Annotated in this window: 110 protein-coding genes (2 of these 110 running past the window's edge); 87 read left to right on the top strand and 23 right to left on the bottom strand. The window is 72.6% G+C overall.

All coding sequences use genetic code 11. The annotated features are described in order from the left end of the window. Nucleotides 1-299 carry the final stretch of a hypothetical protein gene (locus tag AOM02_RS05300; RefSeq protein WP_062297369.1) on the top strand. The gene continues 412 nt to the left of window position 1, outside the view, so the window shows 299 of its 711 coding nt (coding positions 413-711); its start codon lies beyond the left edge, outside the window; it ends in the stop codon at nt 297-299. A 202-nt stretch (nt 300-501) separates the two neighbouring features. After that, on the top strand, nt 502-870 hold the full coding sequence (locus AOM02_RS05295; RefSeq protein ID WP_062297367.1) for a DUF952 domain-containing protein: 369 nt from the start codon (nt 502-504) through the stop codon (nt 868-870). Between the two features lie 16 nt (nt 871-886). Here AOM02_RS05295 and AOM02_RS05290 read toward each other — a convergent pair whose 3' ends face one another. The 6 genes from AOM02_RS05290 to AOM02_RS05265 form a co-directional block, all read right to left on the bottom strand. Continuing rightward, complete coding sequence (locus AOM02_RS05290; RefSeq protein WP_062297365.1) at nt 887-2056, bottom strand: PQQ-dependent sugar dehydrogenase; 1170 nt, start codon at nt 2054-2056, stop codon at nt 887-889. 131 nt (nt 2057-2187) lie between these two features. After that, nucleotides 2188-3825: a DUF885 domain-containing protein gene (locus AOM02_RS05285; protein WP_062297362.1), complete on the bottom strand. Its 1638-nt coding sequence runs from the start codon at nt 3823-3825 to the stop codon at nt 2188-2190. A gap of 37 nt (nt 3826-3862) precedes the next feature. Further along, nucleotides 3863-4264 (bottom strand): VOC family protein, encoded by a 402-nt coding sequence (locus AOM02_RS05280; RefSeq protein ID WP_062297360.1) that lies wholly within the window; start codon nt 4262-4264, stop codon nt 3863-3865. Nucleotides 4265-4290: 26 nt separating this feature from the next. Next, nucleotides 4291-4665 (bottom strand): VOC family protein, encoded by a 375-nt coding sequence (locus AOM02_RS05275; RefSeq protein WP_062297359.1) that lies wholly within the window; start codon nt 4663-4665, stop codon nt 4291-4293. Nucleotides 4666-4771: 106 nt separating this feature from the next. Beyond that, a complete protein-coding gene (locus tag AOM02_RS05270; protein ID WP_062297358.1) occupies nt 4772-6346 on the bottom strand; it encodes an MFS transporter in 1575 nt (524 codons plus the stop codon). 216 nt (nt 6347-6562) lie between these two features. After that, nucleotides 6563-6898, bottom strand: coding sequence for a YciI family protein (locus AOM02_RS05265; RefSeq protein WP_062297357.1), 336 nt, complete (start codon nt 6896-6898; stop codon nt 6563-6565). A gap of 158 nt (nt 6899-7056) precedes the next feature. Here AOM02_RS05265 and AOM02_RS14260 point away from each other — a divergent pair, with 158 nt between their 5' ends. The 9 genes from AOM02_RS14260 to ileS all read left to right on the top strand — a co-directional run bounded on the left by AOM02_RS14260 (nt 7057) and on the right by ileS (nt 16893). After that, the gene (locus AOM02_RS14260; RefSeq protein WP_062297356.1) at nt 7057-7860 is read left to right on the top strand and encodes a hypothetical protein; all 804 of its coding nucleotides are present in this window, start codon (nt 7057-7059) and stop codon (nt 7858-7860) included. A gap of 95 nt (nt 7861-7955) precedes the next feature. Beyond that, nucleotides 7956-8504 carry an RNA polymerase sigma factor gene (locus AOM02_RS05255; RefSeq protein ID WP_062297353.1) on the top strand — a complete coding sequence of 183 codons (549 nt, stop codon included), beginning with the start codon at nt 7956-7958 and terminating at the stop codon, nt 8502-8504. Next, complete coding sequence (locus AOM02_RS05250) at nt 8501-9331, top strand: hypothetical protein (protein WP_062297351.1); 831 nt, start codon at nt 8501-8503, stop codon at nt 9329-9331. The genes AOM02_RS05255 and AOM02_RS05250 overlap by 4 nt, the downstream gene beginning before the upstream one ends. A 327-nt stretch (nt 9332-9658) precedes the next feature. Then, complete coding sequence (locus AOM02_RS14255) at nt 9659-10162, top strand: hypothetical protein (protein ID WP_156156090.1); 504 nt, start codon at nt 9659-9661, stop codon at nt 10160-10162. 131 nt (nt 10163-10293) lie between these two features. Further along, entirely contained in the window at nt 10294-11085 is a 792-nt protein-coding gene (locus tag AOM02_RS05240) for a hypothetical protein (protein ID WP_062297348.1), read from the top strand. Between the two features lie 208 nt (nt 11086-11293). Further along, a complete protein-coding gene (locus AOM02_RS05235; protein ID WP_156156089.1) occupies nt 11294-12040 on the top strand; it encodes a hypothetical protein in 747 nt (248 codons plus the stop codon). 61 nt (nt 12041-12101) lie between these two features. Next, nucleotides 12102-12647 (top strand): sigma-70 family RNA polymerase sigma factor, encoded by a 546-nt coding sequence (locus tag AOM02_RS05230; RefSeq protein ID WP_062297339.1) that lies wholly within the window; start codon nt 12102-12104, stop codon nt 12645-12647. Then, nucleotides 12644-13411 (top strand): hypothetical protein, encoded by a 768-nt coding sequence (locus tag AOM02_RS05225; RefSeq protein WP_062297337.1) that lies wholly within the window; start codon nt 12644-12646, stop codon nt 13409-13411. The genes AOM02_RS05230 and AOM02_RS05225 overlap by 4 nt, the downstream gene beginning before the upstream one ends. A 248-nt stretch (nt 13412-13659) precedes the next feature. Then, nucleotides 13660-16893 (top strand): isoleucine--tRNA ligase, encoded by a 3234-nt coding sequence (gene ileS, locus AOM02_RS05220; RefSeq protein ID WP_062297335.1) that lies wholly within the window; start codon nt 13660-13662, stop codon nt 16891-16893. A 64-nt stretch (nt 16894-16957) separates the two neighbouring features. Here the strand turns inward: ileS and AOM02_RS05215 are convergent, their stop codons facing one another. Then, nucleotides 16958-17626 carry a DUF2510 domain-containing protein gene (locus tag AOM02_RS05215; RefSeq protein ID WP_228373103.1) on the bottom strand — a complete coding sequence of 223 codons (669 nt, stop codon included), beginning with the start codon at nt 17624-17626 and terminating at the stop codon, nt 16958-16960. A gap of 130 nt (nt 17627-17756) precedes the next feature. Between AOM02_RS05215 and AOM02_RS05210 the strand changes: the two genes are divergently transcribed. Further along, nucleotides 17757-18581 carry a sulfurtransferase gene (locus tag AOM02_RS05210; protein WP_062297332.1) on the top strand — a complete coding sequence of 275 codons (825 nt, stop codon included), beginning with the start codon at nt 17757-17759 and terminating at the stop codon, nt 18579-18581. Nucleotides 18582-18706: 125 nt separating this feature from the next. Here the strand turns inward: AOM02_RS05210 and AOM02_RS05205 are convergent, their stop codons facing one another. Then, complete coding sequence (locus tag AOM02_RS05205) at nt 18707-19597, bottom strand: aminodeoxychorismate lyase (protein WP_082104890.1); 891 nt, start codon at nt 19595-19597, stop codon at nt 18707-18709. A gap of 68 nt (nt 19598-19665) precedes the next feature. On the opposite strand from AOM02_RS05205, the gene cysM reads away from it, so the two are divergent. Beyond that, the gene (cysM, locus tag AOM02_RS05200; protein WP_062297329.1) at nt 19666-20577 is read left to right on the top strand and encodes a cysteine synthase CysM; all 912 of its coding nucleotides are present in this window, start codon (nt 19666-19668) and stop codon (nt 20575-20577) included. Between the two features lie 11 nt (nt 20578-20588). Here the strand turns inward: cysM and AOM02_RS05195 are convergent, their stop codons facing one another. Beyond that, a complete protein-coding gene (locus AOM02_RS05195) occupies nt 20589-21242 on the bottom strand; it encodes a DUF2510 domain-containing protein (protein ID WP_082104889.1) in 654 nt (217 codons plus the stop codon). 390 nt (nt 21243-21632) lie between these two features. Here AOM02_RS05195 and AOM02_RS05190 point away from each other — a divergent pair, with 390 nt between their 5' ends. The 4 genes from AOM02_RS05190 (at nt 21633) to AOM02_RS05175 (ending at nt 25441) form a co-directional block, all read left to right on the top strand. Continuing rightward, nucleotides 21633-23096, top strand: coding sequence for a bifunctional folylpolyglutamate synthase/dihydrofolate synthase (locus AOM02_RS05190; RefSeq protein ID WP_228373777.1), 1464 nt, complete (start codon nt 21633-21635; stop codon nt 23094-23096). A 70-nt stretch (nt 23097-23166) separates the two neighbouring features. Further along, nucleotides 23167-24564: a bifunctional folylpolyglutamate synthase/dihydrofolate synthase gene (locus tag AOM02_RS05185; protein WP_062297325.1), complete on the top strand. Its 1398-nt coding sequence runs from the start codon at nt 23167-23169 to the stop codon at nt 24562-24564. Beyond that, complete coding sequence (locus AOM02_RS05180) at nt 24561-24995, top strand: DUF4233 domain-containing protein (protein ID WP_062297323.1); 435 nt, start codon at nt 24561-24563, stop codon at nt 24993-24995. The genes AOM02_RS05185 and AOM02_RS05180 overlap by 4 nt, the downstream gene beginning before the upstream one ends. Next, nucleotides 24992-25441 (top strand): hypothetical protein, encoded by a 450-nt coding sequence (locus tag AOM02_RS05175; RefSeq protein ID WP_062297321.1) that lies wholly within the window; start codon nt 24992-24994, stop codon nt 25439-25441. The genes AOM02_RS05180 and AOM02_RS05175 overlap by 4 nt, the downstream gene beginning before the upstream one ends. Nucleotides 25442-25468: 27 nt before the next feature. Here AOM02_RS05175 and AOM02_RS05170 read toward each other — a convergent pair whose 3' ends face one another. Further along, the gene (locus AOM02_RS05170; RefSeq protein WP_062297319.1) at nt 25469-25978 is read right to left on the bottom strand and encodes an adenine phosphoribosyltransferase; all 510 of its coding nucleotides are present in this window, start codon (nt 25976-25978) and stop codon (nt 25469-25471) included. A gap of 354 nt (nt 25979-26332) precedes the next feature. Here AOM02_RS05170 and ndk point away from each other — a divergent pair, with 354 nt between their 5' ends. The 17 genes from ndk to AOM02_RS05085 all read left to right on the top strand — a co-directional run bounded on the left by ndk (nt 26333) and on the right by AOM02_RS05085 (nt 44534). After that, complete coding sequence (ndk, locus tag AOM02_RS05165) at nt 26333-26752, top strand: nucleoside-diphosphate kinase (protein WP_062297317.1); 420 nt, start codon at nt 26333-26335, stop codon at nt 26750-26752. Between the two features lie 99 nt (nt 26753-26851). Next, a complete protein-coding gene (gene smc, locus AOM02_RS05160; RefSeq protein WP_062297315.1) occupies nt 26852-30409 on the top strand; it encodes a chromosome segregation protein SMC in 3558 nt (1185 codons plus the stop codon). A 160-nt stretch (nt 30410-30569) separates the two neighbouring features. Next, the gene (locus tag AOM02_RS05155) at nt 30570-30845 is read left to right on the top strand and encodes a hypothetical protein (RefSeq protein WP_062297313.1); all 276 of its coding nucleotides are present in this window, start codon (nt 30570-30572) and stop codon (nt 30843-30845) included. Nucleotides 30846-30897: 52 nt separating this feature from the next. Next, the gene (gene ftsY / locus AOM02_RS05150; RefSeq protein ID WP_228373776.1) at nt 30898-32034 is read left to right on the top strand and encodes a signal recognition particle-docking protein FtsY; all 1137 of its coding nucleotides are present in this window, start codon (nt 30898-30900) and stop codon (nt 32032-32034) included. Nucleotides 32035-32236: 202 nt separating this feature from the next. Beyond that, the gene (locus AOM02_RS05145; protein WP_062297311.1) at nt 32237-33508 is read left to right on the top strand and encodes an ammonium transporter; all 1272 of its coding nucleotides are present in this window, start codon (nt 32237-32239) and stop codon (nt 33506-33508) included. 3 nt (nt 33509-33511) lie between these two features. Then, nucleotides 33512-33850, top strand: coding sequence for a P-II family nitrogen regulator (locus AOM02_RS05140; RefSeq protein ID WP_042215355.1), 339 nt, complete (start codon nt 33512-33514; stop codon nt 33848-33850). Nucleotides 33851-33919: 69 nt separating this feature from the next. Continuing rightward, nucleotides 33920-35650 (top strand): [protein-PII] uridylyltransferase family protein, encoded by a 1731-nt coding sequence (locus AOM02_RS05135; RefSeq protein ID WP_228373775.1) that lies wholly within the window; start codon nt 33920-33922, stop codon nt 35648-35650. A gap of 29 nt (nt 35651-35679) precedes the next feature. Next, nucleotides 35680-37281 carry a signal recognition particle protein gene (ffh, locus tag AOM02_RS05130; RefSeq protein ID WP_062297307.1) on the top strand — a complete coding sequence of 534 codons (1602 nt, stop codon included), beginning with the start codon at nt 35680-35682 and terminating at the stop codon, nt 37279-37281. Between the two features lies 1 nt (nt 37282). Next, nucleotides 37283-38356, top strand: coding sequence for an amidohydrolase family protein (locus tag AOM02_RS05125; protein WP_062297303.1), 1074 nt, complete (start codon nt 37283-37285; stop codon nt 38354-38356). Nucleotides 38357-38427: 71 nt separating this feature from the next. Then, nucleotides 38428-39015, top strand: a complete 588-nt coding sequence (locus tag AOM02_RS05120) for an FMN-binding protein (RefSeq protein WP_062297302.1) — start codon at nt 38428-38430, stop codon at nt 39013-39015. Beyond that, entirely contained in the window at nt 39012-40430 is a 1419-nt protein-coding gene (locus AOM02_RS05115; RefSeq protein ID WP_062297296.1) for a ferredoxin reductase family protein, read from the top strand. The genes AOM02_RS05120 and AOM02_RS05115 overlap by 4 nt, the downstream gene beginning before the upstream one ends. Before the next feature lie 88 nt (nt 40431-40518). Then, nucleotides 40519-41862 (top strand): ferredoxin reductase family protein, encoded by a 1344-nt coding sequence (locus AOM02_RS05110; RefSeq protein WP_062297294.1) that lies wholly within the window; start codon nt 40519-40521, stop codon nt 41860-41862. A gap of 19 nt (nt 41863-41881) precedes the next feature. Next, entirely contained in the window at nt 41882-42283 is a 402-nt protein-coding gene (locus tag AOM02_RS14250; protein WP_062297292.1) for an FMN-binding protein, read from the top strand. Between the two features lie 3 nt (nt 42284-42286). Beyond that, nucleotides 42287-42913: an FMN-binding protein gene (locus AOM02_RS14245; protein ID WP_062297290.1), complete on the top strand. Its 627-nt coding sequence runs from the start codon at nt 42287-42289 to the stop codon at nt 42911-42913. Further along, nucleotides 42910-43686, top strand: coding sequence for an FAD:protein FMN transferase (locus AOM02_RS14240; protein WP_062297288.1), 777 nt, complete (start codon nt 42910-42912; stop codon nt 43684-43686). The genes AOM02_RS14245 and AOM02_RS14240 overlap by 4 nt, the downstream gene beginning before the upstream one ends. Before the next feature lie 162 nt (nt 43687-43848). Then, on the top strand, nt 43849-44301 hold the full coding sequence (gene rpsP, locus AOM02_RS05090) for a 30S ribosomal protein S16 (protein WP_062297286.1): 453 nt from the start codon (nt 43849-43851) through the stop codon (nt 44299-44301). Between the two features lie 2 nt (nt 44302-44303). Next, entirely contained in the window at nt 44304-44534 is a 231-nt protein-coding gene (locus tag AOM02_RS05085) for a KH domain-containing protein (protein ID WP_062287270.1), read from the top strand. A 91-nt stretch (nt 44535-44625) separates the two neighbouring features. On the opposite strand, the gene AOM02_RS05080 is transcribed toward AOM02_RS05085, so the two are convergent. Both AOM02_RS05080 and AOM02_RS05075 read right to left on the bottom strand, forming a co-directional pair. Further along, nucleotides 44626-45036 (bottom strand): hypothetical protein, encoded by a 411-nt coding sequence (locus AOM02_RS05080; RefSeq protein ID WP_062297284.1) that lies wholly within the window; start codon nt 45034-45036, stop codon nt 44626-44628. Between the two features lie 38 nt (nt 45037-45074). Continuing rightward, complete coding sequence (locus AOM02_RS05075; protein ID WP_156156088.1) at nt 45075-45482, bottom strand: hypothetical protein; 408 nt, start codon at nt 45480-45482, stop codon at nt 45075-45077. Nucleotides 45483-45557: 75 nt separating this feature from the next. Here AOM02_RS05075 and rimM point away from each other — a divergent pair, with 75 nt between their 5' ends. From rimM to AOM02_RS05010, 13 genes are all read left to right on the top strand, one after another. After that, a complete protein-coding gene (gene rimM / locus AOM02_RS05070; protein ID WP_062297280.1) occupies nt 45558-46091 on the top strand; it encodes a ribosome maturation factor RimM in 534 nt (177 codons plus the stop codon). 2 nt (nt 46092-46093) lie between these two features. Then, complete coding sequence (gene trmD / locus AOM02_RS05065) at nt 46094-46816, top strand: tRNA (guanosine(37)-N1)-methyltransferase TrmD (RefSeq protein ID WP_062297278.1); 723 nt, start codon at nt 46094-46096, stop codon at nt 46814-46816. Between the two features lie 182 nt (nt 46817-46998). Next, complete coding sequence (gene rplS, locus AOM02_RS05060; protein ID WP_062297276.1) at nt 46999-47346, top strand: 50S ribosomal protein L19; 348 nt, start codon at nt 46999-47001, stop codon at nt 47344-47346. Between the two features lie 91 nt (nt 47347-47437). Continuing rightward, complete coding sequence (gene lepB / locus AOM02_RS05055; RefSeq protein WP_062297274.1) at nt 47438-48061, top strand: signal peptidase I; 624 nt, start codon at nt 47438-47440, stop codon at nt 48059-48061. A 1-nt stretch (nt 48062) separates the two neighbouring features. Further along, nucleotides 48063-48716 (top strand): ribonuclease HII, encoded by a 654-nt coding sequence (gene rnhB / locus AOM02_RS05050; RefSeq protein ID WP_062297272.1) that lies wholly within the window; start codon nt 48063-48065, stop codon nt 48714-48716. A 49-nt stretch (nt 48717-48765) separates the two neighbouring features. After that, on the top strand, nt 48766-49089 hold the full coding sequence (locus tag AOM02_RS05045; protein WP_062297270.1) for a DUF2469 domain-containing protein: 324 nt from the start codon (nt 48766-48768) through the stop codon (nt 49087-49089). A 489-nt stretch (nt 49090-49578) separates the two neighbouring features. Next, nucleotides 49579-50202, top strand: coding sequence for a TetR/AcrR family transcriptional regulator (locus AOM02_RS05040; protein WP_062297268.1), 624 nt, complete (start codon nt 49579-49581; stop codon nt 50200-50202). A gap of 39 nt (nt 50203-50241) precedes the next feature. Beyond that, complete coding sequence (locus AOM02_RS05035; protein ID WP_082104885.1) at nt 50242-51876, top strand: MDR family MFS transporter; 1635 nt, start codon at nt 50242-50244, stop codon at nt 51874-51876. Nucleotides 51877-52075: 199 nt separating this feature from the next. Next, a complete protein-coding gene (locus AOM02_RS05030) occupies nt 52076-52432 on the top strand; it encodes a YraN family protein (RefSeq protein ID WP_062297266.1) in 357 nt (118 codons plus the stop codon). Next, nucleotides 52429-53937 (top strand): YifB family Mg chelatase-like AAA ATPase, encoded by a 1509-nt coding sequence (locus AOM02_RS05025; protein WP_062297264.1) that lies wholly within the window; start codon nt 52429-52431, stop codon nt 53935-53937. The genes AOM02_RS05030 and AOM02_RS05025 overlap by 4 nt, the downstream gene beginning before the upstream one ends. Continuing rightward, nucleotides 53934-55097 (top strand): DNA-processing protein DprA, encoded by a 1164-nt coding sequence (gene dprA, locus AOM02_RS05020; protein WP_062297263.1) that lies wholly within the window; start codon nt 53934-53936, stop codon nt 55095-55097. The genes AOM02_RS05025 and dprA overlap by 4 nt, the downstream gene beginning before the upstream one ends. A 105-nt stretch (nt 55098-55202) precedes the next feature. Next, complete coding sequence (locus AOM02_RS05015) at nt 55203-56132, top strand: tyrosine-type recombinase/integrase (protein WP_062297260.1); 930 nt, start codon at nt 55203-55205, stop codon at nt 56130-56132. Between the two features lie 13 nt (nt 56133-56145). After that, nucleotides 56146-56970, top strand: coding sequence for a FliA/WhiG family RNA polymerase sigma factor (locus tag AOM02_RS05010; RefSeq protein ID WP_062297258.1), 825 nt, complete (start codon nt 56146-56148; stop codon nt 56968-56970). Here AOM02_RS05010 and AOM02_RS05005 read toward each other — a convergent pair. Beyond that, a complete protein-coding gene (locus AOM02_RS05005) occupies nt 56963-57499 on the bottom strand; it encodes a M23 family metallopeptidase (RefSeq protein WP_082104884.1) in 537 nt (178 codons plus the stop codon). The genes AOM02_RS05010 and AOM02_RS05005 overlap by 8 nt on opposite strands. Nucleotides 57500-57833: 334 nt before the next feature. Here AOM02_RS05005 and rpsB point away from each other — a divergent pair, with 334 nt between their 5' ends. From rpsB to AOM02_RS04930, 15 genes are all read left to right on the top strand, one after another. Continuing rightward, the gene (gene rpsB, locus AOM02_RS05000) at nt 57834-58709 is read left to right on the top strand and encodes a 30S ribosomal protein S2 (RefSeq protein WP_062297256.1); all 876 of its coding nucleotides are present in this window, start codon (nt 57834-57836) and stop codon (nt 58707-58709) included. Between the two features lie 46 nt (nt 58710-58755). Next, entirely contained in the window at nt 58756-59595 is an 840-nt protein-coding gene (gene tsf, locus AOM02_RS04995) for a translation elongation factor Ts (RefSeq protein WP_062297255.1), read from the top strand. 63 nt (nt 59596-59658) lie between these two features. Beyond that, nucleotides 59659-60405 carry a UMP kinase gene (gene pyrH / locus AOM02_RS04990; RefSeq protein ID WP_062297254.1) on the top strand — a complete coding sequence of 249 codons (747 nt, stop codon included), beginning with the start codon at nt 59659-59661 and terminating at the stop codon, nt 60403-60405. Nucleotides 60406-60437: 32 nt separating this feature from the next. Beyond that, nucleotides 60438-60986, top strand: coding sequence for a ribosome recycling factor (frr, locus tag AOM02_RS04985; RefSeq protein WP_439644673.1), 549 nt, complete (start codon nt 60438-60440; stop codon nt 60984-60986). Between the two features lie 31 nt (nt 60987-61017). Further along, entirely contained in the window at nt 61018-62178 is a 1161-nt protein-coding gene (locus AOM02_RS04980) for a phosphatidate cytidylyltransferase (protein ID WP_062297250.1), read from the top strand. Next, a complete protein-coding gene (rlmN, locus tag AOM02_RS04975) occupies nt 62175-63287 on the top strand; it encodes a dual-specificity RNA methyltransferase RlmN (RefSeq protein WP_062297248.1) in 1113 nt (370 codons plus the stop codon). The genes AOM02_RS04980 and rlmN overlap by 4 nt, the downstream gene beginning before the upstream one ends. After that, nucleotides 63287-63850, top strand: coding sequence for a DivIVA domain-containing protein (locus AOM02_RS04970; protein ID WP_062297246.1), 564 nt, complete (start codon nt 63287-63289; stop codon nt 63848-63850). The genes rlmN and AOM02_RS04970 overlap by 1 nt, the downstream gene beginning before the upstream one ends. After that, nucleotides 63847-65001, top strand: coding sequence for a 1-deoxy-D-xylulose-5-phosphate reductoisomerase (gene dxr / locus AOM02_RS04965; protein WP_062297244.1), 1155 nt, complete (start codon nt 63847-63849; stop codon nt 64999-65001). The genes AOM02_RS04970 and dxr overlap by 4 nt, the downstream gene beginning before the upstream one ends. A 5-nt stretch (nt 65002-65006) precedes the next feature. Next, nucleotides 65007-66320, top strand: a complete 1314-nt coding sequence (locus AOM02_RS04960; protein WP_062297242.1) for a M50 family metallopeptidase — start codon at nt 65007-65009, stop codon at nt 66318-66320. 58 nt (nt 66321-66378) lie between these two features. Then, nucleotides 66379-67512 carry a flavodoxin-dependent (E)-4-hydroxy-3-methylbut-2-enyl-diphosphate synthase gene (ispG, locus tag AOM02_RS04955; RefSeq protein WP_062297240.1) on the top strand — a complete coding sequence of 378 codons (1134 nt, stop codon included), beginning with the start codon at nt 66379-66381 and terminating at the stop codon, nt 67510-67512. Further along, nucleotides 67509-68429 carry a GNAT family N-acetyltransferase gene (locus tag AOM02_RS04950; RefSeq protein ID WP_062297238.1) on the top strand — a complete coding sequence of 307 codons (921 nt, stop codon included), beginning with the start codon at nt 67509-67511 and terminating at the stop codon, nt 68427-68429. The genes ispG and AOM02_RS04950 overlap by 4 nt, the downstream gene beginning before the upstream one ends. A 166-nt stretch (nt 68430-68595) precedes the next feature. Continuing rightward, nucleotides 68596-70263, top strand: a complete 1668-nt coding sequence (locus AOM02_RS04945) for an S-layer homology domain-containing protein (protein ID WP_062297233.1) — start codon at nt 68596-68598, stop codon at nt 70261-70263. A gap of 252 nt (nt 70264-70515) precedes the next feature. Then, the gene (locus AOM02_RS04940; RefSeq protein WP_082104883.1) at nt 70516-72612 is read left to right on the top strand and encodes an S-layer homology domain-containing protein; all 2097 of its coding nucleotides are present in this window, start codon (nt 70516-70518) and stop codon (nt 72610-72612) included. Nucleotides 72613-72831: 219 nt separating this feature from the next. After that, nucleotides 72832-74247, top strand: coding sequence for an S-layer homology domain-containing protein (locus AOM02_RS04935; RefSeq protein WP_156156087.1), 1416 nt, complete (start codon nt 72832-72834; stop codon nt 74245-74247). A gap of 129 nt (nt 74248-74376) precedes the next feature. Continuing rightward, a complete protein-coding gene (locus AOM02_RS04930) occupies nt 74377-76179 on the top strand; it encodes a proline--tRNA ligase (protein WP_062297227.1) in 1803 nt (600 codons plus the stop codon). A gap of 148 nt (nt 76180-76327) precedes the next feature. Here AOM02_RS04930 and AOM02_RS04925 read toward each other — a convergent pair whose 3' ends face one another. Then, nucleotides 76328-77275: a DUF4439 domain-containing protein gene (locus AOM02_RS04925; protein ID WP_169746598.1), complete on the bottom strand. Its 948-nt coding sequence runs from the start codon at nt 77273-77275 to the stop codon at nt 76328-76330. 95 nt (nt 77276-77370) lie between these two features. Between AOM02_RS04925 and rimP the strand changes: the two genes are divergently transcribed. The 21 genes from rimP to AOM02_RS04820 all read left to right on the top strand — a co-directional run bounded on the left by rimP (nt 77371) and on the right by AOM02_RS04820 (nt 100073). Continuing rightward, entirely contained in the window at nt 77371-77835 is a 465-nt protein-coding gene (gene rimP, locus AOM02_RS04920; protein WP_062297222.1) for a ribosome maturation factor RimP, read from the top strand. Between the two features lie 6 nt (nt 77836-77841). Continuing rightward, on the top strand, nt 77842-78849 hold the full coding sequence (gene nusA, locus AOM02_RS04915; protein ID WP_062297220.1) for a transcription termination factor NusA: 1008 nt from the start codon (nt 77842-77844) through the stop codon (nt 78847-78849). 141 nt (nt 78850-78990) lie between these two features. Then, nucleotides 78991-79152: a DUF448 domain-containing protein gene (locus AOM02_RS04910; RefSeq protein WP_267127683.1), complete on the top strand. Its 162-nt coding sequence runs from the start codon at nt 78991-78993 to the stop codon at nt 79150-79152. A 128-nt stretch (nt 79153-79280) separates the two neighbouring features. Beyond that, nucleotides 79281-82007, top strand: coding sequence for a translation initiation factor IF-2 (infB, locus tag AOM02_RS04905; protein WP_062297216.1), 2727 nt, complete (start codon nt 79281-79283; stop codon nt 82005-82007). Continuing rightward, nucleotides 82007-82447, top strand: a complete 441-nt coding sequence (gene rbfA, locus AOM02_RS04900; RefSeq protein WP_062297213.1) for a 30S ribosome-binding factor RbfA — start codon at nt 82007-82009, stop codon at nt 82445-82447. The genes infB and rbfA overlap by 1 nt, the downstream gene beginning before the upstream one ends. A 3-nt stretch (nt 82448-82450) precedes the next feature. Beyond that, nucleotides 82451-83395, top strand: coding sequence for a tRNA pseudouridine(55) synthase TruB (gene truB, locus AOM02_RS04895; protein WP_062297210.1), 945 nt, complete (start codon nt 82451-82453; stop codon nt 83393-83395). A 15-nt stretch (nt 83396-83410) separates the two neighbouring features. After that, a complete protein-coding gene (locus AOM02_RS04890) occupies nt 83411-84385 on the top strand; it encodes a bifunctional riboflavin kinase/FAD synthetase (protein ID WP_062297603.1) in 975 nt (324 codons plus the stop codon). Between the two features lie 93 nt (nt 84386-84478). Then, entirely contained in the window at nt 84479-85225 is a 747-nt protein-coding gene (locus AOM02_RS04885; RefSeq protein ID WP_062297207.1) for an amino acid ABC transporter ATP-binding protein, read from the top strand. 34 nt (nt 85226-85259) lie between these two features. Further along, nucleotides 85260-86156: a glutamate ABC transporter substrate-binding protein gene (locus AOM02_RS04880; RefSeq protein ID WP_439644674.1), complete on the top strand. Its 897-nt coding sequence runs from the start codon at nt 85260-85262 to the stop codon at nt 86154-86156. A 57-nt stretch (nt 86157-86213) separates the two neighbouring features. Then, on the top strand, nt 86214-86864 hold the full coding sequence (locus AOM02_RS04875) for an amino acid ABC transporter permease (RefSeq protein ID WP_062297205.1): 651 nt from the start codon (nt 86214-86216) through the stop codon (nt 86862-86864). Continuing rightward, nucleotides 86861-87931, top strand: coding sequence for an amino acid ABC transporter permease (locus AOM02_RS04870; protein WP_082099676.1), 1071 nt, complete (start codon nt 86861-86863; stop codon nt 87929-87931). Before AOM02_RS04875 ends, AOM02_RS04870 begins: the two co-directional genes overlap by 4 nt. Before the next feature lie 124 nt (nt 87932-88055). Beyond that, a complete protein-coding gene (rpsO, locus tag AOM02_RS04865) occupies nt 88056-88325 on the top strand; it encodes a 30S ribosomal protein S15 (protein WP_062297203.1) in 270 nt (89 codons plus the stop codon). Between the two features lie 323 nt (nt 88326-88648). Further along, complete coding sequence (locus AOM02_RS04860) at nt 88649-90874, top strand: polyribonucleotide nucleotidyltransferase (RefSeq protein WP_062297201.1); 2226 nt, start codon at nt 88649-88651, stop codon at nt 90872-90874. Nucleotides 90875-91281: 407 nt separating this feature from the next. Continuing rightward, nucleotides 91282-92601 carry a M16 family metallopeptidase gene (locus tag AOM02_RS04855; protein ID WP_062297598.1) on the top strand — a complete coding sequence of 440 codons (1320 nt, stop codon included), beginning with the start codon at nt 91282-91284 and terminating at the stop codon, nt 92599-92601. A 129-nt stretch (nt 92602-92730) separates the two neighbouring features. Further along, nucleotides 92731-93996 (top strand): efflux RND transporter periplasmic adaptor subunit, encoded by a 1266-nt coding sequence (locus tag AOM02_RS04850; protein ID WP_082104882.1) that lies wholly within the window; start codon nt 92731-92733, stop codon nt 93994-93996. After that, entirely contained in the window at nt 93996-94691 is a 696-nt protein-coding gene (locus tag AOM02_RS04845) for an ABC transporter ATP-binding protein (RefSeq protein ID WP_062297198.1), read from the top strand. Before AOM02_RS04850 ends, AOM02_RS04845 begins: the two co-directional genes overlap by 1 nt. Continuing rightward, on the top strand, nt 94688-95920 hold the full coding sequence (locus AOM02_RS04840) for an ABC transporter permease (RefSeq protein WP_228373107.1): 1233 nt from the start codon (nt 94688-94690) through the stop codon (nt 95918-95920). Before AOM02_RS04845 ends, AOM02_RS04840 begins: the two co-directional genes overlap by 4 nt. 29 nt (nt 95921-95949) lie before the next feature. Further along, nucleotides 95950-96870 (top strand): hypothetical protein, encoded by a 921-nt coding sequence (locus AOM02_RS04835; protein WP_062297197.1) that lies wholly within the window; start codon nt 95950-95952, stop codon nt 96868-96870. Then, nucleotides 96870-98828 carry an efflux RND transporter periplasmic adaptor subunit gene (locus tag AOM02_RS04830; RefSeq protein ID WP_062297196.1) on the top strand — a complete coding sequence of 653 codons (1959 nt, stop codon included), beginning with the start codon at nt 96870-96872 and terminating at the stop codon, nt 98826-98828. Before AOM02_RS04835 ends, AOM02_RS04830 begins: the two co-directional genes overlap by 1 nt. Nucleotides 98829-98874: 46 nt before the next feature. Next, complete coding sequence (dapB, locus tag AOM02_RS04825) at nt 98875-99618, top strand: 4-hydroxy-tetrahydrodipicolinate reductase (protein ID WP_062297195.1); 744 nt, start codon at nt 98875-98877, stop codon at nt 99616-99618. Beyond that, nucleotides 99615-100073: a hypothetical protein gene (locus AOM02_RS04820; RefSeq protein WP_156156086.1), complete on the top strand. Its 459-nt coding sequence runs from the start codon at nt 99615-99617 to the stop codon at nt 100071-100073. The genes dapB and AOM02_RS04820 overlap by 4 nt, the downstream gene beginning before the upstream one ends. A gap of 147 nt (nt 100074-100220) precedes the next feature. Here the strand turns inward: AOM02_RS04820 and AOM02_RS04815 are convergent, their stop codons facing one another. The 9 genes from AOM02_RS04815 to AOM02_RS04775 are packed head-to-tail and all read right to left on the bottom strand — an operon-like array spanning nt 100221 to nt 107359. Further along, on the bottom strand, nt 100221-100703 hold the full coding sequence (locus AOM02_RS04815; protein WP_062297194.1) for a GNAT family N-acetyltransferase: 483 nt from the start codon (nt 100701-100703) through the stop codon (nt 100221-100223). A 20-nt stretch (nt 100704-100723) separates the two neighbouring features. Then, entirely contained in the window at nt 100724-101047 is a 324-nt protein-coding gene (locus tag AOM02_RS04810; RefSeq protein ID WP_228373774.1) for an AzlD domain-containing protein, read from the bottom strand. Next, nucleotides 101044-101736, bottom strand: coding sequence for an AzlC family ABC transporter permease (locus AOM02_RS04805; RefSeq protein ID WP_062297193.1), 693 nt, complete (start codon nt 101734-101736; stop codon nt 101044-101046). Before AOM02_RS04805 ends, AOM02_RS04810 begins: the two co-directional genes overlap by 4 nt. Continuing rightward, nucleotides 101724-102944, bottom strand: coding sequence for a GNAT family N-acetyltransferase (locus AOM02_RS04800; RefSeq protein WP_062297192.1), 1221 nt, complete (start codon nt 102942-102944; stop codon nt 101724-101726). The genes AOM02_RS04805 and AOM02_RS04800 overlap by 13 nt, the downstream gene beginning before the upstream one ends. Before the next feature lie 60 nt (nt 102945-103004). After that, the gene (locus tag AOM02_RS04795; RefSeq protein ID WP_062297191.1) at nt 103005-103619 is read right to left on the bottom strand and encodes a GNAT family N-acetyltransferase; all 615 of its coding nucleotides are present in this window, start codon (nt 103617-103619) and stop codon (nt 103005-103007) included. A gap of 50 nt (nt 103620-103669) precedes the next feature. Further along, the gene (locus tag AOM02_RS04790; RefSeq protein ID WP_062297190.1) at nt 103670-104194 is read right to left on the bottom strand and encodes a dihydrofolate reductase; all 525 of its coding nucleotides are present in this window, start codon (nt 104192-104194) and stop codon (nt 103670-103672) included. A 7-nt stretch (nt 104195-104201) separates the two neighbouring features. Further along, on the bottom strand, nt 104202-105002 hold the full coding sequence (locus AOM02_RS04785) for a thymidylate synthase (RefSeq protein ID WP_062297189.1): 801 nt from the start codon (nt 105000-105002) through the stop codon (nt 104202-104204). Nucleotides 105003-105057: 55 nt separating this feature from the next. Then, nucleotides 105058-105726, bottom strand: a complete 669-nt coding sequence (locus AOM02_RS04780) for a GAP family protein (RefSeq protein WP_062297187.1) — start codon at nt 105724-105726, stop codon at nt 105058-105060. Between the two features lies 1 nt (nt 105727). Then, on the bottom strand, nt 105728-107359 hold the full coding sequence (locus tag AOM02_RS04775) for a SulP family inorganic anion transporter (RefSeq protein ID WP_267127682.1): 1632 nt from the start codon (nt 107357-107359) through the stop codon (nt 105728-105730). A gap of 180 nt (nt 107360-107539) precedes the next feature. On the opposite strand from AOM02_RS04775, the gene AOM02_RS04770 reads away from it, so the two are divergent. The 4 genes from AOM02_RS04770 to AOM02_RS04755 all read left to right on the top strand — a co-directional run. Next, nucleotides 107540-109411: an alkyl/aryl-sulfatase gene (locus tag AOM02_RS04770; protein ID WP_062297185.1), complete on the top strand. Its 1872-nt coding sequence runs from the start codon at nt 107540-107542 to the stop codon at nt 109409-109411. A gap of 93 nt (nt 109412-109504) precedes the next feature. Then, complete coding sequence (gene dapA / locus AOM02_RS04765; protein ID WP_062297184.1) at nt 109505-110398, top strand: 4-hydroxy-tetrahydrodipicolinate synthase; 894 nt, start codon at nt 109505-109507, stop codon at nt 110396-110398. A 10-nt stretch (nt 110399-110408) separates the two neighbouring features. Further along, nucleotides 110409-112091 carry a ribonuclease J gene (locus AOM02_RS04760; RefSeq protein ID WP_062297183.1) on the top strand — a complete coding sequence of 561 codons (1683 nt, stop codon included), beginning with the start codon at nt 110409-110411 and terminating at the stop codon, nt 112089-112091. Between the two features lie 94 nt (nt 112092-112185). Continuing rightward, nucleotides 112186-112929: the beginning of an FtsK/SpoIIIE family DNA translocase gene (locus tag AOM02_RS04755; protein WP_082104880.1), read on the top strand. The gene runs 1935 nt beyond the window's last position; 744 of the gene's 2679 nt are visible here — the first part of the coding sequence; it begins with the start codon at nt 112186-112188; the stop codon falls past the right edge of the window.

Raw genomic sequence — 112929 nt, 5'->3', positions numbered from 1 at the left:
TCGGCGCCGACGTCGACATCCGCGCCACCCCCGCCACCTTCACCTGGGCCTGGGGCGACGGCGCCGAGACCACCACCGCCGACCCCGGCGCGCCCTACCCCGACGCGACCGTCACCCACGCCTACGGCCGCGCCCTCGACACCGCGACCGTCACCCTCACCACGACGTGGTCGGGGGAGTACCGCGTCGCCGACGGCACCTGGGCGCCCTTCGACACCACCATCGCCACCACGTCGCCCGGCCTCACGCTCACCGTGCTGCACCCGCGCGCGGTGCTCGTCGAGGGCCCGCTCGGGTAGGCGAGGACCCGCGGTCCTGTTTCACGTATGCGTGAAACACGTCGGAGAGACTCTCGCGTCCCGCGCGACACGCCCGGCGGGGGACGATGCGGCGGTCGCGACAGGCCCGTGCGGCGGGACGATGCGCCGGGTCGAGAGAGCGTTCTCACGCACCGGCGCGTGCCGCCCGGCAGCCAGCCGCTTCCCGTGCCACCCTGGGACCATGCTCGAGATCCCCCATCTCTACCATCTCGCCATCGCCGCCGAGTGGGACCCGCAAGCCACCGAGCCCTACACGGTCTCGACCCTCGGCCGCACGCTCGAGGAGGAGGGCTTCATCCACCTCAGCCTCGCGCGCCAGGTGGCCGGCGTCGGCGCGGCCTTCTACGGCGGCCAGGACGTGGTGCTGCTGCGCGTCGACCCCGCCAAGGTGCGCTCGCGCGTCGAGTTCGAGCAGGTGCCGGAGGCCGGTGACGCGTTCCCGCACCTCTACGGCCCGATCCCGCGCGAGGCGGTCGTGTCCGCGACTCCGGTCCCGCGCCGCGCGGACGGCACGCTCGACTTCACCGGGCTCCTGCCGGAGCCCATCTGACGCGGTCCGCGCGACCTCAGCCGATGGTGAGGTGCAGGATGCGGTCGTCGCCCTCGCGCGCCTGGCCGCGGCCGTCGGTGTTCGTCGTCGCGACGTACAGCGAGCCGTCGATGCCGACCGCGACGTCGCGGATGCGGCCGATCCCGTCGAGGATCACCTGCGGCTCGCCCGTGCCGTCCGCGGTCAGCGGGATGCGCCAGAGCGCCTCGCCCTTCAGCGCGGCCATGTAGAGCGCCTCGTGGGTCGCCGCGAGGCCCGAGGGCGACGCATCGTCCGGCGCCCACGTCTCGATGGGCGCGGTGACGCCGTCGGCGGGAAGCCCGTCGGTGCCCTCGGTCGACGGCCAGCCGTAGTCGCTGCCGGCGGTGATGAGGTTGAGCTCGTCCCAGGCGTCCTGGCCCAGCTCGCTCGCGTAGAGGCGGCCGTCGGCGACGAACGCGAGGCCCTCGACGTTGCGGTGGCCCTTCGACCACACGCGGTTGCCCCACGGGTTGCCGGGCGCGGCCTTGCCGTCCTTCGCGCCGCCCTTCGCGACGACGCGCAGGATCTTGCCCGCGAGGGAGCCCGTCTCCGGCGCCTTGTCGCCTTGGCCGGCGTCGCCGGTGGCGATGTAGAGGAAGCCGTCGGGCCCGAAGGCGATGCGGCCGCCGTCGTGGTTCTTCGCCGACGGGATGCCCTCGACGATGGCCGTGGGCAGGCCCAGCAGGTCGCCGTTGAGCTCCATGCGCAGCACGGCGTTGTCGTCGGCGCGCGTGATGTACGCGTACAGGTAGGTCGTGTCGCCCGGGAGCACGGCGATGCCGAGCAGGCCGCCCTCGCCCTCGTTGTCGACCGTGCGGCGCAGCGCGTCGGCGCCGGGACCGTTGAGGCTGGTCGCGATGCCCGCGCGCACGCGCTTGATCAGCGCGCTGTCGCGCTCGGAGACGAGCAGCGAGCCGTCGGCCATGGTCGCGAGCGACCATGGAGCGTCGAGGCCGGTCGCGACGACCTCCTGCGAGGTCACGGTGGCCGTGGCGGCGCCGCCGATCTCGGCGGGGGTCGCGGGGGCGACGGTGCTGGTCGGGGTGGTCCCGGACACGATGCGCTCGGCGCTCGCGGTGGCGGAGCTGTCCGACGAGGACGAGCAGGCGGCCAGCGTCAGCGGCAGCAGGCAGGCGAGCGCGACGATGCGGGGGTGGAGCGACATAACCGCCCCAGGTTAGGCATGCCTCGCACGCTTGTAAAAGTTGACAAGTCGTCAACCATATGCCTGCCCCCGGGGGTACCCGGGCCCGCAAGGCGTCACGCGCTGGGAGCGGGCACGGCCACCGCGCATCGTCACCCGAGGACGATGCGCCTCAGGGTCGTGAGCGGCACCGCGCCGTAGCCGAGCACCGCCGAGTGGAACGCCCGGATGTCGAATCCGGGCCGGCGCTGCGCCTCGTCGCGGATCGCGAGGATCTCGAGCCGGCCGACCATGTACGCGAGCGCCTGGCCGGGGAGCCCGATGTAGCGGTCGACCTCCTGCTCGATGTGGTGGCGGTCGAGCGGGGAGTGCGCGAGGCAGTACTCGATCGCCTGCTCGCGGCTCCAGCCGAGCGCGTGGATGCCCGTGTCGACCACCAGGCGGCACGCGCGGAGCGAGTCGGCGCTGAGCATGCCGACGCGCGACAGCTCGGACGAGTACAGGCCCATCTCGTCGGCGAGCCGCTCGGTGTACAGGCCCCAGCCCTCCGCGTACGCGGTGCTGAAGAGCTCGCGCTGGACGATGTGCAGGTCCTCGTTCTCGGCGTGCAGCGCGAACTGGAGGTGGTGGCCGGGGATGGCCTCGTGGAACGCGATCGCCTCGAGCTCGTAGGTTGCCCACGCGTGCGGGTCGGACGTCTTGAAGTAGAAGTCGCCCTCCTTGCCGGTCGTCGGCACGGGCGCCGAGTAGTACGCCATCGCGCCGAAGTCAGTCGCGTGGCCGACGCAGCGCGCGCGGGGCATGACGGCGAACCACGCGGGCGAGGCCTCCTCCGCCCGGACCAGCGCCGCCTCCGCATCGCGCACGATCGCCTCGGCGGAGGTGTACCGGAGGCTGTCGTCGTCGCGCAGGCGCGCGTAGATCTCGCCGATGTCGTCCGTGCCGAGCAGCGGCCCGGCCATCTCCCGGTACTCGTCCTCGAGCTTCGCGACCTGCGCGAGGCCCAGCTCGTGGACCTCCTGCGGGGTGAGGTCGAGCTGCAGGTGCGCCCACATGCGGTCGCGGTAGACCGCCTCGCCGCCGGGCAGGTGCACGAGGCCGGGGCGGTCGTCGGGCGTGCCGCGGTCCGCGAGCCGGCGCAGGCGGTCGGCGAAGCGGGCGACGCCCGCGTGGACGGACTCGGCGACCACGCGGTCGCGCTCGCGGACCCACTCGGCCTGTGCCGCATCGTCCAGCTCGGTGGGGGCCGCCTGCGCGAGCATGCGGTCGTCGCCGTCGTGCGCCGCGCGCAGGTAGGACTCGGCGGAGCGGGCGGTGTCGAGCAGGTGCCGCTCGAGAGCGACGCGGCCCTCGGCGGCGGCGTCCTCGGCGACGTCGAGCAGGTCGTCGAGGAAGCGGGGGAGCCGGCGCAGCTTCGTGAGGTACGCCTCGCCGTGCTCGGCGGTGCGGAGCGGGAACGCGTCGATGAACGACAGAATGTTCTCCCACGCGCCCATCGTCGGGTTGAGGTGGAGCAGTTCCGGCTCCCACGCGAGGTGCAGCGCGGTCGAGCGCGCGTGCGACGCAATGGTGTCCCGCAGCGCGGTCGCCTGGAGGTCGTCGCCCGGGTCGATCGCCTCGGCGGCGCGCGCGTAGCCCATCAGCCGCTCGTGCGCGGCGGCGCGTCCCTCCACGGAGACGTCGTTCCACTCGGCGAGGTGCTCGAGCCGCCCGTCCCACATGAGGTCGAGCGGGCTGAGCCCGAGCGCGTAGGCGTAGTACTCGTCGGCGAGGGCGGTGAGGTCGGTCATGGCTCGACCGTACCGGCGCCGCGGGACCGCCGAGTGCTCAGGCCTCCTCGGTCATGGTCTCGCCGATCAGGATCCAGTTGCCGGCCGGGTCCTTGAACCACGCGGTGGCGGGCATGCGTCCCTCGATGTCGCGCGCGATCCCGTCCTCGTCGGTCCACTCGAGGACCTCGAACGTCACCCCCGTGTCGCGCAGCGCCGCCACCTCCGCATCGAAGTCGGCGACCTCGAAGTTGAGGACGGTGTGCGTCGCCGGCTGGTGATCCTCCTTGTGGTAGATGAACAGGCGGCCGCCGCCGGGCAACGGGATCCACAGCATCTCGCCCATGCCCTCGTCGCCCCAACGCTTCACGTCGAGGCCGAGCGTGTCCGAGTAGAACGCCTCCGCCTTGTCGATGTCGTTCGTCGAGAAGCTCGAGAACGCCTTGCTGTCGCTCAGCATGATGATCTCCGGTCGTCCGCGGCCGGTCAGGCGAAGTTCTCGCCGACGGCGACCCAGTTGCCGGACGGGTCCTGGAACCACGCGGTCTTGGGCATGTTCTCCTCGCGCGCGATGCCGTCGTCGTCCGTGTACGGCAGGTCCGCGAACGTGACGCCCTTCGACTTGAGGTCCGCGACCTCGGCCTCCACGTCCGCGCCCGTGAGGATGAGCACGGTGTGGGCCGCGGGGACGTGGTCCTCCTTGAGGTAGATGAAGGCGGCGGTGCCGTTCGCGAACTGGAACGCGACCGCATCGTCCTGCTCCATGAGGATCGGGACGCCGAGCGTCCCGTTGTAGAACTCCTTGGTCTTCGCCACGTCGTCCGTCGAGAAGCACGCCGTGGCGGTGCTGTCCTTGAGCATGATCCACTCCTGCGCGCCTTCCGGGGACGCGCGGCGTCGGGCGCGCGGAGCGGCGCCGCTCGCCTCCAGTGTGCGCCTGCGGCGGCTGCCCCGCTCGGTGGGCGGCTCAGCTGAGCTCGGCCCAGTCCCTCACGTGCGCCCGGAGGGCCGAGCCGGCGCGTCGCGCGCCGCCGTGGGCGGCCCGCGCGGCGCCCTGGCCCGCGGAGTCGAGGGCCCCGCCGACGGCCGCGCCGGTGCGGCGCTGCCACTCCTGGCGCCGTGCCCGCATGGCGTCGCGCGCCTCGAGCGCGAGGCGCACCTGGCGGGGCACGCTCAGCCTCCGCAGCATCGTCCGGTCGACGCCCGCCGTCACGACGGCGGCCAGCAGCGTGAGCCCCAGCGACACCGCGGGCAACGCGCGCAGGCCGTACTGCTCGACCAGGGCGCCGCCGACGAGCGGGCCGACCGCGGCGCCGGAGTTCATGGCGACCGTGTAGGTCGACGCGCCCACCTCGGTGCGCCACGGCGTGTGGCGCATCGCCCAGTTGAGGAGCGCCGCGAGGAGCACGGCCCAGCCGGCGCCCTGCGCCACCTGGCCCAGGATCGCGGCCCAGCCGACGCCCGTGGCGAGCAGCGACCACGCCGCCGAGAGCACCACGAGCCCGAAGGCGACCGTGGGGACGGCGTGCTTGACGAGGAACGGCGTGACCGCGAGCGTGGTGCCCACCGCCACGGTGCCGCCCAGCGCGAACAGGATCGGCACGGTGCGCGGCCCCACCTCGGCGACGTCCGTGTAGAACGGCACGATGTACGTCCAGGTGGTCGTCATCGCCACGCTCGCCGTGAAGGTCACGGCGAGCACGCGGACGAAGGCCTTCAGGGACGGCAGGTCGCCGCGCGCGTGCTGCGGGGCGGGAGCGTCGGAGGCGTCCGGACGGGGCGGCGCGGCCCCGGGCAGCAGCAGCGCGAGCGCGACGGCGAGCAGCACGCCGAGCGCCGCGAAGCCCCAGTAGGGCGCCTGCCAGCCGAGCGAGCCGCCCGCGACGGTGATGAGCGGCGTGCCCACCACGCCGGCCGCCGCGGCGCCGACCATGATGCGGGTGACGGAGCGGGCTCTCAGGTGCGGCGCGAACAGGCTCGCGGCGGTCGGCGCGACGATCGCCCAGAACAGCGCGTGCGCGGCCGCGGAGACGATGCGCCCGGCCGCGAGCTGCGGCAGCGCCGTGGCGCTCGCGGCGAGCACCACGCCGGCGGTCCACACGACGAACGTGCCGGAAAGCGCGACGCGCTTGCTCAGCCGCCGCGTCACCACCGTGAGCGGGATGGCGGCGACGACGACGGTGAGGGCGAAGGCCGTGGCGAGCAGGCCCACCTGGGACACGGGCACGTCCAGGCCGCGCGCGATCTGCGAGCTGAGCGCGACGATCGAGGCCTCGTTGGCGCCGGTGGCGAACGCGCCCAGCGCGAGGGCCGTCAGCGCGAGGCCCGCGCGGCGGGGCGACAGCGTGAGCGCGGCGGTGCTGCGGTAGCCGGGCTCGGGCTCGTCGACGACCACGGCCTCGCCGCCGCCCACCACCGGGATGGTGAGGGTCGTCGGCTCGGGCTCGTGGTGCGGGTGGTGGTCCGGGCCGGGCGGCTCCTCGCGGTCGAGGAGCGGGCCGAGCGGCTCCAGCTCGAGGGTACGGGTGATCGGGTCGTTCACGGCGGGGCTCCCGTGGTGGTCGCGTGCAGGGTCAGACGCCGCGTCCATCGGGAGGGGCGGCGTGCGAGGGCGACGCCGCCCGGCGGGATCCGTGTCCCGCCGCATCGTTCAACGGCCGGGACGGCCGAATCCTTCCTTCCTCATGACAGCACGAGGCGGGCCCGGGTGGAAGCACCCTGGCCCGCCTGTGCGAGAACTGTGCGGGAGCTCCGAGGCTCAGGCGCCGGGGAGCGGCTCCGCCTCGTGCACCTCGATCGAGCAGCCGCCCGGCATGTTGAGGTGCGGATGCGACTGCGCGAGCTCGACCGCGGCATCCATGTTGTCGGCCACGAGGATCGAGTAGCCGGCGACCTCCTTGGTCGACCCCGACACGCTGTCCGGGTCGACGTGGACGCCGCCGGCGAGCGGCGTGCCCAGGTCGATGAGGTTCTCGCCCACGCTCCGCGCCCATCCGTACCAGGCGTCCATCATCTCCTGGACCTGCTCGGGCTCGGGTGGGGACGCATCGGCCGGCATCGGGGGCGCGTGGTAGATGAAGACGTACTTGGGCATGGCCCCTCCCTCTCCCGGCGTCGTCGCCGGGGTGTCCCACCAGTCTGCGCCGGGTCGATGCGCCGCGCGCGGGGAGCGGCGGGCCCAACCGTTCGCGGGTCTGGGGTGTTCCCTCTTCGGCGGGCCCGCTCCGGGTCCGTGACGGGAGGGGGAGAGACATGACGACCGTCAGGATCTGGGAGCGGGCCCTGCCCGCCATGGCAGGGATCTGGGGTCTCGCGGCGCTCGCCGGGTGCACCGGCGGCGGGGAGACCGCGGAGGCCGCCGTGTCCGCGGATGCCGTGCCGTCGACGACCGCGGAACCGACGGCTGCCGCCGGCGCATCGTCCGACGACGACGAGGTGAGGGGCGTGCTCGAGTCGTTCGACCCTCAGGTCGAGGGCCTGGAGCGCGATGCGAGCCTCATGGAGGTGCTCGTGACAGGCACCTTCGCGGACAACGGCGAGGTGCTGGTCGAGCCCGCGGAGTGCACGGCGCTCAGCGCCGCGCTCGACCTCATGACCACCGACGAGAGCGGCGATCGAGCGGACGACCTGGTGGCCGACTACGGCCCGATGCAGGAGCCAGGCGACGACGACGGTCCGCTCGTGAACGTGTTCGTGAGGGCGTTCGACTCCGCGGAGGACGCGGCGGCGCTGGTCGCCGCCGCCTCCGATTCGAGCGGCTGCGACGCCTACACGCGAGAGCGTGTCGGCTTCGCCGAGTTCGCCTTCGAGGGCGTCACGATCGACCAGGTCGAGCTCGCGGGGGTCGACGCCCCGGCGGTCCGCCTCGACGTGCAGGGCGCCGCCATGACGCTCCCGGACGCGACCGAGCCCGACACGATCGACGACTGGGGCACGGATTACCTGGTGGCCATGGGCCCGTACGCGCTCCACGTGACGGTGGCCGGTCTCGACGACCGGGACGAGGTCGCCGCCGAGGTGGCCGGGCAGCTCGCCGCCCACGTGGACGCGCAGTAGCAGGAGCTCTCGAGGGTGCGCGTGCGCCCGGGTGAGGTCATGATGGACACGATGCGATCGCGACGCCGACGGGGCCGGCGGGACGGGGGCAGCGCATGAGGACGTGGGAGGGCGTGCTCGAGACGCTGGTGCGCGAGCGCCGTGGCGCGCTCGTGGGCTACGCGTTCCTGCTCGCCGGAGACCGCGCGACCGCCGAGGATCTGGTGCACGACGCGATCATCCGCACGTTCTCGCGCGCCCGTCGGCTCGACAACGTCCACGCCGCGGAGGGCTACGTGCGCCGGGCGATCACGACGCAGTTCCTCAACGGCAGGCGGTCACGCGCGACGGCGCGCGCCAAGCAGCACCTGCTGGTGGAGCGCGACGCCCCGCCGGCCGACGCCGCCACCGGCGCGGTCGACGAGGTCACCCGCGCGCTCGGCAAGCTCAGCGGCCGCCAGCGCGCCTGCGTGGTGCTGCGCCACTTCGAGGACCTCAGCACCGAGGAGACGGCGCACCGCCTCGACATCTCGGTCGGCAGCGTCAAGCGGTACGTCCACGACGCGATGGTGATCCTGCGCGGCGAGCTCGCGGATCTCGCGCCGGACGAGCCCGACGAGACGGTGAGCGCGCCGGTCGTGGCAGCACGAAGGAGGACGCCATGAGCAGGCAGCTGCGGGACATGCTCGGCGACGTCGCCGGCGGCCATCAGGCGGCGTTCGACGACGCCCATCGCGGAGACGACACGAGCCTCTACGTGCGCGCGATCGCGCCGCGGAGGAGGGTGCGACGTGCGGCCCCGCTCGTGACAGCGGCCGCGGTCGCCCTGATCCTCGTGGTAGGCGTGCTCGGCTTCGGCCCGCAGCGCTCCACGGTCGAGCCCGCGCACACCGCGCCGACGCCCTCCGCGAGCGACGAGGCCTCGGCGCCGGAGCGGACGACGACCGGGCAGCAGCCCTTGCCGGGTCAGCCCGGCTGGGCGGTCGACGGGCTCGTGCTCCAACCCGACGCGGTGGCCGCGGCTGCGGCGGCGAGCCTGGACGGGGCGCTCGCCGACTCGCCCGATTGCGCGCTGCTCGACTCGATCGGCCGCCTCGAGAACGCATCGGCGGAGGGGTGGGTCGAGGCGACGCACGTGGGGGCGTTCATGGAGGCGACGGGGGCGACGAACGACGTCCGTGTCGCGCAGTTCGACTCCGCTGACTCCGCCGACGCGTACGTCGATCTCGCCGCCGCTACCGCTCGCGGGTGCGGCCGCGACCTGCAGGCAACGTCCCTCGACGTCGAGGTGTCGCGGGTGGGCCTCACCGGCGTCCCCGGTGCCGCGCTACGGGTGATCGTGACCGACGGCGAGCTTGCCGCGGACGACGGCCGGTGGATGCTGTGGCTCCACGTGGACGGCACAGATGCTCTCGCGGTCGTGGTCGAACCCGGCGCGACCGACAGGGCCGTGGCGATCATCGGCGACTGGGTGCGCGAGGTGGGGGCGTAGGGCATGCTCGGACACTCGAGATGGCGCATCCCCACCGCCGTGGCTGCCGCGGTCGCGGTCATGGCCGCCGCAGGGTACGTGCTTGCGGCGGTTCGCGGGACGGCTGCACAGGAGGTCGAGGCTGCGGCGACCCATCCGTCCGCCGCGCCGTCGCAAGCATCGCCCGCGGCGGACTCGGACGTGCGGCAGCGGCTCCTCGCGTTCACCCCCGAGCTCGACGGGCATGTGTACCGCTCCGATGGGGAGGTCGGTCTGACCACCGTGGGGGAGGAGACCTGGGCGCCTGAGCCGGCTGGCGATGTCAGGTGCGAGGCGCTCCAGCGCGCGATGAGGCTCACGACCGCCGAGGACCACGTGTCCCGGACCGGGGACCTCTACGCCAACCTCGGCTACCTGCAGGTGCCCGGCAACCGCGCCGACGCCAGCACCGTGACTTTCGAGCTCCGCGTGTTCGCCGACGCCGGGGAGCCTGCCGCGATCGTCGCGGCGGCGGGCGCTGCCGGGTGCGACGAGGTCTCCGAACTCGGCGGGCCGGACGGCGACGAGATCGTCGCGACGGCAGTCCTCGCCGTCGACGCCTTCGAGGCGGGCGACGGTGCGGCGCGCGTGAATCTTGGCGAGGTGTCGGACCGCCATGGCGACGACGGCGTCCTGGACGACACGCGGCCCGCGGACGATGCTGAGGAGGCGCCTGCGTTCGACGACCCCATCTACGTGGTCGCGTCCGGGCCCTACCTCATCGCTCTCCGCACCACGAATGTCGCCCGCGCGGACGCCGTCGCCACCGAGATGGTCGGACAGCTCCTGGCCCACCTCGGCGCTGGAGGCTGACGTCCGCGGTAGCGACCGTGCCGCAGCGCGCAGCGGCCGACATGGGCCGGGCCCAACCTCGCGCACGTGCCGGCTGTTCTGGCTTCGGGAGGCGCGCGCCGCCGCGGCGGCGACGCGGGAGAGGGGGAGCCATGAGCGACGAGCTGCGCGAGGCGCTGGAGGAGGCGGCCGACGACGAGCGGCGATCGTTCGCCGCCGACCACCGCGGGGAGGAGGCCGGGCTGTACCTGCGGGCGATCGTGCCGCGCCGTCGCGCGCGCCGCCTCGTGCCCGCCGTCGCCGCGGTCCTCGCCGCATCGTTCATGGGCGTCGGGATGATGGCGTCGGGGCCGGAGAACGACGAGGCCGCACCGATGGGCGCCTCGGCCAGCCCGACGGCGAGCGTGGAGTCGAACCCCGAGGCGATGCCGGGGGAGCGCGGTTGGACGGTCGGCGGTCTCGCGATCGACCCCGGGGCGTCCGCGATGACGCTGTCCGCGGCCGTCGGCGACGTCAGTGGTGCGTCGAGCGCATGCCCCGCGCTCGAGGTCTTCGGCCGGCTCGAGGGTGGCTCCGACTGGTCCACGGGCGTGCACGTCGGCGCCTTCGTGCGGGGCGACGGCGCCGCGAACGACCTGCACGTGCGCCGGTTCGAGAACGTGGACGTCGCCGCGCGCTACCTCGGGGAGCTCAAGCGCATCGCCGACGCGTGCGCGGCCGCGCTCGCGGAGTGGGGCACCGTGGCGTCGGTGATCCGCTACCGGCTGGACGGGCTCGACGGCGAGGTCGTCGCGGTCGCGGTGCAGGTGCGGGGGAGCCGCGACGCGTGGCGCCTGGAGCTCTACGTCGACGGTGTCGAGGCGATCGCGGTGGTCGTCGACCCGGGCGCCCCGGACCTCGGCACCGCGATCATCCGGGCGTGGGCCCGCGGGGCTCGCCGGTAGCGCGGGCGCGCCGCGACGATGGCGGCACCGACCGTCCCAGGTCGCGCACAACCGCAAGGTGTGGTGGCCTGTTGAGATGGTGAGGCGGCCGCGGGGCCGCCGGGGGAGACACCATCATGAAGCGATCAGTCCGAACCGTCCGCGCGGGCACCGTGGTCCGCGCCGTCACCGCCGGCGCCTTCGCCGCCGCCGTCCCGGCGCTTGCCGGTTGCGGTTCGTCGGGTGCTGTCGACGCGTCGCCGACCGCGGCGAGGCCGCGGCGAGCGTGGGCGCCGTCGCCGCACCGGTGGACGATCCCGAGCTCAAGAGGTTGCTGGCGGGCTTCGACGGCGTGGTCGATATCGACGGCTATGCGGTGCCCGCAGGTGACCTCTCGCCGGTCGACTCGGTCGAGAGCTTCATGGGGTCCGGCACCGAGGTCTACGACCCGGCGGCCTGCTCGGCCTTCCACCAGGCGACGGCGCTGACCACCGTCAAGGATCGGACGGAGGCGGCCGGCGACGTCGTCAACCCGGTCGGTCCGTTGTTCCCCGGCGGTGAGGCACCCGAGGGCGAACCGGAGTTCATCGTCTACATCCTCACGCGCGTGTTCGGCGACGAGGACCTCGCCGCCACGCTGTATCCGGCGATGCTCGACGCGGACTGCGCCGCCTACTCCTGGGAGTCCACCTGGGAGGACGGCTCGACGACGACCGAGCACGAGGTGGCGGAGGTCTCCGAGCAGCAGCTCGCCGGTGTCGACGGCACGACCGTGCGCGTGACGGTCGCCGGCACCTCGACCCTTTACGACGAGGCGGGCGAGGTCGAGCTCGTGGGCGAGCGCGGGACCTGGAACCACTACGTCCACGTCGACGGGCCCTACGCGATCATGATCGACGCGGTGGGCATCGCTGACGAGGAGGCGGTGGTCGCGCAGGTCATCCGCGACTTCGTCGCCTACATGGACGCGGGCTGAGGGACGCGGGGCGGCGATCGACCATGGACCTGCGCAGCCGGCGGCGGGACGGCGGAACGCCATGAAGGCGTGGCACGGCGTGCTCGACACGCTCGTCCGCGAGCGGCGCAGCCGCCTCGTCGGCTACGCGTACCTGCTGGCCGGCGACCGCCCCACGGCGGAGGACCTGGTCCACGACGCGATCATCCGCACCTTCTCGCGCGCGCGTCGGCTCGACGACGTCAACCGGGCGGAGGCCTACGTGAGGCGGACCATCCTCACCCAGTTCCTCAACCGGAGGAGCTCCCAGGCCGTCGCACGCTCGAAGCAGCACCTGCTGGTCGAGCGGGACGCCGCACCCGCCGACGAGCACGCGGGGGAGCACGATGCGGTGGTGCTGGCGCTGCGTGAGCTCCCCGCGCGCCAGCGGGCGTGCGTGGTGCTGCGGCACGTCGAGCAGCTCACCACCGCCGAGACCGCCGCACGCATGGGCGTGTCCGAAGGCGCGGTGAAGCGCTACCTCCACGACGCGATCGCGCACATGCGCGAGACGCTCGGCGACCTGGGGTTCGCCGACCCGGCGGAGGACCGCGTGACCGCCGTGATCCCGAGACGAGGTGCACGATGACCGACAAGCTCACGGGGATGCTGCTCGACTCGATGGACAAGGAGTCCCGCCGCTTCGCGCACGAGCACCAGGGCGAGGAGACCTCGCTGTACGAGCGCGCGATCGGCCCGCGCCGCAGGAACCGGCGGCTCGCGCAGGCGGCGGGCGGCCTGGCCGCGGCCGGCGCGGTCGCCCTCGGCTCGTACGGGCTGATGCTGTCCCACGACGGCGGCGGCACGGCCGACCCCGTGTCCAGCCTCGAGATCGAGCAAAGGGTGCGCGACTGGGATCCCCCAGACGCGCTGCAGGCCGACGGCTCCGCCGCGGGCCTCGTCGAGACGTGGGGTCTCGGGCCCGACGAGGCGCCGGCGTGCGCCACGCTCGACGGCCTCGCACGCCTCGAGGGGCAGTCGGGGCTCGGAGGCGAGCCGGTCGCCGTCGGCGCGGTGGGCTCGGGCGGTGCCGCGGTCAGCGGCGTCACGGCGCGCGGCTTCGCCTCGGCCGAGGACGCGCGGGCGTACCTCGCGGAGATTGACCGGGCGGCGACCGGATGCCAGGAGCAGGCGGCCTCGTCCGGACTCGAGGTCGACGTCAAGGACCTGGGGATCGGGGCCGTGCCCGGCGATGGCGTCCGCGTGGACGTGACCGGCGGTACGACCGATGGCACCTGGCGCGCCTGGGTGCATGTCGACGGCGACGAGGCGCTCGCGGTCGTGACCGAGCCCGGAGCCCGGGACCTCGCCGCGCAGATCATCGTGGCGTGGTTCACCGCGGCGGCCGGGTGACCGTCCCGGGCACGCCCCGGTACACTTCTACGCAGCAGCGTCGACCCGGCCATCACCGGCGAGCTTGCGGAAGAAATCCTCCGGGAGAGTAGAACCGCACGGGCAGCCCGTCACAGCGACAACGAGCGGCCGCCGCGACCCTGGCGACAGGGGACGGAGGCAAGCGGGGTGGTACCGCGCATCGTCCCTCGGGACGGGGCGTCCTCGCAGTCGAGAAGAACGCCAGGACCACCACCGCAGAGGACCGCATGACCGCGCGCTACCCCCTCCACCGCAGCTCCGACCAGGACGCGCACGTCGAGGTGCCCCCGTCGCCGCACTTCCCGTCGATCGAGACGGACGTGCTCGCGTACTGGGAGGCCGACAAGACCTTCCAGGCGTCCATCGACAACCGTCCCGCGCGCACCGAGGACGGCAACAACGAGTTCGTCTTCTACGACGGCCCGCCCTTCGCGAACGGCCTGCCGCACTACGGCCACCTCCTCACCGGCTACGCCAAGGACGTGGTGCCGCGCTTCGAGACGATGCGCGGCAAGCGCGTCGAGCGCCGCTTCGGCTGGGACACCCATGGCCTGCCCGCCGAGCTGGAGGCCGAGCGCATCCTCGGCATCACGGACAAGTCCCAGATCGAGGAGATGGGCATCGCGGCGTTCAACGACGCGTGCCAGCAGTCGGTGCTGAAGTACACCAAGGAGTGGGAGCAGTACGTCACCCGCCAGGCCCGCTGGGTCGACTTCGAGAACGACTACAAGACCCTCGACGTGACCTTCATGGAGTCCGTCATCTGGGCCTTCAAGGAGCTCTACGACAAGGGCCTCGCCTACGAGGGCTACCGCGTGCTGCCGTACTGCTGGCGCGACGAGACCCCGCTGTCCAACCACGAGCTGCGCATGGACGACGACGTCTACGCGATGCGCCAGGACCCGGCCCTGACGGTGCTGTTCCCGCTGCTCGACGACGCGGGCCACACCACCGGCGAGTCCCTCATCGTGTGGACCACCACGCCGTGGACCCTGCCCTCGAACCTCGCGGCCGCGGTCGGCCCGGACATCGAGTACGTGGTCGTCGAGCCCGGCTCCGAGTCCCAGTTCGCCGGCTCGCGCATCGTCCTCGCGAAGGCGCGCCTCGGCGCGTACGCCCGCGAGCTCGGCGCGCTCGCCCCCGAGGGCGAGGTGCCCGCGCCGGAGCACGCGCAGATCGTCGGCACCGTGCTGGGCCGCGACCTCGCGGGCCGCCGCTACCGGGCCCCCTTCGCCACCTACGCGGACCGCGAGAACGTCCACCAGGTCCTGCCCGCCGACTACGTGTCGACCGAGGACGGCACCGGCATCGTCCACCTGGCCCCGGCCTTCGGTGAGGACGACATGCTCGTGTGCCAGGAGGCCGGCATCGAGCCGGTCATGCCCATCGACTCCAAGGGCCGCTTCACCTCCGAGTACCCGCAGTACGAGGGCCAGCAGGTCTTCGACGCGAACCCGCAGGTGATCGTGGACCTCAAGGAGGCGGGCATCGTCCTGCGCCACGAGACCTACGACCACAGCTACCCGCACTGCTGGCGCTGCCGGAACCCCCTGATCTACCGCGCGGTGGGCTCGTGGTTCGTGCGCGTGACCGAGTTCCGCGACCGCATGGTCGAGCTCAACGAGGACATCACCTGGGTCCCCGAGCACATCAAGCACGGCCAGTTCGGCAAGTGGCTCGAGGGCGCCCGCGACTGGTCGATCTCGCGCAACCGCTACTTCGGCACGCCCATCCCCGTGTGGGTGTCGGACGACCCGGCGTTCCCGCGCACGGACGTGTACGGCTCGCTCGAGGAGCTCGAGCGCGACTTCGGCCGCCTCCCGCTGGACGACAAGGGCGAGCCCAACCTGCATCGTCCCTGGATCGACGACCTCACCCGCCCCAACCCCGACGACCCGTCGGGCAAGGCGACGATGCGCCGCATCAGCGACGTGTTCGACGTGTGGTTCGACTCCGGCTCGATGCCGTTCGCGCAGGTGCACTACCCGTTCGACAACCGCGAGTGGTTCGACACGCACAACCCGTCGGACTTCATCGTCGAGTACATCGGCCAGACCCGCGGCTGGTTCTACGTCATGCACGTCCTCGCGACCGCGCTGTTCGACCGCCCGGCGTTCAAGACCTGCGTCTCGCACGGCATCGTGCTCGGCTCGGACGGCCGCAAGATGTCGAAGTCGCTGCGCAACTACCCGGACGTCAACGAGGTGTTCCACCGCGACGGCTCCGACGCGATGCGCTGGTTCCTCATGTCCTCGCCCATCCTGCGCGGCGGCAACCTCATCGTCACCGAGGAGGGCATCCGCGAGGGCGTTCGCCAGGTGCTGCTGCCGCTGTGGTCGACGTACTACTTCTTCACGCTGTACGCCGGCGCCGCCAACGGTGGTGCGGGAGTGCTGGGATCGCACATGGACGATGCGCGGGTCGCGTCGCTGCCGGTGATGGACCGGTACGTGCTCGCCAAGACGGCCGACCTGGTCGCCGAGGTCACCGCGCAGATGGAGGCCTTCGACGTGCCCGGCGCTTCCGAGTCGCTGCGCCAGTTCATGGACCTCCTCACCAACTGGTACGTCCGCACCCAGCGCGACCGCTTCTGGGACGAGGACCAGGACGCGTTCGACACGCTCTACACGGTGCTCGTCACGCTCACGCGCCTGGCCGCCCCGCTGCTGCCGCTCGCGACCGAGGAGATCTACCGCGGCCTCACCAACGAGCGTTCGGTGCACCTCACGGACTACCCGGTCGCGCCCGCGGCGTGGGCGGACGACTCGCTCGGCGCGGTCATGGACCAGGTCCGCGAGGTCGTCTCCTCCGCGCACGCGCTGCGCAAGAAGGAGCAGATCCGCGTGCGTCAGCCGCTCACCTCGCTCGAGGTCGCGGTCGAGTCGCCCGAGGCGCTGCGGGACTATGCGGCGCTGATCGCGTCCGAGCTCAACGTCAAGGCGGTGTCGCTGGTCACCGTCGAGGAGTTCACGGCCGCGAACCCCGTCGAGCGCCGCCTCACCGTCAACGCCCGCGCGGCCGGCCCGCGCATCGGCAAGGACGTGCAGGCCGCGATCAAGGGCTCCAAGACCGGCGACTGGTCCGACGCGTCCGGTCAGGTCGTGTCCGGCGGCATCGCGCTGGTCGAGGGCGAGTACGAGCTCGCGACCGTCATCGGCGGCGGCGAGGACTCGGACTCCGTGGCGGCCGTGCTGCCCGGCGGCGGCTTCGTGCTGCTCCACACCGCGATCACGCCCGAGCTCGAGGCCGAGGGCTTCGCCCGCGACCTCATCCGCGCGATCCAGGACGAGCGCAAGAACGCCGGCCTCAACGTGTCCGACCGCATCGTGCTGTCGCTCACCGTGCCCGCCGAGCGCGTGGCCGCGGTCGCGAAGCACCAGGACCTCATCGCGGGCGAGGTGCTCGCGGTCGAGGTGAAGGTGGCCGAGGGCGCGCAGGCCGTCGAGGTCGCCAAGGCCTGACCGAAGCCTCACGTACGACGGGGTCCGACCGCGTGGTCGGACCCCGTCGTGCGTCTGCGGACGCTCAGGCGGCGGAGCCGTCCGTCGGGCAGGGCCCCTCGGCCACCTCGCCCGACTCGGTGACGTGGTAGTGCCCGACCGTGCCCGCCTCCGCGTGGATGCCGATGCAGAAGCCCGTGGAGGTCTCCTGGTACGCGACGAGGGAGATCCCCTCGGGGAACGTGGCGCTGAACCACTCGCCCTCGTCGTCGTAGAGCGTGAAGTCGGATCCGTCCATCGCGATGTCGGGCATGCGGCCGTTGGAGCTCGTGTAGGCGGACATCAGCTGGCCGAGCTTTCCGGCGGCACCTCTGGCCCCGGCATCCGCGTACGCGGCCGGATCGTTGGCCAGATCGGCGGTCGTGTACGGGTCGCCCGCCTCGGAGGCGGCGTCCGCGGCCTTCTGCTGCTGGTTGAGGTACAGGGGGATCGCGATCGCGGCGAGGATCCCGACGAGGAGGATCCCGACCACCACGGAGCCCACGACGATCGCGACCACCGTGCTCGGCGACCGGCCGCGGCTGGTCGCCGGCGCGGCCGCAGCTCCCGCGGCGTGAGTGTGGCTCGTCCACGCGGAACCGTCCCAGTAGCGGAGCAGTCCCGGCTGTCCCTCAGGGTCGGCGTACCAGCCGGCCGGCGCCACCGTGCCGCCCGCCGGGACGCCCTGCCCGTGCATCGTCCCTGCGTCATCCACGGTTGCCTCCCCAGTCGTGTGTTCGCGCCACACGCTAGCGGCTATGACGCCGGTGCCGTGGCGACGCGGCCGAGCGCGCGTGCGCCGCGTGCCAGGATGGTGCGAGCAGCCAGCACGACCGGAGGAACCCATGCCCGTGCTCATCTCGCCCGCCCAGCTCGCCACGGCCCTCGCGTCGTCCGCGCCGCCGCGCCTGCTCGACGTGAGGTGGGCGCTCGCGCAGCCGAACGGCGAGGCCGAGCACGCCGCGGGTCACCTGCCCGGCGCCGTGTACGTCGACCTCGACACGGAGCTGGCGGACATCGGCGACCCGCGCGCTGGCCGACACCCGCTGCCGACGCCCGAGGCGTTCCAGGCGGCCGCGCGCCGATGGGGCCTGGACGACGGGGACGCCGTGGTGGTCTACGACGGCGGCCCGTCCTTCGGCGCCGCCCGCGCGTGGTGGCTGCTGCGGCATGCCGGCGTCGACGTGCGCATCCTCGACGGCGGCTACGACGCCTGGGTGCTCGCCGGGCTGCCGGTCGAGACGGGCCCGGTGGAGCCTGAGCCCGGCTCGGTCGCCCTGGGATGGGGCCTCATGCCCGTCGTCGAGGCGGACGATGTGGCGGCGTGGCCCGCGCGCGGCGTCCTGCTGGACGCCCGCGCGCCCGAGCGGTTCCGGGGCGACGTCGAGCCCATGGACCCCGTCGCCGGCCACATCCCGGGCGCCGTCAACGCGCCTACCACCGGCAACGCGGGCGGGAAGGGCACGTTCCTGTCAGGCGCGGAGCTCGAGGCGCGCTTCGCGGGGCTCGGCGTCGCGCCGGGCGCCGACGTGGCCGTCTACTGCGGCTCCGGCGTCACCGCCGCCCACCAGATCGCCGCGCTCGAGATCGTCGGCATCCCGGCGACCCTGTACCCGGGCTCGTGGTCGGCCTGGGCCCACCAGGGGCGCCCGGTCGCGACGGGGGAGTAGCCCGCGACCGAGCGCTCCTCCACACAAGAAGCCCTCGGCTCGCGCGAATTCAGCCATGTGCCCGTTCACATCGGGCGGTTGGTGTGGAGGAGCGCACTTCCTGTGTGGAGAGGCGCTCGGGTGGGTCAGCCGTGGGCCAGCAGGTCCGCGTTGACGCCGTCGGTGAGCGCGCGGTCGACGACGAGCATGCGGCCGTCGAGCTCGCGGATGGGGCGCAGCAGCTGCACGGAGTCGGTCAGCCACAGGTGGTCCGCCGCCTCGAGCTCGTCGACGGTCACGTCGCGGTACGAACACGACAGCCCGCGCGCGGTGAACGACTCGAAGGCCGCGCGCTGTGCGGTGCCGTGCAGCAGCCCGCCCTCGGCGGCCGGCGTCACGACCTCGTCCCCGAGCCGGACCAGCACGCTCGCGCGCGGCGCCTCGAGCACGTAGCCGTCCGTGGTGAGCAGGATGACGTCGTCCAGCCCGCGCGACTTGGCGTGCCGCTCGGCGGCCATGTTGACCGCGTACGACAGCGTCTTCGCGCCGACGAGCAGCCACGGCGCCTTCGCGCCGATCGCGTGCGGGTAGCCCCGGCTCAGGGTGATCACCGAGACGCCCTCGGTGCGCTCGCGCGTGACGTCGGGGAACACGTCCGCGTAGACGTAGCCGGTGGGGTGTCCGGCATTCGGCCCGTGGTCGGGTCCGCGCGTGTAGACCACCTTGGCGAGCGCCGTGGGGGGCGTCGACGGCAGCCCCTCGAGCAGCGCGCGCACCGCCAGCGCGATCGCGTCCCGCATCGCCCCCAGGTCGGGCGCGGGCAGGTCGAGCATCGACGCGGACTGCGCGAGGCGCTCGAGGTGGGGCTCCAGGTCGTGCATCCGGCCGTCGTGCACACCGACGGTCTCGAAGACCCCGTCGCCGCGCGTGAGGCCCGCGTCGGTGGCGGTCGCGACGGGCGTGTCCGGGTCGACGAGCTCGGCCCGGCAACCGGGCATTCCTGCGACCGGAGCGGCGCAGACGACAAGGGCGGGCATGGTCACCTCCTCGGCCACCGTAGCGCGGGTGCGGGACGAAAGCGCGAGGTCCCGTGCATGATGGGCGCATGGTGACCCCGTACGCGCCGCCGACCATCGCCGACCTCGTGGGGCGCACGCCCGTCGTGCGCCTCCAACGCCTCCCCGTCGACGGCGGGGGCATGGTGCTCGCCAAGCTCGAGGGTGACAACCCCGCGGGCTCCGTCAAGGACCGTCCCGCCTTCTCGATGATCGCCGCGGCCGAGCAGGACGGCCTCATCGCCCCTGGTGCGACGCTGGTCGAGGCCACGAGCGGCAACACCGGCATCGCGCTCGCCGCGGCCGCCGCCGTCAAGGGCTACCGGATGATCCTCGTGATGCCCGCCGGCTCGTCGCGCGAGCGGTCGCTGTCGATGACGGCCTACGGCGCGGAGGTCGTGGAGACCGACAAGGAGGGCGGCATGGAGCTCGCCCGCGACGTCGCGGAGCAGATCTCGCGTGACACCGGCGCGGTCCGGCTCGACCAGTTCGCCAACCCCGCGAACCCGCGCGCGCACGAGCTCGCGACCGGCCCCGAGATCTGGGAGCAGACGCAGGGCACGGTCACGCACGTCGTGTCCTCGATGGGCACCACCGGCACGGTCACGGGCCTGTCGCGCGGCCTTCACGCGATCGCGCCGCACGTGCGCGTCATCGGCATCCAGCCGGCGCCCGGCGCCGCCATCCCCGGCATCCGTGCGTGGCCGCCGGAGTACCTGCCGCGGGTCTTCGACCCCACCTACATCGCCGAGGTGCGCACCGTGACCCAGGAGCGCGCCGTCGACACCACGCGTGCGCTCGCGCGCCGCGAGGGGCTGCTGGTGGGGATGAGCTCGGGCGGCGCGGCCGCGATCGCGCTCGAGATCGCCGCCGAGGAGCCGGGCTCCACCGTGGTGTTCATCGCCTGCGACCGCGGCGACCGCTACCTGTCGACGCCGCTGTTCGACGCGGCGGGGGAGTAGGCCGGGGGCCGTCAGCCGACGACGTCGGTGCAGTCGCCCGACCGGTCGACCTTGCCGTCCTCGTCCGCGACGTCGAGAGGCGACCAGTGCGCGTTCCTGCCGGTGGTGGGGATCGTCACCCACACGCAGAAGTCCTCCGCGCTCCCGTCGACGTAGCCGCCCAACGCCACGCCCTCCGACACGTCGATCGTGGCGTACGCGGCGCCGTCCGCCAGGACCACGTAGTCGCCGTTGACCTCGATGACATCGACGGGTGCGTCCGGGTGGTCGGCGAACGCCGTGAGGATGTTCACGCCCAGCTGCTCGAGGTCGGCCTTCGCGTGCTTCCAGAGGATCTTGTGGCCCGGCGCGGCATCGGTCGCGGGGGCGGCGCTCGTGGAGGCGACGGCGTTCGGCTCGGTCGGATCCATGCGCTCCGCCTGCGCGAGCGCGGCGATCGTGACGAGGGCGACGCCGAGCAGGGCGGTGGACGCGATGATGCCGAGGACGGCGGCGAGGCCCAGGCGGTGCTTCTGGGCGCGCGCGGGCTCCGGCTCCACCTCCACGGGCCGCGCGTGCGCGGTCCAGGCGGCGCCGTTCCAGTAGCGCAGCACCCCCGCATCCAGCGGGTCCACATACCAACCCGCGGCCGGAAGGCCGTGGGCAGGCTCCATCGACTCGGTCACGCAATCCCCCTCAGCATGTGCGACAACCGTCGGCACAAGATAATGCACCGGACGATGCGTGTCACGGGGAAATCTCACACGGTCCCGTTTCTGCGTGTTGCCTGCTAGCAGCAGGAATGTGCGATTGGTGCGATTCGTCAGGCTTCGCTCCGGAGACGCGCTGCCGCGCGCGGGGAGGCGCGGATCCCGTCGCGCGGCCCCGGACGGGGCCTCTCAGGCGGCCGCGCCGCGCCGATGCGGCGTGTCGTCGCCGGGCGTGTCGCGCATCGTCCCGAAACACGTCCGAAATAGCGTCGATATGCCTGGTAGATCAGCATGTTATCGAGTGCCTCGGACAGGCTCGGAGAACGTGTCACGAGCACCCCGAAACGTGCCGCACAATTGCTTCTCGTGACAACGGATGTCTTCCCCGAACTGAGCCTCTCCGAGGCCGAGCGCGAGATCGACGCGCACATCTTCGCCCGCACTCCCGAGGCCGACCATGAGGCCAAGCTCCTGCGCGTCACGCAGGCGCTGTCGCTGCTCGGTGATCCTCATCGCTCGCTCGACATCATCCATGTCACCGGCACCAACGGGAAGACCTCGACCAGCCGCATGGTCGAGTCCCTGCTGCGCGCCCACGGCCTCAGCACGGGCCTGTTCACCTCGCCGCACCTCACCACGCTGCGCGAGCGCATCATGATCGACGGCTCGCCGCTGCCGCAGGACGCGCTGGTGCGCCTCTGGCAGCAGGTCTCGCCCGCGATCCACGCGGTCGACCAGGCGTCGATCCAGCGCGGCGGCCCGCGGATGAGCTTCTTCGAGGTGCTCACCGTGCTCGGCTTCGTCGCCTACGCGGACGCGGGCGTCGACGCGCTCGTCCTCGAGGTCGGCATCGGCGGCCTGCGCGACGCCACGAACGTCGCCGACGGCCGCATCGCGGTCCTCACGCCCATGGCGCGCGACCACGACAAGTACTTCACCGGCGGGCTGCCGGGCGTCGCGCACGAGAAGTCCGGCATCATCAAGCCCGGCGCGACCGTCGTGAGCGCGCTCCAGAAGGACGAGGCCGCCCAGGTCATCGTCGCGGCGGCCGCGCAGCGCCAGGCCTCGGTGTTCTGGGAGGGCGCGCACATGTCGGTGTCCGACCGCCGCATCGTCCCGGGCGGCCAGGTTGTCACGATGCGCACGGCGTCGCGCAACTATGTCGACGTGTTCGTGCCGCTCCACGGCGAGTTCCAGGCCCAGAACGCGCTCATCGCGCTCGCCGCGTGCGAGGCGTTCATGGGCGCCGGCGTGCCGCGCGCGCTCAGCCTGCCGGCGGTGGCCCGCGGCTTCGCGGGCGCGACCTCGCCCGGCCGCATGGAGGTCGTCTCCGCGGAGCCGACCGTGATCGTCGACGCCGCGCACAACCCGCACGGCATCGCGGCGCTGGCCGACACGCTGCGCGAGACCTTCGACTTCGACCGCCTCATCGGCGTGGTCGCGGTGCTGGCCGACAAGGACGCCGAGGGCATCCTCACGGGCCTCGCGGGGCTCATCGACGAGGTCGTCATCACCCAGACGCGCTCGCACCGTGCGGCGGACGCGGAGGTGCTTGCCGAGCGCGCCCGCCTGATCTTCGGCGCGGACCGGGTCCGGGTGGCCGGCTCGGTGCCGGACGCGGTCCAGATGGCGACGACGATCGCCGCGGAGGCCGAGGGCGAGGGCGGCGTGCTCATCGCGGGCTCGATCACGCTCGTGGCCGAGGCTCGCCGCCACCTCCAGGCGACCCACATGCCGGCCACCGTCGACGCGGGGACCGTCGTGGCCGCGGCCGACGCCGCGGACGCCCCCGTCGAGGACGCGGGCGACGCGGGGGCCGTCCCGGCGTAGCGGCGCAGGTGCCGTCGCATCGTCCGGACGATGCGGCGGCGGGCCGGGCCGACCGTGACACACTTGAGTCATGACCGACCTTGACCTCGGTGGCCTGAGCCTCGAGGAGGCCGAGCGCGAGATCTACGCGCACATCGTCTCCCGCAACCCCGAGCACGACTTCGAACCCACGATCGACCGCGTCCGCGACGCGTGCGACCTCCTCGGCAGCCCCCAGCAGGCGTACAAGGTGGTCCACCTCACGGGCACCAACGGCAAGACGTCCACCGCGCGCATGACCGAGTCGCTCGTGCGCGAGCACGGGCTGCGTACCGGCCTGTTCACGTCGCCGCACCTCACGAGCGTGCGCGAGCGCATCCAGATCGACGGCGAGCCCATCGCGAGCGAGGACTTCGTGCGGCTGTGGCTGGACGTCGCGCCGATCGTCCACATGGTCGACGCACGCTCGCTCGAGGCCGGCGGCCCGCGCATGAGCTTCTTCGAGGTGCTCACGGTCCTCGCCCTCGCGGCCTTCGCCGACGCCCCCGTGGACGTCGCGGTCGTGGAGGTCGGCATGGGCGGCGTGTGGGACGCCACCAACGTCGTCGACGGCGAGGTGTCCGTCATCACGCCCATCGGGCTCGACCACCAGCAGTGGCTCGGCGACTCGCTCGTCGACATCGCGGCGGAGAAGTCCGGGATCATCAAGGAGGGCGCCGCGGTCGTCATCGCCGAACAGTCCGAGAGCGTCCTGCCGGTGCTCGAGTCCGCGATCGCCGAGCGCGGCGCCCGCGCGTACTGGGAGGGCGAGGCGCTCGAGGTCATGGAGCGGCAGCCCGGCGTGGGCGGCCAGCTGGTGACCCTCCGCACCCCGGCGGCGACCTACGCCGACATCTTCGTGCCGCTCTACGGCGCCCACCAGGCCCACAACGCGCTGCTCGCGCTCGCCGCGGTCGAGCTGCTGCTCGCCGCCGGCGGCGAGCCGGTCTCGCTGTCCGGCGAGGCCGTGGAGGCGGGCTTCGCCCAGGTGAGCTCGCCGGGGCGCCTCGAGGCAGTCCGCACGTCGCCGCTGATCCTCGTCGACGCGGCCCACAACCCGCACGGCATCGACGCCATGGTCGACGCGCTGGAGGAGTCCTTCGCGTTCGAGACGCTCGTCGGCGTGGTGGGCGTGCTCGCCGACAAGGATGCCGAGGGCATCCTCGCGGCGCTCGAGCCCGCGCTCGCGCACGTCGTCGTGACCGCGTCGCCGTCGCCGCGCGCGATCCCGGTCGAGGACCTCGAGAGGATCGCCATCGCCGTCTTCGGCGAGGACCGCGTCACCGCCACCGGCTCCGTGCCGGACGCGATCGACGCGGCCGTGCAGCGCGCCGAGCGCGACAACGACCTGGGCGCGGGCGTGCTCGTGGTCGGATCCATCACCCTCGTCGCCGAGACCCGCATCCTCACGGGCGCGGACCGTCGCAAGGGCCAGGGGCAGGCCCGATGAGCGCACGTCCCCAGCGTCCCGCGACGCTGATCTTCTGCCAGGCCGTGCTCGCGCTCCAGTCGCTCGCGGCGTTCTTCGCGGTGCTCGTGCTGTGGGGCCTGGACCGGGCGGGCGAGGTCGACCTGTCGGGCGGCCTGCTGTGGGGTGGCGGGCTCGGGCTCGTGGTCGCCTTCGGCTACGCCGCGGGGCAGCAGGCGAAGCGCTGGGGCCGGTGGCTCGGCTGGGCGCTCCAGGTGCCGATGCTCCTCGCCGGCTTCATCGAGCCCACCATCGCCATCATCGGCGGCACCTTCCTGCTGACATGGATCATCGGGCTGCGGCTCGGGAAGCGCATCGACCGCGAGCGTGCCGAGCGCGCCGCGGCGGAGGCGGACGCCGAGGCCGACGCCGAGGCTGATGCGGAGGCCGCCGCGGACGGCGAGCAGGCATGAGCCCGTTCCTGTGGCGCATGGGCGGCGCCCTCGCGCTCGGCGTGCTGGGACTCACCCTCGTCTTCTGGCAGCTCGAGCACGCGTCGCTGTACGCGTTCGCCGGGCTGGGACGGCCGTCGGCCGCGGTCTACGCGCTGCTGTTCACCGGCCTCGTGCTGGTCAACGTGTCGGTCTTCTACATGCTCACGCGCTGGTCGCGCTTCCTGCGCGAGCACCCCGAGACGCGCCAGCTCCCGCCGTGGTTCCTGGTGGGCCTGATCGTGCTGTCCGGCGCGGTGCTGGTGACCGGCATCGCGGTGCACGCGGGCTACCTGCGCTCGCTCGACCCGCTGCCCACGACCATCAGCCAGGGCTTCGTGGCCTTCGAGGTGTCGTTCGCGGCGCTCATCCTCGTGCCGCTCGTTCTGCTCGCGGTCCGCTGGTCCACCGGCTACCGCAACGCCTGAGCGGCGCCGCGCCGCCGCATCGTCCCGTCAGACGGTGACGACCGAGGTGATGTCGTAGCCCTCGAGCGCCTCGCGCCCCGGCAGCTCGCCGATCTCGATGAGGAAGCTGAAGCGCACCGACGCGGCGCCGCCGCGCTCGAGCATCTCGGCGACCGCGCGGGCCGTGCCGCCCGTCGCGAGGACGTCGTCGATGACGAGGACGTGCTTGCCCTCGACCGAGCCGGCGCTGACCGCGAGGTCGCGTGCGCCGTACTCGATCTCCGCAGACGACTCGAGCAGGTCGACGCCGGGCATCTTGCCCTTCTTGCGGACCATCGCCATGCCGACGTCGAGCGTCTGCGCGACGACCGGAGCGAAGATGAAGCCGCGCGCGTCCACGCCGGCGACGACGTCCACCTGCGAGCCGCTCGGCGGCATCAGCTGGATGCAGGCCTCGCGGAAGCGCTCGGGGCTCGCCAGGATCGGCGCGATGTCGTAGAAGAGGATCCCCTCGATGGGGAAGTCGGGATACGTGTCGAAGTCGTCGATCGTGATCACGGGTCCATCCTGTCACGGGGCGGTCCCGGCCTCGGCTGATGCCCGCCGCCAGGCGCGTCACCGCCGACCCGCTGCCGCCACCCCACCGCCAGCCGTACCGCTGATGGTGCGGATCCGCGGTTCCGAAGGGCTCCCCGTACCGCTGAGCGTCCACCGCCGCGCCTAACCCGCCTTCGGGCCGGGGATCGTGTCGCCTCCACCGCTGACAACCGGCTTGTGGTGCCGATCCGTGTCGCTGCAACGGCGAAGCGCACCACCAGCGGTACCGCAGACCCCAGGATCGGCCCCGCACGCACCGCCAGCGGTATGGGGTCGGTGGACACCATCGCGGCCCGCCCCGCTAGGCTCCCCACCATGACGGAACGCACCCTCATCCTGGTCAAGCCCGACGGCGTGAAGCGCGGTCTGTCGGGGGAGGTCCTCCGGCGGGTCGAGGCGAAGGGCTACACGCTCGCCGCCGTCGAGCTGCGCCAGGCGACCCCCGAGCTGCTCGCCGAGCACTACGCGGAGCACGTGGGCAAGCCGTTCTACGACCCGCTGGTCGAGTTCATGCTGTCCGGCCCCGTCCTCGCGGTGGTCGCCGAGGGCCAGCGCGTGATCGAGGGCTTCCGGGTGATGGCCGGACCCACCGACCCGACCACGGCCGCCCCGGGCTCGATCCGCGGCGACCTCGCCCGCCAGTGGGACCTGCCGGTGATCCACAACATCGTGCACGGCTCGGACTCGCCGGAGTCCGCCGAGCGCGAGATTGGGATCTGGTTCCCGGGCCTGTAGCGCGTCACCGGGAAGCCTCCCACCAGGCAGAACGATGGTCTGGGCGGGCGTGCTCGTGCCTCACCTGAGCACGCGGGCGATTCCCCTACACTCGCACCCATGCATCTCAAGACGCTGACGCTGCGAGGCTTCAAGTCCTTCGCGTCGGCGACCACCCTCGAGTTCGAGCCCGGCGTCACGTGCGTCGTGGGCCCGAACGGCTCGGGCAAGTCGAACGTGGTCGACGCGCTCGCGTGGGTGATGGGCGAGCAGGGTGCGAAGACGCTGCGCGGCGGCCAGATGGCGGACGTCATCTTCGCCGGCACGTCCGGCCGCGCACCGCTGGGCCGCGCCGAGGTGTCGCTCACGATCGACAACACCGACGGCGCGCTGCCGATCGACTACACCGAGGTGACGATCAGCCGCACGCTGTTCCGCAGCGGCGGCTCCGAGTACGCGATCAACGGCTCCGCGTGCCGCCTCCTCGACATCCAGGACCTGCTGTCCGACTCCGGCCTCGGCCGCGAGATGCACGTGATCGTTGGTCAGGGCCAGCTCGACGCGGTGCTGCGCGCGACGCCCGAGGACCGCCGTCACTTCATCGAGGAGGCCGCGGGCATCCTCAAGCACCGCCGCCGCAAGGACAAGGCGCTGCGCAAGCTCGACTCGATGCAGGCCAACCTCACCCGCGTCCAGGACCTCACGGGCGAGATCCGCCGCCAGCTCGGCCCGCTGGGCAAGCAGGCCGAGGTCGCCCGCCAGGCGCAGCGCATCCAGGTCGACGTCCGCGACGCCCGCTCGCGCCTCCTCGCCGACGACATCGGCACGCTCACCGAGTCGATGTCCAAGGACAAGGCGGACGAGACCGCGCTGCTCGAGCGCCGCGCCACCGTCGAGAAGGCCCTCGCCGACGCCCGCGCGCTGCTCGCGGAGCTCGAGCGCCAGTCCGCCGAGGCGGCGCCCGCGCTCACCCGCGCCAACGACACCTTCTACCGTCTCAGCGCGATCCGCGAGCGGCTCCGGAACCTCCACACGCTCGCCGAGGAGCGCCTGCGCATGCTCGGCAGCACCCAGAGCGAGGCGCCGCCCACGGATCTGGTCGACCTCGACGAGCAGGTCGAGCGCGCGCGGACCGCCCGCCGGGAGCTCGAGGCCGAGGTCGAGGCCGCCGCGGCCGACCTCGAGGCCGCGATCGAGGCCCGCAAGGACGCCGAGGAGAAGGCCTTCCAGTCGGACCGTCATCACGCCAACCTGCTCCGCTCGGTCGCGGACCGCCGCGAGGGCGTCGCCCGCCTCGCCGGCCAGGTCGCGGCCAAGCGCTCGCGCGTCGAGTCCGCCGAGGCGGAGATCGGCCGCCTCCAGGAGCAGCTCGCCGCCGCGGAGAAGCGCGCGCACGACGCCAACGCCGAGTTCCAGCACGTCGAGACCTCCGTCGCCACCGTCGACGCGGGGGAGGAGGACCTCGACGTCCAGCACGAGTCCGCCACCGAGGCATGGGAGCGCGCCAAGGCCGCCGTCTCCGAGCTCAAGGACGCCCTCCACACCGCGATGCGCGAGCGCGACTCGTGGGCCGCGCGCGGCGAGGCCCTCGAGCTGTCGCTCGTGCGCAAGGACGGCGCGGGCGCGCTGCTCGCGAGCGGCCTGCGTGCCGTCACCGGCACCGTCGCCTCGCTCATCGAGGTGGGGGACGATGCGGAGGACGCCCTCGCGGCCGCCCTCGGCCCGCTCGCGGACGCCCTCGCCGTCGACTCCGTCGAGGACGCCGTCGACGCCATCCGCTGGCTGCGGGACGAGGACGCCGGACGCGCCCGCTTCCTGGTCGCCGACGCGGCCGCCACCGCCGACAACCCCGCCGTCGCCCTGCCGGCCGGCGCGCGCTGGGCCACCGACCTCGTCGACGGCCCGGCCGCGCTGCTCGCGACCGTCCGCTCGCTGGTCGCGGGCGTCGCCGTCGTCGACGACCTGGCCGCGGCGCGCGCGCTCGTGGCCGCGCATCGTGACGTCACGGCCGTGACCCGCCGCGGCGACGTCCTGGGCGGCCGCACCGCCTCGGGCGGCGCCGGCGACGCCCCCAGCGTCATCCACGTGCAGGCGGCCTTCGACGACGCGCGCGAGAAGCGCGACCTCGCCGCCACCCGGGTCGAGGCCACGGAGGCGCGGCTGAGCGCCGCGGAGGAGGCCGAGGGCGAGGCCCGCGGCCTCCACGAGCGCACGCTCGCGCGCCTGAACGAGGCCGACGCCCGCATGGCCGCGGTCGCCGAGAAGCTCGGCCAGCTCGGCGCCCAGGCGCGCGCCGCCAAGGCCGAGTCCGAGCGCTTCACCGACCAGCTCGACCAGGCCCACGGCCGCATGAAGGCCGACGAGGACGAGCTCGCGAGCCTCACCGAGCGCCTCGCCGCCGCCCAGGCCGAGCCCGAGCAGTTCGAGGCCGACACCCGCGAGGCGCAGGAGCGGCGCGACGAGGACGAGGCGGACGCCCGCACCTCCCGGGCCAAGGAGACCGAGGCCCGCCTCGCGCTGCGCACCTCCGAGGAGCGCGCCCGCGCCCTCGCCGCGAGGGCCGAGAGCCTCGAGCGCGCCGCGCTCGCCGAGCGCGAGGCCCGCGTCCGCGCCGAGGCCGCCGCCGCCCGCCGTGAGCGCCAGGCCCAGGCCGCGCGCGAGGTCATCGCCGGCAGCCAGGACGCCATCGCGCTCATCGACGTCTCCGTCCAGCACGCCGACGACAAGCGCGCCGAGGTCGAGGCCGCGCGCGCCGAGCGCACCGGCAGGCTCGCCGAGGTGCGCCGCAGCGTCGACGAGCTGTCCACCGAGCACGCCCGTCTCACCGACGACGCGCACCGCGACGAGGTGGCCCGCGCCGAGCAGAACGTGCGCCTCGAGCAGCTGCGCCAGCGCGCCGTCGACGAGCTCGGCATGGATCCCGACCGCCTGGTCGAGGAGTACGGGCCGCACCTGGGCGTCCCCGTCGTCGACCCCGACGCGGACCCCGACGTCGAGCCCGAGACCACGCCGTACGTGCGCGAGCAGCAGGAGAAGCGCCTGCGCCAGGCCGAGCGCGCCATGAACCAGCTGGGCCGCGTCAACCCTCTCGCGCTGGAGGAGTTCGCGGCGCTCGAGGAGCGCCACAAGTTCCTCACCGACCAGCTCGCGGACATCAAGCGCTCGCGCGAGGACCTGCTCACGATCGTCAAGGAGATCGACGAGCGCGTCGAGGTGATCTTCGCGGAGGCCTTCGCGGACACCGCCGCGCAGTTCGACCGGGTCTTCCCGCGCCTGTTCCCGGGCGGCGAGGGCCGGCTCGTGCTCACCGACCCCGCGCACATGCTCACCACGGGCATCGAGGTCGAGGCGCGCCCCGCCGGCAAGAAGGTCAAGCGGCTCTCGCTGCTGTCCGGCGGCGAGCGCTCGCTCACCGCGGTCGCGCTGCTCGTGTCGATCTTCAAGGCGCGCCCCAGCCCGTTCTACGTGATGGACGAGGTCGAGGCGGCCCTCGACGACGTCAACCTGGGTCGCCTGCTGGAGATCTTCCGCGAGCTGCAGGAGGACTCCCAGCTCATCGTCATCACGCACCAGAAGCGCACCATGGAGATCGCCGACGCCCTCTACGGCGTGACGATGCGCGGCGACGGCGTCACCACCGTCATCAGTCAGCGCCTGCGCGACGACGACGCCGCCTGACGGCCCTGGCAGACCGCCCATCGGCGGCGATCCGGGAACACCGTCGGAGCCGACACGTTCTCTCCTCGGGGCGAGTGCCCCTTTTTTCATCACTTGTCCGGTGCGCGATGCCGGGCGAGAAGGCCGAGGGCCGACGGGCCCGAGGCGTGGGGAGCGACGCATGTTCAACTACATGGTGCAGACGCTGGTGGTCGGCGGGCTCATCGCCACCATCGTGTTCGTGGCCGCCTTCGCGAGCGAGGGACGCGGCCGCCGCGTCGTGCGCATCCTGCTGGGCGCCGAGGAGCGCCGGCCCGTGCGCGAGCACCTGTTCGACGAGATCGAGCGCCCCGAGGCCACCCTGGACGTCGTGGGCGAGCTCGGCCGCGAGACCGCCTCGCTCCCGACCGTCACGATGCGCCACACCCCGGCGCAGCCCGCGCGCCACCGCGCCTGACGCCCCCGCGGGACCGGCGACACTCCGCCGGGTGACCTGACAGACTGTGCCCGTGGACATCTCATGGATCCCTGGTGACAGCGACCTCCTGGTGACCATCGTCGCCGGCCTCGTCGTGATCGGCGGCGTCGGCGCCGCCCTCCTCGGCCGCAGCAGGAAGGCGCCGCCCCGCGAGGCGCCCCCGCGCCGGGACGATGCGGCGGCCGCCGCCGCGACCACGGTCGAGGAGGCGCCCGAGGAGGCCCTCGAGGAGGCCGCGCCCGCGGTCGAGACCCCCGAGGCGGTCGATCATCGGTTCGGCCGGCTGCGCCGTCGCGTGGGCACCACCTTCGGCCAGTCGCTGCTCGCGATCTTCCGCCGCGGGTCCCTGTCGCAGGACGACTGGGACGAGCTCGAGGAGACCCTCCTCATGGCGGACGTGGGCGCCGCCGCCACCGACGAGCTGCTCGCGGACCTCAAGGCCCGCCTCAAGGCGGACCCCGACGGCGACCCGCGCGCCCTGCTGCGCGCCGCGCTGCTCGACGTCGTCGACCCCTCGCTCGACCGCTCGCTCGCGCTCGGCGCGCCCGGCGACGGCGAGCTCCACAGCGCCGTCGTCGTCGGCGTCAACGGGGTGGGCAAGACCACCACCGTGGGCAAGCTCGCCCGCGTGCTCGTCGCCGAGGACCGCAGCGTCGTGCTCGGCGCGGCCGACACGTTCCGCGCGGCCGCCGCCGACCAGCTCGAGACCTGGGGCGCCCGCGTGGGCGTGCCGGTGGTGCGCGCCTACGTGGACGGCGCGGACCCCGCCTCCGTCGCGTACGAGGCCGCGGACCGCGCGCGCACGGACGCCGCCGAGGTGCTGCTCGTCGACACCGCGGGCCGGCTGCAGAACAAGCAGGGCCTCATGGACGAGCTCGGCAAGATCGTCCGCGTCGTGTCGAAGGTGAGCCCGCCCAAGGAGGTGCTGCTCGTCCTCGACGCGACCACCGGCCAGAACGGCCTCACCCAGGCGCGGGTGTTCGGGCAGGTCGCCCCGCTCACCGGCATCGTCCTCACCAAGCTCGACGGCACCGCCAAGGGCGGCATCGTCCTCGCCGTGCAGCGCGAGCTCGGGGTGCCCGTGAAGTTCGTCGGCCTCGGCGAGGGCGCGGACGATCTCGCGCCCTTCGACCCCGCGGGCTTCGTGGACTCGCTGCTCGGCGACTAGCGGGCCGGACCGACCGGGGAGCGCGTCGCGACGCGCCCGGCACCCGGGATGTCCGTTTGCGCAACGCACCTTTTACCTGCGTGCCGTCGATGTAACCGTTCGGAAACATGGGGGTCGTCCAGGTTTAACAACATTGCGGAAGTCTCTTGGATGACTAGCCGGAGGGCTAGCGAAAAGGAGAGACAAACCAATGGAAGACGCAATGGCATACGCCGACGGAGTGGGGGCCCTCGGCTGGCTCCTCGTGTCGGCTTCGCTGGTGCTGCTGATGACGCCTGCCCTGGCGTTCTTCTACGGCGGCATGTCGCGCAGCAAGTCCGTCCTGAACATGATGATGATGAGCTTCGGCGCCCTCGGCGTCGGCATGCTCGCGTGGATCCTGTTCGGCTACTCGATCTCGGCCGGCCCCACCGTCAACAACCTCTTCGGTGAGCCGTTCTCGAACTTCGGCATGATCGATGTGGTCAACAACTACGCCGACGACCCGATCACGCTGATCTCGGCCGGCTTCGGCGCCACGTTCGCCATCATCACCGTCGCGCTGATCTCCGGCTCGGTCGCGGACCGCATGAAGTTCTCCGCCTGGCTGACCTTCGCGTTCATCTGGGTCATCCTCGTGTACGCGCCCGTCTCGCACTGGGTCTGGGGCACCGGCACCAACGGTGAGGGCTTCGACGCGCTGCTCGGTGGCGGCGGCCCGCTCTTCGCGGACCTGCCCGGCCCGTACGACTTCGCCGGCGGTACCGTCGTCCACATCAACGCCGGTGTGGCCGGTCTCGTGCTCGCTCTCCTTCTCGGCATCCGCAAGGGCTTCGGCAAGGAGCCCTTCAAGCCCCACAACCTGCCGTTCGTCATGCTCGGCGCGGCCCTCCTGTGGTTCGGCTGGTTCGGCTTCAACGCCGGTTCGGCGTTCGCCGCCGACGGCTACGCGGCCCTCGCGTGGGTCAACACCACCACCGCAACCGCGCTCGGTATGCTCGGCTGGCTCCTCACGGAGAAGCTCCGCGACGGCAAGGCCACCTCGCTCGGCGCCGCCTCCGGTGTGGTCGCGGGTCTCGTCGCGATCACCCCGGCCTGTGCCTCGGTCGACACCTGGGGCGCCATCGCGGTCGGCTTCTTCGCCGGTGTCCTCTCGGCCCTCGCGGTCGGCCTCAAGTACAAGTTCGGCTACGACGACTCGCTCGACGTCGTGGGCGTCCACCTCGTCTCCGGCCTCTGGGGCACGCTGGCCATCGGCCTCGTCGCCTCGGGCACCATCAACGGTGACGCCGGTCTGTTCTACGGTGGTGGCGTGACCCTGCTCGGTGTCCAGGCTGCTGCCGCGGCGATCACGATCGTCTACTCGGCCATCATGACGCTGATCATCGGTCTGGCCATCAAGTACACGATCGGTCTTCGCGTGAGCGAGGATGTCGAGGTGCAGGGCATCGACCTCGCCGAGCACGGCGAGACCGCTTACGAGGAGGCTGTGTAAACCATGAAGCTCGTGACCGCAATCATCCAGCCCCACCGCGTCGACGAGGTCCGTGCGGCCCTCGAGGCCGCGGGCGTCAAGGGCGTCACCGTCTCCGAGGCTGCCGGCTACGGCCGCCAGAAGGGGCACACCGAGGTCTACCGCGGTGCGGAGTACACCGTCGACCTGGTGCCCAAGACCCGTCTCGAGGTCCTCGTGGACGACGCCGATGCCGCGACCGTGACCGAGGCCATCGTCTCGGCCGCGCAGACCGGCAAGATCGGTGACGGCAAGGTCTGGGTCGTCCCCGTCGACGACGTGGCCCGTGTCCGCACCGGCGAGCACGGCGCGGACGCCCTCTAAGCAGGGGAGACCGCCGGACAGATGGAGAGCCGTGAAGGCTCCCGCGCTGAGGTCCCGCACCCCCGAGGGGTGCGGGACCTCAAGCGTCTGAGGAGAGAACGCGCCGAGCAGCTCGCCGCGAGCGGGCTGCCCGGCAGGCAGCGCCGGCAGGCGATGGCGGACTTCGTGTTCGCCCACCTGAAGGAGCACTGGGACGACCACGCCGACGGCCTGCGCGACGGCATCGCCTTCGGTGCCGTCGGGTCCGTGGGCCGCGGCGACGCGGGCCCCGCGTCGGACCTCGACCTCGTGATCCTGCACGACGGGTCGACCCTGAAGAAGGATGCCGTCGCGGAGCTCGCGCAGCGCCTCTGGTACCCCATCTGGGACGCGGGCCTCGAGCTCGACCACTCGATGCGCACGCTCACCGAGTGCCGCCAGGTCGCGTCCAAGGACCTGGCCGCGGCGGCCGGGCTGCTGGACCTCCACCTCATCGCGGGCGACGAGCAGCTGCTGCTCCAGGCCCGCACGCACATCTACCAGGACTGGCGCGCCGCGGCGCGCAAGCGCCTGCCCGACCTCCTCGCCGCCTCGCGCGCCCGCGCGGAGCGCCACGGCGAGCTCGCGTACCTCATCGAGCCCCACCTCAAGGAGGCGCGCGGGGGGCTGCGCGACTACGTCAGCCTGACCGCGCTGTCCGCGACCTGGCTCACCGACCGCCCGCACGGCGCCGTCGACGCCGCGGGCGACCTGCTGCTGGACGTGCGCGACGCCCTCCAGCTCGAGACCGGCCGCAGCGTCAACGTGCTCGGCCGCCACGTCGCCCCCGAGGTCGCCGCGCGCCTCGGCTACGACGACCCCGACGACCTGCTCGCCGCGATCGGCGAGGCCGGCCGCATCGTCGCCTTCGCGCTCGACACCACCGAGCGCGGCGCGCGCCGGTCGCTCGAGCGCTCCGGCGTGGGCTCGCGCGCGTTCCTCGCGCGCCGCCGCGCCGCCGCGCCCCGCCACGTCAAGGTGGCCGAGGGGCTCATCGACGTGGATGGCGAGCTCGCGCTCGCGCCCGGCTACGCCGCGGAGGCCGATGCGCTGCTCCCGCTGCGCGCGGCGGCCACCGCCGCCACGACGGGCCTCACGTTCACCCCCACGCTGCTGGACTCACTGCAGCGCTGCCCGGACCTCCCCGAGCCGTGGCCCACGGAGGCCCGCACCTACCTCCGCGACCTGCTGCGCGGCAGCGCGCACCTGGTCGCCGTGTGGGAGGCCATGGACCTGCACGGCCTCACGGTCCGCTGGATCCCCGAGTGGGAGGGCGTGCGCAACCGTCCCCAGCGCAGCCCCATCCACCTCTACACGGTCGACCGGCACATGCTCGAGTCCGTCACGATCGCCGCGAAGCACCGTCGCGGCGCGCACCGCTCGGACCTCCTGCACCTCGCTGCGCTGCTGCACGACATCGGCAAGCGCGCGGACGCCACCGACCATTCGGTGGACGGCGCCGCGCTCATCCCCGCGATCGCCGCCCGCATGGGCCTGTCCGAGGGCACCGCGCACGACCTCGAGCTACTGGTGCGCCAGCACCTCACGCTGTCCGTGCTCGCGACCACCAAGGATCCCGAGGACCCGGCGACCGTCGCGGCGCTGCTCGACGCGATCGAGCATCGTGCCGACCTGCTCGAGATCCTGCGGGCGCTCACCGAGGCGGACTCCAAGGCCGCCGGGCCGAAGGTGTGGACCGCGTGGCGCGCCCAGCTGGTCGACACGCTGACCGACCGGGCCCGCGCGGCGCTCGGCACCGGAGGGGCGTCCCCGGTTCGGTAGTCTGGTGGGCACGTTGTGAAGGGATATCCGTGTTCGCCAACCTCTCCGATCGCCTGACAGAGACGTTCCGCAACCTGCGGGGCAAGGGCCGCCTCTCCGAGGCGGACATCGACGGCACCATCCGCGAGATCCGTCGCGCTCTGCTCGACGCCGACGTCGCCGTCCCCGTGGTCCGCACCTTCACCTCGAACATCCGCGAGCGCGCGCTCGGCGCCGAGGTGTCGGGCGCGCTCAACCCGGGCCAGCAGGTCGTCAAGATCGTCAACGAGGAGCTCATCGGCATCCTCGGCGGCGAGACCCGCGCGATGCGCTTCTCGAAGACCGGCCCGACGGTCATCATGCTCGCCGGCCTTCAGGGCGCCGGAAAGACCACGCTCGCCGGCAAGCTCGCACACCACCTCAAGCAGCAGGGCCACACCCCGCTGCTGGTCGCCGCGGACCTCCAGCGCCCCAACGCCGTCACGCAGCTCAAGGTCGTCGGCGAGCGCGCCGGCGTGCCGGTCTTCGCCCCCGAGGCGGGCGTGACGCGCGAGGACGAGCGCCCGCGCGGCAACCCCGTCAAGGTCGCGAAGAAGGGCCTCAAGGAGGCCGAGCAGCGCCAGCACAGCGTCGTCATCATCGACACCGCGGGCCGCCTCGGCATCGACCAGGAGCTCATGCGCCAGGCCGCGGACATCCGCAAGGCCACCGACCCCGACGAGGTCCTGTTCGTCATCGACGCGATGATCGGTCAGGACGCCGTGGCGACCGCCACCGCCTTCCAGGAGGGCGTCGACTTCACCGGCGTGGTCCTCACCAAGCTCGACGGCGACGCGCGAGGCGGCGCCGCGCTCTCCGTGGCCGAGGTCACCGGCCGCCCCATCATGTTCGCGTCGACGGGCGAGAAGCTCGACGACTTCGAGGTGTTCCACCCCGACCGCATGGCGTCGCGCATCCTCGACATGGGCGACATCCTCACGCTCATCGAGCAGGCCGAGCGCACGTTCGACCAGGCCGAGGCCGAGCGCATGGCCGAGAAGGTCTCCAAGGGCGAGGACTTCACGCTCGCGGACTTCCTCAGCCAGATGCAGCAGCTCAAGAACATGGGCTCGATGAAGAAGATGCTGACCATGCTCCCGGGCATGGGGCAGATCCGCGACCAGATCGAGAACTTCGACGAGCGCGAGCTGGTCCGCACCGAGGCGATCATCCAGTCGATGACGCCGCTCGAGCGCGAGAACCCCAAGGTCCTCAACGGCTCGCGCCGCGCGCGCATCGCCAAGGGCTCCGGCATGCAGGTCTCGGACATCAACTCGCTCATCAAGCGCTTCGAGCAGGCGCAGCAGATGATGCGCGCGATGTCCCGCAGCGGCGGCATGCCGCAGATGCCCGGAGCGGGCGGCGGGCCCGGCGCGTTCGGCGGCCTGCCCGGCGGCAAGAAGTCCAAGGGCAAGCAGGCGCCGCAGCGCAAGGTCAAGGGCAAGTCCGGCAACCCCGCCAAGCGCGCCCAGCAGGAGGCCGATGCGAGGAACCGGGCGGCGTCCGCCCCGGCGGCGTCGCAGGGCTCGGCCTTCGGGCTCGGCCAGCGGCCGCCGCAGGACGTCGACCGCGACGCCTTGAACGCGGACCTCTCGAAGTACCTGGGACGCTGACATGGCCCTCCACCTCACCGGGCCCGTGATCGTCGGGGACGACGACGTTCGCGACGAGGCCTGGGTGGTGGAGGGGCGCCTCACGTTCGAGCCGCCGGAGGTGGCGGCGCGCCACGAGGTGGACGGCTTCGTGCTGCCCGGGCTGGTCGACGTGCACTGCCACGTGGGCCTCGACAGCGGGGGAGCGGTCGACCCCGACCTCGCGCTCAAGCAGGCGCTGGTCGACCGCGACGCGGGCACGCTGCTGATCCGGGACGCGGGCTCGCCCACGGACACGCGCTTCCTCGACGGCGTCACCACGGCGCCGCGCCTCATCCGTGCGGGCCGGTTCATCGCGCGCCCCATGCGCTACCTGCGCCACTACGCCCGCGAGATCGACGTCGCCGACCTGCCCACGGCCATGGCCGAGGAGGCGCGCAAGGGCGACGGCTGGGTCAAGATCATCGCCGACTGGATCGACCGCGAGGTCGGCGACCTCACGCCGCTGTGGCCGGCGGACGTGCTCGCCGAGGGCGTCGCCGCGGCCCACGAGGCGGGCGCGCGCGTCACCGCGCACACGTTCGCCACCGAGACCATGGACGCGCTCCTCGACGCCGGCATCGACTGCATCGAGCACGGCACCGGCATGACCGCCGACCACATGGACGAGGCGGCGCGCCGCGGCATCCCCGTCGTCCCGACCCTGCTTCAGGTCGCCAACTTCGAGGGCTACGCCGCCCAGGGCGAGGCCCGCTTCCCCGCCTACGCGGCGCGCATGCGGCCGATGCACGAGCGTCGCTTCGCGCACGCCCTCGCGCTGCACGAGGCGGGGGTGCCGCTGCTCGTCGGCACCGACGCGGGCGGCACGATCGGACACGGCGCGCTGCCGGCCGAGGCCGCCCTCATGGCCGCCGCCGGCATCCCCGACGCCGAGGTGGTCGCGATGGCCTCGTGGCGGGCACGCGAGTTCCTCGGCGCGCCGGGCCTCGAGGAGGGCGCCCCCGCGGACCTCGTCGTGTACTCCGAGGACCCGCGCGAGGGCATCGCGGCGCTGTGCACGCCGCGCCACGTGGTGCTGCGCGGCGCGCTCGTCTGACGCCGCTCCTCTCAGCCAACTCCCAGGTCGACCTTTGAGGGCTCTCAGGTACCGCCGCTGATATTGGGGGTATGAAGCGATCCTCCGGCATCCTCGTCACCGGCCTCTCCGCCACCCTGCTGTCGACCGGCGCCGTGATGGGCTCGGGCTTCCTCTGGCCGGACGATGCGTCCACCCAGACGGTCGCCGAGGCCCAGCAGGGCGCGACCACCGACACCTCCACCGGGACCTCCTCCGGGTCGACGGACACGTCGACGGACTCGTCGACCGACACCTCGACGGACACCTCGACGCCCACCGACACGTCGACCCCGTCGGACACCTCGACGGGCACCACCGACTCGGGCACCACCGACTCGTCCACGGCGGACAGCAGCGGCAGCGGCACATACGACGGCGAGGCGATCAGCAGCCGCTACGGCGTCTTCCAGGCCGAGATCACCGTCGAGGGCGGGCAGGTGACCGCGATCGACTGGCTCCAGTCGGGCGAGGCGGACCACCATTCGCAGCAGATCAACGACTACGCGATCCCGGTCCTCGAGCAGGCCATCCTCGAGGCGCAGGACGTCAACGTCGGCTACGTCTCCGGCGCGAGCTTCACGTCCGAGGCCGTCGAGGAGGCCGTCTACAGCGCGATGCAGGTCGCGGGGCTCGCATGACCGCCGCAGCGACCCGGCCCGTCACGCATCGTGCGCCCGCGCCGCACCACGCCGTCGATCCCCGCCTGCGCGCCCGCCGCGACCGCGCCGTCACGCGCAGCCGCCGCCGCGACACGCTCGAGGCGGCCGCCTGGCTCGCCGGCGTCGGCGGCCTGTCGCTCATGCTCGCCTCGGGCTCGGTCGACGTCACCACCGTCGCCGGCCTGCTCACCACGCTGGGCCGCGTCGCCGGCATCGCCGCGTCGACGATGATCATGGCCCAGCTCATCCTCATCGCCCGCATCCCGCTCGTCGAGCAGGCGATCGGGCACGACCGCGCCGCGCGGATCCACTCCCAGCTGGGGCGCATCGGCTTCCTCGTGATCATCGCGCACATCGTGCTGCTGATCGCCGGCTACGCGATGCCCACCCAGACCGGCCTGCTCGCGCAGACCTGGGACTTCGTCGTGGGCTACGGCGGCCCGATGTTCATGGCCAGCGTGGGCTTCGTGGTGCTGTGCGCGGTGGTGATCACCTCGTACGCCATCGTGCGGAGCCGCTGGCGATACGAGAACTGGCACGCGGTCCACCTCTTCAGCTACCTCGCGGTGGGCCTGTCGATCCCGCACCAGCTGACCGACGGCCAGAGCTTCATGAGCATGGGCTTCGCGTGGTGGTACTGGGTGGTGCTGTGGACCGTCGCAGTCGGCGGCCTCCTCGCGTACCGCGTGGTCCGTCCCCTCGCGCGCTTCCTGCGCCACCGGATCCGCGTCGCCGCCGTCGGCACGCTGCCCGACGGCTCGACCGTGGTCGCGATGCACGGGCGCCAGCTGCGCCGTCTGAACGCCCAGGGCGGCCAGTTCTTCCTCTTCCGCTTCCTCCAGGCCGACATGTGGGGCCAGGCGCACCCGTACTCGCTGTCGCGGACCGTGCGCGACGGCTGGATGCGGATCACCGTCAAGCCGCTCGGCGACGGCTCGTCCGCGCTGCGCGACCTCAAGCCCGGCACGCGGGTCATGGTCGAGGGTCCGCTCGGCATCTTCACGGACGCGTCGCGCTCGGGCGACCACCTCGTGCTCGCCGGCGCGGGCGTGGGCATCACGCCCATCCTCGCGCTGCTCGAGTCCGCCGACTTCCGGGCGGGCGGCTGCACCGTCGTGGTGCGCGCGCACTCCGAGGCGGAGATCCCGCACCTCGACGAGTTCCGCGAGCTCGCCGCGGCCCGCGGCGCCCACCTCCACGTCCTCACGGGCGCCCGCGGCGACGGCTGGTCGCCCGCCGCCCTGCCGGTCACGCTGTCCCAGCTCGTGCCCACCATCGCCGGCGCCGACGTCTACGCGTGCGGCCCGCAGCCCTGGGTCGACGCCGTGATGGACGATGCGACGGCCGCCGGGGTGCCGGCCGAGCGCCGCCACGCGGAGGAGTTCGCCTGGTAGCAAGTACGATGCACGTGCGCGCGGCGGAACGATCGGACGCCCGCGCGCGTTGCCCGGACAAGCCCGTCCCCGAGCCCCCGGAGGTCCCGTGAGCACCGTCGAGGCGTACGCGCGGCGCACCGCCCGGCGGGGCTGGTGGCGCGACGGGCTGGAAGCCTCGATCTACCTCGTGGCCGCGGTCGGCGTCGCGCTGTTCGTCGCGTCGGGAGGGCTGCTCGTCACCTCCCCGATCGACCACGTCTACGGCCTCGGGCGCGTCGCCGGCATCGTCGCCGCGGTCCTCGTCCTGTCGCAGATCACGCTGATCTCGCGCGCGCCGTACGTCGAGCGCGCGCTCGGCCACGACCGCGCCGCCGCGATCCACACGCGCCTCGGCAAGGTCGCCTTCATCCTCATGCTCGTCCATGTGGGGCTCGTCCTCGTGATGAACGCCCGCTACGACGGCCGCTCGATCCTGACCGAGGCCGTCGCGCTGTGGGACCTCGGCTGGTTCATGGTGGCCGCGCAGGTCGGGCTCGGGCTGTTCACGATCGTCGTCGCGACGTCGCTCGTGATGGTGCGCTCGCGCTGGCGCTACGAGCGCTGGCACGCGGTCCACCTGCTCGTCTACGTCGCGATCGCCGCCGTGGTCCCGCACCAGTTCCTCGAGGGGTCGACCTTCCGCGACGGGGGAGCGGCGTGGTGGTTCTGGCTCGCGCTGTGGACCCTGGCCGTCGGCTCGTTCCTCGTCTTCCGCATCGTCCGCCCGCTCGTCCTGCTCGCCCGGCACGACCTCCGTGTCGCCGCGGTCGAGCCCCAGCCGGACGGCTCCACGAGCGTCGTGATGAGCGGGCGCGGCCTCGACCGGCTCGGCGCCCGGCCCGGCCAGTTCCTGCTGTGGCGCTTCCTCGACCGGCAGCGGTGGACGCAGGCGCACCCGTGGTCGCTGTCGCGCGCGCCGCGCCCCGACTCGCTGCGGATCACCGTCAAGCCCTCGGGCGACGCGTCCGCGGCGGTCGCCGGCCTGCGCGTCGGCACGCGCGTGCTCGCCGAGGGGCCGCTGGGGATCTTCACCGACGTCGAGCGCACCGCGCCCGGCTCGGTGCTCGTCGCGTCCGGCATCGGCGTCACCCCCATCCGCGCGCTGCTCGAGGAGGCGCAGGCGCCGTGCACGGTGGTGCTGCGCGTGCGCTCGCGCGAGGAGGCGCCGCTCATCGACGAGGTCGAGGCGCTCGCCGCGGAGCGCGACGCCGAGGTCGTGGTGGTGGCCGGCCCGCGCGGGTCCGGGTGGGGCACCGCGGCGGGGGAGAGCCTGGGCGCGCTGGTGCCCGACGTCGCGTCGCGCGACGTCTACGTGTGCGGCCCCGTGCGGTGGGCCGACGCGGTCGAGCTCGACGCGCGCGCCGCGGGCGTGCCCGCGACGGCCGTGCATCGGGAGAGGTTCGGATGGTGAAGGGGACACGATGAGGACGATGACCAGGACGGCGGGCGTGCTCGCCTTCGCGGGAGCCGCCGCGACGGTGCTGAGCGCATGCGGCGGGGACGCGGACGCGGAGTCCGCGGCGGGCGCCACGACGGACGTCGCGTACGCCGACGGCACGTACGACGGGCCGCGCATCGAGAACGCGCGCGGCGGCTACCAGGCGCAGGTCACGATCGAGGGCGGTGCGATCACGGACGTGCAGGCCATCGAGGCCGGCACCGACGCGCCCGAGTCCGTCGAGATCAACGCCCGCGCCATCCCCGAGCTGCGCGACAAGGTCATCGAGGCGCAGAGCGCCGACGTCGAGGCCGTGTCGGGCTCGTCCTACACGTCGCCGGCCTTCCTCGAGTCCATCCAGGGCGCGCTCGACGACGCCGCGGCGGCGGGCTAGACGATGCGCGCGTCCCGGGCCGTGCTGGTCGCCGGCGGGTGCGCCGCGATCGTCGGTGCGGGCTGGGCGGCGGCGCCCAAGGAGCTGCCCACGCTCGACCTCGTCGCGCCGTCGAGCCCCGACGCCTCGCCCAGCGCGAGCCCGAGCGCCTCGCCGGTTCCGAGCGTCACGCCCGAGCCCGCGCCCACCCCGTCCGTGACGTGCGAGCCCGACGACAGCGGCGACGACGAGGACGACGACAAGGACTTCCGCGAGGACGACGACTGCGCGATCGCGACGCCCGCGCCGGCGGCCACGACGCCGAGCCCGACGCCCACCGCCACCGCCACCGCGCAGGCCGACCCGGCCCCCGCATCGTCCACGCACGACGGGCCCGTCGTCACCAACGCCCGCGGCGACTACCAGGCCCGCATCACCGTCACCGGCGGCGAGGTGACCGACGTGCAGGCGATCGTCGCGGGCACGCAGGACGCGCAGTCGGTGCAGATCAACGCGCGCGCGATCCCCGAGCTGCGCGAGAAGGTGCTCGCGGCGCAGACGTGGGACGTGGAGGCCGTCAGCGGCGCCTCGTTCACCTCGCCCGCGTTCATCGAGTCCATGCGCGGCGCGTTCGAGGAGGCAGGACTGTGACCGAGACGTTCCGGACCACGGTCCACGCGATGGCGATGCCGTTCGTGGTCGAGCTCGACGACCCGGACCCGGCCGAGGTCGACGGGGCGCTCGCGCAGTTCCACGCCGGGCTCGTGTGGGCCGACGAGGTCTTCTCGCTGTGGAAGGAGGACTCGTACCTCAGCGGCTACCTGCGCGGCGACCTCACGCTCGACGAGGCGCCGCACGAGCTCCGCGAGGTGCTCGAGGCGTGCGAGTGGTACCGCGAGGCCACCCTGGGCGGCTTCGACGCGCGCCGCCAGGACGGCGTCCTGGACCCGACGGGGCTTGTGAAGGGGTGGGCGGTCGCACGCGCCAGCCGCCACCTGCGGGCCGCGCGCGCCTCCGACTGGATGGTGGGGGCGTCCGGCGACGTCCTCGTGGGCGGCGGCCGCGCACGCCGCATCGGCATCGCGGACCCGCGCGTCAAGGGCGACCCGACCGGCACGCCGGTGGTCGACGTGGTCGAGCTGGGCGGTGCGTTCACGGCGCTCGCGACGTCCGGCGGCGCGCAGGTGGTCGACCACATCTGGGACCCGGTCACGGGCGAGACCGCGCGCCACTACATGCAGGTGTCAGTGGCGGGCCGCGACCTCACCGAGTGCGACGCGTGGGCCACCGCGATCGCCGGGGGAGGGCCGCGCATCGTCGCCGCGGCCCTCGAGCGCGGGCTCGAGGTGCTGCTCGTCACGGGCGGCCGCTACGACGGCACGTACGATGCGCAGTCGTCGCCCGGGTGGCCCAGCGTGAGGTGACCGGGGCGCGAGGTTGGTCGCGCATCGTCCCATCTGGCACAATGGGTCGCTGGCGCGCACGGCCCTCTACCCGTGCACGCCGATTCGTCTTGTCAGGTCGAGGCTCCCGTGATTCCCCGGGGACCGCGATCCGGCTCACACCGAATTCAGAAGGAGACAGCCATGGCTGTGAAGATCCGCCTCAAGCGCTTCGGCAAGAAGCGCGCCCCGTTCTACCGCGTCGTCGTCATGGACTCGCGCACCAAGCGCGATGGCCGTGCGATCGAGGAGATCGGCAAGTACCACCCCACCGAGGAGCCCTCGATCATCGAGATCGACTCCGAGCGCGCGCAGTACTGGCTCTCCGTGGGCGCGCAGCCCACCGAGCAGGTCGCCGCGCTGCTCAAGCTCACCGGTGATTGGGCCACCTTCAAGGGCGAGAAGGGCGTGAGCACCGTCAAGGGTGCCTCCGCCAAGGCCGACGCCGCCGACGCCATCAAGGCGCAGGCCGACGCCGCGGAGAAGGCCAAGGCCGACGCCGCCGCCGCCAAGGAGGCCGCCAAGGCCGAGGAGACCGCCGCCGCCGAGGCCGAGGTCGCCGACGAGGCCGCCGAGGCCCCCGCCGAGGAGAACTGACGATGGTCGTCGACGCTCTCGAGTTCCTGGTCCGCAGCATCGTCCGCAACCCGGACGACGTCCGCGTGACCGAGCGCTCCGGGCGTCGCGGCACCACCCTCAACGTGGTGGTGCACCCCGACGACCTGCCCCGGGTCATCGGTCGCCGCGGTCGCACCGCGACGGCTATCCGGACGGTCGTCGAGGCCATCGCGCGTGACGACGTCCGCGTCAACATCGTGGACGTCGCCTAGCCTCAGGCTCGACGCACGGCAGGCCCTCTTCCTCCGCTCGGAGGGAGGGGGCCTGCTGCGTGTCCGGGTGCCGCGGGGACGATGCGCGGGGTCAGACCCGCGTGCCGCGGAACCAGGCCGAGGCGCGCCGCGTCGACAGCAGCCCGATGACCGCGAGGGCGAGCACGATCTCGATCGCGGCCTGCCAGGCGACCTCGCCGCCCACCCTCCCGAGCCCGTACGCGGCGCCGGCGATGCGCAGCACCATCACGATGATGACGAGCACGCGCGCGCCCTGGGAGCCCATCGCGAGGCCCGCCGCGACGGCCGCGGTGAACACACCCATGACCAGCGTGGTGAGGCCGTACCAGAGCAGGTTGTCGGCGTTGATGCTCGAGCTGAGGTCGTCCGGGTTGTAGTAGAACCAGATCATCAGCGCGCCGAGGATGAGGTCGAGCCCCGCGGCGATCCACGTGAGCGCGGAGACGAGCGTGACGGAAGCGGGACGACGTTCGCTGGCCATGAGAGCCTCCTTGTCAGGGCGCGCGCGGGCGCTCCCTCTCAGGATGCTCGGAAATACGCGAACGCGCGAGGCGTGGAGAGCGCGATGATGATCAGCAGCGAGCCGGCCACCTGGCCCAGTGCCTGCCACTTCACGAGCTCGCCGAGCACGCTGTACGCGTAGAGGCCGCCCGCGATGCGCGCCGCCATGATGGCCATGATCGCGATGCGCGAGACCTGCGACCCGGCGGAGATCCCGAGCGCGAAGGCGGACGTGAGGAGGCCGACCGTGAGCAGCACGAAAGCGTACGCGCGCAGCTCGCTCGCCGTCAGCGCGAGGTCGACGGCGCCCATGTTGAGGCTGAGCCAGACGAGCGCCGCGCCGGTGACCAGGTCCCCGATCGCCGCGACCCACGTGAGGATCACGACGAAGGTCACGCCAGGCGGGCGTCCCGCGGCTTCGGCCATTCCGTCTCCCCAGGTGGATGTCGGGACCACGCTAGCGCGCGCCGGGGCCTCGGCGGCGGAAAGTACCCTGGTGTCATGAGATTGACCGTCGCCCGCATCGGCCGCGCCCACGGGCTCAAGGGCGAGGTGTCGGTCGAGCTGCGCACCGACATCCCCGAGGACCGGCTCGTCCCCGGCGAGGTGTTCGCCACCGAGCCCGCCTCCGCCGGCCCGCTCACCGTCGGCCGGGTCCGCGTCCAGTCGGGGCGCTGGTTCGTCCAGTTCGACGAGATCCGCGACCGCGACGCCGCCGAGGCCGCGCGCGGCATCGAGCTCACGATCGAGGGCGCCGAGTCCGACGAGGACGACGCGTGGTTCGTCCACCAGCTCGTGGGCCTGGCCGCCGTCCGGCCCGACGGCTCCGCCCTCGGCGAGGTCGTCGACCTCGTGACGATGCCCGCGCAGGACCTGCTCGTGGTCAAGCAGCCCGGCGGCCACCGCGCGATGATCCCGTTCGTCGAGGAGTTCGTGCCGGAGGTTGACGTCGAGGGCGGCCGCGTGGTCCTGACGCCGCCGTTCGGCCTGCTCGCGGGCGAGGAGCCCGAGGTGACGGGGGAGACCTCCGCATGAGGATGCGCATCGACGTCGTCACGATCTTCCCCGAGTTCTTCCAGGTGCTCGACGTGTCGCTGCTCGGCAAGGCGCGCCAGGCCGAGCTCGTCGAGACCCACGTCCACGACCTGCGCGATTACGCCGCGTTCAAGGCCGACGGCACGCCCGACGTGCATCGCACGGTGGACGACGCCCCGTTCGGCGGCGGCGCCGGCATGGTGATGAAGCCCGACGTGTGGGGCAAGGCCCTCGACGACGTGCTGCGCCCCACCGGCGTGCTGGTGATCCCGAGCCCCGCCGGGGTGCCGTTCACGCAGGCGCTCGCGCAGGAGCTGTCGACCGCGCCCCAGCTGGTGTTCGCGTGCGGACGGTACGAGGGCATCGACGCGCGCGTCGCCCACCACTACGCGGACGCCGGCTACCGCGTGCTCGAGGTGAGCCTCGGCGACTACGTCCTCAACGGCGGGGAGGTCGCGACGTACGCGATGATCGAGGCGATCACGCGCCTCATCCCCGGGTTCATGGGCAACGCCCAGTCGATCGTCGAGGAGTCGCACTCGGACGGGCTGCTCGAGTACCCGTCGTACACGCGGCCGCAGTCGTGGCGCGGGCTCGACGTGCCCGAGGTGCTGCTCAGCGGCCACCACGCGCGCGTCGCCGAGTGGCGGCACGAGCAGCAGCTCGCCCGCACCCGCGAGCGGCGGCCCGACCTGCTCCCGCCGGAGGAGCCCGGCGCCTGGTGACGCGCCCATGCCGGCCAGGCCTCGCATCGTCCGGGCACGGTGTGGCAGAATAGTTCCTCGGTGCGCGCGGCGCCGGGACCTGCCACAGGGGGTCCGGCGGCATCCGCGACGCAGCTGAACACACCGATCGCCATCAGGCGGATACCGTACGTGACCTGTGGCATGTGCGAGGAGAGAAAGTCATGCAGAAGCTTGACCATGTGGTTGCGGACCAGCTCCGCGACGACGTCCCGGCGTTCCGCGCCGGCGACACCGTGAAGGTCCACGTCAAGGTCATCGAGGGCAACCGCTCGCGTATCCAGGTCTTCCAGGGCGTCGTCATCGCTCGCCAGGGCCAGGGCGTCGGTGAGACCTTCACCGTCCGCAAGATCTCGTTCGGCGTGGGCGTCGAGCGCACCTTCCCGGTGCACGCCCCCACGATCGAGAAGATCGAGCTGGACCGCCGTGGCGACGTGCGCCGCGCGAAGCTGTACTACCTGCGCGGCCTGCGCGGCAAGGCCGCTCGCATCCGCGAGAAGCGCGAGAACTAAGATCGCGACCAGCGCTGACGTACCGGCGGGCGGGAAACCGTCCGCCGGTCGTCGTGCGTGGGGCTGGGCGAAGGAGCTCCTGCTCGTCATCGTGAGCGCGCTGCTGCTCTCGCTCGTGATCAAGACCTTCTTCTTCCAGTCGTTCTACATCCCGTCGCCCTCGATGGAGCCCACGCTCATCGAGGGCGATCGCATCCTCGTCACCAAGTGGCGCCCCGACCCGCTGCCGCTGCGCCGCGGGGACGTCGTCGTCTTCAAGGACCCCGCGAACTGGCTCGGCCACGCCGGCCAGGAGCAGAGCGGTCTCAAGCTCGTCGTTAAGGACGTGCTCACGTGGACGGGCCTGCTGCCGGAGGACGCCGGCGAGCACCTCGTCAAGCGCGTCATCGGGCTGCCGGGCGACATCGTCGAGTGCACCGACCCCGACGGTCAGGTGACCGTCAACGGCGAGGCGCTCGACGAGGACTACATCGCCGAGGGCGCGCGCCCGTGCGGCACCGAGTTCCGCGTCGAGGTCCCGTCCGGCTACCTGTGGGTCATGGGCGACAACCGCGACGACTCCGCCGACTCCCGCGCCCACATGGGCGACCCGGGCGGCGGCACCGTGCCCGTCGACAACGTCGTGGGCACCACCTTCGCCGTCGTGTGGCCGTTCGACCGCTTCGGCGGGGTCGGCAACCCCTACGGCGACCAGGCCGAGTCCACCCAGGAGTGACGTGACGGTCTCGCTGATCCACGAGGCCGCGCTGTGGGATGCCGGCTTCGACGCCGTCGCCGGCATCGACGAGGTCGGCCGAGGCGCGCTCGCCGGACCCGTGAGCGTCGGCGTCGCCGTCGTCACCCGCTGCGAGTCCTGGCCCGACGGTCTCACCGACTCCAAGCTCCTCAGCGCCGCGCGCCGCGAGGCGCTGCTCGAGCCGCTCGGCTCGTTCGGCGTCGGCCGCGCCGTCGGCCATGCCACCGCCGCCGAGATCGACGAGGTCGGCATCGTCGCCGCGCTCCGCCTCGCCGCCCGCCGTGCGCTCGACGCGATCCCCGTCGCGGTCGACGCCGTCCTCCTCGACGGCACGCACGACTGGCTCACCCCGCCGCCCGCGGACCTGTTCTCGGACCACGCCGACGAGTGGGACGCGCCCCCCGTCACCATGATCGTCAAGGGCGACCGTGCCTGCGCCTCGATCGCGGCGGCCTCCGTGCTGGCCAAGGTCGAGCGCGACGCGCTCATGGCCGTCGCCCACGAGGAGCACCCCGAGTACGGCTGGGACTCCAACAAGGGCTACGGCGCGGCCTCGCACCTCGAGGCGCTCCGTGAGCACGGCCCGTCGCCGCTCCACCGTGTCTCCTGGAAGCTGCCCTTCCGCGCCTCGTGACCCGGCGCGGCATTCGCCAAGCCGGGGGGTTTGCGGGCATCCTTGACGGGTGAGCCACGAAGACCTCGAGAACTACGAGACCGAAGCCGAGCTCGCGCTCTACCGCGAGTACCGCGACGTGGTGGGACTGTTCCAGTACGTCGTGGAGACGGAGCGTCGGTTCTACCTGTGCAACAAGGTGGACCTCCAGGTCAAGGCGTCAGGCGGGGACATCTACTTCGAGGTGACCATGGCCGACGCCTGGGTCTGGGACGTCTACCGCAGCGCGCGCCTCGTCAAGAACGTGCGCGTCGTGACGTTCAAGGACGTCAACATCGAGGAGCTCGCCCGCGACGACGACCTCCCCGACATCCGTCAGATCCGCGGCCGCTGAGCCGCACCCGTCCACGAGGCCCCCGGTGAACGCCGGGGGCCTCGTGCGTTCCGGGGTGTCCCTCCGCCGCCACCGCCCCCGCCCCTCCGCCGCTCCACCCCACGCAACCGGCGTACGTGCCGCATCGTCCGGGCCGGGACCAGGGACGATGCGCACGAGCCCGGTCCTGTGCGCCGGTTCGGTGCGCCCGGCGGGTGGCCCCCGTTCGCAAGTCACACCTCTGACGACCGGTGCGGCCGGATCCCCGTGTGCGCCGCGCGCACCCGGCGTCAGAGGTGTGACTTGTGGAGGGCGGCGTGCCCCGACCTGACGCAACCGGCGTACGTGCCGCATCGTCCGGTCCGGGACCAGGGACGATGCGCACGAGCCCGGTCCTGTACGCCGGTTCGGTGCGGGGGCGACGGGAGAGGGGCACCCCACGCCCCCATCGGTGCAGTCCCCGCAAATCTGCACTTGACGCAAAAGTGCAGTGACTGCAAGAATGTGGACATGCCCACCGCCACCCCCGTGCTCGGACTCCGCGAGCGCAACCGCCTGCGCCGCACCCGCCGTGTCGAGCGCGCCGCGCTCGCGCTCGCGCTGGAGCACGGCGTGGACGACGTGACGGTGGACATGATCTGCGAGGCGAGCGACATCTCGCCGCGGACCTACTTCAACTACTTCGGCACCAAGGAGGGGGCCCTCATCGGCCCCGCGCCCTCGACGCCCGACGAGGCCTTCGTCGAGGAGTTCGTGCACGGGCGCGGCCCGATCGTCGAGGACCTCATGCTGCTGATCGCCCGCGGCTTCTTCGCCACGGAGCCCGACCGCGAGGTGTTCGCGATGCGTCGCGAGCTGTACGCCAAGGAGCCGTCGCTCCAGGCGCTGCAGGTGACCCGCATGGCGGGCAAGCGCCAGGCCACGGCCGAGCTCGTGCGCCGCCGCCTCGCCGACCAGCACCCCGACATGCCCGCGACCGAGGCGAGCGACGAGGCCCAGCTCGTCATGAGCGTCGCGTTCGGCGCGTTCCCCGTCATCAGCCGGCTCTGGATCGAGCAGTCCGGCGACGAGGCGGAGGTCGAGACCTACATCCACGCGGCGATCGCGCGCATCCGGCGCATCGTCTCCCCGTGACGCGCGACCCGCGTCCAGTCCCCGTTCGAAAGAGAGACCATGACCACCACCACATCGGCGCGCGCTGCTGAGGCGCCCGCCACCGACCGCAGGGGCATCCTGCTGGTCTTCGTGGGGCTCATGACGGCCATGCTGCTGTCGGCCCTCGACCAGACCATCTTCTCCACCGCGCTGCCGACCATCGTCGGCGAGCTCGACGGCGTCGACCACATGCTGTGGGTCACCACCGCGTACATCCTCGCGGCGACGATCATGATGCCGGTCTACGGCAAGCTGGGCGACCTCATCGGCCGCAAGTCGCTGTTCATGATCGCGATCGGCCTGTTCATGGTCGGCTCCGTCGTGGGCGCGCTGTCGGCCGGGATGACCGAGCTCATCGTGGGCCGCGCGATCCAGGGCCTGGGCGGCGGCGGTCTGATGATCCTGTCGCAGGCCGTCATCGCGGACATCGTCCCGGCGCGCGAGCGCGGCAAGTACATGGGACTCATGGGCGGCGTGTTCGCGCTCGCCTCGGTCGTCGGCCCGCTGCTCGGCGGCTGGTTCACCGAGTCGATCGGCTGGCAGTGGTGCATGTGGATCAACGTGCCGCTGGGCCTGATCGCCATGGCGTCCGTCGCGATCTTCCTCCACCCCGCGCCGCGTGACCGCGCCAAGCCGCGCCTCGACATCGCCGGCATGGCCCTCATCGCGATCGCGTCCGCCTCGCTCGTCCTGTTCACCTCGTGGGGCGGCGGCCAGTACGAGTGGACCTCGCCGGTGATCCTCGGCCTCGTCGCCCTCACCGTGGTCGCGGGCGTCGCCTTCGTCCTGGTCGAGCGTCGCGCCGCCGAACCGATCATGCCGCTCGAGATGTTCAAGCACCGCAACTTCAACCTCACCACCGCGGCCGGCCTGCTCATGGGCATCGCGATGTTCGGCACGCTGGCCTACATGCCCACCTACCTGCAGATGGTGGCGCAGGTCGACGCGACCACCGCGGGCCTGCTGATGATCCCGATGATGGGCGCGATGCTGCCCACCTCGATCATCGTGGGCCGCACGGTCTCGCGCACCGGCCGCTACAAGGTCTACCCGATCGTCGGCGCGGTCATCATCGCGGTCGCGATGTTCCTGCTGTCGACCATGAGCGCCACGCAGCCCATCTGGGTGACCTGCACGTACCTCGCGATCTTCGGTATGGGCCTCGGCCTCCAGATGCAGGTGCTCGTGCTGATCGTGCAGAACACGTTCCCGCTGTCGATGGTCGGCACGGCCACCGCCGCGAACAACTACTTCCGCCAGATCGGCGCCTCGCTCGGCGCGGCGGTCGTGGGCTCGATCTTCACCAACAACCTCATCGAGCTCCTGACCGAGCGCGTGCCCGGCGGCGCGTCCTCGCTGGGCGACGCCAACTCGCTCACGCCCGAGGCCGTCACCGAGCTGCCGCAGCAGGCGCAGGACATCATCGTGGGCTCGTACAACGACGCGCTCACCCCGGTGTTCCTCTACATCGTGCCGCTCGCGCTGCTGGCGCTCGTGCTGCTGATGTTCGTCAAGGAGGTGCCGCTGCGCACCACCCTCGAGCGCGACGCGGTCCCCGAGGCGCTCGACGTCGAGGGCGCCTACCTCGACGAGAGCGACGCGCAGGCGGACGCCGACCGCGACGGCGACCGCCGCGAGCCCGCGGTCGTCTAGCGCGGAGCACGTCCCGAAGGGCGGGGAGGAGCGATCCTCCCCGCCCTTCGTCGTACCCGGGGACGATGCGGCGATCGGCCCCGGCGTCCGGGCGCGCCGATGCGCACGGCCCCGTGCGCCCGCCGCACCCTCCACAGAAGCGGCGCCCGTGCCGCCGGCCCGCCGCCGCATCGTCCACCGTGGACGCGGAGGTGGGGCGATGGCGGTGAAGGACGAGGTGGGCCGGTACGGGGAGGAGCTCGCGGCGCGCCGGCTCGTCGAGGACGGGTGGGAGGTGCTCGCGCGCAACTGGCGCTGCGGCATCGGCGAGGTCGACATCGTCGCGCGGGACGGCGCCGAGGTGGTCTTCGTCGAGGTGAAGACCCGCCGGTCGGACGCGTTCGGCGGCGCGCTCGCGGCCGTCACCGCCGGCAAGGTGCGGCGGCTGCGCCGGCTCGCGGGGGAGTGGCTAGCGGCGCAGCCGGTGGTGTGGGCCGGCGCGCGCATCGACGTCGTCGCGGTGACCCTGCCCCGGTCGGGTCCCGCCGTGCTCGAGCACCTGCGGGGCATCGGGTGATCGGGCGGTGCCGGTCGGTCGTGCTCACGGGGCTCGCGGGGCACGTCATCGACGTCGAGGCGCACGTCGCGCGCGGTCTGCCCGCCTTCACCATCGTCGGACTGCCCGACGCGTCGCTCGCCGAGGCGAAGGACCGGGTGCGCGCCGCCGTCGCGTCGTCGGGGGTGGAGTGGCCACGCCAGCGCATCACGGTCAACCTGTCGCCGGCCTCGCTGCCGAAGTCCGGCCCCGCCACGGACCTCGCGATCGCGGTCGCCGTGCTCGCGGCTGCCCGCACGCTCGACGCGGCGCGTGCCCGCGAGCTCGTGCTGCTCGGGGAGCTCGGCCTCGACGGACGCGTGCGTCCCGTGCGCGGCGTGCTGCCGGCGGTGGCCGCCGCGGTGGAGGCGGGCAGCCCGCGCGTCGTGGTGCCCGCGGGCAACGCGGACGAGGCCGCGCTGGTCGCGGGCGCGACGGTCGACGGCGCGGTGGCGCTAGCGTCGGTGCTGCGCGCGCTCGGCGCGGACGCCCGGCCCGAGTCCGTCGAGCCGGTCCGCGCGCCCGTGGTGGCGTCGACGTGGTCGGCGCCGCCGGACCTCGCGGACGTGCGCGGCCAGACATCCGCCCGCGTGGCGCTCGAGGTGGCGGCGGCGGGCGGGCATCACCTGCTGATGGTCGGGCCGCCCGGCGCGGGCAAGACGATGCTCGCCGAGCGGCTGCCCGGCATCCTGCCGGATCTCGACGACGCGGAGGCGGTCCGGGTCACGGCGGTCCACTCGCTCGCGGGTACCTTCGATGCCGCCCGCGGGCTGCTGCGGCGCCCGCCGTTCGAGGCGCCCCACCACACCGCATCGGCCGCCGCGATCGTCGGCGGCGGGGCCGGCCTCGCCCGGCCGGGGGCGGTGTCCCTCGCCCATGCGGGCGTGCTGTTCCTCGACGAGGCGCCGGAGTTCCCCACGCGCGTGCTCGACACGCTGCGCCAGCCCCTCGAGCGCGGCGAGATCGTGCTGCACCGTGCGCACGGCGCCACCCGCTACCCGGCGCGCTTCCAGCTCGTCCTCGCGGCGAACCCCTGTCCGTGCGGGCACTTCGCGGGCACCGGGGAGGGCTGCTCCTGCACGGCGCTCGCGCGCCGGCGCTACCTCGGCCGGCTGTCCGGGCCGCTGCTCGACCGCATCGACATCCAGGTGCCCGTGCTGGCGGCCGCCCGGTCGGACGAGCCGGGGGAGCCCAGCGCCGCGGCGGCCGCCCGCGTGGCCGCCGCCCGTGCCGCTGCGTCCGAGCGGCTCGCGCCTCACGGGTGGCGCACCTCCGCGGAGGCGCCCGGCCCGTGGCTGCGTCAGGTGACCTCGCGCCAGGCGTGTGCCGGGCTGTGGCGCGCGGTCGACCGCGGCATTCTCACCGCGCGCGGGTTCGACCGGGCCCTGCGCCTCGCGTGGACCCTCGCCGATCTCGAGGGCGCGCCGAGCCCGGACTCCGGCCACATCACGGAGGCGCTCGCGCTGCGCCAGGGGATCACGGCATGAGCACCGATGCGGATGCCCGGCTCGTCTGGAGCGCGATCGCGGAGCCGGCCGACCGGGAGGCGGGATGGCTGGCCGCCCGGCTCGGGCACGCGGAGGCTCTCGCCTGGCTGCGCGCGGCGATGCGGGATCCCGTCGGCGCGACCGTGGCGCTCGCCGACGAGCCCGCGCGCGTCGACAAGGTCCTGGCGTCCCTCGGCCGATGGACGCCGCGGCTCGACGCGGCGCGCCCCGACGACCTGCGCGAGCGGGCCGCGCGTGTCGGCGCCCGGATCGTGGTGCCGGGGGAAGCCGGGTGGCCTCTCGAGCTCGACGACCTCGGTGAGGGCGCCCCGCACGCGCTGTGGGTCCGCGGCGAGGCGGACCTCGCGGCGGCGTGGACGCGCTCGGTCGCGGTCGTCGGTTCGCGCGCCTCCACCGCGTACGGCGAGCACGTGGCCGCGGAGGTCGCCGCGGTGGCCGCCGAGCGAGGGATCGCCGTCGTGAGCGGTGGCGCGTACGGGATCGACGCCGCGGCGCATCGGGGCGCGCTCGCGGCCGGAGGGACGACCGTGGCGGTGCTCGCGGGCGGGGTCGACCGGCTGTACCCGGCCGGCAACGCCGCACTGCTCGCGCGGGTGATCGCCTCCGGTGCGGTGGTGAGCGAGCAGCCGCCCGGCTTCGCGCCCCACCGCCAGCGCTTCCTCAGCCGCAACCGGCTCATCGGTGCGGCGCGGGTCACGGTGGTCGTCGAGGCCGCGCGCCGCTCGGGAGCGCTCAGCACCGCTGAGCATGCCATCACGCTCCGCCGCACGCTCGCCGCGGTGCCGGGGCCGGTGACCTCGGCGGCGTCCGCGGGCTGCCACTGGGCCGTCCGGGACCGGGGCGCCACGCTCCTCTCCGCTCCCGCGGACCTTCTCGAGCTGGTGCTCCCGCTCGGCGACGCCCTCGACGAGGAGCCCGATGGCGCGTCCGGGGGCGGCGGGCCCGAGTTCCGCACCCGGGAGGAGCGTCAGGCCTACGGCGCCATCCCGCGCCGCGGCGCGCCCGCGGACGCCATCGCGATCGCCGCCGGTCTCACGGCGAAAGAGGCCCGCGAGGCCCTCGGAGGGCTCGCCCGACGCGGCCTGGCGAGGCTCGACGCGGGCCGGTGGACCAGGACCGACGACGTCCGGACCCCCTGACGAAACGGACAATAGCCTACATACCTGGCGTGATGCCTGAGGTTGATGTGACAAATGTGACTCAAGGTATTGATTTGACAGGTGGGACGGTGCCATGGTGGCGCCATGACCAGCACGGATGCAGCCGCCAGCGAGCTGCTCGCCGCCTTCGAAGGGCACCTGCGCCACGAGCGCGGGCTCTCGGGCAACACCGTGCGCGCCTACCTCGGCGACCTGGTGAACCTGGGCGCCCATCTCGGGGCCGACCGCGGCGAGGCCCTGGACGCGGTCCTGGCCGGCGTCGTCCTCGCGGATCTCCGCGCCTGGCTCGCGGCGATGGACGGTGATGGTCTCAGCCGCACCACCCTCGCCCGCCGCGGTGCCGCCGCGCGGGCGTTCTTCGCGTGGGCCGCCGACACCGGCCGCATCGTGCCCAACCCGGCTCTGCGGCTCGCGTCGGCGCGACCGGCCACCGTGCTGCCGACCGTGCTCACCTCGTCCGAGGTCGAGACCCTGCTCGACGTGGCGCGCACCCGCGCCGACGACGGTGACCCGATCCACCTGCGCGACTGGGCCGCGGTCGAGATGCTCTACGCGACCGGCATGCGCGTCGGCGAGCTCGCCGGCGTCGACCTGGGCGACCTCGACCTCGATGAGCGGCTCGTCCGTGTGGTCGGCAAGGGCGACAAGGAGCGGGTGGTGCCGTTCGGCGTCCCCGCGGCGGTCGCCACGTCCGCGTGGATCGAGCGCGGCCGGCCCGCCCTCCTGAGCGAGGCAACCGGCAAGGCGCTGCTCCTCGGGCGGCGCGGCCAGCGGGTCGACCAGCGCCAGGTGCGCGAGGCGGTCCACGAACTGTGCCGCCTCGCCGGCGTCGACGAGGTCGCCCCGCACGCGCTGCGGCACACCGCGGCGACCCACCTGCTCACCGGCGGCTCCGATCTGCGGAGCGTCCAGGAGGTCCTCGGTCACGCGAGCCTCGCCACCACCCAGCGCTACACCCACGTGTCCGCCGAGCGGCTCCGCGCCGCCTACCACCTCGCTCATCCGCGCGCCTAGAGGGAGACGCACCATGTCCGAGCTCAACAGCCTGCTGTCCGAGATCGAGCCCGAGGCCCCGGCCACCGTCGCCGGCGCCCCGCAGGCCGTCGCCACGTGGTGGGAGCTTCTCGCCGCCGACGGACCCGACCGCCTCGCCGCCCGCGACGCGCTCATCACCCACTACGCCCCGCTCGTCACGCAGGTCGCCACCCGCGTGATCGCGAAGCTGCCCGACACCGTCGAGCTCGCCGACCTCGTCTCGTACGGGATGTTCGGCCTCATCGACGCCGTCGAGCGCTTCGAGCCCGCGCGCGGCTTCAAGTTCGAGACCTATGCCGCGACCCGCATCCGCGGCGCGATCATCGACGAGCTGCGCGCCGCCGACTGGGTGCCGCGCTCCGTCCGCTCCAAGGCCCGCACGCTCGAGCACGCCACGCGTCAGCTCGAGCAGGAGACGCTCGGCCCGGTCTCCGACGAGGACGTCGCGTGCCACCTCGGCTGGCACACCGCCGAGGTCCGCACCGTCCGCGCCCAGGTGGCGCTGTCGCACATCGCGGCGCTCGACGGCATGCCCGCCGAGCCGGACACGCAGCCGATCCCGACGCTCGGCTCTCCGGCCATGGCGCAGGCCTCGACCCGCCTCGAGGCGCGCGAGACGTCGGCGCTGCTCGCCGCCGCGGTCCAGGGGGTCCGCGACCGCGAGCAGGAGGTCCTGCGGCTCTACTACTACGAGAACCTCACGCTCGCGCAGATCGGCGAGATCCTCGGCGTCACCGAGTCGCGGGTCTCGCAGATCCACTCGGCGGCGGTGAAGAAGCTCCGCGAGTCGCTTGTGCGCACCGGCGCCTTCAACTGACGCCGGGCCCGCCTGCGGAGCCGTCCGCGAGCGGGAGCAGCACCACCGGTCCGAAGCCCTCGAGCACGTCGAGCGGGTCGACGTACACGCCGTCCACCCGGACGCCCCAGTGCACGCACGTCGCCGGCGCGCAGTGGCCGGGCTCGGACCCGACCTCGCCGACCGGCTCGCCGCGCGCCACCCGGGTGCCGGCGGGAGGCGCATGTGCCACCGGCTCGAGCGACGACACCAGCCCGTCGCCGTGGTCGAGCGCCACCACGCCGCGGTCCACGACCCGGCCGGAGTAGCTCACCACCCCGGCGGCCGGTGAGAGGACCGTCTGACCCGGCATCGCCGCCAGGTCGATGCCGCGATGCCCGGCCGCCCACGGGGCGGCGGGCGCGACGAACAGCGCCAGCGCGCGCAGCGGCGCCACGGGGGCGGACAGCGGCGCCGGCGGGGGAGCGAGGCCCGCCGCGGAGGCGGCCGCCGCACCCATGAGGACGCACGCCGCCGCCAGCGCGGCCAGGGCTCGGGGGTACCGTGTCATGAGGCGACGATGCGCGTGCGGCCGGGCCCCCGCGACCGTCGCCGCGACACCGGTGGAACGCCCGGACGAGCGCCCGGCATGGGGACATCTGTCCGATTCGCCGCGGGAGCCTCCCCTCCGGTACGATGGACCCCGCATCCGGCATGCCCGGATGACGTCGCGCGTCATTCGCCTCCCGAGGGAGGCGCCGGAAGGGCGAGGTCCGAGCAATCGGTGCCCGACCGCGTTGGCGCCAGGGATGCGAGCCGCCTGGCCCGCATCGTCAACCGAAACCGGCACCGTCCGCGGTGCCAAGAGAACATGCACGCGCCGCGCGCGTGCGAAAGGAAGTGCCATGGCCGTCGTGACCATGCGCCAGCTGCTCGACTCGGGTGTCCACTTCGGTCACCAGACCAGCCGCTGGAACCCCAAGATGAAGCGCTTCATCTTCACCGAGCGCAACGGCATCTACATCATCGACCTCCAGCAGTCGCTGTCGAAGATCGACGCCGCCTACGCGTTCGTGCGCGACACCGTCCAGCACGGTGGCACCGTCCTGTTCGTCGGCACCAAGCGCCAGGCGCAGGAGCAGATCGCCGAGCAGGCCAAGCGCGTGGGCATGCCCTACGTCAACGAGCGCTGGCTGGGCGGCATGCTCACCAACTTCCAGACGGTGAGCAAGCGCGTCGCGCGCCTCAAGGAGCTCGAGGAGATCGACTTCGACGACGTCGCCGGTTCGGGCCGCACCAAGAAGGAGCTGCTCAACCTCCGTCGCGAGAAGGAGAAGCTCGACAAGACCCTCGGCGGCATCCGCGACATGGGCAAGGTCCCGTCGGTCGTGTGGATCGTCGACACCAACAAGGAGCACCTCGCGGTCGATGAGGCGAAGAAGCTCGGCGTCCCCGTCGTCGGCATCCTCGACTCGAACTGCGACCCCGACGAGGTCTCGTACGGCATCCCCGGCAACGACGACGCCATCCGCTCGGTGGGCCTGCTCACCCGCGTGATCGCCGACGCCGTGGCCGAGGGCATCCGCCTCCGTCACTCGGGCGGCACCACCGGTGCCGAGGCCGACGAGGCCGGCGCGGAGCCGCTCGCGGAGTGGGAGCAGGAGCTGCTCGACGGCGCGAAGGCCGAGGAGCCCGCCAAGGCCGAGGAGCCCGCCGCGGCCGAGGCCGAGGCCGAGGCTGCCCCCGCCGCCGAGGCCACCGAGGCCGCCGAGGGCAAGTAAGCCCCTCGTCAGCCAAGCAAGCCACTAGTCACAAAGGACTCAACACATGGCGAACTACACCGTTGCCGACATCCAGGCGCTTCGTGAGCGCACCGGCGCCGGCATGCTCGACGTCAAGAAGGCGCTCGACGAGGCGGACGGCGACCTCGACAAGGCCGTGGACATCCTCCGCGTCAAGGGCCTCAAGGGCGTGACGAAGCGCGAGGGCCGCTCGGCCTCCGAGGGCCTCGTCCTCGCGTCCATCCAGGACGTCGACGGCGGCCAGGTCGGCACGCTGCTCGAGCTCAACTCCGAGACCGACTTCGTCGCGAAGAACGAGAAGTTCATCGCGCTCGCGCAGAAGGTCCTCGACGCGGTCGTCGCCGCGGGCGCGACCGACGCCGAGGAGGCCCTCGCGGCCGACCTCGACGGCGAGACCGTCAAGGACGTCATCGACGCCAACGCCGGCGTGCTCGGCGAGAAGGTCGTGCTGCGTCGCGTGGCGCGCGTCGAGGCCCCGGTCGTGACCGAGTACCTCCACCGCACCAACAAGGACCTCCCGGCTCAGGTCGGCGTCCTCGTGGGCACCGACGAGAAGGCCGCCCCGGTGGCCAAGGACGTCGCGATGCACACCGCGGCGTACTCGCCCACGTACCTCACCCGTGAGGACGCCCCCGAGGAGACCGTCGCCAACGAGCGTCGCGTCGCCGAGGAGGTCTCGCGTGCGGAGGGCAAGCCCGAGGCCGCGCTGCCGAAGATCATCGAGGGCCGCCTCAACGGCTGGTTCAAGGAGAACGTGCTCGTCGAGCAGGCGTTCGCCAAGGACCCGAAGACGACCGTCGGCAAGGTCGTCGCGGAGACGGGTGGCGCAGTGGTCGCCTTCGCCCGCTTCCGTGTGGGAGCCTAGGCCTAGCCTGAACCCCAACCCCACATATTGAGCAAGGCGCGGCGCGCCGTCAGGAGGTATCCCTTGTCCGAGACCAGCGATCTGATTTCGGGCACGGAGCCCCAGACGGCGCGTCGCGTTCTTCTCAAGCTCTCCGGCGAGATGTTCGGCGGAGGCAAGCTCGGCCTCGACCCGGACGTGGTCAGCCGGGTCGCACGTGAGATCGCCGACGCGGTCCGTCAGGGCGTGCAGGTCGCCATCGTCGTGGGCGGCGGCAACTTCTTCCGCGGCGCGGAGCTGTCCGAGCGCGGCATGGAGCGTGCCCGCGCCGACTACATGGGCATGCTCGGCACCGTGATGAACGCGCTCGCGCTCCAGGACTTCCTCGAGCAGGCCGGCGTCGCGACCCGCGTGCAGACCGCCATCACGATGGGCCAGGTCGCCGAGTCGTACATCCCGCTGCGCGCGATCCGCCACATGGAGAAGGGCCGCGTCGTGATCTTCGGCGCCGGCGCGGGCATGCCCTACTTCTCGACCGACACGGTGTCCCTGCAGCGCGCCCTCGAGACCCGGTGCTCCGAGGTGCTGATGGGCAAGAACGGCGTCGACGCGGTCTACACCGCGGACCCGCGCAAGGACCCCGACGCGGAGCGGCTCGAGCACGTCACCTACGCGGAGGCGCTGCAGAAGCGCCTCGCGGTGATGGACGCCGCGGCGTTCTCGCTCGCCATGGACAACCGCATGCCGATGCAGGTGTTCGGGCTCGACACGCCTGGAAATGTGACGCGTGCGCTGCTCGGTGAGAGAATCGGAACCCTGGTGACGGCCTGACGCCGCACCGTTAGGAGACAAGCGTGACTGAGATGATCCTCCTCGAGGCCGAGGAGAACATGGACAACGCGGTCGAGGTCGCGAAGGACAACTTCGCGAAGATCCGCACGGGCCAGGCGAGCTCCGCGATGTTCGCGAGCATCGCCGTCGACTACTACGGCGCGCCCACGCCGCTGCAGCAGCTCGCGTCCATCAACGTGACCGAGGCCCGCACCGTCGTGATCGCGCCCTACGACGCGGGCGCGAAGAAGGAGATCGAGACCGCGCTTCGGAACTCGGACCTGGGCGTGAACCCGTCGGACGACGGCACGGTGCTGCGCGTCGTGCTCCCGCAGCTGACCGAGGAGCGCCGCCGCGACTACGTCAAGCTCGCCAAGACCAAGGCCGAGGAGTCGCGCGTGACCGTCCGCAACATGCGCCGCAAGGCCAAGGACGCGATCGACGCCGGCGTCAAGGACGGCGACTTCGGCGAGGACGAGGGCCAGCGTGCCGAGAAGGAGCTCGACGGCCTCACCAAGAAGCACGTCGACGCCATCGATGCTCTCCTGGCGCACAAGGAGAGCGAGCTGCTCGCGGTCTGATGCCTGACGCGACCGCGCGACAGGGCGTCTCATGAGGTGGGGGCGCCGCCACGAGGCGGACCCCGACACCTCGGAGCACGACCCGGCGCCGGCCCGACCCGTGTTCGCCCCGGTGAACCCGGAGAACGCGGACGACCGCGCGCCCGGGACCCCCTGGCCGCCCGGCCTGCCCACCGGCGAGATCGAGCTGCCGGGCCCCGCCGATGCGGCGGTCGAGCCCTCGCCCGCCGTCGCGCCCGCGCCGCACGCCGCCGAGCAGGTGGCCGAGGCGGTCGCGCGCGCCGAGTCGATCGCCGTCCCGCACACCGCGGGAGAGGACGATGCGGTCGACCCCGTGGACGTGTCCGTCCCCCTGGAGGGGGCGGTCCCGGCGCCGACCTCGCGCGCGGGCCGCAACCTCGGCCTCGCCACCGTCGTGGGCGTGGTGCTCGCCGTCGGCGCGCTCGTCGCCGCGTGGTGGAACCCGCTGGCCTTCGCGATCGCGATCTACGGCTTCTGCATCGCCGCCGTGATCGAGTGGCGCAACGCGCTCGCGCGCCACGGCATGCACGTGTCGCTCGCGCCCGTGCTCATGGCGACGGTCGGCATGGGCGTCGCGACCTGGTACGGCGGGGGAGAGGGCCTCGTCGTCGCCCTGCTGGTGGCCGCCGCGGGCGTCGCGGCGTGGCGCATCGTCGACGACCGCGTCGAGAACACGCTGTCCGACTCGCTCGTCGGCATCCTCACCCTCACGTGGATCCCCTTCCTGGGCTCGTTCATGCTGCTCCTCGAGCTCGCCGACGACGGGTGGAAGCGCGTCCTCATCCTCATCGCGGCGGTGGTCCTCAACGACACCTTCGCGCTGTTCACCGGCATGCTCATCGGCCGACGCCCACTGGCTCCTCGCGTGAGCCCCAAGAAGACGTGGGAGGGCGCGATCGGCGGCGCGGTGTTCGGCATCGCGGGCGCCTCGGTCTTCGCCACGATCCTGCTCGACGGCCAGTGGTGGGTCGGCGCCGCGGTGGGTGCCGCCGCGGTCGTCGCGGCCGTGCTCGGCGACCTCGCCGAGTCGGTCCTCAAGCGCGACCTGTCCGTCAAGGACATGTCCAGCGCCATCCCGGGTCACGGCGGCGTGCTCGACCGCCTCGACTCGATGCTCCCGGCGGCCGCGGTCGCCTACCTCGTCTTCGCACTGCTCCTGGGGACCTCATGACGACGCTTCCGACCCTGCCCATGCTCCAGCCGCGCCGGGGCAAGCCGCCGCGGCACTTCACGGACCTCGACCCCGCGGAGCGCGCCGACGCGGTCAAGCAGCTGGGCCAGCCCGCGTTCCGCGCGAAGCAGCTCGCGACGCACTACTACGACCACCTCACGGTCGACGCGGACGACATGACCGACCTGCCTGCTGCCGCGCGCGACTCGCTCGTGGGCGAGCTGTTCCCGCCGCTGCTCACCAAGGTGACGCAGCTGAGCGCGGACGACGGCGCGACCGTGAAGACGCTGTGGAACCTCATCGACCACGCCAAGGTCGAGTCCGTGCTGATGAAGTACCCGGACCGCGCGACCCTGTGCGTGACCAGCCAGGCCGGCTGCGGCATGGCCTGCCCGTTCTGCGCGACCGGCCAGATGGGCCTCACCCGCAACCTGTCGGCCGGCGAGATCATCGAGCAGGTGCGCCTCGCGGCGCGCCAGGCGCGCGACGGCGAGCTCGGCGGCGACCCGGTGCGCCTGTCGAACGTCGTGTTCATGGGCATGGGCGAGCCGCTCGCGAACTACGCGGCGGTCATCACCGCGGTGCGCGCGCTCACGAGCCCGCCGCCGGAGGGCTTCGGCCTGTCGGCCCGCCACGTGACCGTCTCGACGGTCGGCCTGGTGACCGGCATCGACCGCCTCGCGTCCGAGGGCATCCCCGTCACGCTCGCGCTCAGCCTCCACGCGCCCGACGACGAGCTGCGCGACGAGCTCGTCCCGATCAACGCCCGCTGGAAGGTCGACGAGGCGCTCGACGCGGCGCGCCGCTACTTCGACGCGACCGGCCGCCGCGTCAGCATCGAGTACGCGCTGATCCGCGACATCAACGACCACGCCCACCGCGCCGAGCTGCTCGCGAAGAAGCTCAACGCCCGCGGCGACGGGTGGGTCCACATCAACCCCATCCCGCTCAACCCGACGCCGGGCTCGAAGTGGACCGCGTCCGACCCGAAGGTCGAGCAGGAGTTCGTCCGCATCCTCCGGATGCACGGGATCCCGACCACCATCAGGGATACTCGGGGAAGCGACATCGACGGCGCGTGCGGCCAGCTGGCCATCAAGGAGAGGTGATGACGACCCTGTTCCCCAAGGTGGGCTCGCTCAAGTTCGGGTACCACCCCACGCAGGTCGAGGAGTTCTTCGACAAGGCACGCTCCGCGTACGAGCGGCCGACCGAGCCCGACACGGAGCTCGCCCCGCTCGACGTCCGTCGGACGGCCTTCGACCTCAAGCACGGCGGCTACGACACCGCCGCGGTCGACTCCGCGCTCGACCGCCTCGAGGCGGCCTTCGTGGGCCGTCAGCGCGAGGCGTATGTGCGCACCAACGGCCAGGACGCGTGGATGCAGGAGCTCGCGCAGCGTGCGCAGACGCTCTACCCGCGCCTGCGACGCCCCGCCGGGGAGCGCTTCGCGCACCCGGGCGCCGTCTCGTCCGGCTACCGCGCGAGCGACGTCGACGACCTGCTCACCCGCGTCACCGCCTTCTTCGACCGCGGCGCGCCGCTCTCGGCCGACGAGGTCCGCGGCGCCACGTTCCGCACCGCCCACGGCTCGCGCGCGTACGACGAGGCCACCGTCGACGCCTTCCTCGCGCGCATGGTCGACATCCTGCTCGGCGTCACCGAGGGATGACCCGCACCGTCTCGCTGCTGGGGTCGACCGGATCGATCGGCACCCAGGCCCTCGACGTCGTCGCGCGCCACCCCGACCGCCTCGAGGTGGTCGCGCTCGCCGCCGGCGGCTCCGACCCCGACGCGATCGTCGCCCAGGCCCGCGCGCATCGTCCCCGGTACGTCGCCGTCGCGCGCGAGGACGTCGTCCCCGCGATCGCCGAGGCCCTCCCGGGCATCGAGGTGCGGGGCGGGGCCGATGCGGTGGTCGAGGCCGCGCGCCTCGGCGCCGACGTCGTGCTCAACGGCATGACCGGCTCGGTGGGCCTGCGGCCCACGCTCGCCGCGCTCGAGTCGGGCTCCACGCTCGCGCTCGCCAACAAGGAGTCGCTCGTCGCCGGCGGCGCGCTGGTGCACGCCGCGAAGCAGCGCGACGACCAGATCGTCCCGGTGGACTCCGAGCATTCCGCGCTCGCGCAGTCGCTGCGCTCCGGCAGCCACGGCGAGGTCCGGCGCCTCGTGGTGACGGCCTCGGGCGGCGCGTTCCGGGGCCGCAGCCGCGCGTCGCTGGCCGCCGTCACGCCGGCCGACGCGCTCGCGCACCCCAACTGGGACATGGGCCCGGTCGTCACCATCAACTCCGCGTCGATGGTCAACAAGGCGCTCGAGGTCGCCGAGGCGCACCTGCTGTTCGACATCCCGATGGACCGCATCGACGTGGTCGTGCATCCGCAGTCGATCGTCCACTCGATGGTCGAGTTCATCGACGGCGCGACCATCGCGCAGGCCTCCCCGCCCGACATGCGGCTGCCGATCGCGCTGGGGCTGAGCTGGCCCGAGCGCCTCGCGGACGTCGCGCCGCGCCTCGACTGGACCCACGCGCAGGCGTGGACGTTCGAGCCGCTCGACGAGGACGCGTTCCCCGCGATCCGCCTCATGCGCGCGGCGATGGCCGCATCGTCCCTCCACCCGGCCGTGTTCAACGCCGCGAACGAGGAGTGCGTGCAGGCCTTCGTCGACGGGGAGCTGCCGTTCCTCGGGATCGTGGACACGGTCCGGCGCGTTGTCGAGGAGTACAGCGCCCCTGCGGAGGTCACCCTCGACGAGGTCGACCGCGCGGAGGCGTGGGCGCGCGCCCACGCGCGGGCCGCCATCGCCGGAGTGAGAAGGTAGGAGACATGGCTGAGGTCATCGGGTGGGTCGTCCTGCTCGTGGGGCTGCTCATCTCGATCGCGCTCCACGAGCTCGGTCACATGATCCCCGCCAAGCGCTTCGGCGTGCGGGTGAGCGAGTACTTCGTGGGCTTCGGGCCCACGCTGTGGTCGCGCCGCGGCAGGGAGACCGAGTACGGCGTCAAGGCGATCCCGCTCGGCGGCTACGTCAAGCTCGTCGGCATGATCCCGCCGGCCGAGGCCGTCAAGCCGGTGCGCGGCACCGGGCGCGTCGCGCAGCTCATCGCGGACACCCGCGAGGCTTCGGTCGAGGAGATCCAGCCGGGCGAGGACCACCGCGCCTTCTACCACCTCACGTGGTGGCGCAAGGCGATCGTGATGTTCGGCGGCCCGTTCGTCAACCTCGTCATCGCCATCCTGCTGTTCACCGGGATCCTGTTCCTCGTCGGCACCCCCGGCCACCCGACGCTCACCGTGTCGCAGGTGACGGCGTGCGTGCCGGCGGCAGGCGCATCGGACTGCGCGGCCGGCGACCCCGCCTCCCCGGCCTCCGAGGCCGGCCTCGAGGCCGGCGACACCGTGACCGCGGTCGACGGCACCCCGGTCTCCGACTGGGAGACCTTCACCGACTACGTCGCCGCCCGCCCGGGCGAGGAGGTCGTCCTCACGGTCCAGCGCGACGGCGCGACCGTCGAGGTGCCGCTCACTCCGGCCCTGCACGAGCGCGCGGTGTACGACGACTCCGGCGCGGTGGTGACCGACGCCGACGGCGAGGTCGTCACCGAGGAGGTCGGCTACATGGGCATCGCGCCGATCACGGAGACGCAGCGCCAGGGGATCGGGGCCGGCGTCGAGTACACCGGCTACGTGCTCGGCGCGACGGCGGACGTCATCTGGCATCTGCCGGAGAACGTCTACCACGTGGCCCGCGCGTCGCTCGGGCTCGAGGAGCGCACCACCGACTCGGTCATGGGCCTCGTCGGCGTGGGCCGCGTCGCGGGCGAGATCTCGAGCGCGGACGTCGACGGCTACTCGATCGGCGACAAGGTCGTCGACATGCTGATGCTGCTGGGCAGCCTCAACCTCGCGCTCTTCGCCTTCAACATGATCCCGCTCGTCCCGCTGGACGGCGGGCACATCGCCTCCGCCTTCTGGCAGGGCATCAAGAACGGCTGGGCGCGCGTGCGCGGCCTGCCGCGGCCGGCGCCCGTCGACGTGGCCCGCATGATGCCCCTCGCCTACGGCGTCTTCGCCCTGCTCCTTGCCATGGGCGTCATCCTCATCTACGCGGACATCGTCGCGCCCGTCAGCGTGGTGTGACGGCGGAACCGCACGAACCTTGGGAGATACTGACAACGTGACAGCCATCGGACTCGGCATGCCCGCGATGCCCGCACCCGTGATCGCACCGCGGCGCAAGACCCGCAAGATCAAGGTGGGCGACGTGTACGTGGGCGGCGACGCCCCCATCAGCGTGCAGTCGATGACCACCACCAAGACCCACGACATCAACGCCACGCTGCAGCAGATCGCGGAGCTCACCGCGGCCGGCTGCGACATCGTGCGCGTCGCGTGCCCCACACAGGACGACGCGGACGCGCTGCCCGCGATCGCGAAGAAGTCCAACATCCCCGTGATCGCGGACATCCACTTCCAGCCCAAGTACGTCTTCGCGGCGATCGAGGCCGGCTGCGCGGCGGTCCGCGTCAACCCGGGCAACATCAAGCGCTTCGACGACCAGGTCAAGGAGATCGCGCAGGCCGCGAAGGACCACGGCACGTCGATCCGCATCGGCGTCAACGCGGGCTCGCTCGACAAGCGGCTTCTCGAGAAGTACGGCAAGCCCACGCCCGAGGCGCTCGTCGAGTCCGCCGTGTGGGAGGCGAGCCTCTTCGAGGAGCACGACTTCCACGACTTCAAGATCTCCGTCAAGCACAACGACCCCGTCGTCATGGTGCGCGCCTACGAGATGCTCTCCGAGCGCGGCGACTGGCCGCTGCACCTCGGCGTCACCGAGGCCGGCCCCGCCTTCCAGGGCACCATCAAGTCCGCGACCGCCTTCGGCGCGCTGCTCAGCCAGGGCATCGGCGACACCATCCGTGTGTCCCTGTCCGCGCCTCCGGTCGAGGAGGTCAAGGTCGGCATCCAGATCCTCCAGGCGCTCAACCTGCGCCCGCGCAAGCTCGAGATCGTCTCGTGCCCGTCGTGCGGACGCGCGCAGGTCGACGTGTACGAGCTCGCCGAGAAGGTGACCGCCGGCCTCGAGGGCATGGAGGTGCCGCTGCGCGTCGCCGTGATGGGCTGCGTCGTCAACGGTCCGGGCGAGGCGCGCGAGGCGGACCTCGGCGTGGCGTCGGGCAACGGCAAGGGCCAGATCTTCGTCAAGGGCGAGGTCATCAAGACCGTGCCCGAGAAGGACATCGTCGAGACCCTCATCGAGGAGGCGATGAAGATCGCCGAGACCATGGAGCCCGTCGAGGGCGCCGCGCCCGAGGTGATCGCTGCGTCATGACGGACTCGCTGCTCAGGCGCGCCCAGCACTCGCTGGCGCCCCTGCAGCGGCGTGACCTCGACGCGGCCATCGCGCTCGCGCGCCGGGACCCGGTCGCGCACGTGGTGCCGCTCATGCACCTCGAGACGGCGCGGGGCTCGGGCATCATGACGGGCTCCCTGTGGGGGGTCCGTCGGCGCTCGGGCCTGCACTCGAGCCTCGTCGGCCTCGTGTGGAACGGCGCGAACCTGTCCGCCGTGCTGCCGGAGGGCGACGACGAGGACCAGGACTCGCTGCGGGCCGAGGTCGCCGCGGGCGCCATCGCGCGGCTCACTCGTCCCGCGGCGCTGGTGGGCCCGGCGGACGTCACCCTCGACCTGTGGGGGAGGGTCGAGCCGTGGTGGGGCCCCGCGCGCGAGGTGCGCGCCCGCCAGGTGTCGATGGCGATCGACCACGAGCCCCGCCGCGTCGCCGGGATCGATGCGTCGGGCCTCGACCTCGAGGCCGTGCGGCGCGCCACGCTGGACGACTACGACCTGCTGCTGCCCGCGTGCGTGCACATGTTCATCGGCGAGGTCGGCTACGACCCGATGCGGCACGGCCGCGCGGGATACGAGGAGCGGCTGCGCTACCTGGTGCGGGCGGGACGCTCATACGTGCAGATGGGCGTGGTGGACGGCACGCGCCAGGTGGTGTTCAAGGCGGAGGTGGGCGCGCTCGGCGGCGATGTCGCGCAGCTCCAGGGCGTGTGGGTGCACCCCGACCTGCGCGGCCGAGGGCTCGCGCGCGCCGGTCTCGGCGCCGTGATCGACGCGGTGCGGGTGCAGCTCGCGCCCACGGTCAGCCTCTACGTCAACGACTTCAACCCGGTCGCGATCCGCGCGTACGACGCGGTGGGCTTCCGCGAGGTCGGGACCTTCGCCACTGTCATGCTCTGAATCCTTGTGCTCGCGCAAGTGTGGCTTTGGTCACGTTCGGGCGCTCCCGTGCCATTTAGGCATTGAATGCCGTTATGTCGGCTTATCGTCTTCTCGTCACATCTACGCGTCGTGCCGCCTTCCTGCCTCGGGGTGCGCGGTCCTTCGCACGGTTCGAGAGGAACTCATGGGGATCACCACCTCGCAGAGCGCGCCGCGCGCGATCGCCGGCGCCGCGCTGATGGCGCTGAGCGCCAGCGTCCTGACGGCTACCGCCGCCGCCGCCACCGACGAGGATGCGCCGGGTTCGGCGCTCTACGGCTTCGAGTCCGCGGCCAGCCTCGAGGGCATGTCCGGAGTCGCCGAGTCGAACGTCCGGACCAGCTCCATCGCGGCGGCCTCGGGCAACTACTACGGCATGGTCGAGGCGAGCAACACCGCGAGCCTCAGCCGCTTCACGAAGTTCGGCGGGTACACCACCGCGTTCCCCGACGGCGGCTGGTTCACCAGCGCTGACTTCTACCTCGACACCGAGGTCGACACCGGCGGCGCCCTCAATCAGTTCGACTGGTCGGTCGCGGCGAACAAGGCCGACGGGAGCCACCTGCGCGACTACGTCCTTCACGCGCAGTCCGCGGGCGACGGCACCTGGACCCTCAGCGCCTCGAACAACTCGGGCCGCAAGGGCGTCGACGTGGCGGAGCTCAAGGGTGACACCTATGAGATCTCCGAGTCCGGCTGGTACACCGTCCGCCACGAGTTCACCGACTCCGACGGTGTCCTGTCCGTCGACATCTCGGTCGCGGATGCCGCCGGAGAGGTGCTCCACACCTGGACTCTCTCGAATGCTTCCGACGTCATCGGAGACACCGTCGGCGGCAACCGCTACGGCTGGGTTGTGGCGAACGGTTTCGACGAGCTGCCCATCGACAACGTCCTCATGAACGAGGACCGCCCCACCGAGGGCGCCGGCGTCTACACCGCCGAGTCCTTCGACGCGACCTGCGACGCCGATGGAGGCTTCTCCTACACCGTCACGCCGTACTGGACCGACACGGACCGCGCGTTCCAGGTGAAGAGCCTCGGTGACGGCGGCGGCGGCACCGACGAGACGTTCTACTACGCGGACGGCACCACCGGCGCGCCCGGCGAGATCGTGGTGTTCGCCGAGGTCGCGGCCGGTGAGACCGCGACCCTGGAGCTCGAGGGTCTCGAGCCCGGCGACTACACGGTCGTCTCGGACGGCAGCCGCCAGGTCAAGAAGCAGTACCGCTACGACTTCACGGTGGCCGCGCCCGGTGCCTGCCAGTACTTCAGCGACGTCACCGAGGGTGCCTCGAACTTCGCCGCGGTCTCCTGGATGCACCAGAACGGCCTGGCGGACGGCTACGCGGACGGCACGTACCGTCCCACGAACGCAGTGAACCGCGCGCAGATGGCGCGCTTCATCTACCGCTACGTGGGCTCGCCGGCAGTCGACGCTCCCGCCGAGTCGCCGTTCGCCGACGTGTCCGCGGATGCGGGTAACTACGAGGCGATCTACTGGCTGGTCCAGGAGGGTCACGCAGCGGGCTTCGACGGCGGTGAATCGTACAAGCCGACGGCGAAGGTCACCCGCGGCACCATGGCCCGCTTCCTGTACAGCCTCGCCGGCGAGCCTGCGGTGGACCTGTCCGGCGACTCGCCGTTCGCGGACGTCGACCCGTCGGCCTCGAACTACGAGGCGATCGTGTGGATGCAGCAGGCGGGCATCGCCGACGGCTTCGCCGACGGCACGTTCCGCTCGACGGTCTCGGTGAACCGCGGTCAGATGGCGCGCTTCCTCGAGCGCTTCGACGGGGTGGTGGGCCTCTAGCGACCGCGTCGCTCGAGCCTCGCAAGGCCGCCGCCGGGAGTCTCCGGCGGCGGCCTTCGCGCGTCTGCCGCCAGCCGCATCGTCCTACCGCCGGTCCAGGTGCGCGTCGAATCTTGCCTCGATGCAAGAAAAAACGGAAAAAGGGTGCCAAATGGCATGAAGCGGAGTATGTTCCCAATCATCCGCACCTGGTGCGGGGCGTGGTTGCCCCGCACCAGCCGTGTGCGGACTGCATGACTGGGGGGAACAGAAATGCATCAGCTGGGGACTCGGCTGCGCGCCCGCGCGGCCATGGGAGCGCTGGCAGCGGGCGTGATGCTCGCCGCCGGCATGATCGCGACGCCGGCCTCCGCGGCCACGGACGACCCGCGGGTCGACACCGTCTACGGCTTCGCGGACAGCATGTACGCGCAGCCGAGCGGGCACATGAGCTACACCGCGCGGTATGTGACCGAGGCGGGGGACCGGATCAAGCTGGGTGGCGAGGCGCGCAAGCTCAACACGGCGACGGTGACCCTTCAGAGCTTCGCCTGCGGTACCGGCGGCTGGAACAACGGCGCTTGCGCCACCGCGGCGGGCGCGACGTTCACGCACCCGATCACGATCAACTTCTACGAGGTCGGGCCCGGGGGAGCGGTCGGCGACCTCATCGCGACCGCGACCAAGAACGAGACCATCCCGTACCGTCCCAGCGCGGACCCGACGTCGTGCGAGGACGACCCTGACACGCCGTTCTTCGTGGAGTCGGCCTGGTACTACGACGACCTGCGCGGCAGGTGCATCCCCTACGTGGTGCACACCATGACGTTCGACCTCTCGAACCAGGGGGTGACGCTGCCCGACGAGGTGATCGCGGCCGTCCACTTCCCGACCTACCGGACCGACCCGGACACCTACTACGGCGGCGGTCCTTGGGACAGCCTCGACCTGTCCCTCGCCGGCGAGGCGCCGACGGTGGGCGAGAACGTCAACCAGGGCATCCTCTACTTCGACTCGACGGACGAGACGCTGTTCCCGGCCGAGGACGAGGACCCCGTGCCCGGAGTGCTGACGCCGGCGAGCGGGTGGATGTTCGACAACAACTACTACCGCACGCCCCTGATCTCGATCACGGCGACGCCGTCGACCCCGGTCACGTCTGTGTCGAGCTACGTCAACGGCTTCGAGAACGGGACGGGCAACCTCGCCCACGTGACCCGGGCCAACGGCGGCACGCTCGCCTCGTCCGGCTGCTGGTACGCCGAGGCGCCGGTGACGAACTATGGCACCCACGCGAGCGCCGGCAAGGTGTCCACCGTCTACGGCGGTTCGGCGACGTACTTCCCGAACTCGGGCTACACCACGTCGGCGGACTTCTACCTGGACAAGAATGCGCCGCTGGGCCAGTTCGCGTGGGACAGCTCCGTGAACGGCACGGATGGTGCGTTGCAGCGTGACTTCATCTTCGTGGCGGGGTCGAACGGCTCCGGCACCTGGAGGGTGGACGCCACCGGCAGCGCGGCGACGAGCGCGCCGTACCGCAGCAGCTACACCGGGAACGCCATCTCGATCACGGAGTCGGGCTGGTACACGTTCCGCCACCGCTTCTACGTGGAGGACGGCCGCCTGCAGGCCGAGATGACGGTGCGGGACGCGAGCGGAGCCACCCTCGGGACGTGGACGCGCGGCGGCAACGCTCAGGACCTCATCCCGACGCTCGTGGGTGGAAGCCGCGAGGGCTGGCTCATCAACAACTCGTACGCCGACCTGCGGATGGACAACGTGGTGCTGGGCGCCCCGCGTCCGACGGGCGGCTGCGACACGGGTCAGCTCTTCTCGGACGTGCCCCCGAGCGCGTCCAACTTCGAGGCGATCTCGTGGATGGTGACCAACGGCTACGCCGACGGCTTCCCGGACGGCACCTACCGTCCGACGAACCCCGTCAACCGCGCGCAGATGGCCCGGTTCCTGTACCGCCTCGCCGGTGAGCCCGCGGTCGACACGTCGTCCGGCACCTCGTTCTGGGACGTCGACGCGCTCGCGAGCAACTACACGGCGATCATCTGGATCGAGAAGCAGGCGCTGGCCGACGGCTTCCCGGACGGGTCGTACCGCCCGACCAGCCCGATCAACCGCGCGCAGATGGCCCGCTTCCTCTACCGGCTCGCCGGTGAGCCCGCGGTGAGCCTGCCGGCGTCGTCGCCGTTCAGCGACCTCTCCCCGAGCGCGAGCAACTACACCGCGATCATGTGGATGTGGCAGACGGGGATCGCCGACGGCTTCGCCGACGGCACCTACCGTCCGACGACCGCGGTGAACCGCGCGCAGATGGCGCGCTTCCTCCTGCGCATGGAGGAGGCGGGCGTCTAGCGGACGAGACGATCGAGGGCCGTCGCCGGGGCATCCCGGCGGCGGCCCTCGGCGCGTCGCGCGAGCGCACCTCGAGGATTCGGTCCCCGTGTGACCTTATCCACGCGTGTCGGTCGTCCGGCGGCCACCGACACCGCTGGTAGCCTCCCGGGCGTCGCTCCTGCCGCCGGAGGCGGGCGCGGGCGTGTCCGCGGGGGTCGGGCCCGCCGAGGAGGAGCCATGCGCTTCACAACGTCCAGGACGGCGCGCGGGGTGGCGGCGCTGTCCGCCGCCCTGATCGCGGCGGTCGCCGTGCCGAGCGCCGCGAGCGCCGACGACGCGCTCGACCTCGAGACCGTCGAGGCGCTGCCGCTCGCGTCGGCGCCCTTCTCGCCGCGACACTGCGACGCCGACAGCGACTGCGTCCGCGGCGACGCCGCGGTCGACGAGGCGACGGGTGAGGCGCGCGTGCTCGCCGCGATCGGCCCGAGCATCAGGGGCGAGGCCCTCGACGAGGAGGGCCTGCCGCTCGACGGCTGGGCGGAGCTCTACACGTGGTCGGGCGCCTACGTCGACTACGTCGCGGTCTCCGATGGCGTCTACACCTTCGACAGCACCATGACCCCGGCGGGCGACTACAAGGTGCTCGTGTACTCGGACGACGAGACCATCGCGTCGCAGTGGGCGGCCGCGCCGGGCTCGCCGATGCCCGCCCGCATCACCGTCGCGTTCACGGACCCCGCCGCCGTGGCGGCACCCGACGTCGAGCTGGACGATGCGGATGCCACCATCTGGGCCTACGTGACCCCCAAGGCGACCTGGGACACCGGCACGCTCTGCGTCGCGTTCTACGACGCCTACACCTTCGAGTCGCAGTCGACCGCCGACCCGGTCGCGATCGACTGCGCGGCGCCCGGCCAGGCGCTCGGCCTCGACCGGCTCGACGCGGACGGCATCTACGGGATGCGGGTGGCGAAGAAGGCTCTCACCACCGCGGCCGCCTGGAAGAGCTACGGCGGCGACGACTACTGGTACGGCAACGAGGACGTCATCTGGGACTCGTCCGCGGTGTTCCTCGGCGGCGCCGGCGACTGGTGGCTCGCGGACGCCCACTTCACCGACGTCGATTGGACCAAGTCCGGCTTCGAGGCGATCTCGTGGATGGTGAACTGGGGCTACGCGGACGGCTTCGCGGACGGCACCTACCGTCCGCGGACCTCGGTGAACCGTGCGCAGATGGCCCGCTTCCTGTACCGCTACGCGGTCGACTACGGCGACCCCACGGTCGAGACCCCGCTCGCGCCGCCGTTCTTCGACGTCCCGGAGAGCGCGAGCAACTACACGCCGATCCTCTGGATGACCCAGTCCGGCCTGGCCGACGGCTTCCCGGACGGCAGCTACCGTCCCACGAGCGCCGTCAACCGTGCGCAGATGGCCCGTTTCCTCTACCGCTTCGCGGGAGAGCCGGCCGTGGACCTGCCGTCGAAGTCGCCGTTCACGGACGTCCCGACGACGGCCAGCAACTACGCGGCGATCGTGTGGATGACCGAGGCGGGCCTGGCCGACGGCTTCTCGGACGGCACCTACCGCCCGACCAACCCGGTCAACCGCTCGCAGATGGCGAACTTCATCTACCGCTACTGGAGCGCGCGCTAGCCGCGACCGCACCTCGGAGGCCGTCGTCGGGCATCGTCCGGCGGCGGCCTCCGTCGTGCGGGGACGATGCGGATCCCTGCTCCCGGCACCCCGCATCGTCCGCCTCCGGCGACCGATACCCTTGTCCCCATGCTCCGCATGTCCACGCTCTTCCTGCGCACCCTGCGCGAGGACCCCGCCGACGCCGAGGTCGCGTCGCACAAGCTGCTCGTCCGCGCCGGCTACATCCGCCGCGCCGCCCCCGGCATCTACACCTGGCTGCCGCTGGGCCTCAAGGTGCTGGCGAAGGTCGAGGCGATCGTCCGCGAGGAGATGGACGCCGCGGGCGGCCAGGAGGTGCACTTCCCGGCGCTGCTGCCGCGCGAGCCCTACGAGGCGACCGGCCGCTGGACCGAGTACGGACCGAACCTCTTCCGTCTCCACGACCGCAAGGGCGGCGACTACCTGCTCGCGCCCACGCACGAGGAGATGTTCACGCTGCTGGTGAAGGACCTCTACAGCAGCTACAAGGACCTGCCGCTCACGATCTACCAGATCCAGACCAAGTACCGTGACGAGGCGCGCCCCCGCGCGGGCCTGCTGCGCGGCCGCGAGTTCATCATGAAGGACTCGTACTCGTTCGACATCTCGGACGAGGGCCTGGACGCCTCGTACGCGGCGCAGCGCGCGGCCTACATCCGCATCTTCGACCGCCTGGGCCTCGAGTACGTGATCGTGACCGCGACCTCGGGCGCGATGGGCGGCTCGAAGTCCGAGGAGTTCCTCTCGCCCACCGAGGTGGGCGAGGACACCTACGTGCGCTCGCCGGGTGGCTACGCCGCGAACGTGGAGGCCGTCACCACGCCCGTCCCCGACGCGATCTCCTGGGACGACGCGCCGGCGGCGCACGTCGAGGACACCCCCGACACCCCCACCATCGACACGCTGGTGGCCGCCGCGAACGCCGCGCACCCGCGCGCCGACCGTGAGTGGACCGCCGCGGACACCCTCAAGAACGTCGTGCTCGCGCTCACCGCGCCCACGGGGGAGCGCAGCCTGCTCGTCGTGGGCGTGCCCGGCGACCGCGACGCCGACATGGCGCGCCTCGAGGCCGCGCTGGCGCCGTTCGCGGTCGAGGCCGCGAACGAGCAGGACTTCGCCCGGCACCCGCAGCTCGCGAAGGGGTACATCGGGCCCGGCGTGCTCGGCCCGCAGGATCGCGCTGAGGGAGTCGCCCGCGGTGACGAGGGCGACACCGCCATCCCGTACCTGGTCGACCCGCGCATCGTCCCGGGCACGCGCTGGATCACCGGTGCCGACGTCCACGGCAAGCACGTGTTCGAGCTCACCATGGGCCGAGACTTCACCGCCGACGGGACCATCGAGGCCGCCACCGTGCGCGCCGGCGACCCGGCGCCCGACGGCTCGGGCCCGCTCGAGCTCGCGCGCGGCGTCGAGATCGGCCACATCTTCCAGCTGGGCCGCAAGTACGCGCAGGCGCTCGACCTGCGGGTGCTCGACGAGAACGGCAAGCAGCAGGTCGTCACGATGGGCTCGTACGGCATCGGCGTCACCCGCGCCGTCGCGCTGCTCGCGGAGAACAACCACGACGAGCTGGGCCTGTCGTGGCCCATCCAGGTCGCGCCGTACCAGGTGCACGTGGTCGCGACCGGCAAGGACGAGGCGGTGTTCGAGGCCTCGTCCCGGATCGCCACGGAGCTCGAGGCCGCGGGCATCGAGGTCTGCTACGACGACCGTCCCAAGGTCTCGCCTGGTGTGAAGTTCAAGGACGCCGAGCTCATCGGCGCGCCGTTCATCCTCGTGGTGGGCCGCGGCCTCGCCGAGGGCACCGTCGAGCTCAAGGTCCGTGCGGCGGGCAGCAGCGAGGCGCTCCCCGTGGACGATGCGGCGGCCGCCGTGGTCGCGCGCGTCAAGGCGGCGCTGGCGGGCTGACCCGCCGGACACCTCACCACACGACCCGGACGCCCCTCCACACGCCGCGCGGCGAGTTGAGGGCGAAGGTCGGCGTGTCCCCCCGCGACACGCCGGAGCCCGTGTGGAGCACGGTCCACCGTGTGTGGAGGGGTGCTCGGGTCAGGCGTCAGGCGGTGACGTCGAGGCCCGGCAGCGCCGGGATCGACCCCAGGTCGAAGCCGGCGAGCGCCGCGGCGCGCATCCACGCGTCGTACGCGCCGTTCAGGATCCACGGCACGTCGGCGGGATCCGCGCCGTCGAGGAGCGCCGCGTAGGACTCGGCGAGCTCGGTCTCCACGGCGCGCTCGGTGGCCGCGCGCGCCTTGCGCGTCTCGGTCCCGGCGGGCGGCACGTCGTAGAGCGACGCCCGCAGGTCCTCGACCCCGGGCACCGCGATCAGCGCCTCGGCGCGCGCCGCGTGCAGCCGCGACCGCGTCAGCGCGCGCGTGCGCTCCTTGCCCTGCGCACGGGCGGCCGCGACCTCGTACGCGAAGGACGCGCGATCGTGCGCGACCGCGAGGGCGGAGAGCACGTCCGCGTCCGTCGCGGTCCCCTCGGCCGGCACCCACGGGCCGGTCGCGTCGTCCCCGACGCCCGGCATGGCCCGCTCGGCGGGCGCGGCGCCCGCGACGCCGGGAGCGTCCATCGCCAGCGCGTGGGACAGCGCGATCGAGCGGAGCATGGCGGCCAGCCCCGGGTCGTCCTCGTCCGCGGCCGCCGCGGCGTCCAGGGCGCCGTCGATCGCCTCCTGCACCGCCTCGTCGATCGTGGGCGCGGCCGACGGGCTCGGGTCGGCGGACGGCGTGGGCGAGGGGGTGGCGACGTAGACGCCGCCGAGCGCCGCGAGCCGCTCGGGTGCCAGCACGGACTCGAGCACGCCGAGGTCGGACGAGTCGGCGGCGTCGACGACCGCCTGCTCGCGCAGCGCGGCCTCGTCGCGCAGGACCACGGTGGGGGTCGGCGTGCGGCGGGGGATCGGCGGCGTCTCGACGCGCCAGCTGCAGGCGGTGAGGACGACGGTGGCGACGCCCGCGATCGCGACCGCGCGGATCACGCGGGAGGGGAGGGGCGCCATGGGCGCCATCATGACACGCCCCCGTGAGGGTCCTAGAATGTCCCTCGACCGAATTTCAGCAACGGAACGCGCGCCGCGCGTGGGGAGGCGATGTGATGGACATCACGAGCCGCATCATCGAGCTCGCCGCGCCGGAGGCCGAGGCCGCAGGACTCGTCGTCGAGGGGGTGGACGTCGCCGCCGCGGGCAAGCGCTCGCGCGTGCTCGTCACCGTCGACCTGCCGGAGACCGAGGTCGGCAGCGCCGATCTGGACGCCGTCGCCGAGGCCTCCCGCCGCATCGGCGCCGCGCTCGACGAGGCGAACGTGCCCTCCACGCCGTACGTCCTCGAGGTCTCGACCCCCGGAACCGACCGCGTCCTCACCGAGCGCCGCCACTTCCTGCGCGCACGGACGCGGATGCTCGCGCTGCGCCTCACGGAGGGCACGCTGCAGGGACGCCTCACGGACGTCGACGGGGACGAGCTCGTGCTCGACGTCGACGGCGAGGAGCGGCGCGTGCCGCTCGGCGAGGTCACGGACGGTCGCATCGTCGTGGAGCTCAAGAGGCTGGGAGAGTAGTAGGACATGGACATCGACATGCAGGCCCTGCGGGGCCTCGAGCGCGAGAAGGACATCCGTCTGGACGTGCTGGTCGACGCGATCGAGCAGGCGCTCGTCTCCGCGTATCACAAGACGCCGGGCGCGTACCGTCACGCCCGCGCGCACCTGGACCGCGTCACCGGCAAGGTGTCGATCCTCGCCCGCGAGGAGCCCGAGGAGGGCGTCGACCCCGCCGAGCTGCCCGAGTTCGACCACACCCCGGCGGACTTCGGCCGCATCGCGACCTCGACCGCGCGCCAGGTCATCTTCCAGCGCCTGCGCCAGGCGGGGGACGATGCGGTGCTGGGCGAGTACGCGGGCCGCGAGGGCAACCTCGTGTCCGGCGTGATCCAGCAGTCCTCGGACCCCAAGAACGTCCACGTGGACCTCGGCGACGTCGAGGCGGTGCTGCCGCCCCACGAGCAGGTGCCCACCGAGGTGTACGTCCACGGCGAGCGTCTCAAGGGCTTCGTGCTCGACATCTCGCGCGGCGCCAAGGGCCCGTCGATCACGCTGTCCCGCACCCACCCCGGGCTCGTGCGCAAGCTCTTCGAGCTCGAGGTGCCCGAGATCGCCGACGGCACCGTCGAGATCATGAGCCTCGCCCGCGAGGCCGGCCACCGCACCAAGATCGCGGTCCGCGCGACCGTCCCGGGCGTGAACGCCAAGGGCGCGTGCATCGGGCCCATGGGCTCGCGCGTGCGCGCCGTCATGAGCGAGCTGCGCGGCGAGAAGATCGACATCATCGACTGGGACGACGACCCCGCGACCTTCGTGGGCAACGCGCTGTCGCCGTCGCGCGTCGTGTCGGTCGAGGTCGTCGACGAGGAGGCACGCGCCGCGCGCGTCGTCGTCCCCGACTTCCACCTGTCGCTCGCCATCGGCAAGGAGGGCCAGAACGCCCGCCTCGCCGCCCGCCTCACGGGATGGCGCATCGACATCCGCTCGGACGAGCAGCCCGACGTGCCCGGGCGAGCCGGATCCGGGCGCTGACGGGGATCCGCTAGACTAGTGGAGCCGAGAGACCCGTCTCGTGACGTCGGCGCCCCCGCCCCCGTTCCTCAGGAACCCGTGCGGACGTGCGTCGGATGCAGGGGTCGGGGATCTCGGTCGGTCCTTGTGCGGGTGACGTGCGTGGACGGCCGTGCGGTCGTCGACGAGCGTCGGAGCCTGCCGGGCCGGGGAGCCTGGCTGCACCCCGACCCGCAGTGCCTCGCACAGGCGCTGAGACGGAGGGCCCTGCCCCGCGCGCTGCGCGTGGCGGAGCTGGACGTCACCGGCCTCGAGGTCGGCTAGCGCGGACCGTGCCCACCATCGAATCAGACGGGATGAAAGCCCATGGCCCAGCGATGAGCAGCTCACGATGAGCACCCAGCCGTAACGATGGCTCGACCCTGTCTTGGGCGAGCCGAGACAGGAGAGAAGTGGCAAAGCCCCGCGTCCATGAGATCGCGAAGGAGCTCGGAGTCTCGAGCAAGGACCTGATCGGCAAGCTCAACGAGCTTGGCGAGTACGTCAAGGGTCCGTCCTCCACCCTGGAGGCCCCCGTGGTGCGGAAGGCCCGTGAGGCCTTCCCCGCGGCGAAGACCGCGTCCGCGGCCCCCGCGCCGGCGAAGCCCGCCGCCGCCAAGCCCGCGGCGAAGCCCGGCGCCCCCAAGCCCGGCCCCAAGCCTGCGTCCGCTCCCGCCGAGCCGGTCGCCGAGAAGCCCGCGGCGCCCGCGCCCGCGGCGTCCAAGCCCGCCCCGCGCCCCGGCCCCAAGCCTGCCGAGGCGGCCGAGAAGCCGGCGGAGAAGGCCGCGCCCGCGGCCGAGAAGCCCGCGGCCAAGGCGGCGCCGAAGCCCGGCGCCCCGAAGCCCAACGTGCCGCTGCCCAGCGACATGCCGCGCCCGCGTCCGCGCCCGGCCGGCAACAACCCGTTCAGCGACCGTTCGGCGGGCCCGCGCCCCCGTCCGCGTCCCGGCGGCAACAACCCGTTCCAGGCCAACCGGCCCGGCCCCCGCCCGGGTGGCGGTGGCGGTGCCGGTGGCGGCGGCGGTCGTCCCGGCGCGCCCGGTGGCGCCCGTCCCGGCGCCCCGTCCGGCACCCCGGGTCGCGGCTTCGGCCCGCGTCCCGTCGGCGGCCAGGGCGGCCCCGGCGGTGCCGGCGGTCCGGGTCGTCCCGGCGGCTTCGGCGGCCCCGGCGGCCGTCCCGCCCCCGGCGGCCGCGGCCGCGGTGGCGGCACCGCCGGTGCCTTCGGTCGTGCGGGCGGCAAGCCCGTGCGCGGTCGGAAGTCGAAGCGCGCGAAGCGGGCCGAGTACGAGCAGCAGCAGGCCCCGGCGATCGGTGGCGTGCAGATCCCTCGCGGTGACGGCTCGACCCTGATCCGCCTGCGCCGTGGCGCGACGCTGACCGACTTCGCCGAGAAGATCGACGTCAACCCCGCGTCGCTCGTCACCGTCCTGTTCCACCTGGGCGAGATGGCGACCGCGACGCAGTCGCTCGACGAGGGCACCTTCGAGGCCCTCGGCAGCGAGCTCGGCTACGTGATCCAGATCGTGTCCCCCGAGGAGGAGGACCGCGAGCTGCTCGAGGACTTCAACATCGACATCGAGGCCGAGCTTGCGGCCGAGACCGATGAGGAGCTCGAGGCCCGCGCCCCGATCGTCACCGTCATGGGTCACGTCGACCACGGAAAGACGCGCCTGCTGGACTCGATCCGCAAGGCGGACGTCATCTCCGGCGAGGCCGGCGGCATCACCCAGCACATCGGTGCCTACCAGGTCCACACCACCCACGAGGGCAACGACCGCGCCATCACGTTCATCGACACCCCGGGTCACGAGGCGTTCACCGCCATGCGTGCCCGTGGTGCGAAGGTCACCGACATCGCGATCCTCGTGGTCGCGGCGGACGACGGCGTGATGCCGCAGACCATCGAGGCGCTCAACCACGCCCAGGCGGCCAACGTGCCGATCGTGGTCGCGGTCAACAAGGTGGACAAGGAGGGTGCGAACCCGGCCAAGATCCGCCAGCAGCTCACCGAGTACAACCTCGTGGCCGAGGAGTACGGCGGCGACACGATGTTCGTCGACGTCTCCGCGCTCAAGGGCCAGGGCATCGACAGCCTCCTCGAGGCCGTCCTGCTCACCGCCGACGCGGGTCTCGACCTCCGCGCGAACCCGAACAAGGACGCGCGCGGCGTGGCCGTCGAGGCGCACCTCGACAAGGGCCGCGGCGCCGTCGCGACCGTCCTGGTCAACTCGGGCACGCTGAAGGTCGGCGACGCGATCGTCGCGGGCACGGCCTACGGCCGCGTCCGTGCGATGTTCGACGAGCACGACAACCAGGTCTCCGAGGCCACGCCGGCGCGTCCGGTCATGGTCATCGGCCTGACCTCGGTGCCCCGCGCCGGCGACACCTTCCTGGTGGCCGACGACGACCGCACCGCGCGTCAGATCGCCGAGAAGCGTGAGGCCGCCGAGCGCGCCGCGCAGCTGGCCAAGCGTCGCAAGCGCATCTCCCTCGAGGACTTCAACAAGGCCCTCGAGGAGGGCAAGGTGGACACCCTCAACCTCATCATCAAGGGTGATGTGTCCGGTGCCGTCGAGGCGCTCGAGGACGCGCTGCTCCAGATCGATGTGGGCGACGAGGTCGACCTGCGCATCATCCACCGCGGTGTCGGTGCGGTGACGCAGAACGACGTCAACCTCGCGACGGTCGACAACGCGATCATCATCGGCTTCAACGTGCGTCCGGCCGAGCGCGTCCAGGAGCTCGCGGACCGCGAGGGCGTCGACATGCGTTTCTACTCGGTCATCTACCGCGCGCTCGAGGACGTCGAGGCCTCGCTCAAGGGCATGCTCAAGCCGGAGTTCGAGGAGAAGCAGGTCGGTGGCGCGGAGATCATGGAGATCTTCCGCTCCTCCAAGTTCGGCAACATCGCCGGTTCGCTCGTGCGCACCGGTGTCATCCGCCGCAACGCCAAGGCCAAGGTCGTGCGCAACGGTGTCGTCATCGGCGAGCCGACGATCGAGACGCTGCGCCGCTTCAAGGACGACGCCACCGAGGTGCGCGACGGCTACGAGTGCGGTATCGGCCTCGGCAAGTTCAACGACATCCAGGTCGGCGACATCATCGAGACCTTCGAGATGGTCGAGATCCCGAGGTCCTGATGGCTGACAAGGCGAGGGCTCTGAAGCTCGCGGGCACGATCAAGAAGATCGTCGCCCGCGCGCTCCAGACCGAGATCAAGGACCCCCGGCTGGGCTTCGTCACGGTGACCGATGTGCGCGTCACCGGCGACCTCCAGCAGGCGTCCGTGTTCTACACCGTGCTGGGCGGGGATGCCGAGCGTGAGGACGCCGCGAGGGCGCTGCAGAAGGCCAAGGGCCGCCTGCGTTCCCTCGTGGGCTCGCAGCTCGGCATCCGCCTCACGCCGTCGCTCGAGTTCCACCTCGACGCCGTGCCGGAGACGGCCGCGTCGCTCGACCGTGCCCTCCACGAGGCGCACGAGCGGGACGAGGAGCTCAAGCGGCTGCGCGAGAACGCCCAGTACGCGGGGGAGGCGGACCCGTACCGCCGTCCCGAGGACGACGACGAGGACCAGGTCTAGCCGATGGGACGCCGCGGCGGCCCCGAGCCGGCGCCCGGCATCGTCGTGGTCGACAAGCCTCAGGGCTGGACGTCGCACGATGTGGTCGCGCGTGTCCGGCGTCTGGCCCACACCTCCAAGGTGGGCCACGCCGGCACGCTCGACCCCATGGCGACGGGCGTGCTCGTCGTCGGCATCGGCCGCGCCACCAAGCTCCTCACGTACATCGTGGGGCACGACAAGGCCTACGACGCCACCATCCGGCTGGGGCAGTCGACCGTGACGGACGACGCGGAGGGAGAGGTCACCGCGACCGCGGACGCGTCCGCGGTCACGGACGAGGCCATCCGCTCCGCCGTCGCCGCCCTCACGGGCGACATCCTCCAGCGCCCCAGCTCCGTCAGCGCCATCAAGGTCGACGGCAAGCGCGCGTACGCGCGCGTCCGCGGGGGAGAGGACGTCGAGCTGCCCGAGCGGCCCGTCACGGTGTCCCGCTTCGACGTGGTCGGCGTGCGTCGGGACGATGCGGTCGTGGACCTGGACGTCCGCGTCGACGTGTCGTCGGGCACGTACGTGCGGGCGCTCGCACGCGACCTCGGCGCCGCGCTCGGCGTCGGCGGCCACCTCACCGCCCTGCGCCGCACGCGCGTGGGCGGCATCGGGCTGGACCTCGCGCGCACTCTCGACGATCTCGGCGCCGTCGTGGACTCCGGCGAGCCGCTGCCCCGCGTGGGGCTCGCCGAGGCGGCCGCGGCGACGCTCCCGGTGCTCGAGGTCTCCGACCAGGACGCGACGGCGCTCGGCTTCGGGCAGTGGATCGACGCGCGCCCCGACGGTCCCACCGTCGCGATCGCGCCCGGCCCGCGCGCCGTGGCGATCGTCGAGCCCAAGGCCGGCCGCGCCAAGCCGGTGGTCGTCTTCGAGCCTGCCAGCGCATCGTCCCCCGCCGCGGGCGGCGCGGACGCGTAGGGCACAATGACCGGCATGCACGTGTGGCGCTCGCTGGCCGAGATCCCCGACCTCGGCCCCGCCGTGGTCACGCTCGGCAACTTCGACGGCGTCCACCGCGGCCACCAGGCCGTGCTCGGCAGGATGGTCGCCGACGCCCGCGCGCGCGGGCACGTCGCCCTCGCGATGACCTTCGACCCGCATCCCAAGGCCGTGCACGACCCGGCGCACCAGCCCGAGCTCATCACCGGCCTCGACGACCGCCTCGAGCGGCTCGCGGCCATCGGCCTCGACGGCGTCCTGGTGGTGCGCTACACGCTCGACTTCGCGCGCCAGACCCCCGAGGAGTTCGTCGCGGACTACCTCGTGCGCGGCATGCGCGCGTCCTGCGTCGTGGTGGGGCGCGACACCCGCTTCGGGCGCGGCAACGCGGGCGACGTGGGCACGATGCGCGCCCTGGGGGCCGAGCTCGGGTTCGCCGTCGACATCATCGACGACGCCTGCGCGGTGTCCGAGTCTGGCCGCCGCTGGTCGTCGACCTGGGTGCGCGAGCTGCTCGAGGCGGGCGACCTGCCGGGCGCGACCGAGGTGCTCGGCCGCGAGCACCGCGTGCGCGGCACCGTGATCCACGGCGACAAGCTCGGCCGCGAGATCGGCTTCCCGACCGCGAACCTCGACCACACTGCCGGCATGATCCCGCGGCACGGCGTGTACGCGGGCTGGCTCACCGTGCTCGACGCGCACGGCAACCCGCGCGCCGGCGCCGTCCAGGGGGAGCGGCTGCCCGCCGCGATCAGCCTGGGCATGAACTACACCGTGGGCGGCACGGACCTGCGCCTCGAGGCGTACGTCATCGACCGCGACGACCTCGACCTGTACGACGCCCAGGTGGCCCTCGACCTCGTCGAGTGGCGCCGCCCCATGCTCGACTTCGGCTCGCTCGACGCGCTCGTGACGGCGCTCGGCGAGGACGTCGACTGGTGCCGCGCGGTGCTCGCGGTCCGCGCCTGAACACACCCCTGGGCGTGTTACCAGGGAGTTAGTTTCAGGTCACGATTGCGTCTCTGCCCTGAAATGTCCGATGTGCAGGGTTAGTGTCGGAAGATGCCAGATTCCGACGCGCTCGTGGTGCTGGACAAGGTCAACAAGCACTTCGGCGAGCTGCACGTGCTCAACGACATCGACCTCTCCGTCACGCGCGGCGAGGTGATCGTCGTCATCGGCCCCTCCGGCTCCGGCAAGTCGACGCTGTGCCGCGCGATCAACCGGCTCGAGACCATCGACACCGGCACCATCACGATCGACGGGCAGCCGATGCCGCAGGAGGGCAAGGCCCTCGCGCACCTGCGCGCCGACGTCGGCATGGTGTTCCAGGCCTTCAACCTGTTCGCCCACAAGACGATCCTCGAGAACGTCACCCTGGGCCCCATCAAGGTCAAGAAGGAGCCGCGCAAGCAGGCCGAGCAGGAGGCCATGGCGCTCCTCGAGCGGGTCGGCGTCGCCAACCAGGCGCAGAAGTACCCCGCGCAGCTCTCGGGCGGCCAGCAGCAGCGCGTCGCGATCGCGCGCTCGCTCGCCATGAAGCCCAAGGTGATGCTCTTCGACGAGCCCACCAGCGCGCTCGACCCCGAGATGATCAACGAGGTCCTCGACGTCATGGTGTCGCTCGCGCGCGAGGGCATGACCATGATCGTCGTCACCCACGAGATGGGCTTCGCGCGCAAGGCCGCGAACCGGGTGGTCTTCATGGCCGACGGCCTCATCCAGGAGGAGGCCGAGCCCGAGCAGTTCTTCACGAATCCACGATCGGAGCGCGCCAAGGACTTCCTGTCGAAGATCCTGACGCACTGAGGTCCCGGAAGGGACAGGGGAGGAGAGCATGATGATGATCCGGAGGAAGGCGGCGGCAGCCGCGCTGGGAGTCGCGGCGGCGGCGCTGCTCGCGGCGTGCGCGTCCGACGAGGGCTCGGAGTCCGACGAGTCGGGCTCGATGGGCGGCGACGACTCGATGATGGCCGGGGACTTCCCCGAGGGCTCGACGATGGCCGCGCTCGCGGAGGCGGGCACCATCACCATCGGCACCAAGTTCGACCAGCCGCTGTTCGGGCTCAAGCCGCCGAGCGGCGACCCCGTCGGCTTCGACGTCTCGATCGGCAAGATCATCGCCGGCGAGCTCGGCATCGACGAGGACTCGATCGAGTGGGTGGAGACCGTGTCCGCGAACCGCGAGCCGTTCATCGAGGACGGCAGCGTGGACATCGTGGTCGCGACCTACACGATCAACGACGACCGCAAGGAGCTCGTGAGCTTCGCCGGCCCGTACTACAACGCCGGCCAGGCGCTGATGGTCACGGTCGACAACGAGGACATCATGAGCCCCGACGACCTCGCGGGCAAGAAGGTCTGCTCGGTCGAGGGCTCGACGCCCGCGGCGAACATCGAGGAGAACTACCCCGACGCGGAGCTGTCGCTCTTCGCGGCGTACACCGACTGCCTCGAGCCGCTGCGCAACGGGCAGGTGGACGTGGTCACCACGGACAACGTGATCCTCGCGGGCTACGTGGACCAGTACCCCGACGACTTCAAGGTGGTGGGCGAGCCCTTCACCGAGGAGCCGTACGGCATCGGCCTCGCGCACGACGACACCGAGTTCCGGATGTGGATCAACGACGTCCTCGAGGAGATCTTCGCGGACGGGCGCTGGCTCGAGGCCTGGACCGAGAACGTGGGCGACATCCTGCCGGAGCCCGAGGTCCCGACGGTCGACCGGTACGAGAACTAGCGAACGCACCGTGCGGCCCCTCGCGAGGGGGGCCGCACGGCCCGTCCGGAGGGGTGCATGGAGACGTTCATCGAGGAGTTCGGCACCATCGGTGGTGCCTTCCTCGCCACGCTCACGCTCGCGGCGATCTCGGGCGCGCTGTCGCTCGTGTGGGGCACCGTGCTGGCGGCCTTCCGGGTGTCGCCGGTCGGCCCGCTGCGGACCGTCGGCACGCTGTACGTCGAGATCGTCCGCAACACGCCCCTCACCCTGATGTTCTTCTTCTGGGTGTTCGTCGCGCCCTCGCTCGGCATCATCGCGCCGATCGGCTTCCGCATCGCCGTCATCTCCCTCACGCTCTACACCAGCGCCTTCGTGTGCGAGGCGGTGCGCTCGGGCATCAACTCCGTGGGGATCGGCCAGGCGGAGGCCGCGCGCAGCATCGGCTTCACGTTCGGCCAGACGCTCACGCAGATCGTGCTGCCGCAGGCATGGCGGTCCGCGATCCCGCCGCTCATCTCCGTCCTCATCGCGCTCGTCAAGAACACGTCCGTCGCGGCGGGCTTCGCGTACGCGGAGATGGTCGCCATCTCGCAGCGCCTCACGAACCGCAACCCCGTGGACGGCCTCTTCATCTTCTTCGGGATCGGAGCGATGTACCTCGTCATCACCATCCCGCTCGGCATCCTCGCCCAGCGGCTCGAGCGCAGCATGGGGTTCGCGCGATGAGCGGCTCGGTCCTCTACGACGCCCCGGGCCCCCGCGCCCGGCGGATCGACCGCACCCTCAACATCGTCTTCTCGCTCGTGCTGGTCGCGGCGGCGGCGGGCGCCGCCTGGGCGATGCAGCAGCGCGGCGTGTTCGACGACCGCTGGGAGGTGCTGTGGGACCCGCCGCTCGGCCAGACGGCGGGCGACGTGTGGACCTCGCTCGGCAAGGGGCTCGGGCGGACCCTGCTCGCCGCCGCGATCGCGGCGCCGATCGCCGCGATGCTCGGCGGCGCGCTCGCGATCCTGCGGGCGGGGGCGCGGCGGCGCCTCGTCGCCACCTCGGCGACCGTGCTCACCGAGCTCGCGCGCGGACTGCCGGTCCTGCTCCTCATGTTCTTCGCCAAGCTCGTGCTCGGCTGGTCGCCGCTGTGGTCGGTGGTCTTCGGCCTGGTGGTCTACAACACGGCCGTGATCGCGGAGATCCTGCGCGCCGGCATCGCCGCGCTGCCGCGCGGCCAGCGCGAGGCCGGGCTCAGCATCGGGCTGTCGCGCATGCGCACCACGCTGATCATCGAGCTGCCGCAGGCCGTGCGGATCATGCTGCCGGCGCTCGTGAGCCAGCTCGTGGTGCTGCTCAAGGACTCGTCGCTCGGCTACATCGTCGCGTACGAGGAGCTGCTGCGGACCATCAAGCTCAACCGCGACTTCTTCGGCGACCGCTACACGATCCCCATGTTCGTCGTGGGCGCCGGCATCTACATCGCCATCAACCTGGCGCTGTCGCGCCTCGCGACCTACACCGAGCGGCGCCTGCGCGAGGGCGGGGGCGGCCGCGGGCTCAAGCCGCCGGAGATCGGCCCGACCGGACCGATCCCCCAGTCGGGCGTGGGCGGGCCCGCGCGCGAGGAGGGCGCGTCCGCGGGCGACCCCGTCTTCGGGGCCGGCCGTCGCCCGGAGTCGCACCCGGTCCCGCAGCGCCGGCCGGGGGAGACCGAGGAGGAGAGGCGCCGCCGGGCGTACTACGGTGATCCCACCTCCCAGTCGATCCGGCACAACACCGGGGGCGATCCCGGCGGCGGCATCTGACGCCCGGTCGCGCGCATCGTCCCGTGTCCTGTACCATGGACAGTCGCCGTAGAACGGCCGCGGATCCCAGTGCCCCGGAGAACATGCCCGGGTGCGCCGCGCAACGAACGAGAGAGAGTACACAGTGGCGCTCGACGCAGCAGTGAAGCAGTCCATCATGACCGAGTACGCGACCCACGAGGGCGACACCGGCTCTCCGGAGGTCCAGGTCGCGGTCCTCACCCAGCGCATCAAGGACCTGACGGAGCACCTCAAGGAGCACAAGCACGACCACCACTCGCGTCGTGGCCTGCTCCTCATGGTCGGCCGTCGCCGCAACCTCCTGAACTACCTCGCGAAGACGGACATCAACCGTTACCGCGCGCTCATCGAGCGTCTGGGCCTGCGCCGCTAAGCGCAGCCCCTCCCGGCGTCTGCCCGGCCGCTCCCCTCAGGGGTCGAAGCGGCCGGGCTTTCGCGTATCAGGGCACGATGCGCCGGCGACGTCGCGGTCGCCCCGCCCGCCGCATCGTCCCTCCGTGCTGTTAGGATTGACGCGGCCCGGACACCCGGGCCGCCCAACTCAACCTGGCAGGCCAGCCGGATGCTGATCCTCGGTGGTGACGGTCAGAACCCCCTCCTCGATGGGGATCGTTCTGCGCGTTTCGACTGACGATCAGTGACGCGGCGTGAGCCGCATCCGCCTGCCTGCCACGAATAGGCAAGGAGCAACTCCTGATGGAGGGTCCTGAGATCCAGTTCGCCGAGGCCACGATCGACAACGGTCGCTTCGGCACCCGCACCGTCCGGTTCGAGACGGGACGTCTCGCCAAGCAGGCCGCCGGCTCCGCCGTCGCCTACCTCGACGGCGAGACCATGCTGCTGTCGGCCACGACGGCCGGCAAGTCCCCGCGCGACGGCTTCGACTTCTTCCCCCTGACCGTCGACGTCGAGGAGCGCCAGTACGCCGCCGGCAAGATCCCCGGCTCGTTCTTCCGCCGCGAGGGCCGTCCCACCACGGACGCCATCCTCACGTGCCGCCTCATCGACCGCCCGCTGCGCCCGTCGTTCGTCTCGGGCCTGCGCAACGAGATCCAGGTCGTCGTCGACGTCCTCGCGATCCACCCGGACGACCAGTACGACGTCGTCGCGATCAACGCGGCCTCGATGTCGACGCAGCTCGCCGGCCTGCCCTTCTCGGGCCCCATCGGCGGTGTGCGCGTCGCGCTCGTCGAGGGCCAGTGGGTGTGCTTCCCGCGCTGGTCGGAGATGGAGAACGCGGTCTTCAACATGGTCGTGGCCGGCCGCGTGGTGGGCGACGACGTCGCCATCATGATGGTCGAGGCCGAGGCCACCGAGAACGCCTTCGACCTCATCTCGGAGGGTGCCCAGGCGCCCACCGAGGCCGTCGTGGCCGAGGGCCTCGAGGCCGCGAAGCCGTTCATCCGCGTGCTGTGCGAGGCGCAGGCCGAGGTCGCCGAGAAGGCCGCCAAGGAGACCGCCGAGTTCCCGCGCTTCCTGGACTACCAGGACGACCTGTACTCGGTCGTGGCGCCCGCCATCTCGGGCGACCTCGCCGAGGCGCTCCAGATCGCCGACAAGCAGACGCGCGAGAGCCGCCTCGACGAGATCAAGGACGGCGCCCACGCGCAGTTCGACGGTCAGTTCGAGGGTCGCGAGAAGGAGATCTCGGCGGTCGTCCGCTCGGTCACCAAGCAGACCATCCGCCAGCGCATCCTCAAGGACGGCGTCCGCATCGACGGCCGTGGCCTCAAGGACATCCGTCCGCTGTCGGCCGAGGTCGCCGTGGTCCCGCGCGTGCACGGCTCGGCGCTGTTCGAGCGTGGCGAGACCCAGATCATGGGCATCACGACGCTGAACATGCTCAAGATGGAGCAGCAGATCGACTCGTTCTCGCCCGAGACGCACAAGCGCTACATGCACCACTACAACTTCCCGCCGTTCTCGACGGGCGAGACCGGTCGTGTGGGCAGCCCGAAGCGTCGCGAGATCGGCCACGGCGCGCTCGCCGAGCGTGCGCTCGTGCCGGTGCTCCCGTCGCGCGAGGACTTCCCCTACGCGATCCGCGAGGTGTCGGAGGCGCTCGGCTCGAACGGCTCGACCTCGATGGGCTCGGTCTGCGCCTCGACGCTGGCCATGCTCAACGCCGGTGTGCCGCTGAGGGCCCCCGTCGCGGGCATCGCGATGGGCCTCGTGTCCGACACGGTCGACGGCGAGACCCGCTACGCGGCGCTCACCGACATCCTGGGCGCGGAGGACGCGTTCGGCGACATGGACTTCAAGGTCGCCGGTACCCGTGAGTTCGTCACCGCCATCCAGCTCGACACCAAGCTCGACGGCATCCCCGCCTCGGTCCTCGCCGGCGCGCTGTCGCAGGCGTACGACGCCCGCGTCCACATCCTGGGCGTGATGGAGCAGGCGATCTCCGAGCCCGACGAGATGAGCCCGCACGCCCCGCGCGTCATCGCGGTGCGCATCCCCGTCGACAAGATCGGCGAGGTCATCGGCCCCAAGGGCAAGATGATCAACCAGATCCAGGACGACACGGGCGCCGACATCTCGATCGAGGACGACGGCACCGTGTACATCGGCGCCACCGACGGTCCGTCGGCGGAGGCCGCGCGCGCCGCGATCAACGCGATCGCGAACCCGCACGTCCCCGAGGTCGGCGAGCGCTTCGTCGGCACCGTGGTGAAGACCGTCGCGTTCGGCGCCTTCATCTCGCTCACCCCGGGCAAGGACGGTCTGCTGCACATCTCGCAGATCCGCAAGCTCGTGGGCGGCAAGCGCGTCGAGAACGTCGAGGACGTGCTCGCCGTGGGTCAGAAGATCCAGGTGGAGATCACCGAGGTCGACCCGCGCGGCAAGCTCTCGCTCGGCGTGGTCGAGGAGGCCGGCGCGGAGGGTTCCTCCGACGAGGCCGAGGAGACCGTCGAGGCGTAAGCGTCTCTGGTTGTTCCGCTCGAAGGGCGGTCGGGGTCACCCGGCCGCCCTTCGGCGTGTCCTGGGCCGATGCGTGGGCCGCGCATCGTCCCGCGCCGCCCGTCCTGGGATGCGGGTGGATCCGCGATCCGCCCGCGTTCTGGGTCGTAGGAGCCTGGAATGCGGGCCGATCCGGGAATCGCCCGCATGCGGGGCGCTGCCGGGCGCGGGACGATGCGCCGGGCAGGTCCGTGCCGCATCGTCGCGTCCGCACGCCCGCATGTCGGACCATGTCGCGATCGATGCGACATCGCGGTGCTCGCGCGCCCGGATGTCGCACCGTTCGCGGATCGATGCGACGGAGGGGACAGCACACGACGCCGGGGACGATGCGGTCGGCGCCGATGCCCGCGACTAGGCTCGCCCTCATGCCCCACATGCTTCCCCTCGTGCACGCGGGAGCCATCGGCTCCGACCTCACCATCGAGCAGGACCACGGCGCGGTCATCCGCCGCACGGTGCTCCCGGGCGGGGTGCGCGTCCTCACGGAGCAGATCCCGGGCATGCGGTCCGCCACGCTGGGCGCGTGGGTCGGCGTCGGGTCGCGCGACGAGGCGCCCGAGCACGCCGGCTCCACCCACTTCCTCGAGCACCTGCTGTTCAAGGGGACGGCGCGCCGCAGCGCGCTCGACATCGCCGAGGAGTTCGACCGCGTCGGCGGCGAGTCCAACGCCCTCACCGGCAAGGAGTACACCTGCTACTACGCGCGGGTGATCGACACCGACCTGCCGATGGCCATCGACGTGGTGCTCGACATGGTCACGAGCGCGCGCCTCGACCAGGCGGACTTCGACATGGAGCGCGGGGTCATCCTCGAGGAGCTCGCGATGAACGAGGACGACCCGGGCGACGTCATCCACGAGCGCTTCACCGAGGCGGTGCTCGGCGGCCACGTGCTGGGCCGGCCCATCGGCGGCACCCCCGAGATCATCGAGGCCGTCACCCGCGAGGCCGTCTGGGACCACTACACCGAGCACTACACGCCCGCGGGGCTCATCGTCACGGCGGCCGGGGGAGTGGACCACGACGCCGTGTGCGCGATGGTGGCCGATGCGCTCGCCACGGGCGGCTGGGACCTCGCCGACGGCGTCGCGCCCAAGGGTCGACGCGACCGCAACGCGCCCGTCGAGGCCACCCTCACCCCCGAGGTGCGGATCCGCCGCCACGAGCTCGAGCAGGCGCACGTGCTGCTCGGCACCCGCGGCTTCAGCGCGACCGACGAGCGCCGCTCGGTGCTCGCCGTCTACAACGCGATCCTCGGCGGCGGCATGTCCTCGCGGCTGTTCCAGGAGATCCGCGAGAAGCGCGGGCTCACGTACGCCGTCTACTCGTTCGGCGCGCCCAGCACTGAGACCGGCGTCTTCGGCGTCTACGGCGCGTGCACCCCCGCCAAGGTGGACGAGGTCGAGCGGCTCATGGCCGTCGAGCTCGAGCGCATGGCCGAGGGCGTCACGCCGGGCGAGCTCGAGCGCGCCAAGGGCCAGATCGCCGGCTCGATGGTGCTGCGCCTCGAGGACTCGTACTCGCGCATGTCCCGGCTGGGCAAGGCCGAGCTGGTGTTCGGCGACCTCTGGTCCATCGCCGAGATGCTCGAGGACGTCCACGCGGTGACCGCCGACCAGGTGCGCTCGCTGGCCGCGGACATCGCGGGCCGCGAGCGCGTGTCGGTGCGCGTCGGTCCCGCCTGACCGGGTCTCTACCAGGCGCTTCCCGCGCCCGCGCGGGTGCTTATGGTGCCCTTATCCGTTTGCCAGCCATCTCCCAGGAACCGTCCATACCTTCGCATCGACAGTCGGCGATGATCGAACGGATGGACGATGCCCAAGAACCCCTCCCGGTGGACCCGCGTACGCACGTGGGGAGTCCCCGCTGGAGCCGTGCTGGCCGGTGCCGGCCTCGGCGCCGGCGCCATGGCGCTGTGGGGAGGCGGAGGTGACGAGGCGCGCGAGGGCCTCGCGATGGAGGACGCCGGCACCCAGACGGTGACCGTGGGCCTCCAGACCCTCGAGGAGTCCGTCTCCGCCACCGGCACGCTCGCGGCCGTCTCCACCGACGCGCTCGCCTTCGAGGCCTCCGGCGAGGTCACGGCGGTGTACGTCGAGGCGGGCGACGTCGTCGAGGAGGGCGACGTGATCGCGGAGATCGACACGCTCCAGCTCACCGCCTCGCTGCGCTCCGCGCAGGCCGAGCTCGCGCAGGCCAAGGCCACCCTCGCGAACCTCGAGGACGCCGACGACGACTCCGACGCGAGCGCGGCCCAGATCTCCGCCGCCGAGGCCCAGGTCGCCGTGCTCAAGAAGAGCGTCAAGGAGGCGCGGTCCGCGATGGGCGACGCGGAGCTCGTGGCGGACATGGCCGGCCTCGTCACGGCGCAGCCGTACGAGGTGGGCGACGTGGTGTCCGCGGGCTCCTCGAGCTCCTCCGGATCCTCTGGCGGCACGACCTCGACCCAGGCGGGCGGCATGACCACCACCGCATCGTCCACCTCGACCGACAGCGGCGTGACCATCGTCGGCCAGGACGAGTGGACCGTGTCGGTGAGCCTGTCCGAGGACGAGGTCGCGGAGATCGCCGAGGGCAACCAGGTGACCTTCACCGCCGACGACGTCGACGGGGAGTTCTTCGGCCTCGTGACGGACATCGCGAACCTGCCCACCACGACCGGCGGCAGCGCGACCTACGCGGTCGACCTGCAGGTCACGGGCGACGTCGAGGGCCTCTACGAGGGCACCTCCGTCACCGCCGACATCGTCTACCTCCGCCAGGTCGACGTGCTCGCGATCCCCACGAACGCGGTCACCACCACGGACGGCGTCTCGACGGTGACGGTCGTGGACGATGCGGGCGACGAGGAGGAGCGGGAGGTCACCCTGGGTGACACGATCGGCAGCTACACCGAGGTCGTCGACGGCCTCGAGGAGGGCGAGCAGCTCGCCGTGGCGGCCACCGTCTCCGGCGGCTCGTCCGACTCGTCCGACACCACCGGGCAGCTCCCCGGCGGCGGCCAGTTCCCGACCGACGGCATGGTGCCGGGCGGCGGCCAGATGCCCACCGGCGGCCAGCTCCCGGGCGGGCAGGGCTGATGAGCGCTCCCGTCATCGAGCTGAGCGGCGCTCGCAAGACCTACCACACGGGCGACATCGAGTTCGAGGCCCTCCGGGGCATCGACTGCCGGATCTTCCCGGGCGAGTACGTGGCGATCGTGGGCCCGTCCGGCTCCGGCAAGTCCACGCTCATGAACATCCTGGGCTGCCTCGACGTGCTCACATCGGGCCGCTACGTGCTGGCCGGCGAGGACGTCTCCCAGATGGACGAGGTGGCGCTCGCCTCGGCACGCAACCGCCGCATCGGCTTCGTCTTTCAGCAGTTCCACCTGCTGGCGAGCCTCACGGCGGTCGGGAACGTCGAGCTGCCGCTCGTGTACGCGGGCATCCCGCCGGCCGAGCGGCGCGAGCGCGCGATGGTCGCGCTCGAGCGGGTGGGGCTGGGCGACAAGAGCCGCAACCACCCGGGCCAGCTCTCGGGCGGCCAGCAGCAGCGCGTCGCGATCGCGCGGGCGCTCGTCACGGAGCCCGCGATCGTGCTCGCCGACGAGCCCACGGGCAACCTCGACTCGCACTCGACCCGCGACGTGCTCGGCATGCTCGACGATCTCCACGCGGAGGGCAGCACGATCGTGCTCATCACCCACGAGTCCGACGTCGCCGCGCGCGCCGGGACCGTCTACAACGTGACCGACGGGCAGTTCGTCGGCGCGGGAACGGGGATCGCCAAGTGAGGCCCGCCGACCTGCTCGCCAGCTCCTGGCGGGCGATCCGCTCGCACAAGATGCGCTCCGCGCTCACCATGCTCGGCATCGTCGTCGGCATCGCGTCCGTCGTGCTCACCGTGGGCCTCGGGCTCGGCACGCAGAAGGACGTCAGCGAGCAGATCGCGGCGCTCGGCTCCGACCTGCTCATCGTGTCGCCCGGATCGTCGACCGACGAGAGCGGCATGCGCGGCGGCTTCGGCAGCGGCGAGACGCTCACGCTCACCGATGCCGAGGCGCTCGCCTCCGAGGTCGCGGTGCCGGACGCCGGCGACGTGGCGCCGGAGAAGACGGCGAGCCTGTCGCTCGAGTACGGCGAGAGCAACTGGACCACCGACGTCACGGGCACCACGACGAGCTGGACCGAGGTGCGCTCGCGCGACCTGCTGTACGGCAGCTTCTTCACCGCGGACGATGCGGAGGCGGGGGCGAGCGTCATCGTCCTGGGCGCCGAGACGGCGCAGGAGCTGTTCGGCACGACGAGCGTGGTGGGCCAGGAGGTCACCATCGACGGCGAGGCGCTCGAGGTCGTCGGCGTGCTCGCCGAGGCGGGATCGTCGGGGGAGACCTCGCTCGACGACCTCGCCGTGGTGCCGATGACGACGATGGTCGAGCAGCTCGACGACTCGGGCAACAGCGAGTCCGTCGACACCATCTACGTGAAGGCGGCCTCGTCCGACTCGCTCAGCGCGGCGTCGCAGGAGACCACGTCGCTGCTGCTCAACCTCCACGGCCTGGCGTCCGCGGACGACGCGGACTTCACCGTCGAGGTGCAGGACTCGCTCCTCGACGCGGCGACCTCGGTCTACGAGAAGCTCACCGTGCTGCTCACCGGCATCGCGGCGCTCGCGCTGCTCGTGGGCGGCATCGGCGTCATGAACATCATGCTCGTGTCGGTGACCGAGCGGACCCGCGAGATCGGCCTGCGCAAGGCGCTCGGCGCCGCGCCCGCCAACATCCGCAACCAGTTCCTCATCGAGGCGATGATCCTCGGCCTCAGCGGCGGCGCCGTCGGCGTGATCATCGGCGTCGGGCTGGCCCTGGCGCTGCCGTCGGTCCTCGGCTCGACCATCGTCGTGTCCGGCCTCGCGCTCGTCGTCTCGGTCGTGGTCGCGGTCGGGATCGGCGCGGTGTTCGGCGTCTACCCCGCGGCCCGTGCCGCCCGTCTGGCGCCCATCGACGCCCTCCGCGACCAGTGAACGTGAAGCTCAAAGAACAGGAATCCACCATGAACAAGACCCGCCTGTCGATCGTCGCGGCCACCCTGTGCGCCGGGCTGCTCGCCGGTTGCTCGTCCGGCGAGGCCGCGACGTCCGGGGAGGACGCGGCACCCGCCGCATCGTCCGACGCCGTCCTCGGCACCGTCGAGGGGATGGACGGTATGGAGCGCGAGCCGTCGGGGCTCACTGGCGAGATCGCCTACGTGTCCGACGGCCTCGCCCAGGTGCAGGACGGGTCGACGCAGACCGCGGTGAGCTGGACGGAGGACACCACGTTCACGCAGCAGGTCGAGCTGGCGCTCGCGGACATCGCCGAGGGCGCCTGCGTGGTCGCCACGCTCGGCGACGACGGCGCCGCGACAGAGATCAGCGTCACCGACGCCGACGAGGACGGCACGTGCTCGACCGGCTTCGGCGGCATGGGCGGCCGGATGGGCGGCGAGCGGCCGGAGGGCGGCGACATGCCGACCGACATGCCGAGCGACATGCCCACGGACGGCGCGCAGCTGGGCGAGGTGCCCTCCGACATGCCGTCGGGCGGGCCGGACGGCGACATGCCCGCCGGCGGCTTCGACGACTCGTCCCGCGTGGCCGGCACGGTCACCGCCGTGTCCGACGGCGAGCTGACCGTCGAGGACTCCGACGGCGAGGAGACGGTCGTGGCCGTCGCCGACGACGCCGCCGTCACCGGCACCGAGGACGCCGACGCCGACGCGGTCGCCGTCGGCATGTGCCTCACCGCGAACGGCGAGGCGGACGACGCGGGCGGCTACTCCGCGACCTCGATCTACGTGTTCGACGGCGGCGAGGACGGCTGCGTGTCCGCGATGGGCTTCGGCGGCCAGGGCGGGATGCCCGGCGAGCGCGGCGGTGCGCCCGGCGACACGGCGACCGGCACGTCGGAGCCGGCGCTCGAGAGCGGCGAGTGATGAAGCGCGGGATCTCCCTCGGCGGGCGCCGCCGCTGGCTCCTCGTCGCGGCACCCGTCGCGATCGGCGCGGTGGCCGCGGGCGTGGTCCTGACCGGCGCATCGTCCGCGTCCGCGACGTACCGCACCGCAGTCGTCGAGACCGGCGACGTGACCCAGACCCTGACGGCGACCGGCGCGATCGCGTCGGCCAGCCAGGAGGACCTGGCGTTCCAGGTGGACGGCACGGTCGCGAGGGTGAAGGTCGGCGTGGGCGACGCCGTCGAGGCGGGCGACGTGATCGCGCGCCTCGACACGGACGACCTCGAGGACGCGGTGGCGGAGGCCGAGGAGGCGCTCGCGGACGCGAAGGAGGCGCTCGCCGACGACCTCGAGGCGCAGAGCTCGGGGACATCGAGCAGCACCACCGCGTCGTCGGCCGCGTACTCGTCGGACTCGGACGCGGCCGCCACGACGGCGACGGTGGTCGCGGCGGTCTACACGCCCACGGACACGCGCATCGTCCAGGCCGCCGACGCCACGGGGAGCGACGCCGTCGAGGAGGCGCGGGCGGCGCTGCTCGCGGCGCAGGAGGCGCTGCTGGACCAGTACGACGTCGCGCAGGCGCTCCTCGAGGCGGCCCAGCAGTCGGCGGCCGACGCGCAGGAGACCTGCGCCGCCTTCACGGCGGCGGGCGCGGCCGGGGACGATGCGACGGACGAGTCCGCGGACGACGCGACGGACGGCGCCGGCGCGACCGGCGACGTCGCGGACGAAGCCGCCGCGGCGCTCGCGGCCTGCCAGGAGGCGACCGCGGCGGCGCTCGAGGCCTCCCAGACGTCGATCGAGGCGCAGGCGACGCTCATGGACCTCGCGAGCGACGTGGACGCGGCGGTGGCCGCGCTGCAGGAGGCGCTCGCGGCCGAGGGCTCGGGCGGCGCGGACGCCGGTACCGGCGACGGGTCGACCGGCGGTTCGGACGGCTCGACCGGCGCCCAGGGCGGCGGCTCCGCCGAGCCGGGCGATGCGAGCGGCGGCATCGACCAGACCGGCGGCGACGACCTCGGCGGCATGGACCAGTCCGCGGGGCTCTCCGACACGACGGGCACCCTGGGCGGCACGTCGACCGACGACTCGACGTCCCAGTCGCAGGACTCGCTGTCCGGCGGCACCGCGCAGGAGGACACGGTGCCCAGCGCCGCGGACATCCTCGCGGACAAGGCGGAGATCACGGCGGCCCGTGCGGCGCTCAAGGTGGCCCAGCAGCAGGTCGAGCACGCGACGCTCCGCGCCCCGGTCGCGGGCACGATCGTGTCGGTCGGCATGGCGGAGGACGACTCCGTCACCGCGGGCGACACGACCGCCGCGATCACGCTGGTCGCCGACAACTCGTACCTCGTCGAGCTCGCGGTGAGCCTCACCGAGGCGCAGCTGCTCGCGGTCGGCCAGGAGGCCGAGCTCACGCTGACCAGCAGCGGCGACGTGGTCGACGGCACGGTGTCGAGCGTGAGCAACGTCAACTCCGGCAACGACTTCGCGCAGTCGTACGCGGTCACGATCGCCGTCCCGGATCCGGGCTTCTCGATCAGGATCGGCGCCGCGACGCGGATGCGGATCACGGTCGCGGGCGCCACCGGCGTGCTCGTCGTGCCCACCTCGGCCGTCTCCGACGCGGCCGGCGACGCCACGGTGCAGGTGGCCGGCGAGGACGGGACCGCGACCGCCGTCGCGGTCGAGACCGGCGCCATCGGCGCCGTCTACACCGAGATCACGTCCGGACTCGAGGCGGGCGACGCCGTCATCCTCGCGGACCTCACGGCGGACCTCAGTGCTGACGACGAGGACGCGAGCGACGGCTCCGGCGGACTGCTGTCCGGGCTCAGCAGCGAGGACGAGTCCACCGATGTGCCGCAGATGGGGCAGATGCCCGGCGGCGGGCAGCAGGGCGCGGGCATGGCTCCGCCCGGGTTCTCCGGATAGGGGAGGCCCGCATCGTCGCCCGCGAGGCGCCCGGTACGCTCGACGCATGATCTCCGTCGCCGTGCTGGGCGCCTCCGGGCGCATGGGTTCCCACGTCGTGGACGCCGTCAACGGTGCCCCCGACCTCGAGCTGGTCGCGGCGCTCGACCACGGCGACGACATCGCCGAGGCGGCCCGCGCGGGCGCCCAGGTGGCGGTCGACTTCACCGTGCCGAGCGCCACCGAGGCGAACGTCCACGCCCTCATCGACCTCGGGATCCACGCCGTCGTCGGCACCACCGGCTGGACCGAGGAGGCGCTGCTGCGCGTCGAGGAGCACCTGCGCGAGCGTCCCGAGCTCGGCGCGCTCATCGCCCCGAACTTCGCGCTCGGCGCCGTGCTCGCGATGCGCTTCTCCGCCGCGGCGGCGCGCTACTTCGAGTCCGTCGAGATCGTCGAGCTCCACCACCCGGACAAGGTCGACGCGCCGTCGGGCACCGCGACCCACACCGCGCAGGGGATCGCCGCGGCCCGCGCCGCCGCCGGCATCGGCCCCTCGCCCGACGCGACCACGCACGACCCGGACGGCGCGCGCGGCGCCGTGATCGACGGCGTCCACGTCCACGCGGTCCGCCTGCGCGGCCTCGTCGCGCACGAGGAGGTGCTGCTGGGCAACCCCGGCGAGCAGCTCACGATCCGCACCGACAGCTTCGACCGCGTGAGCTTCATGCCCGGCGTGCTGCTGGGCGTGCGCGAGGTGGTCGGCCGTCCCGGCCTGGCCGTGGGCCTCGACCGGTACATGGCGCTGTGAGCGTGATGCGGCGCCCGGCGTTCCTCGCCGCGGTCGCGACCACTGCGCTGCTCGCGCTGCTCATGGGCTTCGTCGCGAACATCGCGCTCATGCTGCTGCGCTCGCCGGGCGCGGTCGCGAAGCTGCTCGGCGCCTTCGTGCTCGTGCTGCCGCTCATCGCCGTGTGGTTCCTCGTCAACGAGTGGCGCACGGGCATCACCGTGCAGCGCATGGCCTCTCGGCTCGAGGCCGAGGGTCGCCTGCCGCTCCACGACGGCGAGCGCACCACCGCCGGCCGCCTCACCGACCAGGCCAAGCAGGACGTCTACGAGGTCGCCCGCACCGGCGTCGAGCTCGAGCCGGAGAGCTGGGCGGCCTGGTTCCACCTCGCGTTCGCCTACGAGGCCGTCGAGGAGAAGGCCGAGGCCCGCAGGGCGCTGCGCCACGCGGCGCAGCTGTTCCGCGCGCAGCGCTGACCTCGGGCGGCTCGCTCGTCGCGCCTCTCCACACACGCGCGCGGTTGTGAACGCGAACAGCTGCAACACCTGTCACGAACGACGGGTCGAACGCTCCCAGTTGCAGAATCTGTGTGGATCAGCGCGTGTGCCCGGCCTCGTCGAGCGCTAGAGCGCCGCGCGGTACATGAGCTCGACGAGATTCCCGTCGGGGCCCTCGAGCGTGCGCCGCAGCCCGCCCTCCGCGAGGCCCGCGGACGTGAGGAACGCGCGGCGCGCATCGTCCCCCTCGAGGGTCCACGCACGCACGTCGTCGCGGCCCTGGAGGCGCAGCGTGTCGATGCATGCGGACAGCAGGCGCGAGCCGTGTCCCGCGCGCCGGTGCTCCGGCGCGATCTCGAGCGCCATGATCTCGCCGGGGGTGATCGCGGCGAATCCCACGACGCGAGGTCCGTCGCAGGCGACGAAGACGCGGTGGTCGCGGCTCGGCGGCGCGACGATCGCGGCGGCCCACTGCGCGCGCACCTGATCGGCGGGAAGCGCGTCCGCGGCCTCACCCATCCATGCGCGCCACGCGGCGAGCTGGATCGCGGCGATCGCGTCCTCGTCCCCGGGGACGGCGGGGCGGGCGGAGACGTCGGCGTGGATCATGGCGTCAAGGCTAGTGCGGCTCAGCCCCACCCGAGCGCGCGCAGGCCCGCCGCCACGCCCGCCGCGACCGCGACGACGACGATGAACGGCGCGCGGCGCCACAGCAGGACCGCGGCCACCGCCACCGCGGCGACGCGGGCGTCGACCACGAGCGAGCGACCGTCGGCGAAGGTCTGCACCGCGACCAGCGCGGACAGCAGCGCGACCGTGACGAAGGCCGCGATGCGGTGCACGCGGGGGTTCTCGAGCAGGGACTCGGGAACCGAGTGGCCCGCGTACTTGGTCGCCCAGGACAGCAGCCCTGCCGCCACGATCGCGACCCACATCCACCAGTACGCGCTCACTCGGGCACCTCCTCGGGACGCGGGTGCCCCCAGCCGGCCACCACGGCCACGACGGCGGCCGCGAGCACGGGCACGCCCGGCGGCGCGACCGGCGTGAGCGCCAGCGCGAGGACGGACGATGCGGCGGCCACGGCCTGCGCGCGGCGGTGCGCGAGGCGCGGCCACACGAGCGCGAGGAAGGCTGCCGCGGCGGCGGCGTCGAGGCCCCAGTCGGCGGGGTCGCCGATGCGGGAACCGAGCAGCGCGCCCAGCACCGTGATCGCGTTCCACGCGACGAGCACGCCGACGCCGGTCCACCAGAACCCGGCGCGCCGCGCCGGGAGGTCCTCGGCGGGCTGCGCGAGCGCGACCGCCGTCGACTCGTCGATCGTCACCTGCGCGCCCCATGCCTTCCTCAGGCCCCGCATCGGCCTCAGCACGGGCGCCAGGCCCACGCCGTAGAAGCCGTTGCGGAGCCCCAGGAACGTCGACGTGGCGACCGCGGCCGCCGCGCCGCCGCCCGCGCCGATGACTCCCACGAACGCGAACTGCGAGCCGCCCGAGAACACGAGCAGCGACAGCGCGGCCGTCTGCCACACGTCGAGGCCCGCCGCGACCGAGAGCGCGCCGAAGCTCAGGCCGTACGCGCCCGTGGCGAGGGAGACGGACAGCGCCTGCTGGCGCGTCGCGTCCAGCGTCAGGCGGGCCACGTCACCTCGTCCCCGGCGGCGTCGGCCAGGCGGGGGATCGGCGCGGAGGAGAGCGGCGCCTCCTCCAGCGTGGCGGCGTCCGCGACCCAGCGTGCGGCCTCCTGGCCGTCGTCGGTGTCGCGCGTGAGGCCGAGGTCGCGGAAGCCGAGGCGTCGCGGCACCGCCGCGGAGCGCGCGTTCCCCGGCCGGTGGAAGATCTCGACCGTCTCGGCGCCCGCGTAGGCGAGGGCCACCCGGGTGAGCGCCGCCACGGCCTCCGTGACGAGCCCGTGGCCCTGGTGCGACTCGGCGATCCAGTAGCCGATCTCGAGGCCCGGCCGGGAGTCGAGCGGGTGCAGGCCGATGCTGCCGAGGTACGCGCCGCCGTCGCGGTCGAACATCCCCATGAGGAACTCGACGCCCGCCTCGTGGTTGGCGATGTTGAGCGCGATCTTGGCCGCGCGCTCCTCCCGGGTCTTGGGCTCGTCCTCCGCCCACGCGAGGAACCGGACCAGGTGCTCCCGGTTCGCGGCGATCACGTTCGACACCTCGTCCGCGTCGTCGTGACGGAAGCGGCGGATCACGAGGCGCTCGGTCTCGACCCGCGCGGGCACGGACCACAGCGGCCAGGCGAGGGTCGTGCCGGCCGCGTCGGCGAGCCGGGGGAGCGGGGACGATGCGGCGGGCTCACGGGCGAGCGTCGCGAGGTCCGCGACCCACACGTTGAAGTCCTCGTTGCCGCGCGTGGACGAGCCGGCGGCCGTGAAGCCGGAGCGTGCCGCCACGGCGTTCGAGCGCACGTTCGCGGGGGCGCACCACAGCTCGACGCGGGTCGCGCCGGCGTACAGGAGCGCGACCGCGGTCAGCGCGAGCACCGCCTCGGTCACCAGGCCCTCGCCCTGGCGGTCGGCACGGATCCAGTAGCCGATCTCGAGCGCGTCGGGGCCGACCCGCGTGTGGAACCCGGTGCCGCCCACGTACGCGCCGGTCGCGCGGTCGAACATCCCGAGCGCGAAGTCCTCGCCCGCGTCGAAGGCCGCGGTGAACTCGGCGACCTTGGCCTCGCGCTGCTCGAGCGTCTGCGGCTCCGACGGCGCCCACGGGATGAACGGCAGCAGGTGCGCGACGTTGGCGAGGATCGCCTCGTGCATCGCGCGGACGTCGCCCGGCTCGAGGCGGCGGATCACGAGCCTCGCGGTCTCGATGCGGGGAGGGACGCGCCAGGTCATGGCGTCAATCCTGGCATCTCGGCGCGGGGCCACGGGCCGGCAACCGGCACCCCGTCCGCCTCACACGGGCCAGGGGATCTCGTCGCCGTCCGGATCGGCGAGGCGCGGACGCGGCGTCGACGCGTACGGCTCGCCCGCGAGCGTCTCGACGTTGGCGGCCCACACCTCCAGCTCCTCGCCGTCGTCGTCGATCCGCATGCCCTGGCTCGCGTACCCGGAGCGGCGCGCCACCGCGGTCGCCCTCCGGTTGGTGGGGTCGCACCAGATCTCGACCCGCTCGGCGCCGGCCACCTCGAGGGCGACCCGGGTGAGCGCGAGCGCCGCCTCCGTGATGAGGCCCTCGCCCTCGCGGTCGGCGGCGATCCAGTAGCCGATCTCGAGCGCGTCCGCGCCGCGGTCGGTGTGCAGCCCGGCGCCGCCGATGAAGTCCCCGGTCGCCTTGTCGAAGATCCCCATGGGGAACTCCTGGCCGCGCTCGTGGAGCGCGATGCTCGGTGCGACCAGCACGGCGCGCACCTCGCCCGTCGACGGCAGCGCCTCGGGCCACGACAGGAACCGCACCACGCGCGACCGGTTGGCGGCGACGACGCGCGACACGGCCGCGGCGTCGTCCGTCCGATAGCGGCGCAGGATCAGCCGCTCGGTCTCGATGCGCGCCGGCACGTACCAGGACATGCCACCGATCCTGGCACGCGTCGCGAGCGAGCGGGGCGAGGCGCGCCCCCTCAGTCCTGCGGCGCGGACTCCGCGGGCACGTAGGTGACGAAGCGGTACGAGAGCCCCGACGTGGACACCGCGGGCTCGCTCGACGCCGCGACGGCCCAGTCGTCGGCGACCAGGTCCGGCGCGAACGTGTCGCCCGCGACCACGGCGTCGATCTCGGTGATCTCGAGCGCCTCGGCCACCGCGAGCGCCTCGGCGAACAGGCCGGCGCCGCCGATCACCCAGCGCTCGGCGTCACGCGCGTGCTCGCCCGCGATCGCCAGCGCATCGTCGAGGGACGAGGCCCGGAAGGCGCCCTCGGGCGCGGCGCCCGAGGTCACCACCACGTTGACCCGGCCGGGCAGCGGCCGGAAGCGCGGCGGCAGCGACTCCCACGTGCGGCGCCCCATGATGACGGCGTGGCCGCGGGTGAGGGCCTGGAAGTGGGCGAGGTCCTCGGGGAGGTGCCACGGCATCGTGCCGTCCATGCCGATGACGGGCCGGCCCGCATCGTCCCGCGCCTGGGCCCAGATCGCCTTGACGGTCACGGGCGGGTCAGACGGCCACGGGCGCCTTGATGCCCGGGTGGTGCTGGTAGTTCTCGATCACGACGTCGTCGATGTCGTAGTCGAGCAGCGAGTCCTTCGTGGCCAGCGTGAGGGTGGGGTAGGGGTAGGGCTCGCGCGACAGCTGCAGCTCGACCTGCTCCATGTGGTTGGAGTAGATGTGGCAGTCGCCACCGGTCCACACGAAGTCGCCCACCTCGAGGCCGGTCTGCGCCGCGATCATGTGGGTGAGCAGCGCGTAGGACGCGATGTTGAACGGCACGCCCAGGAACAGGTCCGCGCTGCGCTGGTACAGCTGGCAGCTGAGCCGGCCGTCCGCGACGTAGAACTGGAACATCGCGTGGCAGGGCGCGAGCGCCATGCTCGGCACGTCCGCGGGGTTCCACGCGGACACCATGAGGCGGCGCGAGTCCGGGTTGGTGCGGATCTGCTCGACGACGTCCGCGATCTGGTCGATGTGGCGGCCGTCCGGCGCGGGCCAGGACCGCCACTGGTAGCCGTAGACGGGTCCGAGCTCGCCGTGCTCGTCGGCCCACTCGTCCCAGATGGTGATCCCGCGCTCCTGCAGCCAGCGCACGTTGGTGTCGCCGCGCAGGAACCACAGCAGCTCTCCCACGATCGAGCGGACGTGCACGCGCTTGGTCGTGATGAGCGGGAAGCCCTGCGACAGGTCGTAGCGGATCTGGCGGCCGAAGACCGAGACGGTGCCGGTGCCGGTGCGGTCGCCCTTGGGGGTGCCGGTGGCCAGCACGTCGCGCAGCAGGTCCTCGTACGGGGTGGGGATGGTCACGGGGACCAGCGTACGCGCGGGGTCGGACGACGCGGCGGCGCCACCGCGGTCCCCATCAGAACTGGCCGAGCGCCTTGCCGACAAGCGAGACGCCGATGACGAGCAGCAGCACCGCCATGATGACCGCGTTGTTCGACGCCAGCCAGCCGCGGAGGGAGTCGAGCGGACCCCGCAGGCGGTCGGCCGCGACGAGGTAGCCGATCACGGGGACCGCGACCGTCGACGCCGCCAGCACGGTGAAGACCGCGATCGCGATCGCCGCGGACCCGGCGTCCGAGGTGGCCGAGCCGATCGCAAGTCCCGCGCTCGCGGCCAGCAGGAGGTTCTTGGGGTTGACCGCGGACATGAGGAAGCCGAAGCCGAGCGCCATGGGCAGGGACATCTTGTCGATCGCCCCCATCCACGCGGGCATCGCGGGCTCCTCACCGTCGCGCGGCCGGCCCCGCCAGCTGCGGACCGCCGTGAGGAGCAGCAGGGCACCCAGCACCAGCTGGATCACGCCCACCACCGGCTGTGGGCCCCCGTCGCCACCCGTGAGTGACGCCGAGAGCAGCGTGAAGATGGAGCTTGCGACCAGGATCCCCAGCACCCACCCCAGCAGGAACCCGACGCCCGTCACCCGCGCCCGCGGGGACAGCAGCATGAGGATCGCGGCGATGATCGGGATCGGGCTGATCGCGACGCCCAGCGCGAGGGGCAGCACCTCGCCGATGACGGCACCCATGTCACTCCTCTCGTGCGCGCATCCCCGCGCGCAGCTCCTCGGCGCGGGCGAACCCGCGTTCGACGGACTCCATCAGCGTGCCGGTCGCGGCGATGACGTTGTCCGGACCCAGCGTCGTGAGCGCGCCGGTGCGTTCCAGGAGATCGCGCAGGCGTGGCGGCACCCCGCAGATGACGAGCGCCACGCCGTCCTCGCTCATCTCGTTCGCCCGTCGCCCCAGCATCTTGAGGAACGTCGCGGACGGCACCCCGAACGATCCGCGCGCGGACACCACGAGCGCCGCGTCGCTCACGCCCGCCGTCTCCGGCCACTCCTCGTCGAGCCGCCCGATCTCGGCGAAGAAGCCGTGCCCCGAGTAGTGCAGCACCGTGGTGCGGTGCGACGGCAGCGTCGCGGGCGCATCGTCCACGTGCCAGCGGTCGCCCTCGCGCACCAGCTCGACCAGCTCGCCCGCGCGGCTGTTCTGGACCGCGGTGAGCACGATCGACAACGCGGCGCCGATGAAGATCGCCTGCTGCAGCGGCAGGGCGGTGGTCGCGACGAACGTGGCGACCATGGCCGCGAGGGACGCGGTCGAGGTGCGTGCCACGAGGCGGATGTCGGCGAGGCGGCCCTCGACGATCTCCGCGCCGATGATGAGCATGAGCCCGCCGATCACCGCCATCGGGATCTCGCCCGCGACGGGACCCACCAGCAGCACGATGAGCCCGAGCGACAGGCCCGCGAAGATGCCCGACCAGCGGGTCCGCGCGCCCGCGCTGGTCGCGACGCCGGTGCGCGACAGCGACCCGCCCGTCGGAAGCGCGCCGAAGAACCCGCCTGCGAGGTTCGCCGCGCCCTGCGCGGCGAAGTCCTTCGACGCATCGGACCTGGACCCGTCGGGGTTCGCGACCGCGGCGCTGATGCCGGCCGCCTGCGCGAGCGCGACCAGCGCGACCGCGAGCGCGCCGGTGACCAGCGCCGGGAAGGCCGACAGGTCGGGCAGCGTGAACGGGGGGAGGGAGCGGGGCACCGCGGCGATGTCCGCGACCGTCTCGATGTCGCCCGCGACCAGGAAGGCCGCGACGCTGGCGACGATCAGCGCGACCAGCGTCGCGAGCGCCCGCAGCCGCCTCACCTGCCGCGCGGCGAACCAGACGCCGACCGTGGCTCCCGCGACCGCGACGGTCGGCACGTCCCAGTCGCCCACGTGGGCGACGGCCTCGACCAGCTTGCCGACGGTGTTCGAGGAGGCGGGCGAGTAGCCCGTCGCGTCGTTGACCACACCCGCGAGGATCTGCACCGCGATGCCCGTGGTGAAGCCGGTCATCACCGCGGTCGAGACGAAGGCCATCACCGAGCCCATCCGCAGCAGGCCCATCCCCAGCATGATCAGCCCGACGAGGACCGCGAGCGTCGCGACGGCGCCGATGTCACCGGGATCCAGCCCTGCGGCGGCCATGACGCTCTGGGAGGACAGCGCGATCGCGCTCGTCAGGGTCGTCACCATGAGGACGGTGCGCGCGAGCATCGAGCCGACGATCGTGGGCACCACGCCCGACCAGAGTCCCAGGGGCGCGGCGAAGCCGCCGATGCTCGCGTAGGCCATGCCCTCGGGGATCGAGAACAGGCCCGTCACGAAGCCCGAGGACACGTCGCTCCACCTCGGCCGGGTGAAGGATCGCTTCGTGTGCGCGGCACGGGGCCGCCCACTGGCCATGACCCCACGCTAGCCGCGCGGGCGGGAGGGCGCGCGACGTCGTCGCCACCGGTTGCGAGCGGTGGGCCGCGGGACCAGGCTGGTGTCGGGTCCCCCTCGACGCCGGAGGCTGCCATGCGCCAGAACGACCCCATCCCTGCCATCGAGGCGGCGCATGCGCGACACCTCGTCGAGCTGCCCTTCGGGGACACGCAGGACTTCGCCGACGCCGACCGCGGCTTCCTCGGCACGCTCGCCGACCCGCGCATCGTCGACGAGGACGGCCGCATCGTCTGGGACGCCGCGGGCTACGGCTTCCTCGCCGGCGACGCCCCCACCTCCGTGCATCCGAGCCTGTGGCGCCAGTCCACGCTCGCCGCCAAGCACGGCCTGTACGAGGTGGTCGAGGGCATCTACCAGGTGCGCGGCCTCGACCTGTCGGTGATGTCCTTCATCGAGGGCGACACCGGCGTCATCGTGGTCGACCCGCTGATCAGCAAGGAGACGGCGGCGGCCGCGCTCGCGCTGTACCGCGAGCACCGCGGCGACCGGCCGGTCACCGGGATGATCTACACCCACTCGCATCTCGACCACTTCGGCGGCGCGCTCGGCGTCGTGTCCAAGGAGGAGGCCGCCGCGCGCGGGCTGCCGATCCTCGCGCCCGCGGGCCTCGTCGGGCACGCGGTCGCGGAGAACGTCTACGCCGGCACCGCGATGGCGCGCCGCGCCGGGTACATGTACGGCGCCGCGCTCGCGCGCGGTCCGCAGGGCCAGGTGGGCGCCGGTCTCGGCCAGACCACGTCGACCGGCCACCCGGGGATCGTCGTGCCCACGCACGAGGTGACGACGACGGGGGAGACGGTGACCGTCGACGGCGTCGAGCTCGAGTTCCAGATGGCCCCCGGGACCGAGGCGCCCGCGGAGCTGCACTTCCTCGTGCCGCGCTACGCCGCGCTCTGCATGGCGGAGAACGTCACGCACAACCTCCACAACCTGCTCACGCTGCGCGGCGCGCTCGTGCGGGACCCGAACATCTGGGCGCACTACCTCACGGAGGCGATCCAGCGCTTCGGCGACCGCGCCGACGTGATGTTCGCGTCGCACCACTGGCCCACGTGGGGACGCGAGCGGCTCGTGGAGTACATCGGGATCCAGCGCGACCTCTACAAGTACCTCCACGACCAGACCCTGCGGATGCTCAACAAGGGCATGACGGGCGCCGAGATCGCGGAGGACTTCGCGATGCCGCCCGCCCTCGAGAAGGTGTGGGGCACGCACGGCTACTACGGCTCCGTGTCGCACAACGTGAAGGCGATCTACCAGCGCTACCTGGGCTGGTTCGACGGCAACCCGGCGCGGTTGTGGCCGCACCCGCCGCAGGCCCTCGCGGAGCGCTACGTCGCGGCGATGGGCGGCGTGGACCGCGTCGTGGAGCTCGCGCGCACCGCGTACGACGACGGCGACCTGCGGTGGGCGGCCACCCTGCTCGACCACGCGGTCTTCGACTCCCCGGGGCATGAGGGCGCCCGCGCGCTCTACGCGGACACGCTCGAGCAGCTCGGCTACGGCGCGGAGAACGGCACGTGGCGCAACTTCTACCTGTCCGGCGCGACCGAGCTGCGCGAGGGCACCTTCGGCACCCCGGTCGCGACGGCCGCGCCCGACCTCGTGGCCCAGCTCAGCCCCGAGCAGATCTTCGACGCGATCGCCATCACCGTCGACGGGCCGCGGGCCTGGGACCTCGACCTGAGGCTCGACGTCGTGCTGACCGACCTCGACCGCGCGTTCCGCGTGACCTTGAGCCACGGGGTGCTCGTGGCGGTGGAGCAGCCGCCCTCGGGCGACGCACAGGCGACCGTCAGCCTCGCGAAGCCGCGGCTGCTCGCCATGCTCGCGGGGAACCGCGACGCCCCGGGCGTCGAGGTCGCGGGCGACGCGGCGGTGCTCGAGACGCTCCTCGGCGTCCTCGACCCGGGCGACCCGGGCTTCGAGATCGTCGTGCCGTAGGCGCGCGGGACGATGCGCTTCAGTGCCGCATCGTCCCCTCGCCGGGGCCCGACCGAGCCCGCCGGGGTGCCGTCGCGCGGTAGGTTGAGTGCCATGACTTCCTCCTCGCGACCGTTCGGAACGGTCCTGACCGCGATGGTCACGCCGATGCACGAGGGAGGCGCCCTCGACCTCGAGTCCGCCCAGGACCTGGCCCGATACCTCGTCGCGCACGGGTCGGACGGTCTCGTCCTGTCGGGCACCACCGGTGAGGCGCCGACCACGCACGCCCCCGAGAAGGTCGACCTGCTCGCCGCGGTCCGCGAGGCAGTCGGCCCGGACGTCACGATCCTCACGGGCGCCGGCTCGAACGACACCGCGCACGCGGTGCGCATGGCGGAGCAGGGCGAGGAGGCGGGCGCCGACGGCATCCTCGCGCTCACGCCGTACTACTCCAAGCCCTCGCAGCCGGGCGTCGTCGCGCACTTTCGCGCGATCCTGGGCGCGACGGGCCTGCCCGCCATGCTGTACGACATCCCGGGCCGCACCGCGCTCGCGATCTCGGACGAGTCCTACGACGAGCTCGCGGCGCACCCGCGCGTGGTCGCCGTCAAGGACGCCACGGGCGGCGTCGAGGCCGCGAAGGCCCGCATCGAGCGCACCGGTCTCGCCTGGTACTCCGGCGACGACCCGCTCACCCTCGAGTTCCTCCGGGCCGGCGCCGTGGGCGTCGTGTCCGTGTCGTCCCACGTGGTCGGCCGCGAGATCGCCGCGATGATCGCGGCGCACGACGCGGGCGACGCCGCCGAGGCCGAGCGCCTCCACGAGTCCCTCCTCCCGGTACACGCGGCCGTCTTCGGCGGCCCGGGCGCCACCAACGCGAAGTCCGCGATGCACTGGCTCGGCGTCATCCCGAGCCGCGCGATGCGGCTGCCGCTGCTTCCCCACACGCCGGCCGAGCACGACGCGCTGATCGCGCGCTTCGAAGCCGCCGGCCTCCATCCCTGAGAAGAGAAGAATGAGCTTCAACCCCGACCTCCTGCCGCCGCCCGCCCTCGAACCCGGCACGCTCCGCCTCGTCCCGCTCGGCGGACTCGGCGAGGTGGGCCGCAACATGCACGTGCTCGAGCTGGACGGCCGTCTGCTCGTCATCGACTGCGGCGTCCTCTTCCCCGAGGACCACCAGCCCGGCGTCGACCTGATCCTCCCGGACTTCGGCTACATCGAGGACCGCCTCGACGACATCGAGGCGATCGTCCTCACGCACGGCCACGAGGACCACATCGGCGCCGTCCCCTACCTCCTGCGGATGCGGCCCGACATCCCGATCCTCGGCTCGCAGCTCACGCTCGCCTTCGTCGAGGCGAAGCTGCGCGAGCACCGCATCACGCCCGTCACCCTCGCGGTGAAGGAGGGCCAGCGCGAGAAGATCGGCCTCTTCGACCTCGAGTTCCTCGCGGTCAACCACTCGATCCCGGACGCGCTCGCGGTCTTCGTGCGCACGTCCGCCGGCACCGTGCTCAACACCGGCGACTTCAAGATGGACCAGCTGCCGCTCGACGGCCGCATCACGGACCTGCGCGGCTTCGCCCGCTTGGGCGAGGAGGGCGTCGACCTGTTCCAGGTCGACTCGACCAACGCCGAGGTGCCGGGCTTCACGACCGCCGAGGTCGAGATCGGCCCGGTGCTCGACCGCCTGTTCGCGCAGGCCACCGGGCGCATCGTGGTCGCGTCGTTCGCGAGCCACGTCCACCGCGTCCAGCAGGTCATCGACGCTGCCGAGTCGCACGGCCGCAAGGTCGCCTTCGTGGGCCGGTCGATGGTGCGCAACATGGGCATCGCGGCGGACATGGGCTTCCTCAACGTGCCCGACGGCATCCTCGTCGACCCGAAGAAGGCCGACACCATGCCCGGCGAGCAGGTCGTCTACATGTCCACCGGCTCGCAGGGCGAGCCCATGGCCGCGCTCAGCCGCATGGCCAGCGGCGACCACAAGGTCACGGTGGGGGAGGGCGACCTCGTCATCCTCGCCTCGTCCCTCATCCCGGGCAACGAGAACGCCGTGTTCCGCGTCATCAACGGCCTCATGCGCCTCGGCGCGACCGTCGTCCACCAGGGCAGCGCGCGCGTCCACGTGTCGGGCCACGCGAGCGCCGGCGAGCTCCTGTACTGCTACAACATCCTGCGCCCGAAGAACGTCATGCCGATCCACGGCGAGGTGCGCCACCTGCTCGCGAACGGGCACCTGGCCATCCGCACCGGCATCCCGCACGACAACGTGATGTTCGCGGAGAACGGCACCGTGGTCGACCTCAAGGACGGCGTCGCGCGCGTCGTCGGCGCGGTCGAGGTGCACCACGTCTACGTCGACGGCTCGTCCGTGGGCGAGATCACCGAGACCGAGCTCAAGGACCGCCGCATCCTCGCGGAGGAGGGCTTCGTGTCCGTCTTCGCCGTCGTCGACTCGAGCAACGGCCGCGTCGTCAACGGCCCCGAGGTGCACGCCCGCGGCCTCGCGGAGGGCGACTCCGTCTTCGACGCGATCCTGCCCGACATCAAGAAGGCGATCGAGGAGGCCGCCCGCGGCGGCTCCACGGACACGCACCAGCTCCAGCAGGTCGCGCGCCGCGTCCTCGGCCGGTACGTCGGCACCAAGCTGCGCCGCCGGCCCATGATCGTCCCCATCGTCATCGAGGCGTAGGGAACGCCCGCATCGTCCCTTCCGGGGGACGATGCGGGGGTCCGGCGGGGTGGCAACCCCGCGCGGTCGTCCCGGGCCGCTACCGTGCTGTGCCATGGCACAGACGCGACAGTCCCGCCCCTCGACGAAGGCGCAGCCGTCCTCGCGGCGCACCTCGTCGTCGAGCTCGCGCGCCTCCCAGGCCACGCGCCGTCCGCCGGCGCTGCTGCGCGGCATCGCCGCCGTCGGCCGGGGCACCGCCAACGCGGTCGGCTCCGGCGTGCGCGGCATCGGCCACGGCGCCCGCGACGTCCCGCCCGCGGTGCGCCGCGACGGCATGGCGATCACGCTCGTGATCATGGCGATCCTCATCGCCGCCCGCGAGTGGTTCCAGCTGCCCAGCTGGGCCGGAACCGCGATCCACTTCGTCGGCGCGGGGCTGTTCGGCGTCCTCGCCTACGGCCTGCCCGTGGTGCTCATGATCATCGCCGTGCGGCTCATGCGCGCGCCGCAGGAGGAGAACACCAACCACCGGATCACGCTCGGCGCGCTCATGCTGGCGATCACCGTCGACGGCATCATCCACATCGCGCACGGCCGCCCCAGCCCGTCCGACGGCCTCGAGGGCCTCCAGGACGCCGGCGGCATCCTCGGCTTCGGCATCGGCACGCCGCTCGCGGCGCTCGTCACCGCGCCGCTCGCGGTCGTCGTGCTGGTGCTGCTCTCGCTGCTGTCGGTGCTCATCATCGCCGGCATCTCGATGCGCGAGGCCGCCGCCTGGGTCGCGGAGGTGTCGCACAAGGTGCGCCACGACGGCGCGCGCGAGGACGACGACGCGCTGGACCTGCCCGAGCACCGC

The organism is Demequina maris (assembly GCF_000971155.1).
In the GTDB taxonomy this organism is placed as follows: domain Bacteria; phylum Actinomycetota; class Actinomycetes; order Actinomycetales; family Demequinaceae; genus Demequina; species Demequina maris.
Note: the sequence above shows the minus strand (reverse complement) of the source record. Positions and strands in the feature narration are given on the sequence as shown.

What these genes read in the sequence shown, in the direction of transcription:
- AOM02_RS05295 (WP_062297367.1), top strand. Translation starts at nt 502, where the DNA reads ATGCTCGAGATCCCCCATCTCTACCATCTCGCCATCGCCGCCGAGTGG.
- AOM02_RS05290 (WP_062297365.1), bottom strand. Translation starts at nt 2,056, where the DNA reads ATGTCGCTCCACCCCCGCATCGTCGCGCTCGCCTGCCTGCTGCCGCTG.
- AOM02_RS05285 (WP_062297362.1), bottom strand. Translation starts at nt 3,825, where the DNA reads ATGACCGACCTCACCGCCCTCGCCGACGAGTACTACGCCTACGCGCTC.
- AOM02_RS05280 (WP_062297360.1), bottom strand. Translation starts at nt 4,264, where the DNA reads ATGCTGAGCGACAGCAAGGCGTTCTCGAGCTTCTCGACGAACGACATC.
- AOM02_RS05275 (WP_062297359.1), bottom strand. Translation starts at nt 4,665, where the DNA reads ATGCTCAAGGACAGCACCGCCACGGCGTGCTTCTCGACGGACGACGTG.
- AOM02_RS05265 (WP_062297357.1), bottom strand. Translation starts at nt 6,898, where the DNA reads ATGCCCAAGTACGTCTTCATCTACCACGCGCCCCCGATGCCGGCCGAT.
- AOM02_RS14260 (WP_062297356.1), top strand. Translation starts at nt 7,057, where the DNA reads ATGACGACCGTCAGGATCTGGGAGCGGGCCCTGCCCGCCATGGCAGGG.
- AOM02_RS05255 (WP_062297353.1), top strand. Translation starts at nt 7,956, where the DNA reads ATGAGGACGTGGGAGGGCGTGCTCGAGACGCTGGTGCGCGAGCGCCGT.
- AOM02_RS05250 (WP_062297351.1), top strand. Translation starts at nt 8,501, where the DNA reads ATGAGCAGGCAGCTGCGGGACATGCTCGGCGACGTCGCCGGCGGCCAT.
- AOM02_RS14255 (WP_156156090.1), top strand. Translation starts at nt 9,659, where the DNA reads ATGAGGCTCACGACCGCCGAGGACCACGTGTCCCGGACCGGGGACCTC.
- AOM02_RS05240 (WP_062297348.1), top strand. Translation starts at nt 10,294, where the DNA reads ATGAGCGACGAGCTGCGCGAGGCGCTGGAGGAGGCGGCCGACGACGAG.
- AOM02_RS05230 (WP_062297339.1), top strand. Translation starts at nt 12,102, where the DNA reads ATGAAGGCGTGGCACGGCGTGCTCGACACGCTCGTCCGCGAGCGGCGC.
- AOM02_RS05225 (WP_062297337.1), top strand. Translation starts at nt 12,644, where the DNA reads ATGACCGACAAGCTCACGGGGATGCTGCTCGACTCGATGGACAAGGAG.
- ileS (WP_062297335.1), top strand. Translation starts at nt 13,660, where the DNA reads ATGACCGCGCGCTACCCCCTCCACCGCAGCTCCGACCAGGACGCGCAC.
- AOM02_RS05210 (WP_062297332.1), top strand. Translation starts at nt 17,757, where the DNA reads ATGCCCGTGCTCATCTCGCCCGCCCAGCTCGCCACGGCCCTCGCGTCG.
- AOM02_RS05205 (WP_082104890.1), bottom strand. Translation starts at nt 19,597, where the DNA reads ATGCCCGCCCTTGTCGTCTGCGCCGCTCCGGTCGCAGGAATGCCCGGT.
- cysM (WP_062297329.1), top strand. Translation starts at nt 19,666, where the DNA reads ATGGTGACCCCGTACGCGCCGCCGACCATCGCCGACCTCGTGGGGCGC.
- AOM02_RS05185 (WP_062297325.1), top strand. Translation starts at nt 23,167, where the DNA reads ATGACCGACCTTGACCTCGGTGGCCTGAGCCTCGAGGAGGCCGAGCGC.
- AOM02_RS05180 (WP_062297323.1), top strand. Translation starts at nt 24,561, where the DNA reads ATGAGCGCACGTCCCCAGCGTCCCGCGACGCTGATCTTCTGCCAGGCC.
- AOM02_RS05175 (WP_062297321.1), top strand. Translation starts at nt 24,992, where the DNA reads ATGAGCCCGTTCCTGTGGCGCATGGGCGGCGCCCTCGCGCTCGGCGTG.
- ndk (WP_062297317.1), top strand. Translation starts at nt 26,333, where the DNA reads ATGACGGAACGCACCCTCATCCTGGTCAAGCCCGACGGCGTGAAGCGC.
- smc (WP_062297315.1), top strand. Translation starts at nt 26,852, where the DNA reads ATGCATCTCAAGACGCTGACGCTGCGAGGCTTCAAGTCCTTCGCGTCG.
- AOM02_RS05155 (WP_062297313.1), top strand. Translation starts at nt 30,570, where the DNA reads ATGTTCAACTACATGGTGCAGACGCTGGTGGTCGGCGGGCTCATCGCC.
- AOM02_RS05145 (WP_062297311.1), top strand. Translation starts at nt 32,237, where the DNA reads ATGGCATACGCCGACGGAGTGGGGGCCCTCGGCTGGCTCCTCGTGTCG.
- AOM02_RS05140 (WP_042215355.1), top strand. Translation starts at nt 33,512, where the DNA reads ATGAAGCTCGTGACCGCAATCATCCAGCCCCACCGCGTCGACGAGGTC.
- AOM02_RS05125 (WP_062297303.1), top strand. Translation starts at nt 37,283, where the DNA reads ATGGCCCTCCACCTCACCGGGCCCGTGATCGTCGGGGACGACGACGTT.
- AOM02_RS05120 (WP_062297302.1), top strand. Translation starts at nt 38,428, where the DNA reads ATGAAGCGATCCTCCGGCATCCTCGTCACCGGCCTCTCCGCCACCCTG.
- AOM02_RS05115 (WP_062297296.1), top strand. Translation starts at nt 39,012, where the DNA reads ATGACCGCCGCAGCGACCCGGCCCGTCACGCATCGTGCGCCCGCGCCG.
- AOM02_RS14250 (WP_062297292.1), top strand. Translation starts at nt 41,882, where the DNA reads ATGACCAGGACGGCGGGCGTGCTCGCCTTCGCGGGAGCCGCCGCGACG.
- AOM02_RS14245 (WP_062297290.1), top strand. Translation starts at nt 42,287, where the DNA reads ATGCGCGCGTCCCGGGCCGTGCTGGTCGCCGGCGGGTGCGCCGCGATC.
- rpsP (WP_062297286.1), top strand. Translation starts at nt 43,849, where the DNA reads ATGGCTGTGAAGATCCGCCTCAAGCGCTTCGGCAAGAAGCGCGCCCCG.
- AOM02_RS05085 (WP_062287270.1), top strand. Translation starts at nt 44,304, where the DNA reads ATGGTCGTCGACGCTCTCGAGTTCCTGGTCCGCAGCATCGTCCGCAAC.
- AOM02_RS05080 (WP_062297284.1), bottom strand. Translation starts at nt 45,036, where the DNA reads ATGGCCAGCGAACGTCGTCCCGCTTCCGTCACGCTCGTCTCCGCGCTC.
- AOM02_RS05075 (WP_156156088.1), bottom strand. Translation starts at nt 45,482, where the DNA reads ATGGCCGAAGCCGCGGGACGCCCGCCTGGCGTGACCTTCGTCGTGATC.
- rimM (WP_062297280.1), top strand. Translation starts at nt 45,558, where the DNA reads ATGAGATTGACCGTCGCCCGCATCGGCCGCGCCCACGGGCTCAAGGGC.
- trmD (WP_062297278.1), top strand. Translation starts at nt 46,094, where the DNA reads ATGCGCATCGACGTCGTCACGATCTTCCCCGAGTTCTTCCAGGTGCTC.
- rplS (WP_062297276.1), top strand. Translation starts at nt 46,999, where the DNA reads ATGCAGAAGCTTGACCATGTGGTTGCGGACCAGCTCCGCGACGACGTC.
- AOM02_RS05040 (WP_062297268.1), top strand. Translation starts at nt 49,579, where the DNA reads ATGCCCACCGCCACCCCCGTGCTCGGACTCCGCGAGCGCAACCGCCTG.
- AOM02_RS05035 (WP_082104885.1), top strand. Translation starts at nt 50,242, where the DNA reads ATGACCACCACCACATCGGCGCGCGCTGCTGAGGCGCCCGCCACCGAC.
- AOM02_RS05030 (WP_062297266.1), top strand. Translation starts at nt 52,076, where the DNA reads ATGGCGGTGAAGGACGAGGTGGGCCGGTACGGGGAGGAGCTCGCGGCG.
- dprA (WP_062297263.1), top strand. Translation starts at nt 53,934, where the DNA reads ATGAGCACCGATGCGGATGCCCGGCTCGTCTGGAGCGCGATCGCGGAG.
- AOM02_RS05015 (WP_062297260.1), top strand. Translation starts at nt 55,203, where the DNA reads ATGACCAGCACGGATGCAGCCGCCAGCGAGCTGCTCGCCGCCTTCGAA.
- AOM02_RS05010 (WP_062297258.1), top strand. Translation starts at nt 56,146, where the DNA reads ATGTCCGAGCTCAACAGCCTGCTGTCCGAGATCGAGCCCGAGGCCCCG.
- AOM02_RS05005 (WP_082104884.1), bottom strand. Translation starts at nt 57,499, where the DNA reads ATGACACGGTACCCCCGAGCCCTGGCCGCGCTGGCGGCGGCGTGCGTC.
- rpsB (WP_062297256.1), top strand. Translation starts at nt 57,834, where the DNA reads ATGGCCGTCGTGACCATGCGCCAGCTGCTCGACTCGGGTGTCCACTTC.
- tsf (WP_062297255.1), top strand. Translation starts at nt 58,756, where the DNA reads ATGGCGAACTACACCGTTGCCGACATCCAGGCGCTTCGTGAGCGCACC.
- frr (WP_439644673.1), top strand. Translation starts at nt 60,438, where the DNA reads ATGATCCTCCTCGAGGCCGAGGAGAACATGGACAACGCGGTCGAGGTC.
- AOM02_RS04980 (WP_062297250.1), top strand. Translation starts at nt 61,018, where the DNA reads ATGAGGTGGGGGCGCCGCCACGAGGCGGACCCCGACACCTCGGAGCAC.
- rlmN (WP_062297248.1), top strand. Translation starts at nt 62,175, where the DNA reads ATGACGACGCTTCCGACCCTGCCCATGCTCCAGCCGCGCCGGGGCAAG.
- AOM02_RS04970 (WP_062297246.1), top strand. Translation starts at nt 63,287, where the DNA reads ATGACGACCCTGTTCCCCAAGGTGGGCTCGCTCAAGTTCGGGTACCAC.
- dxr (WP_062297244.1), top strand. Translation starts at nt 63,847, where the DNA reads ATGACCCGCACCGTCTCGCTGCTGGGGTCGACCGGATCGATCGGCACC.
- AOM02_RS04960 (WP_062297242.1), top strand. Translation starts at nt 65,007, where the DNA reads ATGGCTGAGGTCATCGGGTGGGTCGTCCTGCTCGTGGGGCTGCTCATC.
- ispG (WP_062297240.1), top strand. Translation starts at nt 66,379, where the DNA reads ATGCCCGCGATGCCCGCACCCGTGATCGCACCGCGGCGCAAGACCCGC.
- AOM02_RS04950 (WP_062297238.1), top strand. Translation starts at nt 67,509, where the DNA reads ATGACGGACTCGCTGCTCAGGCGCGCCCAGCACTCGCTGGCGCCCCTG.
- AOM02_RS04945 (WP_062297233.1), top strand. Translation starts at nt 68,596, where the DNA reads ATGGGGATCACCACCTCGCAGAGCGCGCCGCGCGCGATCGCCGGCGCC.
- AOM02_RS04940 (WP_082104883.1), top strand. Translation starts at nt 70,516, where the DNA reads ATGCATCAGCTGGGGACTCGGCTGCGCGCCCGCGCGGCCATGGGAGCG.
- AOM02_RS04935 (WP_156156087.1), top strand. Translation starts at nt 72,832, where the DNA reads ATGCGCTTCACAACGTCCAGGACGGCGCGCGGGGTGGCGGCGCTGTCC.
- AOM02_RS04930 (WP_062297227.1), top strand. Translation starts at nt 74,377, where the DNA reads ATGCTCCGCATGTCCACGCTCTTCCTGCGCACCCTGCGCGAGGACCCC.
- AOM02_RS04925 (WP_169746598.1), bottom strand. Translation starts at nt 77,275, where the DNA reads ATGGCGCCCCTCCCCTCCCGCGTGATCCGCGCGGTCGCGATCGCGGGC.
- rimP (WP_062297222.1), top strand. Translation starts at nt 77,371, where the DNA reads ATGGACATCACGAGCCGCATCATCGAGCTCGCCGCGCCGGAGGCCGAG.
- nusA (WP_062297220.1), top strand. Translation starts at nt 77,842, where the DNA reads ATGGACATCGACATGCAGGCCCTGCGGGGCCTCGAGCGCGAGAAGGAC.
- rbfA (WP_062297213.1), top strand. Translation starts at nt 82,007, where the DNA reads ATGGCTGACAAGGCGAGGGCTCTGAAGCTCGCGGGCACGATCAAGAAG.
- truB (WP_062297210.1), top strand. Translation starts at nt 82,451, where the DNA reads ATGGGACGCCGCGGCGGCCCCGAGCCGGCGCCCGGCATCGTCGTGGTC.
- AOM02_RS04890 (WP_062297603.1), top strand. Translation starts at nt 83,411, where the DNA reads ATGCACGTGTGGCGCTCGCTGGCCGAGATCCCCGACCTCGGCCCCGCC.
- AOM02_RS04885 (WP_062297207.1), top strand. Translation starts at nt 84,479, where the DNA reads ATGCCAGATTCCGACGCGCTCGTGGTGCTGGACAAGGTCAACAAGCAC.
- AOM02_RS04880 (WP_439644674.1), top strand. Translation starts at nt 85,260, where the DNA reads ATGATCCGGAGGAAGGCGGCGGCAGCCGCGCTGGGAGTCGCGGCGGCG.
- AOM02_RS04875 (WP_062297205.1), top strand. Translation starts at nt 86,214, where the DNA reads ATGGAGACGTTCATCGAGGAGTTCGGCACCATCGGTGGTGCCTTCCTC.
- AOM02_RS04870 (WP_082099676.1), top strand. Translation starts at nt 86,861, where the DNA reads ATGAGCGGCTCGGTCCTCTACGACGCCCCGGGCCCCCGCGCCCGGCGG.
- AOM02_RS04860 (WP_062297201.1), top strand. Translation starts at nt 88,649, where the DNA reads ATGGAGGGTCCTGAGATCCAGTTCGCCGAGGCCACGATCGACAACGGT.
- AOM02_RS04855 (WP_062297598.1), top strand. Translation starts at nt 91,282, where the DNA reads ATGCCCCACATGCTTCCCCTCGTGCACGCGGGAGCCATCGGCTCCGAC.
- AOM02_RS04850 (WP_082104882.1), top strand. Translation starts at nt 92,731, where the DNA reads ATGCCCAAGAACCCCTCCCGGTGGACCCGCGTACGCACGTGGGGAGTC.
- AOM02_RS04845 (WP_062297198.1), top strand. Translation starts at nt 93,996, where the DNA reads ATGAGCGCTCCCGTCATCGAGCTGAGCGGCGCTCGCAAGACCTACCAC.
- AOM02_RS04835 (WP_062297197.1), top strand. Translation starts at nt 95,950, where the DNA reads ATGAACAAGACCCGCCTGTCGATCGTCGCGGCCACCCTGTGCGCCGGG.
- AOM02_RS04830 (WP_062297196.1), top strand. Translation starts at nt 96,870, where the DNA reads ATGAAGCGCGGGATCTCCCTCGGCGGGCGCCGCCGCTGGCTCCTCGTC.
- dapB (WP_062297195.1), top strand. Translation starts at nt 98,875, where the DNA reads ATGATCTCCGTCGCCGTGCTGGGCGCCTCCGGGCGCATGGGTTCCCAC.
- AOM02_RS04815 (WP_062297194.1), bottom strand. Translation starts at nt 100,703, where the DNA reads ATGATCCACGCCGACGTCTCCGCCCGCCCCGCCGTCCCCGGGGACGAG.
- AOM02_RS04800 (WP_062297192.1), bottom strand. Translation starts at nt 102,944, where the DNA reads ATGACCTGGCGCGTCCCTCCCCGCATCGAGACCGCGAGGCTCGTGATC.
- AOM02_RS04795 (WP_062297191.1), bottom strand. Translation starts at nt 103,619, where the DNA reads ATGTCCTGGTACGTGCCGGCGCGCATCGAGACCGAGCGGCTGATCCTG.
- AOM02_RS04780 (WP_062297187.1), bottom strand. Translation starts at nt 105,726, where the DNA reads ATGGGTGCCGTCATCGGCGAGGTGCTGCCCCTCGCGCTGGGCGTCGCG.
- AOM02_RS04770 (WP_062297185.1), top strand. Translation starts at nt 107,540, where the DNA reads ATGCGCCAGAACGACCCCATCCCTGCCATCGAGGCGGCGCATGCGCGA.
- dapA (WP_062297184.1), top strand. Translation starts at nt 109,505, where the DNA reads ATGACTTCCTCCTCGCGACCGTTCGGAACGGTCCTGACCGCGATGGTC.
- AOM02_RS04760 (WP_062297183.1), top strand. Translation starts at nt 110,409, where the DNA reads ATGAGCTTCAACCCCGACCTCCTGCCGCCGCCCGCCCTCGAACCCGGC.